This is a genomic window from Mesorhizobium sp. BR1-1-4 (assembly GCF_020165375.1).
Lineage (GTDB): Bacteria > Pseudomonadota > Alphaproteobacteria > Rhizobiales > Rhizobiaceae > Mesorhizobium > Mesorhizobium australicum.
The window spans coordinates 389,756-499,358 of sequence record NZ_JAIUIB010000004.1 but is presented as its reverse complement, the minus strand read 5'-3'; the positions used below and the strand labels follow the sequence as shown (position 1 = coordinate 499,358).

120 protein-coding genes and 1 tRNA gene (1 of these 121 only partly in view) are annotated in these 109,603 nt (G+C 62.5%); 63 read left to right on the top strand and 58 right to left on the bottom strand.

The annotated features are described in order from the left end of the window. Nucleotides 1–32 precede the first annotated feature (32 nt). On the bottom strand, nt 33–320 hold the full coding sequence (locus LB571_RS11685) for a PilZ domain-containing protein (protein ID WP_140720594.1): 288 nt from the start codon (nt 318–320) through the stop codon (nt 33–35). A 209-nt stretch (nt 321–529) separates the two neighbouring features. Here LB571_RS11685 and LB571_RS11680 point away from each other — a divergent pair, with 209 nt between their 5' ends. Next, entirely contained in the window at nt 530–1,069 is a 540-nt protein-coding gene (locus LB571_RS11680) for a J domain-containing protein (RefSeq protein WP_015318076.1), read from the top strand. A 22-nt stretch (nt 1,070–1,091) separates the two neighbouring features. Here LB571_RS11680 and LB571_RS11675 read toward each other — a convergent pair whose 3' ends face one another. After that, nucleotides 1,092–1,670, bottom strand: coding sequence for an NUDIX domain-containing protein (locus LB571_RS11675; RefSeq protein WP_140720596.1), 579 nt, complete (start codon nt 1,668–1,670; stop codon nt 1,092–1,094). A 159-nt stretch (nt 1,671–1,829) separates the two neighbouring features. Between LB571_RS11675 and LB571_RS11670 the strand changes: the two genes are divergently transcribed. The 3 genes from LB571_RS11670 (at nt 1,830) to LB571_RS11660 (ending at nt 3,590) form a co-directional block, all read left to right on the top strand. After that, nucleotides 1,830–2,933 carry an NADH:flavin oxidoreductase/NADH oxidase gene (locus LB571_RS11670; protein WP_224594590.1) on the top strand — a complete coding sequence of 368 codons (1,104 nt, stop codon included), beginning with the start codon at nt 1,830–1,832 and terminating at the stop codon, nt 2,931–2,933. A gap of 109 nt (nt 2,934–3,042) precedes the next feature. Next, nucleotides 3,043–3,321, top strand: a complete 279-nt coding sequence (locus LB571_RS11665) for a DUF982 domain-containing protein (protein ID WP_032935880.1) — start codon at nt 3,043–3,045, stop codon at nt 3,319–3,321. A 29-nt stretch (nt 3,322–3,350) separates the two neighbouring features. After that, a complete protein-coding gene (locus LB571_RS11660) occupies nt 3,351–3,590 on the top strand; it encodes a DUF2188 domain-containing protein (protein WP_015318080.1) in 240 nt (79 codons plus the stop codon). Nucleotides 3,591–3,660: 70 nt separating this feature from the next. Here LB571_RS11660 and LB571_RS11655 read toward each other — a convergent pair whose 3' ends face one another. Further along, the gene (locus LB571_RS11655) at nt 3,661–3,945 is read right to left on the bottom strand and encodes a hypothetical protein (protein ID WP_015318081.1); all 285 of its coding nucleotides are present in this window, start codon (nt 3,943–3,945) and stop codon (nt 3,661–3,663) included. Between the two features lie 363 nt (nt 3,946–4,308). On the opposite strand from LB571_RS11655, the gene LB571_RS11650 reads away from it, so the two are divergent. The 6 genes from LB571_RS11650 to LB571_RS11625 all read left to right on the top strand — a co-directional run bounded on the left by LB571_RS11650 (nt 4,309) and on the right by LB571_RS11625 (nt 12,158). Further along, nucleotides 4,309–5,052 carry a competence/damage-inducible protein A gene (locus LB571_RS11650; protein WP_224594588.1) on the top strand — a complete coding sequence of 248 codons (744 nt, stop codon included), beginning with the start codon at nt 4,309–4,311 and terminating at the stop codon, nt 5,050–5,052. Nucleotides 5,053–5,134: 82 nt separating this feature from the next. Next, entirely contained in the window at nt 5,135–5,968 is an 834-nt protein-coding gene (locus LB571_RS11645) for a universal stress protein (protein ID WP_224582939.1), read from the top strand. Nucleotides 5,969–6,083: 115 nt separating this feature from the next. Beyond that, a complete protein-coding gene (gene gpt / locus LB571_RS11640; RefSeq protein ID WP_015318084.1) occupies nt 6,084–6,584 on the top strand; it encodes a xanthine phosphoribosyltransferase in 501 nt (166 codons plus the stop codon). Between the two features lie 210 nt (nt 6,585–6,794). Beyond that, nucleotides 6,795–7,283, top strand: coding sequence for an NUDIX hydrolase (locus LB571_RS11635; protein ID WP_015318085.1), 489 nt, complete (start codon nt 6,795–6,797; stop codon nt 7,281–7,283). Between the two features lie 100 nt (nt 7,284–7,383). Next, nucleotides 7,384–7,695, top strand: coding sequence for a PilZ domain-containing protein (locus LB571_RS11630; protein WP_015318086.1), 312 nt, complete (start codon nt 7,384–7,386; stop codon nt 7,693–7,695). Between the two features lie 674 nt (nt 7,696–8,369). After that, nucleotides 8,370–12,158 (top strand): vitamin B12-dependent ribonucleotide reductase, encoded by a 3,789-nt coding sequence (locus LB571_RS11625; protein ID WP_224531111.1) that lies wholly within the window; start codon nt 8,370–8,372, stop codon nt 12,156–12,158. A 130-nt stretch (nt 12,159–12,288) separates the two neighbouring features. On the opposite strand, the gene LB571_RS11620 is transcribed toward LB571_RS11625, so the two are convergent. The 3 genes from LB571_RS11620 to LB571_RS11610 all read right to left on the bottom strand — a co-directional run bounded on the left by LB571_RS11620 (nt 12,289) and on the right by LB571_RS11610 (nt 14,037). Continuing rightward, nucleotides 12,289–12,687 carry a hypothetical protein gene (locus LB571_RS11620; RefSeq protein ID WP_224594587.1) on the bottom strand — a complete coding sequence of 133 codons (399 nt, stop codon included), beginning with the start codon at nt 12,685–12,687 and terminating at the stop codon, nt 12,289–12,291. A 218-nt stretch (nt 12,688–12,905) separates the two neighbouring features. After that, the gene (locus LB571_RS11615; RefSeq protein ID WP_224594586.1) at nt 12,906–13,511 is read right to left on the bottom strand and encodes a hypothetical protein; all 606 of its coding nucleotides are present in this window, start codon (nt 13,509–13,511) and stop codon (nt 12,906–12,908) included. Between the two features lie 4 nt (nt 13,512–13,515). Then, complete coding sequence (locus LB571_RS11610; protein ID WP_224594585.1) at nt 13,516–14,037, bottom strand: hypothetical protein; 522 nt, start codon at nt 14,035–14,037, stop codon at nt 13,516–13,518. A 184-nt stretch (nt 14,038–14,221) separates the two neighbouring features. Between LB571_RS11610 and LB571_RS11605 the strand changes: the two genes are divergently transcribed. Then, nucleotides 14,222–14,590 carry a hypothetical protein gene (locus LB571_RS11605; protein ID WP_224594584.1) on the top strand — a complete coding sequence of 123 codons (369 nt, stop codon included), beginning with the start codon at nt 14,222–14,224 and terminating at the stop codon, nt 14,588–14,590. A 3-nt stretch (nt 14,591–14,593) separates the two neighbouring features. On the opposite strand, the gene LB571_RS11600 is transcribed toward LB571_RS11605, so the two are convergent. After that, complete coding sequence (locus LB571_RS11600; RefSeq protein WP_224594582.1) at nt 14,594–15,574, bottom strand: DUF3592 domain-containing protein; 981 nt, start codon at nt 15,572–15,574, stop codon at nt 14,594–14,596. A gap of 142 nt (nt 15,575–15,716) precedes the next feature. Next, entirely contained in the window at nt 15,717–16,319 is a 603-nt protein-coding gene (locus LB571_RS11595) for a lysozyme inhibitor LprI family protein (RefSeq protein WP_224594580.1), read from the bottom strand. Here LB571_RS11595 and LB571_RS11590 point away from each other — a divergent pair. Beyond that, nucleotides 16,318–16,506: a hypothetical protein gene (locus LB571_RS11590; RefSeq protein ID WP_224594578.1), complete on the top strand. Its 189-nt coding sequence runs from the start codon at nt 16,318–16,320 to the stop codon at nt 16,504–16,506. The two genes, LB571_RS11595 and LB571_RS11590, sit on opposite strands and share 2 nt — an antisense overlap. Nucleotides 16,507–16,542: 36 nt before the next feature. Here the strand turns inward: LB571_RS11590 and LB571_RS11585 are convergent, their stop codons facing one another. After that, nucleotides 16,543–17,616, bottom strand: coding sequence for a GH25 family lysozyme (locus LB571_RS11585; protein ID WP_015318095.1), 1,074 nt, complete (start codon nt 17,614–17,616; stop codon nt 16,543–16,545). 334 nt (nt 17,617–17,950) lie between these two features. Between LB571_RS11585 and LB571_RS11580 the strand changes: the two genes are divergently transcribed. After that, nucleotides 17,951–18,595 (top strand): DedA family protein, encoded by a 645-nt coding sequence (locus LB571_RS11580; RefSeq protein ID WP_318011724.1) that lies wholly within the window; start codon nt 17,951–17,953, stop codon nt 18,593–18,595. A 12-nt stretch (nt 18,596–18,607) separates the two neighbouring features. Here LB571_RS11580 and LB571_RS11575 read toward each other — a convergent pair whose 3' ends face one another. The 5 genes from LB571_RS11575 to LB571_RS11555 form a co-directional block, all read right to left on the bottom strand. Further along, complete coding sequence (locus tag LB571_RS11575; RefSeq protein WP_140787491.1) at nt 18,608–19,402, bottom strand: phosphodiester glycosidase family protein; 795 nt, start codon at nt 19,400–19,402, stop codon at nt 18,608–18,610. A 111-nt stretch (nt 19,403–19,513) separates the two neighbouring features. Next, nucleotides 19,514–20,140 (bottom strand): transglutaminase-like cysteine peptidase, encoded by a 627-nt coding sequence (locus LB571_RS11570; protein ID WP_015318098.1) that lies wholly within the window; start codon nt 20,138–20,140, stop codon nt 19,514–19,516. Between the two features lie 146 nt (nt 20,141–20,286). Continuing rightward, nucleotides 20,287–21,159, bottom strand: coding sequence for an undecaprenyl-diphosphate phosphatase (locus LB571_RS11565; RefSeq protein ID WP_015318099.1), 873 nt, complete (start codon nt 21,157–21,159; stop codon nt 20,287–20,289). 194 nt (nt 21,160–21,353) lie between these two features. Next, a complete protein-coding gene (locus tag LB571_RS11560) occupies nt 21,354–21,551 on the bottom strand; it encodes a hypothetical protein (protein WP_140616965.1) in 198 nt (65 codons plus the stop codon). A gap of 151 nt (nt 21,552–21,702) precedes the next feature. Further along, entirely contained in the window at nt 21,703–22,098 is a 396-nt protein-coding gene (locus tag LB571_RS11555; protein ID WP_015318101.1) for a GFA family protein, read from the bottom strand. A gap of 114 nt (nt 22,099–22,212) precedes the next feature. On the opposite strand from LB571_RS11555, the gene LB571_RS11550 reads away from it, so the two are divergent. Next, entirely contained in the window at nt 22,213–23,241 is a 1,029-nt protein-coding gene (locus LB571_RS11550) for an isopenicillin N synthase family dioxygenase (protein WP_224594575.1), read from the top strand. A 49-nt stretch (nt 23,242–23,290) separates the two neighbouring features. On the opposite strand, the gene LB571_RS11545 is transcribed toward LB571_RS11550, so the two are convergent. The 3 genes from LB571_RS11545 to LB571_RS11535 form a co-directional block, all read right to left on the bottom strand. After that, nucleotides 23,291–24,247 (bottom strand): alpha/beta fold hydrolase, encoded by a 957-nt coding sequence (locus LB571_RS11545; protein ID WP_224594570.1) that lies wholly within the window; start codon nt 24,245–24,247, stop codon nt 23,291–23,293. Between the two features lie 25 nt (nt 24,248–24,272). Beyond that, nucleotides 24,273–24,758, bottom strand: coding sequence for an SRPBCC family protein (locus LB571_RS11540; protein WP_140823603.1), 486 nt, complete (start codon nt 24,756–24,758; stop codon nt 24,273–24,275). Between the two features lie 118 nt (nt 24,759–24,876). After that, complete coding sequence (locus LB571_RS11535; RefSeq protein WP_140617245.1) at nt 24,877–25,125, bottom strand: ParB N-terminal domain-containing protein; 249 nt, start codon at nt 25,123–25,125, stop codon at nt 24,877–24,879. A 156-nt stretch (nt 25,126–25,281) separates the two neighbouring features. On the opposite strand from LB571_RS11535, the gene LB571_RS11530 reads away from it, so the two are divergent. The 5 genes from LB571_RS11530 to LB571_RS11510 are packed head-to-tail and all read left to right on the top strand — an operon-like array spanning nt 25,282 to nt 30,810. After that, on the top strand, nt 25,282–26,922 hold the full coding sequence (locus tag LB571_RS11530; protein WP_224594643.1) for a N,N-dimethylformamidase beta subunit family domain-containing protein: 1,641 nt from the start codon (nt 25,282–25,284) through the stop codon (nt 26,920–26,922). Between the two features lies 1 nt (nt 26,923). Next, entirely contained in the window at nt 26,924–28,309 is a 1,386-nt protein-coding gene (locus tag LB571_RS11525; protein WP_224594566.1) for an aspartate aminotransferase family protein, read from the top strand. 5 nt (nt 28,310–28,314) lie between these two features. Then, nucleotides 28,315–29,244, top strand: a complete 930-nt coding sequence (locus LB571_RS11520; protein WP_224594564.1) for a 3-keto-5-aminohexanoate cleavage protein — start codon at nt 28,315–28,317, stop codon at nt 29,242–29,244. A gap of 4 nt (nt 29,245–29,248) precedes the next feature. Beyond that, entirely contained in the window at nt 29,249–29,785 is a 537-nt protein-coding gene (locus LB571_RS11515; protein ID WP_224594559.1) for a GNAT family N-acetyltransferase, read from the top strand. Beyond that, complete coding sequence (locus LB571_RS11510) at nt 29,782–30,810, top strand: histone deacetylase family protein (RefSeq protein ID WP_224594556.1); 1,029 nt, start codon at nt 29,782–29,784, stop codon at nt 30,808–30,810. The genes LB571_RS11515 and LB571_RS11510 overlap by 4 nt, the downstream gene beginning before the upstream one ends. A 15-nt stretch (nt 30,811–30,825) precedes the next feature. Here LB571_RS11510 and LB571_RS11505 read toward each other — a convergent pair whose 3' ends face one another. From LB571_RS11505 to LB571_RS11495, 3 genes are all read right to left on the bottom strand, one after another. Then, nucleotides 30,826–32,094 (bottom strand): cysteine desulfurase-like protein, encoded by a 1,269-nt coding sequence (locus tag LB571_RS11505; RefSeq protein WP_224594553.1) that lies wholly within the window; start codon nt 32,092–32,094, stop codon nt 30,826–30,828. Nucleotides 32,095–32,136: 42 nt separating this feature from the next. After that, the gene (locus LB571_RS11500; protein WP_140717412.1) at nt 32,137–33,204 is read right to left on the bottom strand and encodes an aldo/keto reductase; all 1,068 of its coding nucleotides are present in this window, start codon (nt 33,202–33,204) and stop codon (nt 32,137–32,139) included. 119 nt (nt 33,205–33,323) lie between these two features. Next, the gene (locus LB571_RS11495) at nt 33,324–33,833 is read right to left on the bottom strand and encodes a hypothetical protein (protein ID WP_015318113.1); all 510 of its coding nucleotides are present in this window, start codon (nt 33,831–33,833) and stop codon (nt 33,324–33,326) included. Between the two features lie 334 nt (nt 33,834–34,167). Here LB571_RS11495 and LB571_RS11490 point away from each other — a divergent pair, with 334 nt between their 5' ends. Then, entirely contained in the window at nt 34,168–34,332 is a 165-nt protein-coding gene (locus tag LB571_RS11490; RefSeq protein ID WP_015318114.1) for a hypothetical protein, read from the top strand. Nucleotides 34,333–34,384: 52 nt separating this feature from the next. Here LB571_RS11490 and LB571_RS11485 read toward each other — a convergent pair whose 3' ends face one another. Then, entirely contained in the window at nt 34,385–34,891 is a 507-nt protein-coding gene (locus LB571_RS11485; RefSeq protein ID WP_015318115.1) for a DUF1993 family protein, read from the bottom strand. Nucleotides 34,892–35,031: 140 nt separating this feature from the next. Here LB571_RS11485 and LB571_RS11480 point away from each other — a divergent pair, with 140 nt between their 5' ends. Then, nucleotides 35,032–36,081: a DUF1176 domain-containing protein gene (locus tag LB571_RS11480; protein WP_224594550.1), complete on the top strand. Its 1,050-nt coding sequence runs from the start codon at nt 35,032–35,034 to the stop codon at nt 36,079–36,081. A gap of 19 nt (nt 36,082–36,100) precedes the next feature. Here the strand turns inward: LB571_RS11480 and LB571_RS11475 are convergent, their stop codons facing one another. The 7 genes from LB571_RS11475 to LB571_RS11445 all read right to left on the bottom strand — a co-directional run bounded on the left by LB571_RS11475 (nt 36,101) and on the right by LB571_RS11445 (nt 42,439). After that, a complete protein-coding gene (locus LB571_RS11475) occupies nt 36,101–36,952 on the bottom strand; it encodes an alpha/beta hydrolase family protein (protein WP_411961418.1) in 852 nt (283 codons plus the stop codon). 73 nt (nt 36,953–37,025) lie between these two features. Next, the gene (locus LB571_RS11470; protein WP_224594544.1) at nt 37,026–38,636 is read right to left on the bottom strand and encodes an NTP transferase domain-containing protein; all 1,611 of its coding nucleotides are present in this window, start codon (nt 38,634–38,636) and stop codon (nt 37,026–37,028) included. After that, a complete protein-coding gene (locus LB571_RS11465) occupies nt 38,633–39,337 on the bottom strand; it encodes an XdhC family protein (protein ID WP_224594541.1) in 705 nt (234 codons plus the stop codon). Before LB571_RS11465 ends, LB571_RS11470 begins: the two co-directional genes overlap by 4 nt. A gap of 6 nt (nt 39,338–39,343) precedes the next feature. Next, entirely contained in the window at nt 39,344–39,682 is a 339-nt protein-coding gene (locus LB571_RS11460) for an XdhC family protein (protein WP_224594538.1), read from the bottom strand. Between the two features lie 48 nt (nt 39,683–39,730). Beyond that, nucleotides 39,731–40,981: a vWA domain-containing protein gene (locus LB571_RS11455; protein ID WP_224594535.1), complete on the bottom strand. Its 1,251-nt coding sequence runs from the start codon at nt 40,979–40,981 to the stop codon at nt 39,731–39,733. A 4-nt stretch (nt 40,982–40,985) separates the two neighbouring features. Then, on the bottom strand, nt 40,986–41,915 hold the full coding sequence (locus LB571_RS11450; protein ID WP_224594532.1) for an AAA family ATPase: 930 nt from the start codon (nt 41,913–41,915) through the stop codon (nt 40,986–40,988). Then, nucleotides 41,912–42,439 carry a flavin reductase gene (locus tag LB571_RS11445; RefSeq protein ID WP_015318123.1) on the bottom strand — a complete coding sequence of 176 codons (528 nt, stop codon included), beginning with the start codon at nt 42,437–42,439 and terminating at the stop codon, nt 41,912–41,914. The genes LB571_RS11450 and LB571_RS11445 overlap by 4 nt, the downstream gene beginning before the upstream one ends. Nucleotides 42,440–42,618: 179 nt before the next feature. Between LB571_RS11445 and LB571_RS11440 the strand changes: the two genes are divergently transcribed. Beyond that, nucleotides 42,619–43,692, top strand: coding sequence for a branched-chain amino acid ABC transporter substrate-binding protein (locus tag LB571_RS11440; protein ID WP_224531152.1), 1,074 nt, complete (start codon nt 42,619–42,621; stop codon nt 43,690–43,692). Continuing rightward, the gene (locus tag LB571_RS11435; RefSeq protein WP_224594530.1) at nt 43,692–44,714 is read left to right on the top strand and encodes a P1 family peptidase; all 1,023 of its coding nucleotides are present in this window, start codon (nt 43,692–43,694) and stop codon (nt 44,712–44,714) included. Before LB571_RS11440 ends, LB571_RS11435 begins: the two co-directional genes overlap by 1 nt. An 18-nt stretch (nt 44,715–44,732) precedes the next feature. On the opposite strand, the gene LB571_RS11430 is transcribed toward LB571_RS11435, so the two are convergent. Further along, entirely contained in the window at nt 44,733–44,987 is a 255-nt protein-coding gene (locus LB571_RS11430; RefSeq protein ID WP_015318126.1) for a DUF2171 domain-containing protein, read from the bottom strand. 147 nt (nt 44,988–45,134) lie between these two features. Here LB571_RS11430 and LB571_RS11425 point away from each other — a divergent pair, with 147 nt between their 5' ends. Genes LB571_RS11425 through purB form a run of 3 tightly spaced genes read left to right on the top strand, consistent with a single transcriptional unit; the run spans nt 45,135 to nt 47,746 of the window. Beyond that, on the top strand, nt 45,135–45,857 hold the full coding sequence (locus LB571_RS11425) for a DUF2259 domain-containing protein (RefSeq protein ID WP_224594526.1): 723 nt from the start codon (nt 45,135–45,137) through the stop codon (nt 45,855–45,857). A 56-nt stretch (nt 45,858–45,913) separates the two neighbouring features. After that, nucleotides 45,914–46,378 (top strand): hypothetical protein, encoded by a 465-nt coding sequence (locus LB571_RS11420; protein WP_224594524.1) that lies wholly within the window; start codon nt 45,914–45,916, stop codon nt 46,376–46,378. 60 nt (nt 46,379–46,438) lie between these two features. Further along, on the top strand, nt 46,439–47,746 hold the full coding sequence (purB, locus tag LB571_RS11415) for an adenylosuccinate lyase (RefSeq protein ID WP_224594521.1): 1,308 nt from the start codon (nt 46,439–46,441) through the stop codon (nt 47,744–47,746). Nucleotides 47,747–47,795: 49 nt separating this feature from the next. Here the strand turns inward: purB and LB571_RS11410 are convergent, their stop codons facing one another. Next, nucleotides 47,796–48,608, bottom strand: a complete 813-nt coding sequence (locus tag LB571_RS11410; protein WP_140717428.1) for a VOC family protein — start codon at nt 48,606–48,608, stop codon at nt 47,796–47,798. Between the two features lie 244 nt (nt 48,609–48,852). Here LB571_RS11410 and LB571_RS11405 point away from each other — a divergent pair, with 244 nt between their 5' ends. Continuing rightward, on the top strand, nt 48,853–49,401 hold the full coding sequence (locus LB571_RS11405) for an RBBP9/YdeN family alpha/beta hydrolase (protein WP_140616988.1): 549 nt from the start codon (nt 48,853–48,855) through the stop codon (nt 49,399–49,401). 173 nt (nt 49,402–49,574) lie between these two features. Then, nucleotides 49,575–50,867 carry an acyltransferase family protein gene (locus LB571_RS11400; RefSeq protein WP_224594519.1) on the top strand — a complete coding sequence of 431 codons (1,293 nt, stop codon included), beginning with the start codon at nt 49,575–49,577 and terminating at the stop codon, nt 50,865–50,867. On the opposite strand, the gene LB571_RS11395 is transcribed toward LB571_RS11400, so the two are convergent. Together LB571_RS11395 and LB571_RS11390 are read right to left on the bottom strand one after the other, a co-directional pair. Next, nucleotides 50,774–51,547: an HpcH/HpaI aldolase family protein gene (locus LB571_RS11395; RefSeq protein WP_224594516.1), complete on the bottom strand. Its 774-nt coding sequence runs from the start codon at nt 51,545–51,547 to the stop codon at nt 50,774–50,776. The two genes, LB571_RS11400 and LB571_RS11395, sit on opposite strands and share 94 nt — an antisense overlap. 110 nt (nt 51,548–51,657) lie before the next feature. Further along, nucleotides 51,658–51,978: a DUF1476 domain-containing protein gene (locus tag LB571_RS11390; RefSeq protein ID WP_015318134.1), complete on the bottom strand. Its 321-nt coding sequence runs from the start codon at nt 51,976–51,978 to the stop codon at nt 51,658–51,660. A gap of 274 nt (nt 51,979–52,252) precedes the next feature. Here LB571_RS11390 and purC point away from each other — a divergent pair, with 274 nt between their 5' ends. The 7 genes from purC (at nt 52,253) to LB571_RS11355 (ending at nt 56,055) form a co-directional block, all read left to right on the top strand. After that, complete coding sequence (gene purC, locus LB571_RS11385) at nt 52,253–53,047, top strand: phosphoribosylaminoimidazolesuccinocarboxamide synthase (RefSeq protein ID WP_013532127.1); 795 nt, start codon at nt 52,253–52,255, stop codon at nt 53,045–53,047. A gap of 42 nt (nt 53,048–53,089) precedes the next feature. Further along, nucleotides 53,090–53,332, top strand: a complete 243-nt coding sequence (gene purS, locus LB571_RS11380; RefSeq protein ID WP_224594639.1) for a phosphoribosylformylglycinamidine synthase subunit PurS — start codon at nt 53,090–53,092, stop codon at nt 53,330–53,332. A 20-nt stretch (nt 53,333–53,352) separates the two neighbouring features. Beyond that, nucleotides 53,353–53,607 (top strand): hypothetical protein, encoded by a 255-nt coding sequence (locus LB571_RS11375; RefSeq protein ID WP_224594511.1) that lies wholly within the window; start codon nt 53,353–53,355, stop codon nt 53,605–53,607. Beyond that, nucleotides 53,604–54,272 (top strand): phosphoribosylformylglycinamidine synthase subunit PurQ, encoded by a 669-nt coding sequence (gene purQ / locus LB571_RS11370; RefSeq protein ID WP_224594505.1) that lies wholly within the window; start codon nt 53,604–53,606, stop codon nt 54,270–54,272. The genes LB571_RS11375 and purQ overlap by 4 nt, the downstream gene beginning before the upstream one ends. 64 nt (nt 54,273–54,336) lie before the next feature. Continuing rightward, complete coding sequence (locus LB571_RS11365) at nt 54,337–55,002, top strand: glutathione S-transferase family protein (protein WP_140717438.1); 666 nt, start codon at nt 54,337–54,339, stop codon at nt 55,000–55,002. Further along, complete coding sequence (locus LB571_RS11360) at nt 54,999–55,406, top strand: hypothetical protein (protein WP_140787529.1); 408 nt, start codon at nt 54,999–55,001, stop codon at nt 55,404–55,406. Before LB571_RS11365 ends, LB571_RS11360 begins: the two co-directional genes overlap by 4 nt. 7 nt (nt 55,407–55,413) lie before the next feature. After that, nucleotides 55,414–56,055, top strand: a complete 642-nt coding sequence (locus LB571_RS11355) for a Pr6Pr family membrane protein (RefSeq protein ID WP_224594502.1) — start codon at nt 55,414–55,416, stop codon at nt 56,053–56,055. Nucleotides 56,056–56,063: 8 nt separating this feature from the next. Here LB571_RS11355 and LB571_RS11350 read toward each other — a convergent pair whose 3' ends face one another. After that, nucleotides 56,064–56,315, bottom strand: a complete 252-nt coding sequence (locus LB571_RS11350) for a DUF1127 domain-containing protein (RefSeq protein WP_224594500.1) — start codon at nt 56,313–56,315, stop codon at nt 56,064–56,066. A 94-nt stretch (nt 56,316–56,409) separates the two neighbouring features. Between LB571_RS11350 and LB571_RS11345 the strand changes: the two genes are divergently transcribed. Beyond that, entirely contained in the window at nt 56,410–57,819 is a 1,410-nt protein-coding gene (locus LB571_RS11345; RefSeq protein ID WP_224594498.1) for a PLP-dependent aminotransferase family protein, read from the top strand. A 75-nt stretch (nt 57,820–57,894) separates the two neighbouring features. On the opposite strand, the gene LB571_RS11340 is transcribed toward LB571_RS11345, so the two are convergent. Next, nucleotides 57,895–58,059: a hypothetical protein gene (locus LB571_RS11340; protein WP_015318143.1), complete on the bottom strand. Its 165-nt coding sequence runs from the start codon at nt 58,057–58,059 to the stop codon at nt 57,895–57,897. A gap of 236 nt (nt 58,060–58,295) precedes the next feature. On the opposite strand from LB571_RS11340, the gene purL reads away from it, so the two are divergent. From purL to LB571_RS11315, 5 genes are all read left to right on the top strand, one after another. Then, the gene (gene purL / locus LB571_RS11335; protein WP_224594496.1) at nt 58,296–60,527 is read left to right on the top strand and encodes a phosphoribosylformylglycinamidine synthase subunit PurL; all 2,232 of its coding nucleotides are present in this window, start codon (nt 58,296–58,298) and stop codon (nt 60,525–60,527) included. Nucleotides 60,528–60,534: 7 nt separating this feature from the next. Continuing rightward, complete coding sequence (locus LB571_RS11330; protein ID WP_224594494.1) at nt 60,535–61,122, top strand: hypothetical protein; 588 nt, start codon at nt 60,535–60,537, stop codon at nt 61,120–61,122. Between the two features lie 122 nt (nt 61,123–61,244). Continuing rightward, the gene (locus tag LB571_RS11325) at nt 61,245–61,478 is read left to right on the top strand and encodes a BolA/IbaG family iron-sulfur metabolism protein (RefSeq protein ID WP_015318146.1); all 234 of its coding nucleotides are present in this window, start codon (nt 61,245–61,247) and stop codon (nt 61,476–61,478) included. 150 nt (nt 61,479–61,628) lie between these two features. Further along, nucleotides 61,629–61,964, top strand: a complete 336-nt coding sequence (grxD, locus tag LB571_RS11320; protein ID WP_013895877.1) for a Grx4 family monothiol glutaredoxin — start codon at nt 61,629–61,631, stop codon at nt 61,962–61,964. Between the two features lie 204 nt (nt 61,965–62,168). Further along, nucleotides 62,169–63,398 carry a multidrug effflux MFS transporter gene (locus LB571_RS11315; protein WP_263484967.1) on the top strand — a complete coding sequence of 410 codons (1,230 nt, stop codon included), beginning with the start codon at nt 62,169–62,171 and terminating at the stop codon, nt 63,396–63,398. A gap of 19 nt (nt 63,399–63,417) precedes the next feature. Here the strand turns inward: LB571_RS11315 and LB571_RS11310 are convergent, their stop codons facing one another. From LB571_RS11310 to rpsD, 4 genes are all read right to left on the bottom strand, one after another. After that, on the bottom strand, nt 63,418–63,819 hold the full coding sequence (locus tag LB571_RS11310) for a TonB C-terminal domain-containing protein (protein WP_224594493.1): 402 nt from the start codon (nt 63,817–63,819) through the stop codon (nt 63,418–63,420). Nucleotides 63,820–63,882: 63 nt separating this feature from the next. Continuing rightward, entirely contained in the window at nt 63,883–64,710 is an 828-nt protein-coding gene (locus LB571_RS11305; protein ID WP_224594492.1) for an inositol monophosphatase family protein, read from the bottom strand. After that, complete coding sequence (gene ttcA / locus LB571_RS11300) at nt 64,700–65,587, bottom strand: tRNA 2-thiocytidine(32) synthetase TtcA (protein WP_224594491.1); 888 nt, start codon at nt 65,585–65,587, stop codon at nt 64,700–64,702. The genes LB571_RS11305 and ttcA overlap by 11 nt, the downstream gene beginning before the upstream one ends. A gap of 151 nt (nt 65,588–65,738) precedes the next feature. Continuing rightward, nucleotides 65,739–66,356 carry a 30S ribosomal protein S4 gene (gene rpsD, locus LB571_RS11295; RefSeq protein ID WP_224594483.1) on the bottom strand — a complete coding sequence of 206 codons (618 nt, stop codon included), beginning with the start codon at nt 66,354–66,356 and terminating at the stop codon, nt 65,739–65,741. Between the two features lie 373 nt (nt 66,357–66,729). On the opposite strand from rpsD, the gene LB571_RS11290 reads away from it, so the two are divergent. Further along, nucleotides 66,730–66,924, top strand: coding sequence for a hypothetical protein (locus tag LB571_RS11290; protein WP_023773183.1), 195 nt, complete (start codon nt 66,730–66,732; stop codon nt 66,922–66,924). Nucleotides 66,925–67,009: 85 nt separating this feature from the next. Here the strand turns inward: LB571_RS11290 and LB571_RS11285 are convergent, their stop codons facing one another. Continuing rightward, on the bottom strand, nt 67,010–67,192 hold the full coding sequence (locus LB571_RS11285) for a DUF3008 family protein (protein WP_015318153.1): 183 nt from the start codon (nt 67,190–67,192) through the stop codon (nt 67,010–67,012). 159 nt (nt 67,193–67,351) lie between these two features. Here LB571_RS11285 and LB571_RS11280 point away from each other — a divergent pair, with 159 nt between their 5' ends. After that, nucleotides 67,352–68,734 carry an RNB domain-containing ribonuclease gene (locus LB571_RS11280; protein ID WP_224594470.1) on the top strand — a complete coding sequence of 461 codons (1,383 nt, stop codon included), beginning with the start codon at nt 67,352–67,354 and terminating at the stop codon, nt 68,732–68,734. Here the strand turns inward: LB571_RS11280 and murI are convergent. Both murI and LB571_RS11270 read right to left on the bottom strand, forming a co-directional pair. After that, entirely contained in the window at nt 68,684–69,547 is an 864-nt protein-coding gene (gene murI / locus LB571_RS11275) for a glutamate racemase (RefSeq protein WP_224594466.1), read from the bottom strand. The two genes, LB571_RS11280 and murI, sit on opposite strands and share 51 nt — an antisense overlap. Continuing rightward, nucleotides 69,540–70,460, bottom strand: a complete 921-nt coding sequence (locus LB571_RS11270; RefSeq protein WP_224594463.1) for an RNA methyltransferase — start codon at nt 70,458–70,460, stop codon at nt 69,540–69,542. The genes murI and LB571_RS11270 overlap by 8 nt, the downstream gene beginning before the upstream one ends. Before the next feature lie 211 nt (nt 70,461–70,671). On the opposite strand from LB571_RS11270, the gene LB571_RS11265 reads away from it, so the two are divergent. Both LB571_RS11265 and LB571_RS11260 read left to right on the top strand, forming a co-directional pair. Further along, nucleotides 70,672–71,883 (top strand): NADP-dependent isocitrate dehydrogenase, encoded by a 1,212-nt coding sequence (locus tag LB571_RS11265; protein WP_224594461.1) that lies wholly within the window; start codon nt 70,672–70,674, stop codon nt 71,881–71,883. A 15-nt stretch (nt 71,884–71,898) separates the two neighbouring features. Next, the gene (locus LB571_RS11260) at nt 71,899–72,534 is read left to right on the top strand and encodes a glutathione S-transferase family protein (RefSeq protein WP_224594457.1); all 636 of its coding nucleotides are present in this window, start codon (nt 71,899–71,901) and stop codon (nt 72,532–72,534) included. Nucleotides 72,535–72,758: 224 nt separating this feature from the next. Here the strand turns inward: LB571_RS11260 and alaS are convergent, their stop codons facing one another. After that, nucleotides 72,759–75,425, bottom strand: coding sequence for an alanine--tRNA ligase (gene alaS, locus LB571_RS11255; protein WP_224594455.1), 2,667 nt, complete (start codon nt 75,423–75,425; stop codon nt 72,759–72,761). 271 nt (nt 75,426–75,696) lie between these two features. Next, nucleotides 75,697–76,797 carry a recombinase RecA gene (gene recA, locus LB571_RS11250; RefSeq protein WP_140787554.1) on the bottom strand — a complete coding sequence of 367 codons (1,101 nt, stop codon included), beginning with the start codon at nt 76,795–76,797 and terminating at the stop codon, nt 75,697–75,699. Nucleotides 76,798–77,078: 281 nt separating this feature from the next. On the opposite strand from recA, the gene LB571_RS11245 reads away from it, so the two are divergent. Both LB571_RS11245 and LB571_RS11240 read left to right on the top strand, forming a co-directional pair. After that, entirely contained in the window at nt 77,079–78,023 is a 945-nt protein-coding gene (locus LB571_RS11245) for a carbohydrate kinase family protein (protein WP_015318160.1), read from the top strand. A gap of 75 nt (nt 78,024–78,098) precedes the next feature. Continuing rightward, complete coding sequence (locus tag LB571_RS11240; protein ID WP_224594452.1) at nt 78,099–79,016, top strand: pseudouridine-5'-phosphate glycosidase; 918 nt, start codon at nt 78,099–78,101, stop codon at nt 79,014–79,016. 185 nt (nt 79,017–79,201) lie between these two features. Here the strand turns inward: LB571_RS11240 and LB571_RS11235 are convergent, their stop codons facing one another. Further along, on the bottom strand, nt 79,202–79,525 hold the full coding sequence (locus tag LB571_RS11235) for a TfoX/Sxy family protein (RefSeq protein ID WP_015318162.1): 324 nt from the start codon (nt 79,523–79,525) through the stop codon (nt 79,202–79,204). Between the two features lie 90 nt (nt 79,526–79,615). On the opposite strand from LB571_RS11235, the gene LB571_RS11230 reads away from it, so the two are divergent. Continuing rightward, nucleotides 79,616–80,113, top strand: a complete 498-nt coding sequence (locus LB571_RS11230) for a GFA family protein (RefSeq protein WP_015318163.1) — start codon at nt 79,616–79,618, stop codon at nt 80,111–80,113. A 33-nt stretch (nt 80,114–80,146) separates the two neighbouring features. On the opposite strand, the gene sufA is transcribed toward LB571_RS11230, so the two are convergent. The 4 genes from sufA to sufD form a co-directional block, all read right to left on the bottom strand. Further along, nucleotides 80,147–80,527, bottom strand: a complete 381-nt coding sequence (gene sufA / locus LB571_RS11225; RefSeq protein WP_015318164.1) for a Fe-S cluster assembly scaffold SufA — start codon at nt 80,525–80,527, stop codon at nt 80,147–80,149. A gap of 101 nt (nt 80,528–80,628) precedes the next feature. After that, nucleotides 80,629–81,021 carry an SUF system Fe-S cluster assembly protein gene (locus LB571_RS11220; RefSeq protein ID WP_023773197.1) on the bottom strand — a complete coding sequence of 131 codons (393 nt, stop codon included), beginning with the start codon at nt 81,019–81,021 and terminating at the stop codon, nt 80,629–80,631. A 22-nt stretch (nt 81,022–81,043) separates the two neighbouring features. Continuing rightward, nucleotides 81,044–82,288: a cysteine desulfurase gene (locus LB571_RS11215; protein ID WP_140617006.1), complete on the bottom strand. Its 1,245-nt coding sequence runs from the start codon at nt 82,286–82,288 to the stop codon at nt 81,044–81,046. A 5-nt stretch (nt 82,289–82,293) separates the two neighbouring features. Further along, nucleotides 82,294–83,286: a Fe-S cluster assembly protein SufD gene (gene sufD / locus LB571_RS11210; protein WP_224594449.1), complete on the bottom strand. Its 993-nt coding sequence runs from the start codon at nt 83,284–83,286 to the stop codon at nt 82,294–82,296. On the opposite strand from sufD, the gene LB571_RS28965 reads away from it, so the two are divergent. Continuing rightward, nucleotides 83,201–83,392 (top strand): PEP-CTERM sorting domain-containing protein, encoded by a 192-nt coding sequence (locus tag LB571_RS28965; RefSeq protein ID WP_224594446.1) that lies wholly within the window; start codon nt 83,201–83,203, stop codon nt 83,390–83,392. The genes sufD and LB571_RS28965 overlap by 86 nt on opposite strands. A 210-nt stretch (nt 83,393–83,602) precedes the next feature. Here the strand turns inward: LB571_RS28965 and sufC are convergent, their stop codons facing one another. The 4 genes from sufC to LB571_RS11185 are packed head-to-tail and all read right to left on the bottom strand — an operon-like array spanning nt 83,603 to nt 87,285. Continuing rightward, nucleotides 83,603–84,358 (bottom strand): Fe-S cluster assembly ATPase SufC, encoded by a 756-nt coding sequence (sufC, locus tag LB571_RS11200; RefSeq protein ID WP_015318168.1) that lies wholly within the window; start codon nt 84,356–84,358, stop codon nt 83,603–83,605. A 31-nt stretch (nt 84,359–84,389) separates the two neighbouring features. Then, nucleotides 84,390–85,907, bottom strand: a complete 1,518-nt coding sequence (sufB, locus tag LB571_RS11195; RefSeq protein ID WP_140617008.1) for a Fe-S cluster assembly protein SufB — start codon at nt 85,905–85,907, stop codon at nt 84,390–84,392. Between the two features lie 46 nt (nt 85,908–85,953). Further along, the gene (locus tag LB571_RS11190) at nt 85,954–86,097 is read right to left on the bottom strand and encodes a hypothetical protein (protein ID WP_015318170.1); all 144 of its coding nucleotides are present in this window, start codon (nt 86,095–86,097) and stop codon (nt 85,954–85,956) included. 27 nt (nt 86,098–86,124) lie between these two features. Next, nucleotides 86,125–87,285 (bottom strand): cysteine desulfurase family protein, encoded by a 1,161-nt coding sequence (locus LB571_RS11185; protein ID WP_224594442.1) that lies wholly within the window; start codon nt 87,283–87,285, stop codon nt 86,125–86,127. 254 nt (nt 87,286–87,539) lie between these two features. Here LB571_RS11185 and LB571_RS11180 point away from each other — a divergent pair, with 254 nt between their 5' ends. Next, nucleotides 87,540–88,214: an alpha/beta hydrolase gene (locus tag LB571_RS11180; protein ID WP_015318172.1), complete on the top strand. Its 675-nt coding sequence runs from the start codon at nt 87,540–87,542 to the stop codon at nt 88,212–88,214. Nucleotides 88,215–88,297: 83 nt separating this feature from the next. Here LB571_RS11180 and LB571_RS11175 read toward each other — a convergent pair whose 3' ends face one another. Together LB571_RS11175 and LB571_RS11170 are read right to left on the bottom strand one after the other, a co-directional pair. Further along, nucleotides 88,298–89,119: a phosphatase PAP2 family protein gene (locus LB571_RS11175; protein ID WP_224594437.1), complete on the bottom strand. Its 822-nt coding sequence runs from the start codon at nt 89,117–89,119 to the stop codon at nt 88,298–88,300. Between the two features lie 31 nt (nt 89,120–89,150). Continuing rightward, nucleotides 89,151–90,794, bottom strand: coding sequence for an ArnT family glycosyltransferase (locus tag LB571_RS11170; protein WP_224594435.1), 1,644 nt, complete (start codon nt 90,792–90,794; stop codon nt 89,151–89,153). A gap of 342 nt (nt 90,795–91,136) precedes the next feature. Here LB571_RS11170 and tyrS point away from each other — a divergent pair, with 342 nt between their 5' ends. Continuing rightward, entirely contained in the window at nt 91,137–92,390 is a 1,254-nt protein-coding gene (tyrS, locus tag LB571_RS11165) for a tyrosine--tRNA ligase (protein ID WP_224594433.1), read from the top strand. Nucleotides 92,391–92,466: 76 nt separating this feature from the next. On the opposite strand, the gene LB571_RS11160 is transcribed toward tyrS, so the two are convergent. Then, nucleotides 92,467–95,847 (bottom strand): DUF3971 domain-containing protein, encoded by a 3,381-nt coding sequence (locus LB571_RS11160; RefSeq protein ID WP_224594430.1) that lies wholly within the window; start codon nt 95,845–95,847, stop codon nt 92,467–92,469. 95 nt (nt 95,848–95,942) lie between these two features. Between LB571_RS11160 and LB571_RS11155 the strand changes: the two genes are divergently transcribed. Next, nucleotides 95,943–96,410 (top strand): peroxiredoxin, encoded by a 468-nt coding sequence (locus LB571_RS11155; RefSeq protein WP_015318177.1) that lies wholly within the window; start codon nt 95,943–95,945, stop codon nt 96,408–96,410. 39 nt (nt 96,411–96,449) lie between these two features. On the opposite strand, the gene LB571_RS11150 is transcribed toward LB571_RS11155, so the two are convergent. Together LB571_RS11150 and LB571_RS11145 are read right to left on the bottom strand one after the other, a co-directional pair. Next, nucleotides 96,450–97,589 (bottom strand): GNAT family N-acetyltransferase, encoded by a 1,140-nt coding sequence (locus LB571_RS11150; protein ID WP_224594427.1) that lies wholly within the window; start codon nt 97,587–97,589, stop codon nt 96,450–96,452. Further along, on the bottom strand, nt 97,586–98,587 hold the full coding sequence (locus LB571_RS11145) for a sterol desaturase family protein (RefSeq protein WP_015318179.1): 1,002 nt from the start codon (nt 98,585–98,587) through the stop codon (nt 97,586–97,588). The genes LB571_RS11150 and LB571_RS11145 overlap by 4 nt, the downstream gene beginning before the upstream one ends. Before the next feature lie 300 nt (nt 98,588–98,887). On the opposite strand from LB571_RS11145, the gene LB571_RS11140 reads away from it, so the two are divergent. The 6 genes from LB571_RS11140 (at nt 98,888) to LB571_RS11115 (ending at nt 105,305) form a co-directional block, all read left to right on the top strand. Beyond that, nucleotides 98,888–100,192: a M23 family metallopeptidase gene (locus LB571_RS11140; protein ID WP_224594425.1), complete on the top strand. Its 1,305-nt coding sequence runs from the start codon at nt 98,888–98,890 to the stop codon at nt 100,190–100,192. A 192-nt stretch (nt 100,193–100,384) separates the two neighbouring features. Next, nucleotides 100,385–101,551 carry an ROK family transcriptional regulator gene (locus tag LB571_RS11135; protein WP_015318181.1) on the top strand — a complete coding sequence of 389 codons (1,167 nt, stop codon included), beginning with the start codon at nt 100,385–100,387 and terminating at the stop codon, nt 101,549–101,551. Beyond that, on the top strand, nt 101,548–102,312 hold the full coding sequence (locus tag LB571_RS11130; RefSeq protein ID WP_224594421.1) for an ATP-binding cassette domain-containing protein: 765 nt from the start codon (nt 101,548–101,550) through the stop codon (nt 102,310–102,312). The genes LB571_RS11135 and LB571_RS11130 overlap by 4 nt, the downstream gene beginning before the upstream one ends. A 39-nt stretch (nt 102,313–102,351) precedes the next feature. Continuing rightward, on the top strand, nt 102,352–103,392 hold the full coding sequence (locus tag LB571_RS11125; RefSeq protein WP_015318183.1) for a sugar ABC transporter substrate-binding protein: 1,041 nt from the start codon (nt 102,352–102,354) through the stop codon (nt 103,390–103,392). 116 nt (nt 103,393–103,508) lie between these two features. Further along, entirely contained in the window at nt 103,509–104,504 is a 996-nt protein-coding gene (locus LB571_RS11120; protein ID WP_015318184.1) for an ABC transporter permease, read from the top strand. Nucleotides 104,505–104,534: 30 nt separating this feature from the next. After that, nucleotides 104,535–105,305: an SDR family NAD(P)-dependent oxidoreductase gene (locus tag LB571_RS11115; protein WP_015318185.1), complete on the top strand. Its 771-nt coding sequence runs from the start codon at nt 104,535–104,537 to the stop codon at nt 105,303–105,305. Nucleotides 105,306–105,357: 52 nt separating this feature from the next. On the opposite strand, the gene LB571_RS11110 is transcribed toward LB571_RS11115, so the two are convergent. Next, nucleotides 105,358–105,431, bottom strand: a tRNA-Val gene (locus LB571_RS11110). Nucleotides 105,432–105,537: 106 nt separating this feature from the next. Here LB571_RS11110 and LB571_RS11105 point away from each other — a divergent pair. From LB571_RS11105 to LB571_RS11085, 5 genes are all read left to right on the top strand, one after another. Continuing rightward, nucleotides 105,538–106,779, top strand: a complete 1,242-nt coding sequence (locus LB571_RS11105; protein WP_224594419.1) for a tyrosine-type recombinase/integrase — start codon at nt 105,538–105,540, stop codon at nt 106,777–106,779. Nucleotides 106,780–107,108: 329 nt separating this feature from the next. Beyond that, nucleotides 107,109–107,450, top strand: coding sequence for a helix-turn-helix domain-containing protein (locus tag LB571_RS11100; protein ID WP_224594418.1), 342 nt, complete (start codon nt 107,109–107,111; stop codon nt 107,448–107,450). Beyond that, on the top strand, nt 107,447–108,469 hold the full coding sequence (locus LB571_RS11095) for a hypothetical protein (protein WP_224594416.1): 1,023 nt from the start codon (nt 107,447–107,449) through the stop codon (nt 108,467–108,469). The genes LB571_RS11100 and LB571_RS11095 overlap by 4 nt, the downstream gene beginning before the upstream one ends. 352 nt (nt 108,470–108,821) lie before the next feature. Further along, entirely contained in the window at nt 108,822–109,424 is a 603-nt protein-coding gene (locus LB571_RS11090; protein ID WP_224594413.1) for a hypothetical protein, read from the top strand. Between the two features lie 104 nt (nt 109,425–109,528). Continuing rightward, nucleotides 109,529–109,603 carry the beginning of a hypothetical protein gene (locus LB571_RS11085; protein WP_224594411.1) on the top strand. 96 nt of this gene lie beyond the right edge of the window, so the window shows 75 of its 171 coding nt (coding positions 1–75); the start codon lies at nt 109,529–109,531; its stop codon lies off the right edge, out of view.

Genomic DNA, 109,603 nt, shown 5'->3' with positions numbered 1-109,603 from the left:
TGGGTGCCCTCGTATCAACCGGCTTACCGCCTTTAGGTGACCTTCAGCGAGAAATTGCCGTGGATCTGGATGCCCAGTCGCTCGCCCTTTCTCCAGCGCACTTCCGCTCGATAAGTCGCACCGTCCAACGGCACGCGCAGCCGGAAGGTATTTGGCACTTCAACCCCCACAGCGACACGCAACTCGGCGCCATGCTCATGCTGGTTTCTGACGGCGCAGCCTATTTCGCCATCCTGCGTGATTATGAACGCCTCCTTCAAAACCACCTCGCGTAAGTGCGTTCGACGCTCTACTGGAGGTTCAGAAGGTTTATCGGTCATGGCAAGCCGCCTCCGACGAGCGAAATGCTACCAGACCAAGGTCTGCAGCTCAGGACGCAAAGGTCTGACGTTTTCGCTTAATTCGTGTATCTGACCCTTTATACGCTCGGCACATTAGTAAATCGTGAAATATATACTCTATGGTCGTCGCCAAAATTGTCACCTGACGCTGAGACACAGACGGCGAAAATGGCATGGGGAAGCCAGGTATGTTCATCGACTTCTACGAAATGCTGGAAATCAGTCCGAATGCCAATTCGGAAACGATAGAACGCATTTTTCGGCATTTTGCCATGCGCTACCACCCCGACAACCAAGTCACTGGGAACGAGTCACGCTTCAGCGATATTCTTGAGGCTCACAACACGCTCAAGGATCCGGTCAAGCGTGCGCAATACGACATTCAGTACAAGGCGCATTTGAACCACCGGGCCGAGCTGACCGATGAGGCGAGCAACACAAAGGGCTTCGATCGAGATTCCGTCATTCAAGCCAAAGTGCTGTCACTGCTGTATGTAAAACGCCGGCAGGACGTCAATCATCCCGGGATAGGCGATGAAGAACTCGAACGAATGTCAGGCTGTCCGCAAGAGCACCTCGAGTTTCACCTCTGGTATCTGAAAGCAAAGGGCTGGATAGCCAGGACGGAAAACGGCACGTTCGCCATAACCGTCGAAGGCGTCGATCGCGTTAATTCCGAACATCATCGTGACGCGGCCACCACCCGACTGTTGGGTCACGCGGGCTGAATTGAGATCGCTCGGTCTCTGATCAGGCCGTCACCGGATTCAGCTTCAGGTGCTGGATCAGGATGATGGTCTTGGCATCGACAATGCGGCCATCGGCGATGCCGGCCAGCGCTTCGTCGAGCGGCATTTCCAGGACCTCGATGTCCTCGCCCTCCTCCGGAGAGCCGCCGCCGGCCGAGATGCGGTCGGCGGGCGAGTAGCGCGCGACGAAGAACCAGAGCCGCTCGGTGACGCTGCCCGGGCTCATATAAGGCGAAAACAGCCGCTCGATGTCCTTCAACCGGTAACCCAGTTCTTCCTCGGCTTCCTTGCGGATGGCGGTTTCCGGATCGTTTTCGTCCAGCAAGCCGGCGCAGGCCTCGATCAGCGGCTCGCGGTGGCCGGTGACATAGGCGGGATAACGGAACTGGCGCACCAGAAGCACGGTCGAACGCTGGGGGTCATAGGGCAGGATCACCGCGCCGTCGCCGCGATCATAGGTCTGGCGGACCTGCGTCTCCCATTGGCCGTCACGCCGGCGATAGTCGAGCACGGTCTTTTTCAGGACCGCCCAGTCGTCGGAGAGAACCTCTTCCGAGCGGATACGAACGCGGTCTTCCATATGACACCTCGATGCTGGCTGGCGGATGCAGGCGTAGCCGCGAAGCGGAACAGGCGCAATCGGGCCAGCGATTGGTCCAGCGCGCGCTTCACCGTCTCGTGTGTGGTATGGACGGGTGCCGTCGCCTAGATAGCGCATTCCCCTTCCCGGAGTTTTTCCATGACGACATCGCTTTTTCAGCCGATCACTCTCGATGGGCTCACCTTCCCCAACCGCATCGCCGTGGCGCCGATGTGCCAGTATTCCGCCGAGGACGGCTCGGCCAGCGACTGGCATCTTTACCACTGGATGAACCTTGCCATGTCCGGTGCCGGCATGGTCACGGTGGAGATGACCGACGTCGAGCGGCGCGGGCGCATCAGCCATGGCTGTCTCGGCCTCTATTCCGAAGACAATGAAGCCGCCGCGCGGCGCGCGCTGGATGCGGCCAAGCGCGTGGCCGCACCCAGCACTAAGTTCGGCACGCAGCTGGCGCATGCCGGCCGCAAGGCCTCGAACCGCAAGCCTTGGGAAGGCGGCGGCCCGTTGCAGCCAAACGAGGATCCCTGGCAGACCGTCTCGGCCTCGGCCATCGCCTACGACGCCGGCTGGAACGTGCCGCGCGCCCTGGACGACGAGGAAATCCTGCAGCTCGTCGAGCGGTTCGCGGACGCCGCAAGGCGGGCCGACCGTGCCGGCTTCGACTTCATCGAACTGCATGCGGCGCATGGCTACCTCATCTTCCAGTTCCTGTCGCCACTGTCCAACCAGCGCACGGATCGCTGGGGTGGCTCGCTGGAAAACCGGATGCGTCTCGTCGTCGAGATCGCCAGGGCGGTGAAGAAAGCCGCGCCGAAACTGATGCTCGGCGCACGGCTGTCGGTGAAGGACTGGGTCGATGGCGGCTTTGACGTCGCGGACGGGGTCGAGGTGGCGAAAGCGCTGAAGGCCGAAGGCGTCGCCTATCTCTGCTGCTCGAGCGGCGGCAATTCGCCATTGCAGAAATTACCCACCGGCCCCGGCTATCAGGTGCATCTGGCCGAAGCCGTGCGCAAGGGCGCGGGCATCCCGACCCGGGCGGTCGGCCTGATCGACGACCCGAAACAGGCCGAGGCTGTTATCGCCGAGGGTCGCGCCGACATGGTGGCGCTGGCGCGAGCCTTCCTCGCCGATCCGCGCTGGGGATGGCGTGCGGCCGCCACGTTCAGCGAAAAGATTCATCCGGCGCCGCAGCTCGCCCGCTCGGTGACGACGATGGAACATTGGATGAAGGCCGCCGGCTGATCGCCCTTTCTCCCGACGCCGGCGCGCTTGCGCAACGGCGTCGCGACCTTTGGGCGCAGGCCGAAGGCCACTTTTGCAACCAAATTGGCTGCTTTGCGTTGCGGCCATGATGATGGACAACAAACCCTTTGAAACGCCGGTCGTGGTCGAGCTTGGCCATGTCGGCAAATATCGCCATATCCGCTCGACCCAGGAGGCGGCCGAGTGCCTGATGACGGTGTGGCCGCTCAATCGCGGGCCTCGTCATCGTGATGCCCTCGACACTTGCCTCAAAGTGCTGGAAGGTTATCGTTCGACAGCGGAAGCGCGCCGGGCACTGATCGAGGCGGCCAGGGAATCGGAAGTGCTGGTGCCCGACGACAAGCTGCCCGACGACCGGCTGCATTGAGCAGGCGGACCTTTTAACTGGAGGTTTTGATGGCGAAGCTGACTTACAAGATCGTCGAGCATGACGGTGGCTGGGCCTACAAGGTCGGTGCGACCTTCTCGGAGACATTTCCCACCCATCAGGATGCATTGCGTGCCGCCGAGATCGCTTCGGCCGAACAGCAGGTGGCGGGTTCCACCGATGGTATCCAGTATGAGGACGCCGAGGGCAAATGGCACGAGGAACTGGCCGACGGCCGCGATCGGCCCCAGACTGAAATCTCGGATTGATCCAGCCCTGCGCCAGCCGCGGACGCCAGGAGAGACGGCGTCCCGCGGCAGGAAATACGCGGCTGCCTATTTACTTGCCGCAATACTGATCGTTGACGTTGCCCTGAGCGTTCGCATCGGGGCCTGGCGTGCTTGAGGCACAAGGCCCGGCCGGGCCGGGGTTGCCAAGGGTGCTCAATCCAGAGCCGTCGGCGTTGATGCTGCCAGTGGTGCTCTGGTCGATGGCCGAGGAATCCTCATTGCCGAACAGCCACCAATTGTGATGGTTGGAATAGGTAGCGTCCGACGATTGGGCCATCGCCGATGTGGCGAGACCGATCGTCAGGACGGATGCTGCGAAAAGTTTCCTGTACATTGATTTTACTCCGTATCTTGATCTTGGCCGCCTTGGGATGCGACACGGGGTAAACCTGACCGTCAGCCGAATGGTTCCCTGAAATTCTCGTGAAGTGGCGGTGATGTCGGGTGACAAAAGCGCGTGCCGCCATGCGCTCGAAGGCTGTGGCCTGTCGGGCGCGACGGATTGCGGCACCACCTCGGCCCTGGTCGCCCTCCGCGACCGAGGACAATCCGGAAGGGCTTGTTCCCATCCTGGTCAAGCCGCGCTTGGTACTGCAATGCAGGTGTGGTGGACGTGTCAGATCGTTCGCCTTTGGACGGCATTGCCGCCGCCCATCCGCCGCGCTATTTCAGGCGACCCGTCCTGCCGGAGCGTTCCATGCCTGAAATCGTCACTGCCGCCATGCTCGTCATCGGCGATGAGATTCTGTCCGGCCGCACCAAGGACAAGAACATCGGCCATCTCGCCGATATCATGACGGCGATCGGCATCGACCTGAAGGAGGTGCGCATTGTTCCCGACGAGGAAGACGAGATCGTCGCTGCGGTGAATGCCGTGCGCGCACGTTATACCTATGTCTTCACCACCGGCGGCATCGGCCCGACGCATGACGACATCACAGCCGATTCGATCGCCAAGGCGTTCGGCGTGCCTTGCGAATACGATGCCAAGGCCTATGCCCTGCTGGAGGCGAGCTATGCCGCGCGCGGCATCGAATACACCGAGGCACGCAAGCGCATGGCGCGGATGCCGCGCGGCGCCGACCATATCGACAACCCCGTCTCCGTGGCGCCCGGATTCCGCATTGGCAACGTCCATGTCATGGCCGGCGTGCCCTCGATCTTCCAGGCCATGCTCGACAATGTCGTGCCGACCTTGAGAGCCGGCACCAAAATGCTGTCGGCCACGGTGCACTGTCCGTTCGGCGAGGGCCTTGTCGGCGGGCCATTGGGCGAGATCCAGAAAGCCCATCCGGATACGATCATCGGCTCCTACCCCAAGTATGGCGACGGCAAGTTCTGGACCGAACTGGTCGTTCGTGCCCGCAGCGCGGAGGCGCTTGAAGCGGCGCGCGCCGACGTCGAGGCCATGGTGGCAGGCTTCGCGGCTGACGCGAGCTGATCCGCTGCAAACCGGAACCAAGAACGACGCTACGACGTTTCCATGGCGCGGGGCTCGTCGCTCGCACGACTGAGGGGTCATCATGCGTTTCAAGACCATCGTTGCCATTCTGCAGAACGAGCAGGACGCCGAGCGGGTGCTCGACTGCGCCATTCCGCTTGCCAGCCGCTTCGAGAGCCATCTGATCGGCATCCATGCCGAGGCGCTCCCGGTGCCCTACACGTCGGCGACGGGCTTTCCCGATACGGAGTTCCTGCAGGTTTCCGCCGACATGAACCGGGAGCGGGCCGACAAACTCCAGGCTGTCTTCCTGAAGCGGATCGAGGATTCCGGCCTTTCCTTCGAATGGCGCAGCCTGGAGAGCTTCTCCGGCGACAGCGCACTGACCGGCATTTCAAGCGTGCGCGCCGCCGATCTCATCATCGCCGCCCAACGCGAGACCGGCGGCGATCCGAGCGCCGACGTCGATACGCTTGTCTACGACGCCGGCCGGCCGGTGCTGGTGGTGCCGAGTGCGGGTCCGCTGGTCACCACCTTCAAACGCGTGCTGCTTGCCTGGAACGGCAGCAAGGAGGCCGCGCGCGCCGCTTTCGATGCCTTGCCTTTCATCATCGAGGCTGAGAAAACCGACATACTGGTCATCGATCCGCCCGATACGCTCGAAGAGCGCCCGGAGGCAGCGGGCGCCGAAATCGCGTCGGCCCTGTCGCGCCACGGCGCCACCGTTAGCGTCTCGGTGCAGAAATCGGGCGGCACCTCGGTCGACGACATAATCCAGAACAGGATCACCGAGACCGGCGCCGATCTGCTGGTGCTTGGCGCCTACAGCCACTCCTGGCTGCGCCAGCTGCTCTTCGGCGGGGTAACACGCACGGTGCTGCGCTCGGCACAGGTCGCGGCCTTCCTGTCGCGATAAGTCCACAGCGATTGCTGCCGGCCACCCTTGCCAAGTCCGGGGGTTTCCAGTTAATTCCGCGCGCATTCCCCTGTTTCTTGCACGCGGCCGCCGCGTGCCGTGGAGTGCGCGAGACATGTCCCTTCCCGAAAAAGCCTTCCCGGTCTCCTGGGACCAGTTCCATCGCGACGCGCGCGCACTTGCCTGGCGGCTTGCCGGCACCAGCAAAGGTCAGTGGAAGGCTATCGTGTGCATCACGCGTGGTGGCCTGGTCCCGGCGGCGATCATTTCGCGCGAACTCGGCATCCGCGTGATCGAGACGGTCTGTGTCGCCTCCTATCACGACTACACCAGCCAAGGGCAGTTGCAGGTGCTGAAGGAGATCACGCCGGCCTTGCTGGCCGACGATGGCGCCGGCGTGCTGATCGTCGACGACCTCACCGACACCGGCAAGACCGCCGGCATCGTGCGGGCAATGATGCCGAAGGCCCATTTCGCGACAGTCTACGCCAAGCCGAAAGGCCGGCCGCTGGTCGATACGTTCGTCACCGAGGTCAGCCAGGATACCTGGATCTATTTCCCTTGGGACATGGGTTTCACCTATCAGAAGCCGATCGCCGACGATCACGCCGGCTGATTCGCGGCAAGCTGCTTTTTTCCAATCAAGCCAGCGCCGACAGCAATATTTGCTTGCGCGAAGGCATCCGCCGCCAAGATATCCTGTGAAATCGACCCTTGTTGGCGGCAATCAGCCAGCGTGACCGAAGTTTTTACTTTTATTGGTCACAATTAGCCGTAAGATTCATGAGACGGCAAACGATTCTGGAGGCTGGGGCTAGCTTCTCCGATGTTGACACGGCCAACGACGCACAACCACCTTGCTGAAAGGGTCAGGCGACTCTTCGGCACGGCGCCGTGCCGTCTGCAGGTTGCCGCCCTGCCTTGGCGCGATGTCGGGAACGGCGTCGAGGTCATGTTGATCACCAGCCGTGATACTGGCCGCTGGGTGCTTCCAAAGGGCTGGCCGGAAGCCAGGGAGCCGCTCTGCGAAGCGGCCGCCCGCGAGGCCGCCGAGGAAGCCGGTTTGCGCGGAAACATCTCTCATCTCGAAGCCGGCCGCTATTTCTATGCCAAGGTGCTGGCTTCGGGCGAAGAAGTGCCTTGCGAGGTTCTGGTGTTCCCACTGCACGTCGACAAGATCGCGGACCGCTGGAAGGAAAAGCACTCCCGCACCCGCAAATGGGTCAGTTCCAGCGAAGCCGTGCGCATGGTCAATGAACCCGACCTTTGCCAGATCATCGCCTATTTCTGTGCCGACCCACGCAGGTTCTCCTGATCGGCGCCTTTCGCGTGTATCGCGGCGGACGCACAACCTTGTGCCGCAAGGGTTTGCTAATTTTTCTTGGTTAGGATCGATCAGTCCTGGCGTTTGATCGATGGCGAATCCCGCAGACCCACTTCAGCACGACCCCGGCGAGCCGCAGCGCGAGCATCGTCCGCGCGTGCTCAAAGGTGGAACAGTCATCACGGGGATCCAGAATTCCGAAGTCGCCTGTACGGTGCGCAACCAGCATGCGGGCGGCGCCGAACTGAAGTTACCGGCCGAAGCCAGGGTTCCCGATCATTTCCTTCTCTACATACCGCTCGACGGCGTCGCCTATCGCTGCGAGGTCCGCTGGCGCCGCAGCGACCGGATCGGCGTACAGTTCAACGGGACCGAACCCAAGCCGAAGCTACACTACGGCTGAGGCCCGGCTCACCGGCTTGGCTGGCTTTTTTGCGGCATCCCAGCAAATGTTTCGCAGCGCCCGTGCCACTGGCCAACGATCGCACCGGCTTACCGCCGGGCAGATGGCCGACGGCGGGTCGATTCTATCCCCGTTATCCACATGTGTGACACACAAGATGTTGGGGTCACAAAAGCTACGCAAACGAATCCTTGACGGCTCGAAACGAGTCGCCTTTTATAGGCCATGCGCTCCTGTTGAGAGCGCGACCGGAAAGTTCTGAGCCCGGTCTTTTTCCCGGATTATGTGCGTTTTGCCCGCATTTCCGCCTGTTTACGAGGCCGGCGGAAGCGTTGGGATCGTGGGTTGGGTGGGCGACGAAAGGGAGAATTGTCGGACTGGAATAAATTGTCTGTTAATACTATATTTAGTGTTTGCAGCTAAGTTCGACGCTAGATAGTGTGAATTTCCCTCGAGTGAGGGAATCGAAAAATTCAGTTTTGAGGGGCCCGCGGGCCGGTTGGCAGCCTCGGCAGATGCCTGGCAAGGCGTGTTGTCGTGTGCGTGGCTGAGCCTGCGAAGAGGAGATGCCGGCATTGTTCGCAATGCCGGCAAACGGCGGACTGCGCGTTTCGTCTTTTGGGGCAGAAATCCCCTGATGAAAGCGCTATATGTAGACAAAAGGGACCGGACCAATGCGCATCGAGCGTCGTTTCACCAAGCCAGGACATGCAGGCCAAGAAGGGGCCGCTTATGCGGAGATCGAATTCCGCAAGGCGCTTTCCGAGATCAAGAATCCGGATGGCTCGGTGGTGTTCCGCCTGGACAACATCGATGTGCCTGCGCAGTTTTCCCAGGTCGCCGCCGACATCCTGGCTCAGAAATATTTCCGCAAGGCCGGCGTTCCCGCGCGCCTGAAGAAGGTCGAGGAGAACGACGTCCCCTCTTTCCTGTGGCGTTCCGTCGCCGACGAAGCCGAACTCGCCAAGCTTCCCGAGGCCGAGCGCTACGGCTCCGAGATCGATGCCCGCCAGGTCTTCGACCGGCTGGCCGGCACCTGGACCTATTGGGGCTGGAAGGGCGGCTACTTCAAGGCGTCGGAGGAAGACGCGCGCGCCTTCCGTGACGAGCTTGCCTATATGCTGGCGACCCAGCGCGTCGCGCCGAACTCGCCGCAATGGTTCAACACCGGCCTGCACTGGGCCTATGGCATAGACGGTCCGAGCCAGGGTCACTTCTATGTCGATCCGTTCACCGGCAAGCTGACCAAGTCGAAATCCTCCTACGAGCATCCGCAGCCGCATGCCTGCTTCATCCAGGGCGTGCAGGACGACCTCGTCAACGAGGGCGGCATCATGGATCTGTGGGTGCGCGAGGCGCGCCTGTTCAAATATGGCTCCGGCACCGGCTCGAACTTCTCGCTGCTGCGCGGCGAAGGCGAAAAGCTGTCCGGCGGCGGCCGCTCGTCCGGCCTGATGAGCTTCCTCAAGATCGGCGACCGCGCCGCTGGCGCCATCAAGTCGGGCGGCACGACGCGCCGAGCGGCGAAAATGGTCATCGTCGACGCCGACCACCCCGATATCGAGGAATTCATCGACTGGAAGGTCAATGAAGAGCAGAAGGTCGCCTCGCTGGTGACCGGCTCCAAGATCGTCAAGAAGCATCTCGAAGCGATCATGAAGGCCTGCGTGAACTGCGAAGGCCATGACAACGACTGCTTCGATCCGGCCATCAACACGGCGCTGAAGCGCGAAATCAAGTTGGCCAAGAAATCGGCTGTGCCGGAAAACTACATCTACCGCGTCATCCAGTTCGCCAAGCAGGGCTACACCTCGATGTCGTTCAAGACCTACGACACCGACTGGGATTCTGACGCCTACCTCACCGTTTCGGGCCAGAACTCCAACAATTCGGTGTCGCTGAAGGACAATTTCCTGCGCGCCGTTGAAGAGGACGCAGACTGGCACCTGACCGCCCGCAAGGACGGCAAGGTCTTGAAGACACTGAAGGCGCGGGACCTCTGGGAAAAGATCGGCTACGCCGCCTGGGCGTCGGCTGATCCCGGCCTGCACTTCAACACCACGATGAACGACTGGCACACCTGCGCTTCGGCCGGTGCGATCCGGGCCTCCAACCCGTGCTCGGAATACATGTTCCTCGACGACACGGCCTGCAATCTCGCCTCGATCAACCTGCTGCCCTACCGCAACACCGACGGCACCATCGATATCGCAGCCTACGAGCACACCGTGCGGCTGTGGACCATGGTGCTGGAAATTTCGGTCATGATGGCGCAGTTCCCGTCGAAGGAGATCGCCAAGCTCTCCTACGACTACCGCACGCTGGGCCTCGGCTATGCCAATATTGGCGGCCTGCTGATGACGTCGGGCATTCCCTACGATTCCGACGAGGGCCGCGCCATCTGTGCCGCGCTGACCGCCATCATGACCGGCGTCGCCTACTCCACCTCGGCCGAGATGGCCTCCGAACTCGGCGCCTTTCCCGACTATGACCGCAACGCCCAGAACATGCTGCGCGTCATGCGCAATCATCGCCGCGCCGCCTATGGCGACAAGGACGGCTACGAGAAGCTGGCCGTCAATCCTGTGCCTCTCGTCGCATCGGACCTGAAGCAGCAGGATCTGGCCATCCATGCCAAGGCCGCCTGGGACCGCGCCATCGAACTCGGCGAGGAGCATGGCTACCGCAACGCACAGGCAACCGTGATCGCGCCGACCGGCACGATCGGCCTGGTCATGGATTGCGACACCACCGGTATCGAGCCCGATTTCGCCCTGGTGAAGTTCAAGAAGCTCGCCGGCGGCGGCTATTTCAAGATCATCAACCGCGCCGTGCCGGAAGCGCTTCGCACGCTGGGCTATTCCGAGAGCCAGATCGCCGAGATCGAGGCCTATGCCGTCGGCCACGGCAATCTCAACCAGGCGCCGGCCGTCAACCCCGGCTCGCTCAAGGCCAAGGGCTTCACCGACGACAAGATCGCGGCGCTCAACGCGGCGCTGAAGTCGGCCTTCGACATCAAGTTCGTCTTCAACCAGTGGACGCTCGGCGCCGACTGGGTGAAGGAGACCTTCGGTTTCACCGACGAGCAGCTCAACGACTTCTCGTTCGAAATGCTGCCGGCGCTGGGGTTCTCCAGGAAGGACATCGAGGCCGCCAACATCCATGTCTGCGGTGCGATGACGCTGGAGGGCGCGCCCTTCCTTAAGGCCGAACACCTCCCCGTGTTCGACTGCGCCAGCCCCTGCGGCAAGATCGGCAAGCGCTCGCTGTCGATCAACAGCCACATCCAGATGATGGCGGCGGCACAGCCCTTCATTTCCGGCGCCATCTCCAAGACCATCAACATGCCGAACGACGCGACGGTGGAGGATGCCAAGAGCGCCTACATGCTGTCGTGGAAGCTGGCGCTGAAAGCCAACGCGCTCTACCGCGACGGCTCGAAGCTGTCGCAGCCGCTCAATGCGTCGCTGCTCGCCGATGGCGAGGAGGACGAGGACGAGGCGATCGAGCAGCTGATCCAGGCACCGGCGGCGGCGCGCGCCGCGCAGATCACCGAGCGCATCGTCGAACGCATCATCGAACGCGTGTCGCGCGAGCAGGAAAAGCTGCCCGGCCGCCGCAAGGGTTATACGCAGAAGGCCAAGATCGGCGGCAACACCATCTTCCTGCGCACCGGCGAATATGACGATGGGCGTCTCGGCGAGATCTTCATCGACATGAACAAGGAGGGCGCCACCCTGCGTGGCCTTCTCAACAACTTCGCCATCGCGATCTCGCTTGGCCTGCAGTATGGCGTGCCGCTCGACGAATATGTGCACGCCTTCACCTTCACCAAGTTCGAGCCGGCCGGCATGGTCATCGGCAACGATGCCATCAAGAGCGCGACGTCGATCCTCGACTATGTGTTCCGTGAGCTGGCCATTTCGTATCTCGGCCGCAACGATCTCGCCCATGTCGACCAGTCGGATTTCTCCAACACCGCACTCGGCCGTGGCATCAGCGAAGGCAAGACCGACGCAGTCTCCAAGGGCCTGACCCGCGGTTCCCCGGTGAAGCTGGTGTCAAGGGCAGGCGAGCCGAAGGGCTTTGCCGGCTCCGGCACCCCTGCCCGCTCGGCGCCGACAGCCTTCTCCGGCTCCAACGTGCTGGCCTTGAAGCCTGCAACCGACGAGGCGGTCGCCTACAAGCGCGACTATGAGGAGCGGGCTAGGGAATTGGCGGAAGACATCGCCTTCGAGGAAGCGGCCTCCGATGCCTCGACCGATACCACCGCGGCGCTGTTCACCGACACGGCGGCCCATGAAGCGGCCGAAGCGAAGAAACTCGCCGCCGACCGCCGCGCCAAGTCGCTGCTGCAGGGCTACACCGGCAATTCCTGCTCCGAATGCCAGAACTTTACGATGGTGCGGAACGGGACCTGCGAGAAGTGCGATACTTGCGGCGCCACGAGCGGGTGCAGCTGAGGGGTTTGTTCGAGCCCAAAGGTCGTAAATGCAACGACGCCGACAACTCTGGATTTCGGCGTCGTTGAAAGCGGCATACGGGACAACTTGAAAGCCCCAATCGGGAAATCGATCCCGTTTGCGACGTTTGCTATTGGCCCGCCTTTTCGATCTGCCTTGTTTTTCGGCGTATACGGCCCAGAGTGTCCAGAACTCTCAACCGCTTCAACGGGACGCCGCCATACTCTGTGAGTGAACGGCGGCCCTTGCTGTCTACAACGGTCAGCATCGCACGGCGCCATTCTCCTCTGGCATCAAACGCGGCTAGGAAGCTCTGAAAATCAGTCGCTTCGGCGCCGTTTTTCTTGCAGAAGTCGGGGAAGGCTTGCCCGAATGTGATCGCGGCGCTTTCCAACCGTTGCGAAGCGCGACCTCTAACAACACGTCCACGCAGGAAGTCGATCTCGATTACTCCACCTGGGCTGATCGCAGCCTCTTCGAACACCTCGGTTTGGCAGAAGCCGACAACAAAACCCAGCCCACTTGCCATTGAGTCAGCGAAGTTGTGAGCGATTGCGCAAAGGCGGTCATGCTTCATGTTTGGAGAATAGCAAGCTCATCGTCTGCTTTCAATTTCATCTTGGGCCGTTCGGCGTTTATGAACTCACTGCCTAGAGGCAGATCATCACTAATCTTCCGCGAATATAGCCTGCCAGTTGCAGCCACGATCTGTGTGGCTAGGATCTGGCTTGACCGCGGCTCCTCACCCTAGGGCAACACCCGCAGCGTCTGCTCATCAAACAACGGCTCATCCTGGCCCACGCGGACGAACAGCAGCTTGTGCGCCGCACTCGCCGGCACCTCGAAATACTGGATGCCATCCGGCATTTCGCCCCAATCGCCACAGGGCGGTTCGGGTACTTCATCATTGGCCTTCGCCTTCAGTTCCTTCTCATAGGCGGCGTCGGGACTGAATGTGTAGCGTTTGACGCCGGCGGGCACGGTGCCCTCCGTGTAAGGCGTGAGCACGCAGCGGGCGTTGACGGCCTTGTCGGTCTTTTCCAGGAACAGGCGCCGCATGGCAGCCTCCGCGGTTTCGCCAGGCTGGATGTCGAGCACCTCGACAAGCGGATCTGGCGCACCGCCATCGCTGTATTTGATGGCGAGCGCATTGCCGACAAACTCGAAATGGATCTGGCGAAAGCCGAAATCGCAGCGCTGCGCCCATGCGACCAGGCCGATCGTCTTGTCCGTCAGTTTTTCCCAGACGCATTTGTCGATCGGCGGCCGCGATGGTACCGGCTCCTCCGCACGCGCCCCGGCAGATACCGTCACGGACGCGAACAGGGCGCAGGTCCAGACGATCGATCTCATGGCGCTATTCATCGCTGCATCCCGTCAAGGTGAAGGCATCCCATGCCCAGCCATCCGGATTGGCATTGGCGAAATCGGCCCATTCGGTGAAAGCCGCGCCGAAATCCGGCAACAGCAACCCTTTCGGCGCCGGTGTCGCTTCGTGCGAATTCAGCTGCTCGGCGCCGCCTCCGGTCAGGGCATAGACCTGCCCGTCCCATATCCGGCAAAGCCCGCTGTCGTCTTGCAGACCCGCTTCGCGGTCGTCGTCGGTGCAGGGGTGGCGGATGGTACCGAGCGGAAACGAGTTCTTGCCATTGGTCCAGGTGATATCGGCCGGCAGGCTTATGCCGGTATGAGGCACGGCCAGCGAGAACACCTGCGTCGTCAGTGCCGCCGGTTCGTTGCCCAGCGGCCGAAATTGCATGACCGCGCCCGAGCGTGGCTCCTGATAGGTGGCGTGGCTCAGGAGGCATTCCTTGGCGCTCGCCGCTTGCATGAGCCCGAGCGAACCCAGGACAACGAAGGCCAGTTTGCGAATGATCATCGATATCTCGGGCAATGTGTTTGTGAAGCAAGGCCGGCTGCGTGCCGGGCCGCACAGTCGCATCATCGGTACAAAACCATAAACGAAATCCGGAACCGCTGCGTTTATCGTCCCTCGATCGAAAACTTGCCCCACACAAACCCGCAATCTGTATGATCGAACGCAGCGGCCCAGGAGACAAAAGATGCAGCGTTTGGCACTGATCATAGCGACCTCCGCAACTGCGATTGTGCCGGCCGTAGCGGCAGCGCCCTATGTCGGGACGTGGTCCAGGGACAGGTTGAACTGCCATGCGACCGCCGACGTCCAGCGCCAGACTGTCTTCACTGTGGATCAGTCGGCCCTGTCGTTTCCCAACCTCGGCTGCGAGCACGCGATCTTTCGCAAAACCGCCATCGGCTGGGTGGTTCGTGCCAGCCAGTGCTACGGCGCGGACCCATCGCTCGACGAGCCATTTTCTCGCACCATCCATATCAAAATCGACGGCGCGACGGTGCGGTTGAGCTGGCGCGGATTCGACAGCGGACCTCTCGTGCGCTGCTCAAGGCGGTGACACTCAGACCAACCCGACCAGCAAGGCCGCGCCGCCGAGAAAGCCTGCCGAGCATATCCACAGCAGCCATAGCCCACGCACCCGGCATTCGAGCACCGCCGAGGCGGGGTTGGCGGGGTCATAGTGAACGTCGACCTTGCTGCCCTCGACATAGCGCCGCGCCTGACCGCCGACGAGGCCGGGCAGCGAGGCCGTCACCCTGGCGCCGAAAGCGACGCGATCGGCGCTGTAGCGCTGTCCGGCGACACCATAGCTGTAGACGATGCGGGACTTGAACACCGTGCGCCAGGGCCGGTACCCACCGCCCTCAAACCGGTCGCGGGTCTTGATCGCCTGCAGGCCGGACGCATCGATACGGCCGGCGGCGGTCGGCCATGTTGCCGCCTGCCCGGCCATCGATCTTTGGGCAAAGCCCATGCGCAGCACGAAAAGCCCCATGAACAGCAGGAATGCCGCCGCACCGAGGTTCCGCGGCTTGGGCAGATGCGGCCCGATAGCCTCCAGCACGCCACCGACCGAAAACACCAACACCAGCGCACCGACCACGAGCCCCGCCGAAAGCTGGACCATGAACTTGAAGGCGCCGTCCGGCATGGTGCGCTCGATCACGGCCTTGCCCGGGCTGGACGGGTCATAGAACACGGTTACCGCCGCGCCACGCGGAAACCGCGCAAGGGTTTCCGCGACTTCGAAATTTCCGAGGTTCTCCTGCACGCTGTAGTGCGAGCTTTGAAATGTCTTGCCGCCCACCTTGTACTCATAGGTGATGGCCGGAAAATTGCGGATTTCGGTCGAGGTGCTGCTCTCCGAGCCGGTACCCGAGCTTGTCACTTCGCGCGCCTCGACGCGCGACGAGACGATCTTTCCAGGCGTCGGCAACCAGCGGCTGGCCGCCTTGACCTCGAGCCATTTCAGGAAGGTGACGATCGACAGCATGCCGGCGACCGCGCAGGCAAAGCCGACCAACAGAAACTTGAGCTCCAACTCGTCCCCCCGACGACTAGAGTACAGCAGCACGCATATAGACAGCATGGCGAGGGCAATGTCTCGTCTATTCGCAAGATCAGGAAATGACCGCCGGCAAGGTTCAATGCTGTCGCGTGGCCATGGGAGCGGCGACCAGCCGCTATTCGGCATCCTCTATTGCCATGACACGAACATAGCCCTCCAGCTGAAGGGCGCGATCCCGGATGATGTTGGTGGCGTCGGCAGCCTGCATGGGCACGTACATCGTGCCTTGCCTTGTTTCATAGAGAGCGCCTCGTGTCTTCGCCTCGCTGTCGCGGAAGGCCAGCCAGGCGCGTTGTGACAGACGAAGATTTTGCGCTGCCTGGCGCGGTAATTTGCGCAGGAGTGTCGCATAAGCGGCATTCATGCGGCGATCATAGTCGCTTGATGCCGTCGCCTCGCAGTCGGTTTGGCCTGCTGTAGAGCCATTGGCTGGATCATCCAGGCAGCGGTCGAGCGTATCGGCGGTGGGGTCTTTCAGACCCGCGGCCATCGGGCTCGCGGGCAACAGCAATGTCAGCAGGCAGACCAGTGCCCCACCGAGCCGAAGCCTCACACCGATGTTCTCCATCTTGCCTCCGAGGACGTATCCGAAACACGGTGGGAACCGCGCCAGGAACTGGTGGCCAACGCGGCGGGCCATCCGCACGATGACGTGATAAAAGGACGATCGATCCGATCGGACGAAGATCCAGGAGACGACAGCCGGGACGATGCGCATGAGCGAACAAACCGAAGATGACCCCGATATACTGAACCAGCTCGCCTATGTCAGGGCCGATCCGACCCAGCACGACACGTTGACCCTTCTCGCCATGATCGATGCCGCGATCGCCGAGATCATGGGCTTGAGGGCGCGGCTGCGGTTGAGCGAGGAAAAGAACGGCGGGAGCAACCAGTTCCAATAGGTGGACAGGACGAGCGCCGACGCGAAAGCATGGGTTCTAATCCGCGTCGGCCATCATGGCCCGACCTCCGCCGCCGGCCCAGGCGCGCCATTGCCGCTCATCGCCATGGAAGACGTTGAGATCGATGCGGCCGGTCACGCCATGCGACAGGCCGGAGCCGGAATATTGCCAGAACAGCCATTTGCGATCGGGATAGACCTTTGACGGATGCCGGGCCACGGCGCGCAGCCAGAACGGGTAATCCGGGAATGCGCCCTGGAGGTTGTCGCGATAGAAATCGGGCGCCGTGTAGATGATCGGCCGCTGGCCGTAATGGCGCTCCAGCTTGTCCATGAACACCTGCATCTTCTCCAGGACCTTTTCGCGCGACGGGCGCCGCTGGCAGCTGGAGTCGCCGTTCCATTCGACGTCGATCACCGGCGGCAGCGCGCCGTCGACCTTCGGCACGTTGCGGATGAACCAGTCGGCCTGCTCGCCGGCGGTGCGGCACCAGTAGAAGAAATGATAGGCACCGCGCTTCAGGCCCGCCGCGTCGGCATCACGCCAGTTCTTCATAAACAGGGGGTCGAGGTGGTCGCCGCCGTCGGTCGCCTTGATGTAGGCGAAGTTGGCGCCCTGGGCGCGCAGCTTCTCCCAGTTGACGTTGCCTTGCCAGCGCGACACGTCCACCCCGTGCACGGCAAGGTGACGGGGCGACGAGCGGCCGAAATTGATCGGCTTGGCATCGCGGAAGCCATAACGCGTGACCGGGCCGGCCAGCATGGACGGTGCCGCCCGCGACAACAGCTTCGGCGGCGACACCAGGGCGGCCTCCTCGATCGGCGGCTCGACGCTGTCGGGCAGTTCGGGTGCGGGAAACGCCACCGTCTCTTCCTCTGCAAGGCCATAAGGCCGAGCGGTGGTATCCTCTGCCGCAACCTCAATCCGCTTGCGCGCCGCGTTTGCCCTGGCCACCGGAACGGACGCGATCGGCGCGCTTGGACGCACCACCGAACTGGTGACTTCATTGGACGGCTTCTGCATGTCGAGCGCATCCATACCCGATGTCGACGAACAGCCGGCAAGGCACAGCGATGCGATCACGAAACTCACGACGCCTGGTAACCGCATCTGGACCTGTACTCGAACACAACAGACCGAAGGCGACGGCCGACGGACAACCAGACGAGTTATGAACGAGAAATTACCAATAAAGTTTGAATCAAGTTTTTTACCATGGCTGTGGCCGCGTTCCGACAGTCGTCGGCAGCGGCCACAGCCGAGCCTTGACAGAGCCATGATGTGGCTGTTGAGAACGGGTGTGCGGCGCCGCGGCCCTGCCCGCGCCAAGGGCCGCAAGCTGCCGGTCGAGAATTATTACGGCTGGCTCGTCGACGGCAAGCTCGACGAACTCAGGAGCTTGCTCGACAGGGCAGCTGAGGAACACTTTCAACACGGAGCTTGCGTGCAGTCGTTCATCGACCAGAGCGTATGTTTCATCGAGAACCATCAGGCCTGGGCGGGTCTCGTGGTCGGATTGCTGGCCTTCGGCGAATCGCTGGTGCTGGTCGGCATCCTGTTGCCTGGCACCACGGTGCTGATCATCGTCGGCGGGCTGGTGGGCGCCGGTATCGTCCAGCCCCTGCCCGTTCTCCTCGCCGCGATGCTTGGCGCGGCGCTTGGCGACACCATTTCCTATTTTCTCGGCAAATGGCTGGGGCGTGGCGTCGTCCACAAATGGCCGCTCAACCGCTATCGCCGCGAGATCGCCAGGGCGCGCCTGTTCTTCCATCGCTACGGTGTCGCCGCCGTTTTCGTCGGCCGCTTCTTCGGTCCGGTGCGTGCCACCGTGCCGCTGGTCGCCGGCATGATGGGCATGAACAGGCGGCGCTTCCAGGCCGCCAACATCCTGTCGGCGATCATCTGGGCGCCGGTCGTGCTGTCGCCTGGATGGCTGGTGGCGAAAGGAGCCGACAATCTGCCCGAACTCGACGCGACCAGCCTGTTCGGCCTGGCGGTGATCGCGGCCATGGTGGTGGCGATCATCGTCGCCGTGCTTGTCGTCAGACTGCGTGGCAGGCGCAATGCAGGGAGTGCGTCTCGCGATTGAAGGCGCCTTGCATCAGCCGCCGCGCTTCCTGAAGACGCCGATCATCGGCCCTAGATTCCAGTAGTCGTCGTTGCGACCGATGGCCGGAGCGAGCAGGCTCGATATCGTGCCGTCGAGAAAGAGCGCGTTGTCGCAGCCGAGCGCGTCGCGAAACAGGCGGGCGAAGGCATGGAACGTCACCGTGCCGTTCGAGATGGCAAAGACGGCAACACCGTCCTTTCGCACTCCGACGCCGTCGCGGCTCTTGCGCGAGGTGCCGTCGGCCTGGAATTTCGGGTGAAGCTGGCCGTCGATTACCAGCATTGGCCCTGATTGTGTCGCATAGTCGGTGGCTGGCCGCTGCCTGACGAAGTCCTTGGTCGCCCGCACCACGGCCTTGCCGCGGCTGATATAGAAAATGCCATTCGGCTGCAGCGAAAAATTGCCGCTTCCCGATCCCGTTTTCACACCGGCCATTTCCTGGCCGCGTTCGACGTAAAGGCCGACCGGCCTGAGATCGGGGTGGTACATGCCGGCATTGATGGCAAACAGCATGGTCCGGCCCGCCATGCGCTGGGCGTTGTCGAGATTGTGCAGCGACTGAAAAGGCTTGCCTGCCGGGTCTTTCCAGAACAGTTCGATCGAATAGAGCTTCGGATCGACCTCGCAGACGAGGAAGCTCGTAGCCTCGAAGGAGACGTCGCGGCACGGCGGCACCGAAGCGAACCACTGGCCGAATGCCGCTGTCGTGGCGACCGCGTACGGCAACGCGGCCTTGAACAAGCTCAGCAGCAAGGGCGCCGAATAAAGGACGGTCAAAAAATCCATGCGCGTTCCGGATTGCCATTCCAACGAACTGTCGTGGATAGCACCGCTTGCCGGCACGATGAAGGATTTGCTGAAAGAAGTATGGATTATAACCCGGACTTCGGGCAGCGATTATTTGACCGCGCTGACCAGCTTCTCCTCGCCGGCAAGAATGGAGACCCAGCGCCCGGTATTGTCGCTCGCCTGTCTTTTGAGATAGCGATACGGGGTCTGGTTCCAGAGGCGAACCTTGTCGACGAGATTGTCGAGGATGAAGTCGCCCTTGTCGGTGCGCACCGTCAGCACGGCATGACCTTCGCCGTCCGGCTTGCGAACCACCGTCATCAGGAGATTGGCTATGGCGATGCCCAGGCTGTTGAGCTCACGCCGCTTTTCCAGCGCGTAATCCTCGCAATCGCCGAAGCCATTGTCCGGATAGGCCCACCATTCCTCCTTGCCGTAATTGTCCATGTCGCTCATCGGCTTGACGCGCGCGTTGACCGAGAGGTTTACGGCGCTGATCTCCCGCAACAGCTTGCCAGTCATCTGTTCCGGCTCGCTGTCGGATGAACGGATCGAGCACTCGGCGGCATGAATCTTGCAAAAATCATAGTGGCCAATCGGCTGGGACGTCGAGCCGCCGATAGCCATGGAAACGGGAGCCGTGTAAGCGGAATTCGCCGCCGAACAGAAAGCAATCAGGGCAATCGCCAGCCCCAGCCCCTTCGCCTTCCGGCGCCAACCCATCGAGGATGCCATCCGGCCCCGCCCATCTGTTTTGTTAACAGAACGTTAAGGGCGGTTGTATCCCGAAGTCAACCAAACCGGCCGATCACATCTTGGAGGGACGCCGCATGCCCCTTCGAGGGTTGCAGCAGCGCAACACCGAGGTTCGGGCTAGGGAGCTAGACGAGCCATCCCATCGCCACACCCAGCAGCAGGACGACGCCAAGCAGGCCACGGTAGATGACAAAGGGCCAGGCGGAGAAGCGTTCCAGCACACGCATCAGGCCCCAAATGGCGAAGAAGGCCGAAATCGAGGCGACGAGCAGCCCCAGGCCAAGAACCGACCATCCATGGGCATCGAGATGCACCTTGTGCAGTTCCCACAATTCCTTGAGGCCGGCGAGCGCGATGGCCGGCAGCCCGAGCAGGAACGAGAAGCGTGCCGCCTCGGCCCGCTTGAAGCCGAGCCCCAGTGCCGCCGTCAGCGTCGAACCGGAGCGAGAGACGCCCGGGATCAGCGCGCCGACCTGGGCGACACCGACAAGAAGCGCGTCGGCGAGCGACGCTTCGCCGATGGTGCGCTTGTGGCGGGCGAAAATCTCGGCCAGGGCCAGCAGGATAGCCATGCCTATGCAGGCCCAGCCAATCACGCTCAAGCTGCGCAACGGCGAATTGCAGGTGTTGAGAACACCCGAAAGTACCACGCCGGCGATCACAATCGGGATTGTCGCCAGCACGATCCAGGAAGCCAGTTGGAAATGCCGATCGGCGAAATCGCGCCGTGTGAGAGCGTCGATCGAACCGAACAGGAGATCCCTGACATCGCCCCAGAAATAGCTGACCACGGCGGCAAGGGCGGCAAGCTGCATGGCGGCGGAGAAGGCGGAACCCGGATCCTGCCAGCCAAGCACCGCCGGCACGATGCGCATATGGGCGGTCGAGGAAATCGGCAGCAGTTCGGTTATGCCTTGCACCAGGCCGAGGAATGCGACCTTGGCAAATCCAAGGCCGACAAAGCCCGTGTCGACGCCTTGCGTGCAGATATCGGCCATGTCGGGTTCCATCCGGGAGAGATCGGAGTTGCAAAGGCACCATCGGAGGAGATCGGTGCCCGGCAAGGCATACCGTCATGCGGCGGATAATCAATTTACGGATTTGTAAGCTGGCACCGCCGCGTCGGACGCGCACGGTTCAAACCGGCCCGAAGGGCCGGCGATGCTCCCATGGCTGGAGGTTGGCAAGACGATTATGGGCAGAGCCAAAGTTTCTGGCAGGTCCTGGCAATAACATGGGCGGGCGGCACGACAGGCTCCTCCGTGGAGGGCCGGCGAGCCCGCTCGAGCAGCATGCGCACCTGTTCCGGGCGCACACGGTCACGTTCCATCACGAGCAGGACCATAGGATCGCTCAAAAGCTCGTCCAGGGTGCTGATGCTGTCGTTCATCCGTCGTCTCCTCGAATGCCGGGCCCGCGACGCTTAGATAGGGAGACAAAGGTGGCCCGCCAATGACGCTTTGCCGGCTATCACGTGTCTCTTTGGATTAATTTTTGGTCATCCTGGGGCACGTCCTTTCCCTTCACGGGGAAGAAGGAAGCTAGGCCGGCGGAGCGCCTTCAAATTGCGGCAGGCCGTCATCCAGCATCACCCAGGGCTGTTTCGAGACGGTCCAGATGTGCATCTGGGGCCTGAACAGCGACGGGTCGTCAAGCGAACCGGTCGTCACGCCGATGATGCCGGCGGAATCGCGCCGCGAAAACAGGGTCGTGCCGCAGGCCGGACAAAACCCGCGCTTGAGGTCCGGCGAGGTGTTGACCGTGGCCAACGGGCCCTCGACCGTCACATCGTCGATGCGGAAAAGAACACGCGCATTGAACGCCGCGCCGATCGCCTTCTGGCAAAGCCGGCAATGGCAGATGCGCTCGTTGATGGAGGCGGCATCGGTGCGATAGCGCACGGCCCTGCACAGGCATCCGCCCTCGTATTTTGCCATCGCCTGGATCCATTGGTGGAGTGAACAGGCGGCAAAAGTAACGGCGAGGTCGATTGGGTCAATTGAAAAGCTTTGATACAAGGTCATCGATTATCGTGATGCAGCAGGATTGTCATGACACCCGACATCGAAACGATCGGCATCGCGGCCCTGTTCGGGTCGCCCTCGCCCGCGCGCGACCGCGCCGACGCCGGGATCATGGCCGCGGCGGCCGGCATCGGCTTCCTGGCGGTCCGGGATTTTCCCGGCGATGACTGGCTGACGCCCGACAAGCGCGCGCAATTGCTGCGCATCTTCGCGCTTCCTGACGCCGAGAAACAGGAATTGCTGCGCTGGAATTTCGATCACACTAAGAAAAATTTCTACCGCGGCTGGTTTCCGCTGCAGCCGCAAGCCGTTTCCTACAAGGAAGGCATCGACATGGGGCCGGATCTTGCCGATGGGGCGCGAGTCACGGCTTCCGACGATCCCTTGTGCGAGCCGACACCCTTGCCGGTCGAGCATGCCCTGCCTGGTTGGCGCGCTGCCGCAGCCGACTACTATCGCGTGATGGAAACGGTCGGCACCATGCTGATGCGGTCGATCGCCCGCGGGCTTGGCCTGCCTGAGATGACCTTCGATGCCTATTTCGACGGTGGCATCTCGACGCTGCGCCTGATCCGCTATCCCCTGCGCGACGCCAATGCCGGCGTCGACACCAGCGGACCGGAGTATTCGGTGACCCACAAAGGCGAGACGCGCACCATCATCGGCCGCGAACATGCAGATTCAGGCTTCGTCACCTTGCTGGCGCAGGACGGCGTTGAGGGCTTGCAGGCGAAAAACCTCGCCGGCGAATGGATCGACGTGCCTCCAGCCGACGGCACGCTGGCGGTCAATTTCGGCCAGTTGCTGGAACGCTGGACCGGCGGCCGCGTGCGGGCGACACGGCACCGGGTCATTGCGCCAAAAACGGTGCGGTTCTCGATCCCGTTCTTCTACGAGCCACGCGTCGACGCGGAAATCTCGCCTTTGCCGCTGGACGGCGCCGAACCCTTCGCGCCGTTTCTTTACGGCGACTATCTCTGGGAGTCGGCGACGAACTTCGTCGAAATGAGCGGCATCAAGCATCTGAGGCAGCCGCGCCGGGCCAAGGCTTCCTGAACAGCACGCCGGCTGACTCGCAGGAGACGGCCGGCGGAGAAGGCAGGGGTCATTCGGCTTCGCCGACCACCTCGTCCCAGCTCTTCACCCTGGTCTCGCCGTCGAGGAACGGCAATGCGGCGGCCGTCAGTTCCGGAGCGAAGAAGACATCGTAGTGGGTGCGGTTGGGCAGGATGGCCAGCCGGTTCCGCGACAGGTTCTCGCGCATCCAGCCGGCATCCTTCAGGCCGCCGCCGAGCATCTGGTAGAACTTGATCTCGTGCTCGGGCTTGTACATGTCGCTGTCGCCATAGGCGAGCATCACGGGCATCTTCAGCTTGGGAACGTCGGCCGAGAAGTCGTAGTTCTGGCGCATGAAATTGCCGAGCGCGTCGAGCAGTTTCGGGAAGTCCTCCGGATGCGGGGCGACGGCGACGTAGGATTTGTACATCGGCGTGTCTTTCATGTACGTCGCGGCGGCGGCACTCACCTGTGCCTGCTGCGGACGCATCTCTTCGTAGAAGCCGTCGGCGGCATAACCGGTCGAAACAAGGACCAGCCGGCGCACGGCCTCGGGATGCTGGACCGCCATGCGGAAGGCAACGCCGCCGCCCAGCGAATAGCCCATAACGTCGACCTTGTCGTAGCCGAGTGTATTGACGATACCAGCCATGTCGTCGCCGATCGCCTGCAGGCTGAATGGCCGGTCGCCAAGGGCGGTGCGGCCATGCCCCTGCAGGTCGACGCCGATGACGGTGCGGTTTTCGGCAAGCTTGGGCAGGATCGGCGCGAACATGTCGGTGGAGCCGAGGCCGCCATGCAGCAGAAGCAGCGGCTCACCCTTGCCATAGACGGCGTAATAGTAATTCACGCCATTGATCGGCAGCAGGCCGGACTTTTGTGGCTTCGGCAGTGTTTTCGTTTCGGTCGTCATGGCAGGCTTTGTCTCCTCTGCATTGATGGTGCCCGGGCAAGCGAGAAGCGCAGCGGCCGAGGCAAAAATGGCAAAAAACAGAACTTTGGACATATCGAACTCCTCCGGTGTGGCTCTGTCAGAGCGTCCTGGCGAGATCTTCGAGCTGATCGGTGCACTGGCCCCAACCGGCGTGAAAGCCCATGGCCTCGTGCTGCTCGCGGTCGGCGACGCTCCAGTGCCGGACGCGCGCGATGTAGCGGGTCTTGCCCTCGCCCTCGTCCTCGAAGGTCAGTACGACTGTCATGAACGGTTTTTCCGATGGCACCCATGACTGGGTATAAGCATCGGTCAAGACGATCTTCTCGCCGGGAACGACCTCGAGGAAGACGCCGGGGTTGGGGAACTCGTTGCCGTCGGGCCCTGCCATGACGACCAGGCTGTTGCCACCGGTGCGCACATCCATCTCGGCACGCGGCGTCGTCCACGGCTTTGGCGCGAACCATTGCGTGATCAATTTCGGTTCGGTCCAGCAGCGATAGACGTCCCCGCGCGGTGCATCGATGATGCGGGCGAGAACCAGTTCGCGGTCGTCGGCGGGGGCGATGTCGAGCTTGGTGGCCACGGTGGTCTCCTCGGTTTGATCTGGCTTCCGTCCCAAGGACGAGCCGACGCAAAGCAAACCGACATCGCCCGCGAAAAATTCTGGAAACGCAGGTTGAAAACCGTGAGCGGAGCGCGTGTCAGTGCCGCTTGGCTTGCACCAGGTAGGCGTCGATTACGGTCTCGCCCAGCCATTTGGCGGCTTCGAGCCGGTGCAGGCCTTCGACAAGTATGTGCCGCTTGCCATCGTGGCGGACCTGGATCGGCGTCTTCATGCCGTTCTCGAGTATGTCCTCGGCCAGATGCCGGACGGTCTCGGGGTGCAGCGTCTTCTTCCGCGCCGTGGGCACGTAGATGTCGTCGACCTTGACCTGTTGAACCCTGAGCATGCCCTGTCCCCATGGCGGAACTGCCGCCGTCTTCCTGAGATAGTCGGTTTGGCGAAGGCGGCCAAGGGTGCGGCTAACGAATGCTGGCATGATCGTTTCCATTTGACGCCTGGCGGGCGGATCGCCGAAATGGCGCCTCAGATGGGCCAGGGCTTCATGATCAATCCGCCGACCGAATTCCCCGATTTCGGGCTGACAGCCGAGCAGCGCCGCCACGCGGTGCGCGGCCACTATTACGAGTGGCCGGGCATGGATGGCGAGCGCGGCGAAATCTGGTGCTACAGCGACCGGTTTTCCTATCGCGCCGGCGAGACAGTTACGCTGCATGTCAGCTCGACCGCTCCGTCCTTCGGCATGAGGATCATCCGCGATGGCGGCACCGAAACGAGAGTATTCGAGAAATCGGACATTGCGGCGCGCTGGCAGGAGAGTCCGGAGCAATGCTCGGTCGAAGGCTGCGGCTGGGAAGCCTCCTTCGAATTTCGCGTGGAGAGCGACTGGCCCTCCGGCGCCTACCTGATAACGCTGACCGCCGACGGACGTGACGGCAAGCCGATCCAAAGTCACCACATTTTCATCGTCTCTCCCCAGCCCGGCAAGAAACCTGGCCGTGTGCTGCAGGTGGCGGCGACGGGCACCTGGCTTGCCTACAACACCTGGGGCGGCTCCAACCATTATCAGGGCATCACCGGGCCCGACCGCGACCAGTACTCGCCCATCGTGTCAACGCAGCGCCCCTGGTGCCGCGGCTTCGTCGTGTTGCCCGGGGATGCACCGCGCGTGCCGTTGGAGGTGGCGGTGCCGCCGAAGACCGTGCCGCGTTATCCGCACATGGAATGGGCGCTCGCCACCGGCCATTCGAAGAAATATGCCTCGTCCGGCTGGGCCAGCTACGACAGTCATTTTTTTCGCTTCGCCGAACGATCAGGCTACGGCGTCGACCTCGCCAGTCAGCATGACCTTCACTTCTCGCCGGAAATTCTCGACGGATACGACTGCGCGGTCTTCGTCGGTCATGACGAATACTGGACTTGGGAGATGCGAGACGCGGTCGACTTCTATGTCGAACGTGGCGGCCATGCGGCGCGCTTTGCCGGCAATTTCATGTGGCAGACGCGGCTCGAAGATGAGGGCCGCCGGCAGGTCTGCTACAAATACCGCGCCCGCACCGAGGACCCGGCCTATCGCGGCGGCGACGTGACCCGCGCCACCAATTCCTGGGAAGCACCGGAAATCGGCCGGCCGGGTACGGCAACCTTCGGGCTCAACGCGACACGGGGCGTCTATGCCGGCTGGGGTGGCTGCGCGCCACGTGGCGTACGCGGCTTTCCGGTCTATCGGCCGGAGCACTGGGCCTTTGCCGGCACCGGCATCTACTATGGCGACCTGCTGGGCGCCGACAGCCATGTCTATGGCTATGAGGTCGACGGGCTCGATTTCGAGATCCGCGGCGGGCTGCCCTACCCCACGCCGGACAGCGGCGCGCCTGACGGCCTGCAAGTGCTGGCCGTCGGCATGGCCAGCCAGGTCGAGGAAAGCGCCGATATTCCAATCGAGGACCAGTTCCTCACCGACGAGGATGGCCGCTTCACCGCCGAGACCTTGTTTGGCGAGGCAAGCGACGCCAATCTCGAAAAGGTCAAACGCGGCAATGGCATGATCGTCAACTTCCCGCGAGGCAAGGGCGAGGTGTTCCATGCCGGAAGCTGCGAATGGGTCGCCGGCCTGCTAAGACAAGACCCGATGGTCGAACGGGTCACCCAGAATGTCCTCGACCGCTATATCGGAAAGTCCTGACATGTCGAAAGCCCAGACCGCCGTTCAAGACACTGATGCCCGGCGCCAATCGCATTTGTTCTACCTCTCCAGCCTGCGCCGGCCGCTGATCGACCGCGCCGAAGGCATTTACATGTGGACGCAGGACGGCCGCCGTTTCATCGACGGATCGAGCGGCCCAATGGTCGCCAATATCGGCCATTCCAACCGCAATGTGCTCGATGCGATGAAGCGGCAGATGGACCGCGCCACCTTCGCTTATCGGCTGCATTTCGAGAACGAGCCGGCGGAAGAACTGGCGCGCGAACTGGCTGGAAAGTTGCCGGAAGGCATGGACCGCATCTTTTTCGTGTCCGGCGGCTCGGAAGCGACGGAATCCTGCATCAAGCTGGCGCGGCAATGGGCTGTGGCCACCGGCCAGGCCAGCCGCTGGAAGGTGATCACGCGGTTTCCTTCCTACCACGGCGGCACGCTCGGTTCGCTTTCGATCACCGGCGACGACGCGTTGGCCGAAACTTTTACGCCGATGATGCGGGTGATGCCGACCGTGCCGGCACCGACCGCCTGGCGCGACCGCGACAATCTCTCGATGGAGCAGCGTGGCGTCCGCTACGCCGACATGCTGGAGGAGAAGATCCTCGCCGAAGGTCCCGAGAGCGTCGTCGCCTTCATCATGGAGCCGATCGGGGGTGCTGCGACCGCGGCCCTGGTGGCACCCGACAGCTATTATGCGCGCATCCGCGAAATCTGCGATCGCCACGGCATCCTGCTCATCCACGACGAGGTGATGAGCGGTGCCGGCCGCACCGGCAAATTCCTCGGCGGCGACCACTGGAACTGCAAGCCTGATATCGTCGCGCTGTCGAAGGGGCTCGGCTCGGGCTATGCGCCGCTCGGCGCGCTGGCCGCACCGATGCGACTGGTCGAGCCGCTGCTCGCTTCCGGCGGCTTCCAGCATGGCCACACCTATGCCGGCAATCCGCTCGCCTGCGCCGCCGGGCTTGCAGTGCTGGGCGAAATGGACCGGCTCGACCTGATTGCCAATGCGGCTGCCATGGGCGACGTGCTGATGGACGGTTTGAAGGCGCTTGCGAAGCGGTTCCCGTTCATTGCCGATGTGCGTGGTAAGGGGCTGCTTACGGGCGCCGAAATGGTCGCCGATCCCGATACGCTGAAACCGATCGAGCAGAGCAAAAAAACCACGCAGCGCCTGCTCGATCTCGCCTATGAGCGCGGGCTGATCATTTATGGCCGCAGGGTCAAGGGTGGCGTCGACGGCGACAATTTCATGGTCGCGCCGCCGATGATCGTCACCAGCGAGCAGGTCGGCGAGATCATCTCCATTATCGGCGACTCGCTTGAGGTTCTGGCCGCCGAATTCGACCTGCCGGTCGAAGGCCGAGGGTAGCGAAGATGGCGCCGCGAAAAGTCATCATCACCTGCGCCGTTACAGGCTCGGTACACACGCCGTCGATGTCGCCCTATCTGCCGGTGACGCCGGACCAGATCGCCGCGGACGCTATCGCCGCGGCCGAGGCCGGCGCCTCGATCCTGCATCTGCACGCCCGCGATCCCAAAGATGGCCGTCCGACCGCCGACCCCGAAGTGTTCATGCAATTCCTGCCGCGCATCAAGCAGGCGACCGATGCGGTGATCAACATCACGACAGGCGGCTCCTCGCTGATGACGCTGGACCAGCGGCTGGCGGCGCCGCTTCGGGCTCAGCCCGAAATGTGCTCACTCAATATGGGCTCGATGAATTTCGCGCTGTTCCCTATGCTCGACAAGCCAAGGGAATGGCTGCACGAGTGGGAACCGAAGCTGCTCGAAGCCACCCGCGACACTATCTTCAAGAACACCTTCGCCGACATGGAAGGCGTGCTCGAGCGGCTGGGCAAGGGCTGCGGCACCCGCTTCGAGTTCGAGTGCTACGATGTCGGCCACCTTTATTCGCTGGCGCAATTCCGCGACCGGGGGCTGGTTTCGGGGCCGCTGTTCATCCAATTCGTGCTGGGCATCCTGGGCGGCATCGGCGCCGACCCGGACAACCTCATCCATATGAAGCGCATCGCCGACAAATTGTTCGGCGACAGCTACCAGTTTTCGGTGCTGGCCGCCGGCCGCAACCAGATGCCGCTGATCTCGATCGCCGCAGCCATGGGCGGCAATGTCCGGGTCGGACTGGAGGACAGCCTCTATGACGGCCGCCAGCTGGCGAAGTCCAACGCCGACCAGGTGCGGCGCATCCGTGGCATTCTCGATGGACTGTCGCTGGAGGTCGCCACGCCGGCCGAAGCGCGTGACATGCTGGCGCTCAAGGGCGGCGACAGGGTGGCTTTTTGACGAGATGAAAGCGCCCGGTCCTGCCACTGTACCTGTCACGCGTGCGGTTATCCTTCGCCCCGGCACCATCGATGACGTCGAAACCATTCACGCGGCGATCCTGAAGCTTGGCACTCATATCGGGGCGCCCGAGGAAATCATCTCGACAGCGGACGATCTCAGAAGCTGGGGCTTTGGCGAAAAACCCGCCTTCTCGACCCTGATCGCAGAAGTCGACGGTGAATTCGCCGGGCTGTGCCTGCATTTCCCGATCTTCTCGACCTGGATGGGACGGCCTGGCGTCTATGTGCAGGACCTCTATGTCGAGGACCGGTTTCGCGGCCGCAAGATCGGCGAACGCCTGCTGCGACGCGTGGCTGCCGAGTGCCGCAAAGAGGGCGGCGTGTATCTGAGGCTGTCGGTCGACACCGACAATGAGGGTGCCAAGGCCTTTTACGAACGGCTGGGCATTGCCTGGTCGAGCTACGAGCAGACGCAGAAAATCATCGGTGAGGCCTTTTTCGCCTTCGCCGATGCGCCGGAAAATGGGGAGCAGCAATGAAGGCCTTCTATGCGCAGGAGCAGAAGCGCCACGATCCCAAGGCCTTTCTTTCCAGTGGCGCGGCACAGCCCAACCCTGAAAAACCGGAACGCGTCGAAAGATTGTTAGCCGGCGCAAAATCCGCTGGTTGCACGGTCGAGCGACCGCGCGATCACGGCCTCGGTCCGATCTCGGCGGTGCACACACCCGAGTATCTCGACTTCCTCGAACATATTTTCGAACGCTGGCAACGGATCGAAGGGGCGTCGGCCGAGGTCATTCCCAACATCCACCCGATCGCCCGCAACGGCTCCTATCCGGCCTCAGCAGTGGGCCAAGCCGGCTACCACATGGCCGACACCGCCTGCCCGATCTCGGGCGAGACATGGCAGAGCGCGCTGTGGAGCGCCTGGAGCGCGGTCGAGGCCGCCGAAACCGTCATGGCCGGAGCGTCGGCCGCCTATGCGCTGTGCCGCCCGCCCGGCCACCACGCCTTCGCCGATGCCGCCGGCGGCTTCTGCTTCATCAACAACTCAGCCGTGGCGGCGCAAGTGCTGCGCAGGCAGGCGGCCCGCGTGGCGATCCTCGATGTCGACCTGCATCACGGCAACGGGACGCAAGGCATTTTCTATGCGCGACCTGACGTGCTGACGGTGTCGCTGCACGCCGATCCGGTGCGGTTCTACCCGTTCTTCTGGGGCCATGTCGACGAGCGCGGCGAAGGTCCCGGGCTTGGCTATAATTTCAACCTGCCGCTGCCGCGCAAATCCGCGGATGCGGCGTTTCTGGAAGCGCTCGGCGTGGCGTTCCAGCGTATCCGCGCCTTCTCCCCCGATGTGCTGGTCGTGGCGCTCGGCCTCGACGCGTTCGAGGGCGATCCGTTCGGCGGGCTTTCGGTGACGACGCCGGGCTTCTCGCGCATCGGCGAGGCCATCGCCGGGCTCGGCCTACCGGCGGTCATCGTCCAGGAAGGCGGCTATCTCTGCGACGAACTCGGCGACAATCTCACCGCATTCCTCACCGGCTTTGGCGGCAAGGCGCGGTGAGAGTTCAAACCCAAGTCAGGAGCGTTGCTGCCTGAGCATGGCAATCACCCGGTGCACGCTCTCCAGCGTCTCGTCGATTTCGGACGCGGTGTTGTAGTGGGCGATGCCGATGCGCACGACGCCTTGCTCGGCCGGAATGCCGAGCTGATGGACGATCTCCCAGGCATAGTTGTGGCCCGACCACACGAAGATGTTCTCGGCGTTCATCTGCCGCACGATCGTTTCGGGGACAATGCCATCGACGGTGAAGGAGACAGTCGGCACACGATCGCCGAGCCGTTTCGGGTCGGTGATGCCTCGGACCGTCAGCCCGGAAATGTCGGACAAGCCATCGATCAGCCTTTGCGCCAGCGGGTTTTCATGGGCAATGGAGACCTGGAACGCCTTGGCGATCTTCTGCCTTCTTGAACCACCCTCACCTGCCGCCGCGCCGAGCTCGGCGAAATAGTCGACCGCGGCGGTCAAGCCGGCCATCAGTTCGATCTGCGGCGTGCCGAGTTCGAACCGCTCGGGCAAGCCGTTCGAGGAGCAACGGCACTTATAGGCTTGCAGACCGTCGATGACGTCGCGCCGGCCCCACAAGATACCCATATGCGGACCGAAGAATTTATAGGCCGAGCAGATCAGGAAATCGCAGCCGAGTTCCTGCACATCGATCAGCCCATGCGGTGCGAATTGCACCGCATCGACATAAACCAGCGCGCCGGCCCGTTTTGCAAGTTGGGTCAAGGACCTGACCCGGTTGATCGAGCCGGTGAGATTGCTGGCGTAGTTCAATGCCACCAGCCTTGTCTTCCCGGACAGCAGACCGGCGAGTGTCGCCTCCTCGATCTGCCAGGTCCTTTCGTCGAACGGCAACCAGCGCACGACGAGACCGAGGTCCTCGGCCAGTTGCAGCCAGGGCGACACATTGCCCTCATGATCCATGCGGGTGAGGATGATCTCGTCGCCTGATTTCATCGTGCGGCCGAGCGTACGTGACATATGATAGGTCAACGTCGTCATGTTGGCGCCGATGACAATCTCGTGCCGGCTCGCCGCGCCGAGGAAGTCGGCCATCGCCAGGTGCGCCTCGTCAACGACCTGCTGCGCCGCGATCGTCGTTTCAAAATAACCGCCGAGATTGGCGTTGGTCGTAAGCAGGCAGCGCGACACCGCGTCGGCCACGGCCTGCGGCACCTGCGTGCCGGCAGGATTGTCGAGATAGATGCGCCGGCGTCCGTTGTCTGTCAGTGAGAGAGCGGGGAATTTTCCACGCACGGCCTCGATCGAAAAATCCACCATCGTCTCCATCCCTTTGCTGCTACACGACAATTCCGGGCTCGGTCACGGGCAGGGATTGCCGACCCTCTGGTGAACGGCATCCACCGCCTTCTGCATTTCTTCAGTCCAGACGACATCCACCGAAGACAGCGCCATCTCCAGTTGGGAAATGGTTGTCGCGCCGATGATGCTGGAGGTCACGAAGGGCCGGCTCGAGACATAGGCATTGGCAAACAGCGCCGGCTCCAGGCCGAAAGAGCGTGCCAGCTCATTGTATTCGAGCTGCGCTTCGGCGGCATTGGGCGTCTCGTAACGCTGGCCGCGGTTGAACAGCTGCGAGCGCGAGCCCTGCGGGCGGGCGCCATGATCGTATTTGCCGGTCAGATAACCCTGGGCCAGCGGCGAATAGGCAAGCAGCGACACCCCTTCGCGCTCGCAGACCTCGGCGAGGTTCACCTCAAAAGTACGGTTGACGAGATTGTAGGCGTTCTGGATCGAGGCGACGCGCGGACCGATCCCTTTGTCGGCCTCTGCAAGGAAGCGCATCACGCCCCAGGAACTCTCGTTGGAGAGACCGAAATGGCGGATTTTTCCTGCCTTCACCAGGTCATCGAACACCGCGAGCGTCTCGGCGATCGGCGTTTCACCGACCGGCGCGCCGACAGAATCGGCACGCCGCGCCACGGCGCCGACGCGCGTCGGGTTGGCGCCCCAGGGGATGTCCCGCTCCGGCCAGTGGATCTGATAAAGGTCGAGATAATCCGTGCCAAGCTTGGCCAGCGACTTGTCTATGGCATCGAAGATATCGGCCCGCACCAATTGCGAGGGCCGGTCTCCGCGAAACCAGCTGTTGGCCGTGCGGCCGACGACCTTGGAGGCCAGGATCACCTTGTCGCGGTTGCCCTTGGCCTTCATCCAACTGCCGATGATCTTCTCCGTCCGTCCTTGCGTCTCCGCCTTGGGCGGGATCGGATAGAGTTCGGCGGTGTCGATGAAATTGACGCCGCGCGAGAAGGCCAGGTCCATCTGGGCATGGCCTTCGGCCTCGGTGTTCTGCTGGCCCCAGGTCATCGAACCAAGGCAGATCTGGGTAACAAGAAGATCGGTCCGACCGAGACGGCGTTTGTGCATGGGATTCTGCTCCGGAGGGATATGTGCGCGGCTGCGCGGGGAGGAGTTCGCATCTTATAGGAAAAGCAGAGCCGCTCTCCAAGCCTTGCCAGGCCGACTTTTGCGTGAGCAGAGCGGGGTTAGCGTCGTGCGGCGGCCACGGCGCGGCGCTTGGCTTCGTCGATCAGCATGTTGGCCACCTGCATGCGGATCATGGCGCGCTGGCGCAAATGCGGGGCGACGCGATCGGGATGGTTGGCGAAAGCAAAGCTGCGGCGCATGCGGCCGAAGTCGGCGGCGCTCTTGGACTGCTCCAGTCCCAGTTCGACCGCAATCGATTCAGGATCGATTGGCGGCAATGTTTCTTCCGGCTTCGGCTCTTCGCCAGCCAGCGCCAGCCTTGCCTGTTCAAGCACGGCGGCAAATTCGCTGGCCAGATCAGCGCCGGCCTCGCGATATTCCGCAGCGGATACCTTGATGCGGCCGGAATGGAGTTCATCGGCGACCGAGAGATAGTCGAACGGGATGGATGGGCGCGCGCCGGTCTCTACGCCCTCACCGCCGTTGCCCTTGTCGGTGGCAACGAAGAGGTCGTCGAGCAGTGACGCAAAATCCCGCTTGGCGCCGGTAGCGATATCAGCCTCCCCCATGCCCGACAGTTCGAGTTTCAGACCATAGAACCAGCTCGTTAAAAATAAATACCGCCGGTCTTAACTAATTTCCATTCAGGGGATCGTTACTGCAGGCGCAGGCAAAAGCCGGACTGCATGTTCATGCAGTCCGGAAATTCGCCAGGAGTGGCGAGGAAAACTGGCCATGTACCAGCTTCGAAGCCTACGTTGGGCGCGGCGCAAGAGTTTCACCTTGCTGCAAAAAAATTTCAAAAAAACATCCGGACATGGCAGGCATGCATATGCTGCACTGCACAATCTTCACGATTCATCTATATTGCCTGACGTGGAGGACCAACCAGGAGCCTGAATCATGGGTTTCTTCACGGAAATGTTCGCCCGGCCGCGCCCGCAGGAACATCTGAGATATCGCGCGGCGCTGGCGCTCCTTTATTCGATGAGCAATGCCGAGCGCGCCGACATCGGCATCAAGCCCGCCGATTTCCCGCGCATCGCCCGCGAAATGTCCATCCGCTAAGCAGGTTGCGAGATGTCCCGGATCGACCCGGGACATCTCAAAGTCCGATTTCTCAACGCGATCCGAGGAATGTCGCCTTGCCCAGCGGCACGCCATTGTGGCGCAGGATGTCGTAAGCGGTGGTCAGGTGGAAATAGAAATTGGGCATGGCCACATGCAGCAGATATTGCATGCCGCTCAGCGTCGTTTCCCGGCCCCCCAGCTTCAGTTCGATCATCCTGTCATCCGACCCGTCGATATCGGCTGCGGAAAAAGTCGCCAGGTAGGCGACCGTCTTGGCGAGCCTCGCTTCGAGATCGGCGAAGCTTGCTTCATTGTCCTCATATTTAGGCACTTCGCGGCCGGCCAGCCGTGAAGGCGCGCCCTTGGCATGGTCGGTTGCGATCTGCACCTGCCTGGCAAGTGCGAACATGTCGGGCGCCAGCCGCGCCGTCAAAAACACCTGCGGGTCGATCTTGCGGTCAAGCGCATTCTGTTCGGCTGCAGCCAGCACACTGGAAAGTGCTTTCAGCCTGGCTGAAAACACGGGCACGGATGCCTCATACATCGATATCGTCACGTCGGATCTCCTGTCCGGCAGGAACGCCGGCGGGAGGACGTAGCGCTCTCAGGCGCGATTCTTCAAGCGGCGGGCGCATGGCGTCACCACGTCGCCGCAATCGCCGTGGTAGAATCTTCGTTATCGAGCGGAGATCCCCGATGACACGCGCCCTTTTCGCAGCGACTGCCCTTCTCTCCCTTGCCACGACAGGCCACGCGCCATTGGCCGCAGCCGATACGCCCGAAGCGCCTTACGTCGATGATCGGTCGAGCGCGGATGCGGTCGTGCATTCACTCTACAGCGCCATCAACCGGCATGAATTCGCCCGCGCCTGGGGCTACTTCGGTGATACAAAGCCGGCAAAGGATTTCGACACATTCGTCAAAGGCTATGACGGTACCGACAAGGTGGAGGTCAAGACCGGTCCGATTTCGGACGAGGGCGCGGCGGGCAGCATCTATTACAACGTCCCGGTCGCCGTCCAGGCAACCGACAAGAAGGGCGAGGCGAAGGTTTTCGCCGGCTGCTATACGCTGCGCCAGGTCAACGCCCAGATCCAGGCGCCGCCGTTCCAGCCTATCTTCATCGACAAGGGAGCGCTGAAGCCCTCCACCGCCGACTTCGACGAGGCGTTGCCGCCAAGCTGCGGCGACGGCCCGCCGCCGCCGAAAAAGGACACCGCACTGGAAAAGGCCAAGAAGGCCTTCCTGGCGACCTATGGCGACCAATGCGACAAGGACCGCCAGGCCAATGAGCCAGAGGTCTTTTCGATCAAATACAAGGACAGGAATGCTCAGCCGAACGATCCTGACAAGGAGACCCGGCTGTTCCACTTCTCCTGCTCGGCCGCCGCCTACAATGAAAGCTCGGTCTATTACATGACCGACGAGGTGGACGGTGTCAGGCAATTGCAGTTCGCCGAGCCGGAGACCGATATACGCTACGAGAACAACGACAGCGACGGCAAGCTGTTGAGTGTAACGGTGATCGGCTTCCGGACCACAGGGTGGGCGGTCAATTCCGACTATGACCAGAATGCTCACACCATCACCACCTTCAACAAATGGCGCGGCGTCGGCGATGCTTCGGATGCCGGGACATATCTGTTCCGCAACGGCGATTTCTCGCTGGTCCAGTATGACGTCGACGCGTCCTATGACGGCGAGGAGAACCCGCAGACGATCGTCGACTACAACACCGCGCCTTAGATCCTCTAGCGCATCAGGCTTATGGTGCCTTCGACAGCATCCAGTCGAGCGTGCCGCGCCAGTCTACCATGCGGATCGGCGTGCCGTGCGTGCCGGTCTCGAAGCGCACGAAGCGGGTCGGATAGTTTTTTGATTTGGCAAGGATGGAGCGGAAGAACGCTTCCTGGTTCGCCACGGGAAAGACCACGTCGTGGCTGCCCTGGCCGAAGAACACTGGCACGCGACGCTTGAAGGCGGGACTGCCGAGAAAGCCCTCGTCCCACAGCGATCCGAGCAGCAGCAGTCCATTCACGCGACCACCAGTATCCTTGCGTGCGGCAAGTTTCCAGCACAGCGCGCCGCCCATCGAGCCGCAGGCGACGAAGATTTTCGCGCCCGGAGACTGTTCGGCATAATGGTCGATCAGGGCGGCGACCAGTGCCGCGCCCTTGTCGCCGAAATCAGGAAAATCCGGAGAAATATAGAGCCCGCCATTGCCGGCCATCAGGTTCTTGAGCCGGTTGAAATTGCCGCCGAAGGTGAAGTCGTCGACGCCTTGCTTGCGGCTGCCGCCCTGCCCGTGCAGGTAAAGCACGATGATGGCGGCTCCTTTCGTCTTGCCGACGGCGACATGCCTGACATCGCCCGCGTCGGTCTTCAGCATCAGATCCTGCTGCACCTTGCGCACGCCGGTGTCGGTGTACTGGGCATGCACGCGCTTTTCCGGCACCTCGTCGCGCTGGTTGATGTCGCGCATCTCGCGGTAGTCGAGGACCGTGTATGCGCCGTTGCTGTCGGACGAGAGCGTCGCCGGATAGGCGAAGAGATCGTCCTTGAAAGGTTTCAGGGACAATGTGTCGGCACTGGCGGCCGAGGAAAACAAGAAAAGCATTGCCGTGACGAAAGCGCGGCACGCGACGGTACGAATAGCCATACCGCAGGCATGCTAATGCCGCCTCCGTTTGTCAATCCTGCAGCACGCCGCCCGCGCCTTCCAGTGCCTCTCGGGTGTCGACATCGACGGACGCGCCCTCCCCGATCTCGACATCGATGACATCGAGTCCTTCGGCCTCGACCAGATGGCGAGCGCCGGTGTCGCCTTCGAGATGGGCGATTGCCGCGAATAACGAGCGCGGCAAAAGCACCGGGTTGCCGCGTTTGCCTTGGTGCGTGGCACGGACCACCGAGTTGCCGCCGGCCCTGCGGAAGGCATCGATAAGCCTGTCCAGATCGTCGGATGCGACACCCGGCATGTCCCCCAGAACGATCATCGCACCAGCGGCGTCTTCGGGCAGATAGGCAGTGCCGGCCTTAAGCGAGGTCGACAGGCCATCGGCAAAATCGGGATTGTCGGCGAAGGTGACGTCGAGGCCCGACAATGCCGCGCGCACCCGCTCGCGCTGATGACCGGTGACGACGATCGTGCCCGAAGCCTTCGAGGCGAGAGCGCGTTCGGCGGTGCGGCGCACCAGCGGCTGGCCGTCGAACAGCGCCATCAGCTTGTTCGGCCCGCCCATGCGGCTCGACCGGCCCGCCGCCAGAAGCACGATCCCGACCTTGAGCCGACTTTTGGCCGGCAGCGGCTCGCGCGGCTGCGGCCGCGTCGGTATCTCCATCAGCAGGCCGCCGACGCCCATGCCGGCGATGTCGCGCGTGGTGACGTCCAGGCCGGCAGTCAATCGGTCGAGCACCCAGTCGAAGCCGTTCTCCTTGGGGCTGCGGGCGCAGCCAGGCGCGCCGATGATGCGCTTGCCGCCGAGTGTGCCGAGCACCAGCAGATTGCCGGGATCGACCGGCATGCCCGCGCGGATGATGGTACCGCCCGCCCTCTCGATCGCCGCCGGAACGACGTCGGCGAAATCGCTCATCGCGGAAGCCCCGAAGATCACCACCATGTCGTTGTCGCGCGCAAGCGCGATGGCAGCCTCGGCGACAGGGGCGATCTCATGCGGCGTACGGCGCTCCGCCGTCAGCCTGCCGCCGGAGCGCGCCAGCCGGGCTTCGGTGACGCGCAGCGTCTTGTCGAGCACGGTTTGTTTGGTGCCCGGCAGCACCGTCTGGATGACGCCGACACGCGTCGGCCGATAGGCGTTGACGGCAAAAATTTCGCCGCTGGCCAAGATTTCCGTCACGGCGGCCACCAACGAGGAAGAGACCGCGAAGGGGATGATCTTCACCGTCGCGACCATCTGGCCCTTTTCGACCGGCGCGTGTTGGCCAAGCGTGGCGATGGTGATGGCGGGATCGACCGCATTGATCGCATCGATTACAGCGGCATTGACGGTGAAGATGCCAGCCGCCTTGGCGTGGAGATTGACCCGGCCGGTAGCGGCGGGCTTCGCCTCGATGCCGCCTAAGGTCATGCCTTCGGCAATTTTTTGCGCCGCGGCGTCCTCGCCGAGATCGTCCGGCGCCAGCACGGCCGCAACGACCTGCGAAACACCTGCCCCCTTGAGCGTGGAGACATCTTCGGCGCTCAGCCTGTGCGCCTTGCGAAATCGCTTTTCGCCGGCCGCGGTCGCATGCGCCAGCACCGCCCCTTCGGCCGCGTCGATCGGGATCGGACCGAATTTCACGCCGCCGCGCCCTTCGCATCGAGGCCGCGCGAGCGGAAGGCAAGAATGGTCTGCGCGAGAATGGCGACGGCGATCTCGGCGGGGCTTGCCGCCCCGATGTCCAGCCCGATCGGCGCGTGGATACGCGCGATCTGGTCTGCACTCGCGCCCAGCGCCAGCAGGCGCTCGACGCGCTTGGCATGCGTCTTTCGGCTGCCGAGCGCTCCGACATAGAAACAGTTGGCGTCGAGTGCCGCCTTCAGCGCGAAATCGTCGATCTTCGGGTCATGGGTGACGGCGGCGAGCGCGGTGTAAGCGTCGAGCGGCTGGCGTTCCAACACATCCTGCGGCCAGTCGGCATGCAAGGCGACATCGGGAAAGCGGTCCGATGTGGCAAAGGCGGTGCGCGGATCGATGATCTCCAAGGGATAGCCTGCGATCCGTGCCATCGGCGCGAGCGCCTGACTGATATGCACGGCGCCGATCACCACCAGACGCGGCCGCGGCAGATGCGCATTGAGGAAGAAGGTCCGCCCTTCCGCCTCGACGGACCCCGAATTGCCGGATCGAAACGCCTTGGCGATCGCCGCACCGAGATCGCCGGCGACCTGATCGCCCTCCCGCACGATACGGTCGCGACCATCACCGAGATCAGTGACGAGGATCGCCGCGCGGCGGGCGCGCCGCTCGGCATTGAGCGTCTTCAGCGCATAAGGATCCATCGGAGGTCAGCCCAATCGCTCAACATAAACCTTGATGCAGCCGCCGCAGGACAGGCCGACTTGCCAGGCGGTCTCATCGGCAACACCGAACTCCAGCATCCTGGCTTTGCCGGAGCCGATGACGTCGACCGCCTCGGTCACGACAGCGCCCTCGACGCAACCGCCCGAAACTGAGCCGTGGAAATTGCCATCGGCATCGATGACAAGGTGGCTGCCGACCGGGCGCGGCGCTGAACCCCAGGTCTCGACCACGGTCGCCACTGCGACATCCTTGCCGTCCTTCATCCAGGCTTCCGCGATGATCAGCGGGTCGCGGGCCTCATCGAGATAAAGACTGTCACTCATCGTTGCTTCTCTCAGGGTCTGTTTTTCCAAAAGCCGGAAAATATATGGCTATGCGGCGCGCCTTGCGCCAGCATCCATCCACCGCCGTGGATCGACGGAAAGGACCGATTTCTTGTCCAGCGAGGCGCAGAGATCGGCGAGCGCGTCGAGATTGTGCACCGAGCGGAATTCGTCGACATGCGGCAGCATCGCCTTGACGCCGCGGGCGCGCGCCTGAAAACCATCGAAGCGCAACAACGGATTGAGCCAGATCAGCCGCCGGCAGGATTTGTGCAGCCGTTCCATTTCTTCCGCCAAGCCCCCTATATCGTCGCGCTCCAGCCCGTCGGTGATCAGAAGCACCACCGCGCCCTGTCCCAGCACACGTCGCGACCATACAAGGTTGAACTCGGCCAGCGTATCGCCGATGCGCGTGCCACCCGACCAGTCCTTGACCGCCGCCGAGCAATCGGCAAGGGCGGCATCGGGATCGCGGTGGCGCATCTGCCGGGTCAGGTTGGTCAGCCGCGTGCCGAAGACGAAAGTGTGCACGCGCCGGCGCTTTTCCGTCAGCGCATGCAGGAAATGCAGGAAGATGCGCGTGTATTGGCTCATCGAACCGGAAATATCGGCCAGCACCACCAGGGGCGGATGAACTTCGCGGACCGAGCGGAATTTCGGCAGGATCAATTCACCGCCGGTGCGCGCCGCCGAGCGCATCATGGCACGTGGATCGATGCGGCGGCCATGCGCATCGGCCTTGAAGCGTCTGGTCCGCACCATGTCGACAGGCAGCCGCAACGCCGCGATCGCCTTCCTGGCGTCAGCCATCTCGACTGCGTTCATCTGCGCGAAATCCTTGCCCCGCAACAGCTCGTTGCCGGAAAAGGTGAAGCGGGCATCGACCTCGATCTCAGGGATTTCCTGAGGCGTCTGGTTTTTCTGATGACCCTCGAACATCGCCTGGCTGACGCGATTTTCAGCCGCGCGCGGTTTCTGCTTCTGCCTGACGTCAGGCGCCACCGGCGAAAACATCGCCAGCAGCTTCTCGATCAATTCGCGCGATTTCCAGAACAGTCGGAAAGCTTCGTCGAAGGTGGCATGATCCTCATGACGCGAGACCAGAACGGCGTGCAGGGTCCAGTAAAAGTCATCACGCGAGCCGATGCCGGCGACGAGCACCGCCTCGATCGCGTCCTTGACCGAAGCGGGCCCGACCCGCATGCCGGCCTTGCGCAAGGTGCGGGCGAAATAGACTATGTTGTCTGCGATCCGGCCGTCCGCCGTCGCCTCTCCAGGGTCGGGTCGGGACGCCTTCACCACCCTACTCCGCCGCCGCGAGCTCGGCCTTGACCTCGTCGAGGATGCGCCGGCCCTCGCCCGCGCCGATGCGGGCAATGTCGTCCTGGTATTTCAGCAGCACCCCGATCGTGTCGGACACGGTCTCCGGATCGAGCGCCACCTTGTCGAGTTCGGTCAGCGCGCCGGCCCAGTCGATGGTTTCGGCGACGCCCGGCACCTTGAACAGCTCGATCTGGCGCAGCTTCTGGATGAAGGACACCACTTCGGCCGAAAGCCGCTGGTTGGCCCGAGGCACCTTGCGGCGTACGATCTCCAGTTCGCGCTCGGCACTGGGATAGTCGACCCAGTGATAAAGGCAGCGCCGCTTCAGCGCATCGTGGATTTCGCGGGTGCGGTTGGTGGTGATGATGACGATCGGCGGCTCTTCAGCCGCGATCGTGCCGAGTTCAGGCACAGTCACCTGGAAGTCGGAGAGGATTTCGAGCAGGAAGGCTTCGAAGGCTTCGTCGGTGCGGTCGAGCTCGTCGATCAGGAAAACCGGGGCTGCGCCCGCCTTGCCCGTCAGCGCATCGAGCACCGGCCGGCGGATCAGGTACTTTTCGGAGAAAACGTTACGCTCCATGGCGGAGCGGTCGACCTTGCCGGCTGCCTCCTCCATGCGGATTTCGATCATCTGCGCGGCGTAATTCCACTCATAAACGGCCGAGGAGACGTCGAGCCCCTCATAACACTGCAGGCGGATCAGCCGGCGGCCAAGCGCCTCGGCCAACACCTTGGCGATCTCGGTCTTGCCGACGCCGGCCTCGCCTTCGAGGAAAAGCGGCCGCCTCATGCGCAGAGACAGGAAAAGCACCGTTGCCAGCGACCGGTCCGCGACATAGTCCGCGCCGGTCAGGAGATCGAGCGTTTCGTCGATCGTCCGCGGCACGGGGCGCGGTTTCAAGTCGCTCATTCCTTCTCCGCGGGTGCGGCGGCCCCACTTTCCAGGACGTGGTAGCCGCGGGCGTGATAGATCAGCGGCCGCAAATTATCGCCCATACGCAGGCCTGTCACCTTGCCAAAAAGCACACGATGGGTGGCTAGGTCCTTGGTGTCGATCAGTTCGCAGTCGAACACGGCGAGCGCGCCCTTGAGCGTCGGCGCGCCGGTGGAAATCACATCCCATTCGCCGAGCGCGAAGCGCTCTTCGACCGGCAGGCCAGTCATGCCGGAAAATCCAATCGACAGCGGCTCCTGGTGCGAAGCCAGCGTGTTCAGGGCAAATTTGCCGTTCTTCACGAACAGCTCATTCTTGGCATTTTCACGATTGAGGCAGACCAGGATGGTCGGCGGCGTATCCGACACAGAACATGCCGCGATCACCGTCGTCCCCCGCTTTCCGGCGGGTCCGTCGGTGGTCACCACATGGACATGACCGGCAAAATGACTCATCGCGTCGCGATAGGCCTGCGGTCCAATATCGTTCTTCTTCAGCACTGGAAGATTCCATGGCCATTGTTCACCTGACATATATGGCCAGACATCACATGCCACAAGCGAAGTGCTTGGCCCATATCCCGAATTCGCGTGTTGCACCAAGGCCGGGCAGCCTTTAGGTCTTGGCGGGAATTTGACGCCTGCGCGACGTCGCGGGCTTGGAGGAATTCTTCGGCAGCATGCGATCCGGGGCAACCATAACCGCAGCGCTGGCCTGGCTGTTCATGGCCGGCGCCGCCAGCGCACAGACGCTCACGATTGGTGTCGCAGCACCCCTGTCGGGACCATCGGCCATCCTCGGCAGGCAGATCGAGGCTGGCGCCGGGCTCGCGGCAGAGGTGGACGGCATCCAACTCAAGACTGTTGATGACGCCTGCACCGGCGATGGCGGCGCCGCGGCGGCCAGGGAATTCGTGGCAGCCAAGGTCAATGTCGTGATCGGCTTCCTCTGCACGGAGGCGATCGAGGCGGCGATGCCTGTCCTTAAGGACGCCAATATTCCTGTCATCACCGTTGGTGTGCGAACCGAAAGCCTGACCGACCGCCGCGCCAAGACCGGCTGGCCGGTTTATCGCCTCGGCCCGCGAGGCGACGACGAGCGCAATGCCGTCGCCTCCACCCTTACCCGCCTATGGCAGAACGAGCTGTTCGCGATCATCGACGACGGCACCATCTATGGCCGTGAGATGGCGGAGACATTTCGTGCTGCTGCCGAGCAGGCGGCACTGAAACCAGTCTTCGTCGACACGTTCCGGCCGCAGCTCGACAACCAGATCGGCCTGGTGGGACGGCTGAAAAAGGCCGGCGCCACGCATGTCTTTGCCGGCGGCGACGGCGACGACATCGCCATTATGGGGCGCGATGCCGCCCAGCTCCAGACGGGCATCGTCCTTGCCGGCGGCGAAAACCTGCGCACGCCGCCCGGCGACGTGCCTTACGCGACCGGCACGCTGATGATCGCGCCACCCGAATGGGCCGATGTCGCGGATCCCAAAGTGCTGGAAAGCTTCTCCGCGCACAAGATCGTGCCGGACGGCTACGCCCTGCCGGCTTATGCTGCGGTCGAGATCGCCAAGGCCGCATCGTCGGACGCAGCAGGCTCCGGCGGGCCGCTGGCCGAGGCACTCACCGGGCATGATTTCACCACGGCGATCGGACCGGTCCGCTTCGACGACAAGGGCGACCTCAGCCAGAGCCTCTACCGTGTCTTCCGCTTCGACGGCACCCGCTTCGTGCCCTTGGAAAACAACTGATGTTCCGCACCGGTCCACGCAATCTCATCACCGATGTCATGGGCCTGCGCGTTGGCAATGCTTCCGACGCCAGGCTGAAGTCCGGCGTGACGACCGTCCTTTGCGACGAGCCGGCGGTCGCGGGAGTCCAGATTCTTGGCGGCGCGCCTGGCACCCGCGAGACGGATCTGCTGGAACCGCACAATTTGGTGGAGACGATCCATGCCGTGGTGCTGTCGGGCGGTTCTGCTTTCGGGCTCGATGCTGCCTCCGGCGTGCAGGCCGCACTGCGCGAACGCGGCATCGGCTTCGAGGTTGGCGGCTTCCGCGTACCGATCGTGCCGGCGGCGATCCTCTTCGACCTGCGCAATGGCGGCGACAAGGACTGGGGCCGCTATCCCCCCTATCGCGACCTCGGCTACGAGTCGGTGCAGACTGCCGCTGTCGATTTCCAATTTGGCACGGCGGGCGCCGGAACCGGTGCACTGACGTCGGGGCTGAAGGGTGGCCTGGGTTCCGCCTCGACACTGCTGGACAATGGGATCACCATCGGCGCGCTGGCCGCCGTCAACCCGACCGGCTCGGTGACCGTCGGCCGCACCCGCCATTTCTGGGCGGCACCCTTCGAAATCGGCGATGAATTCGGCGGGCTTGGTTATCCCTCGCCCATGCCCGAGGACGCGAAGCGGATTTTGCTGAAATACGGGGACAAGGATCACGGACGGCAGATGGACAGCGGCGGCAACACGACCATCGCGGTCATTGCCACGGACGCGGTTCTCACCAAGGCCGCCGCCAAACGCCTGGCAATTTCGGCGCATGACGGCTTCGTACGCGCCATCTGGCCGACCCATACGCCGGCCGACGGCGACCTGGTGTTCGCGCTGGCCACCGGCAAGAGCGGGGTCGAACTGACCGCCGACGCGGCAATCGACCTCTACGCCGCCGCCGGCGCCACTATGGCGCGCGCCATCAGCCGTGGCGTGTTTGCCGCGACGCCAGCCGACAACGACCTGTTTCCCGTCTGGTCGTCACGTCGCTAGGCTGGCTAAAGCCGTCGATCAAACCGGATCGGATTTTTCTTCCTCGAACGTCACCGCGACATCGGAATTCGCGGACAGCCACACCTTCTTGCCATCGACCTCGGCAACCAGGGCCAGTGAAATATAGTGGTGATGGCCCTTGTGAGCCCCCTCGCCACTGTCGGCCTTGGTCAGCTTGATGCGCTGGCCATCGACCTTGTCGACGGTGCCGATATGCACGCCGTCGGCGCCGACGACGTCCATGTGCTCACGAATTTTGCTGGTGTCGGTCATGTTAGCTTCTCCATTGGGGTGGGTTTCCCTTGGGACTGCCGACAATAACAAATGACGAGCGGTTTGGATGCATCGGCCTTGGTCCGCACGACGTTTTGATCTCGTCGTGCTAGGGATTGAAGCGATCAGGCCGAAGGAGCGATGACAATGCGGACGCTTTTCCTGTTTGCCGTTTGCCTGGCCACGCAGTTCGCGGCGTCGATTGCCCAGGCCGGCGATGTCGCGGAGCTCGAAATCCTGGGCTTCACCCGGGATGGCGGCGTGTTCGCCTTCGAGGAGTACGGCATCCAGGACGGGTCGGGCTTTCCCTATGCCAACCGGTATTACATCGACACCAGCAACGACAGCTTTCTCAAGGGCACGCCGGTCAGGGTCCGGCTCGACGACGAGAAGGCAACGCTCGACGCTGCCCGCCTTCAGGCCCGGCAAAAGGGCGAGGCCATTGTCAGCCAGGCCGAGCTGAGTGCCAACCGCGGCATCACCGCCGGCTCCAACCCGGTGACCGAGCTTTCGGCCGATCCACATCGCATAGTGGTCAATCCGCGACCGATCTTTTCCCCTGTCGACCAGCCGCTCGAGTTCCGGCTCGACGAGATCGGCATGAATGACACCGAAGGTTGCGCCAGCCAGGGCGAGATCAATGGCTTCCGGCTGCTGCGTATCGAGGCGCGGGATGGCGGCACCACGAAATTGCTGCACGAGGACAAAGCGACCCCCAAGAGCCGGGGCTGCCCGAACGGCTACCGCATCGGCGCGGTGCAGACGTTCTCGATGGACAGCCTCAGCGCTTATGCGGTGCTGATCGCGGTGCGCCAGTATGGCTTCGAAGGGCCGGACTTTCGCTGGATCGCCGTGACCGGCCGCCTGTGACAGAGCTTGCCCAACCCGTCAGGCGCAATCGCGCCCTGCACCACCTTCGCGGCGCCATGCCGACACTGCGTGCAGCGCTTCTCGGTGCGCTGCTGTGGGCCGCCATGATGGGCGCCAGCGCACTCGTCAACCTGTTGCTGGACAATTGGGTGACGCCAGGCAAGATCCGCACCGTGTCCCTGCTGTTTGCCGTCGGCGGCGGCCTAGCCTTTCCCGTTGGCCTCTTTGCCGCACGGCTGGTTTCGCTCGGAAAGGGCCGGGAGGTCGCCTTCGCGGCGATATTCGTAGGGCTTGCTGCCGCAACGATCGGCCTCACCGCCCTGCTGTATGCCCTGCAATACCGCTCCTACTATGCCGAATGGCATGCGCCCGTATTCACCCTCACCTGGGGCTTTCAGCTCGCCTTCACGATGGCGGTGGCGTCCTACCAGTTCGTGGTGCTGGGCATCCGGCTCTATTTCCCGCTTGGTTTCGTCGCCTTGTTCGCCGTCAGCCTCTGGTTTGCACGGCAGCAGCGTTGAGCATTTGGCCCGCCTCTGTTAGGACGCGGACAAATCCCTCCGACACATCAGGAATGACCGATGATCCCTCGCTATTCCCGGCCGGAAATGGTCGCCATCTGGTCGCCCGAAACCCGGTTTCGCATCTGGTTCGAAATCGAGGCCCATGCCTGCGACGCGCTGGCCGAACTGGGGGTCATCCCCAAGGAAGCGGCCAAAACGATCTGGGAAAAGGGAAGCGTGGCCGAATTCGACGTCGAGAAGATCGACGCGATCGAGCGCGTCACCAAGCATGACGTCATCGCCTTCCTCACCCATCTTGCCGAATTCGTCGGACCCGATGCGCGCTTCATCCATCAGGGCATGACGTCTTCGGACGTGCTCGACACCTGCTTTGCGGTGCAACTCACCCGCGCCAGCGACATTCTGCTGGCCGACATCGATACGTTGCTTGCAGCGCTCAAGCGCCGCGCCTTCGAGCACAAGGACACCGTCACCATCGGCCGCAGCCACGGTATCCATGCCGAGCCGACGACCTTCGGCATAAAGCTGGCGCAGGCTTATGCCGAATTCTCGCGCTGCCGCGAGCGGCTGGTGCACGCGCGCGAAGACATTGCCACCTGTGCGATTTCGGGCGCGGTCGGCACCTTCGCCAACATCGAGCCCTATGTCGAGGAACATGTGGCGGCAAAGCTCGGACTGAAGCCGGAACCGGTGTCGACGCAGGTGATTCCGCGCGACCGCCACGCCATGTTCTTCGCGACCCTCGGCGTCATCGCCTCCTCGATCGAGCGGCTGGCGATCGAGGTCCGGCATCTGCAGCGCACCGAAGTGCTGGAAGCGGAAGAGTATTTTTCGCCGGGCCAGAAAGGCTCGTCGGCGATGCCGCACAAGCGCAACCCGGTGCTGACCGAAAACCTCACCGGCCTTGCCCGCATGGTGCGCTCCATGGCGCTGCCTGCGATGGAGAACGTGGCGCTCTGGCACGAGCGCGACATCTCGCACTCCTCGGTCGAGCGCATGATCGGCCCGGACTCCACCGTGACGCTCGATTTCGCGCTGTCACGCCTGACCAGCGTCGTCGACAAGCTGGTCGTCTATCCCGACAACATGCTGAACAACATGAACAAGTTTCGCGGCCTAGTGCATTCGCAACGCGTCATGCTGGCGCTGACGCAGGCCGGCCTGTCACGCGAAGATTCCTACCGGTTGGTGCAGCGCAACGCCATGAAGGTGTGGGAACAAGGCGCTGATTTTCTTGAGGAACTTCTGGCCGACAAGGAAGTGACAGCCGCACTGCCGGAGGCGCAAATCCGCGAGAAATTCGACCTAGGCTACCACACCAAGCACGTCGACACGATCTTCAAGCGGGTTTTCGGAGGGGCATGAGCTTTCCTTCCCCCGTTTACGGGGAGAAAAAAGCCGTGGTGACGTCCAGTCAAGCCTTACCTGGCACGGTCCTGATCACCGTGCCCCAAGGATCCTCACGGGTCGTTTCGCTGCTCACATTGTCCGAACGCATCTCGACCCAGGCAAGGCCCGAGCGGGAGGGGTCGCGGCGGCCGGCGCCGGCGCTTTGCCAGGCATTGGCGCCGATGTGGTGGTGATAATGCCCCGACGACAGGAACACCGCCTGGCCGCCATATTTGGCGACCGTGTCGAAGCCGAATTCCTGGTTCCACCAGGCTTCGGCCTCTTCCGGTCTGCCGACGCGCAGGTGGACATGGCCGACAATGCTGTTTTCCGGCGCGCCTTGCCATCCCGCATCGCCGGCCGGCACTTCGGCAACGACAGACGGAATGTTCATCCGCTCGGTCGCCATGGCGATCTTGTCGCCGTTCCATTTCCAATCCTGCGGGCGGCGGTCGGCATAGATTTCGATGCCGTTGCCCTCGGGATCGGTCAGGTAGAGCGCTTCGCTGACCAGATGGTCCGAAGCGCCCTCGATAGCGATCTTGTCTGAGATGGCGTGGTTGATCCAGCGTCCGAGATCGGCACGGCTGGGCAGCAGGAAAGCCGTATGGAACAGGCCGGCGCTGCGCGGATCGTCCGGTTTGGCAGAGCTGTCCGGCTCAAGCACCAGCAGCGGACGGCTGCCGGCACCGAGCGTGATCGCGCCGTCGGCGCGGCTCAATTCCTGCAGTCCGACGACTTTGCGATAATAGGCGGCAAGACTTTCGGCATCACGCGCCTTCAGGCCGACGCGGGCGACGCTCACCGGCGTGGTGGCGGCAAATGGCAATTCGCTCATCATTGTCTCCGTTGCGGCGACGTCTCGCGAAGCTCCCAAAGCCAGGAGGCCAGCGGCGCCGATCATTCTACGTCGTGTCAGCGCCAAAATCCCGGTCCTCCACGGCTGTTTCTCTCCCGACAGAGATCGTCGATCTTCATCGTTCACACAAGACAGCGAAAAGCGAACATGGTGTTCACCGTTGCGACCGGAAGCCTGCCCATCAACGGTTGCATGAGGCAATCGCGCTCGCTATCTGAGCGCCATGAAAGTCAAGGACGCAGATATTCTGATCATTCCCGGATACACCAATTCGGGGCCTGAGCATTGGCAGACCCGCTGGCAATCGAAACTGTCCACGGCGCGCCGCGTCGAGCAAGCGGAATGGTCGAAGCCGGTGCGCGAGGACTGGACGGCGAGTGTGGCCAAGGCGGTCAACGAGGCCGAGAGACCTGTCGTTCTCGTCGCTCACTCACTTGGAGTGGCCGCGGCCGTACAAGCCATTCCGCAGTTCCGGAAGCCGGTCGCCGGCGCCTTCTTCGTGGCACCGCCGGACGTCGCGAATCCCAAGATCAAGCCAAGACATCTGATGACCTTCGGCCCTTATCCTCGCGAACCGCTGCCGTTTCCCTCCATCGTGATCGCCAGCCGCAACGACCCCTTCTGCCCTTTCGATGTCGCCGAGGACATCGCCGGCGCCTGGGGCTCGCTGTTCATCGATGCCGGAGAAACCGGCCATCTCAGCGAGGATTCAGGCTTTGGCCCCTGGCCCGAGGGATCGATGACCTTCGCCAAGTTTCTGACGGACCTCTGAGGCGCGCCAAAATCAACGCACGATGGCATTCGATCAAACTGCAGGACTCGAATAAATAATAATTTAAGAGGGCCAGCGTTAACTATTCAGAAGCAGTGGAAATTGCTTTCTGGATGATCATCCGTGCTTGAACCGGGCTGCCAATTCTTCGCCCTTGAAACAGAGGTCAATGCTTGCGCAAGGACGCATCACTTGAATTCTTGAGAGGCGCCGCAGCGCTTATCGTTCTCAATTGGCATATCTTGTGTGCTTTTGCGCCGTCCGCGGCGGGCGAAGAGGAGGCTGCGCAATCGCTCAAGACAAGTCTGGCTTTCATCGCCTTCAATGGCGGCTCTGCCGTCTACTTGTTTTTCGTCCTCTCTTCCTATGTGCTTGTGAAGCGTTATTTCCAGTCCCGCGACGCACAAGACCTTCGGCTGGGTGCGATCAAACGTTTGCCTCGTCTGGCTGGACCCGTGCTTGTTGTGGTTCTATCGTCCTGTGTCATCTTCAAGCTCGATCTGTATTTCTTCGAGGATGCAGCGGCGGTCGCTCAATCTGAGTGGCTCGGCAGATTCGGCAATGCTTCAAAGGTACTGTCGCGGGAGACAGCGAGTTTCTCCGACGCATTCCTGCAAGGAGCGTGGCGGACATTCATTTACGGCGACAAATATTACGACAGCAGCCTGTGGACCATGACGATCGAGTTCTGGGGCAGCATGCTGACCTTCGCCCTCGCCCCGATCGTCTTTTTCTTCCAAGGCCGCTGGGCGCTATTGTCCTGGCTTTGCATAGCAACAGGCGTATTCTTGGCGGTGCAAGTCAGCTTCTTTTTTTGTGCCTTTCCGGCCAGCCTCCTACTCTATCCGCTTCTCGCCATGGGATTTCACCCGAATCGATGGGTGAGAGGGGCCATGGCGATTATTTCGCTGGTGCTGCTGGGTTATGCAGGAGATGCTGTCGGAATATACCGGCCCTTCGCCGTGCTCGATATTGCAGCTTCCGATATCGGTTTGCGGCAAGCTTGCGTGGCCATCCCGGCAAGCATCATGCTGGTTTACGCCGTGCTGAGCATGGATGACCCACCGTCATGGCTCTCCGGCAAGGCCGCACGTTTCCTGGGCGACCTGTCTTTCCCGCTCTACCTCGTGCATGTACCCGTTATCTGCTCGTTGGGATCATGGGCGCTGTTGGCAAGCGACTCCGCCGCACTCGGCGCTGCCGCCGCGATATCTGGGTCGATCCTCGCGGCATTGCCGCTGATGGCTTTCAACAACTGGTGGGTCCAGGCGCTCGGCGCTTTGTTCGACAGGATCAGACGCGGCGGATCGGCCGCCACGGCGCTCGCGGTGCAAAGGTCTGAGCAACACGCTGGCGACAGCAGCCCCCTGGTTCAGGATCCGATCGAGTCCCGCATGTCCTTGAGCAAGGTCCTTGCTCCCAATGAAATCAGCGCGTGCTCGGAACCCGTGGCGAGCAGGCGATAGCCCATCGACACGACGCGGCCGGCGATAGCCGGTTCGACGACATAGATCGCCGCATGCTTGCCGGCCTTGCGGGTGCGCTCGGCAACCGAAGCCACCGTCTCCATCATGCTTTCCAGCGTCGAATTGACCGTGGTGCCGTTGGTCCAGGCGATCGAGAAGTCGGACGGCCCGAGGAAAATGCCGTCGATGCCCGGCGTGTCGAGGATACCGTCAAGCGCATCGAGCGCGGCGCGCGTCTCGACCATGGCAAAAGCCATGGTGCGCTGATTGGTGTCGCGCAGCCATTCGGCATAGTCGCCCTTGCCATGGCGGGGAAAGGCATAGGTCGGACCCCACGAGCGCTCGCCGAGCGGGGGATACTTCATGGCCGCGGCGAGCAGCTTTGCATCGGCCACCGAGTTGACCATCGGTGCAATGACTGCTTCGGCGCCAAAATCGAGAGCACGGCTCGCCATGTCGAAACGGCCAACGGGAATGCGCACCAGCGCCGGCTTGCCCAGGGCCAGCACGGGTGCCAGGCCGCGCAGGACGCTGTCCTCGTGATGGCCGCCATGCTGCATGTCGAGTGTCACGGCATCGAAGTCCTGCCTGGCGAGGATCTCCACGGTCAAGGCGTCCGGCACGCCCGACCAGGCGGTTACCAGCGTTTCATCTGCGGCAAGACGGGACTTCAGGGACATCTAATCTCTTTCCTCGTTAACGTCGGCAGTTTCAGCCGGAAACCGCCGCAAAGGCAAAGAAAAACCGCCCGGATCGGCCGGGCGGTCGATTGGGCCAGAAAGCGGCCGGATCAGGTGTTCTTGATCTGCTCGATCGCCTGCGCCATCATTTCGTCCATGGTGCGGCGGATCTGGTGATCGGACTGCTCGACGCCGGCGGCATCGAAATCCTTGCGGATCTTGCGGAACACGTCGTGGTCGCCGGCTTCCTCGATGTCGGAAACAACGACTTCCTTGGCGTAGGCGTCGGCATCGGCGCCGGACTTTCCGAGCTTTTCGGCTGCCCACAGACCAAGCGCCTTGTTGCGCCGCGCCGAAGCCTTGAACCGAAGCTCCTCGTCGAAAGCGAATTTGCGCTCGAAGCCCTCTTCGCGGTCTTTCATGCTGCTCATGGCGTCCCTCCGGTCAAATCCGATTCGTTGGCAATGGATATGTGTGTTGCCGAAGCACAAACCAAAAGGTCGCGGGCCGGTCAATATGCTTCGTCATATGCTGCGCTGCGGCATTTCAGTCCCGAAAGCGGTTGATTGAAAGGATTTGCCGATTGAGCAAACGGTGTGATTGGGATAGACCCGGCATTGAACGTCACCGTCGCCGCATTATTTCAGGCGGACGGACAGGAAGTGGTCGCTTGCCGCCTGTCCGCAAATCCAGAGAAAAATTCAAATGAAAAATCGCCGCCGCATTTATGAAGGCAAGGCCAAGATCCTCTATGAGGGACCCGAGCCGGGCACGCTGATCCAGTTCTTCAAGGACGACGCAACCGCGTTCAACAAGAAGAAGCACGAGGTCATCGACGGCAAGGGTGTGCTCAACAACCGCATTTCCGAATACATCTTCAATCATTTGAACCGCATGGGCATCCCGACCCACTTCATCCGCCGACTCAACATGCGCGAGCAGCTGATCAAGGAAGTCGAGATCATCCCGCTCGAGGTGGTGGTGCGCAATGTCGCCGCCGGTTCGCTGTCCAAGCGCCTCGGCATCGAGGAAGGCACCGTCCTGCCGCGCTCGATCATCGAATTCTATTACAAGGCCGACGCACTCGACGATCCGATGGTTTCGGAAGAGCACATCACGGCGTTCGGCTGGGCAAGCCCGCAGGAAATCGACGACGTCATGGCGCTGGCCATCCGCGTCAACGATTTCCTCTCCGGCCTGTTCATGGGGGTCGGCATCCAGCTCGTCGACTTCAAGATCGAGTGCGGTCGCCTGTTCGAGGGCGACATGATGCGCATCGTCGTGGCCGACGAGATTTCGCCGGACTCCTGCCGCCTGTGGGACGTGGCGACGCAGGACAAGCTCGATAAGGACCGTTTCCGTCGCGACATGGGCGGCCTCGTCGAGGCCTATCAGGAAGTCGCCCGCCGCCTCGGCATCATGAACGAGAACGAGCCGCCGCGTCCTACCGGTCCGGTGCTTGTCGCCTCGACCGACGGCCTCAAAGGCAAGCCGCACTGATAGCGGCTTGCGCCCAACGTTCAGAACAGGAGCATGTCCAGCGTGATCAAGGCCCGCATTACCGTCACCCTCAAGAATGGTGTGCTCGACCCGCAAGGCAAGGCGATCGAACACGCGCTGTCGGGGCTGGGCTTCGATGGCGTCGGCCAAGTGCGGCAGGGCAAGGTGTTCGACGTCGAGCTGGCGGAAAGCGACAAGGGCAAGGCCGAGGCCGATCTCAAGGCCATGTGCGACAAGCTGCTGGCGAACACTGTAATTGAGAATTATAGTGTGACGCTTACCTGAAGTTGTGCCGGAGGGGACTGGTGGCCGAGAGCGATGGGAGCTTGAATTTTGAGGTCCTCAAGTCCATTCAATCGCGGTTGGACAGGATGGATTTGATGCTCGGAGAGGTAAAATCCGAGCTTGGCTCCATCCGCGGTCATCTGATAGCCACGGAGAGTGACGTGAAGAACATCTATGGCGTGCTCGCTCGCCAGGATGATCGGCTAGAACATATCGAACGCCGTCTCGACCCGCGCGAACTTGCCGAAGCACAAAGGCCTTACGAACCAAAATGAAATCAGCCGTCGTCCTTCTCCCTGGCCTCAACCGCGACCGCGACATGATCGCCGCGCTGACCAAGATTTCCGGACGCGCGCCGGCAACCGTCTGGCAGACCGACACCGAAATTCCCGATGTCGACCTGATCGCCATCCCAGGCGGCTTTTCCTTCGGCGACTATCTGCGCTGCGGCGCGATCGCGGCACGCATGCCGGTCATGCGGGCGGTCGCCGAAAAGGCTGCCAAGGGCGTCATGGTCATCGGCGTTTGCAACGGTTTCCAGATCCTCGTCGAGGCCGGTCTGCTGCCAGGTGCGCTGATGCGCAACACCTCGCTGAAATTCGTCTGCCGGCAGGTCAAGCTCGAGATCGCCAACGCCAACACCATGTTCACGCGTCGCTACCAGCCGGGCCAGATCATCCGCTCGCCGGTGGCGCATCACGACGGGAATTACTTTGCCGACGCCGACACACTTGCCCGTCTCGAGGGCGAAGGCCAGGTGGTGTTCCGTTATGCCGAAGGCACCAACCCGAACGGCTCGATCAACGACATTGCCGGCATCGTCAACGAACAAGGCAATGTGCTCGGCTTGATGCCGCATCCCGAGAATCTGATAGAAGCAGCGCATGGCGGCAATGACGGCAGAGCGCTGTTCGAAGGCGCCTTGGGCATTGCCGCTTGAAGTTTGCAACCGCAACCTTAAGAATTGCGGCCATTCAAGATCATAGCGTGAGGGAGAGACGGTCATGAAACTCTATTCGCGGCCGTTGTCGCCCTACTCTTCGATCGTGCGGGCGCTGGCCTATATCAAGGACGTGCCGATCAAGATCATCGCGCCGCCGCCCGGCTTTCCGATCCCCGAGGCGTTTCGCGCCATTTCGCCGATGAACCGGATTCCGGTTCTGATCACCGGCTCGGGCGAAACGATCGTCGAATCGGTGGTCATCGCCGAATATCTCGAGGAACGGTTTCCCGAACCGGCGCTGTTGCCGCCCGATTCGAAGGACCGCGCGCTGGTGCGCATGTTCGCCCGCATCGTCGATCTCGACGTGCTCACACCGACGATGAAGCTTTTCGAATTGCATTTCGTGCCGAAGCGCGACACTGCCGAGATCGACGCCCAATTCGCTCGTCTGCACCATGGGCTGGCCGCCATCGAGGCACGCATGGCGCAAGGCCCTTTCGCGCTCGGCAGCGACATCAGTTTCGCCGATGCCTGGCTGACGCCGACGCGGTTCATCTTCAACAATTTCCGCGCCATGACCGGCCGCCACGACCTGCTCGACGCCTATCCCAGATTCGATGCTTATGAGCAGATCGCCTCGCAGCATCCGGCATTGTCCAGGGTGTGGGGCGAGATGACCGACGGCCTGAAGATCTTTCTGTCCGAACTCGAAATGGGTGCCGCTTGATCAAGAACAGGACGATCGCCCTGATCGCCGCGTCAGGCTTTGCCTTGGCATCTTGCCAATCGAGCCCCAAGAGCACGCCCGTGCCGTCCGGCAAGAGCGCCGCGCTGCTCTCCATGGAACAGGTGGCGATATCGGCCCACAAATGCTGGATCGCCAGCAAGGATCCGGCCTTCAAGCAGTATCAGATGGCCAATGAGCTGAACTCGTTCAGCGGCACGCCGCGCTTCCTTCTGGTTCCGGCCAAGCACTATGGCGGCAAACCGTTGCTTGTCGTGCAGGCACAGGGCAATTCAAGCCGTGTCGACGTCTTCGGACCGTTGATGAACGACCCGCTCGGCGCACGCATCAGCTCTGATGTCGCGCGCTGGCAGGCGGGCAATCCGGCCTGCGCGGCCACCGCCTGAGCCTGCCATGGGCCGGTTCCTGCAGATCGCGGGATTGGTTGTTGGCCTGATAGCGCTCGCTTTGCAGTTCTCGATCACCATTCCGGCTTCGATGGTAGCGGGCCGCGGCCTGCTCGGCTCGATCGTGTTCTATTTCAGCTTCTTCACCATCCTGACCAACATTGGCGCCGTGCTGGTCCACGCTTCGCTGTTGTCATCCAGCTTCTATGCATGGCTGCCGGCCTTTGCCGGACCACGGATGCGCGCGGGCGTCGCGGCTTCGATCACCCTGGTGTTCATCGTCTATGCCACGGTTCTGGCGCGGCTCTGGCAGCCGCAAGGCCTGTTCCTGCTCTGCGACATCCTGCTGCACTATGTGACGCCGGTGCTGTTCGTGCTGTGGTGGCTGATATCGGGCGCCGATGGCAGGACGCGATGGAGCGACATCTCCTGCTGGGTGCTCTATCCCATCGCCTATCTGGCCTATGCGCTGGCGCGCGCGCCGCTGGCGGGCGAAGTGCCCTACCCCTTCCTCGATGTCGCCAGGAACGGCGTTGAGAGCGTCGCCATGGCCGCGCTCGCCATAACCACGCTTTTCCTGGTGATATGCATCGTCGCCGTTTTCGTCGACCACGCTATCGGGCGCCTCGGGAGCAAAGGCATCCGATAGACGGGTCGCTATTCCCAGAGCGGCTTGATGCCTTCGCGGTGAGCGTCGCAGCGCGAAATGCCGATGTCCTTGAGTTGATCGTCGGTCATCTCCAGCAGCGCCAGCCGGCCGCGCCGGCGCTCCAGCAGGCGGTCGATCCATTTCGCCAGCGAACTGAGCACTTGCACAATTCGGCCGGCGAAGCCGCGCTGCCCGGACGGGCGAGCAGGCTGACCGAGCAATTGGATTGCCGAATGGCGGAATGTTCCGATTGTATTCATTTTCTTTCTGCCAAATGTCAATTGCACCCTCTGTTGGGTGCATTGCCGGTATGTATTTGACTCTCAAAACGGTGCAATATAGAAAATTGTCACCATGACAAATTGGATTCCAGATCTCACCGGTTCAGGCCCGCTGTATCAACGTCTCGCGGATTCCATCGAGGCGGATATCGATCGAGGAGTGATCGGCGCGGGGGCAAAACTGCCGCCACAGCGCGACCTCGCCTACGACATCGGCGCCACGGTCGGCACCGTCGGGCGGGCCTATCAATTGCTGCGCGAGCGCGGTCTGGTCAGCGGCGAAGTCGGACGCGGGACCTATGTGCTTAGCCAGAACGTCGGAGTTACGAAGCCGGAGGCGCCCGACACCAGCGTGGAAGGCACGCGCTATGTCGATGCCCCCAAGGGCAAGTTGCGGTTCGACAGCACGGCAGCCCCTGATATCGGCCAAGGCGCCGTTGTAGCCGACGTCCTGTCGCGCACCGCTCAGGACCATCCGCATGAGATTTCAAGTTACACGCGCGACTTCCCGGATCGCTGGTACGAAGCCGGCGCCCGTTGGCTGTCCCGGAATGCCTTCCGGCCAACGATCGATACAATCGTGCCGACCCTCGGCACCCATGCCGCGGTGATGGCCGCGATCGCGGCCCTGACCACGCCCGGCGACTATGTCGCCTTCGAGCACCTCACCTACTCCCAGATTTCCCGCAGCGCCGGCCTGATCGGCCGGCGCACCGCGCTGGTTGCCTCGGACGATGAAGGTCTCGATCCGGCGGATTTCGAACGCGTCTGCGCGCAAAAGCACCCCAAGATGATCTTCCTGATACCGACGGCGCAGAATCCGACCTTGGTGACCTTGTCGTCGGCTCGACGCGAGGCGATCGCGCGTATCGCCCGTGATTACAACGTCATCCTGATCGAGGATGACCTCTACGGCCATTTGACCGACGACCCGACACCGCTGCTTGCCGAATTCGCGCCCGAACGCACCATCATCGCCGGCGGCCTGTCGAAATCGGTCGCCGCCGGCCTGCGTGGCGGCTGGCTCTCCTGCCCGCCCGTCTATCGCCATCGCATCCGGGTCGCGCACAAGATGATGACCGGCGGCATGCCATTCTTGCTGGCAGAGGTGAATGCCCGGCTGGTGCTTTCCGGCCAGGCCGGCGAAATCCGCAAGCGCAGCATCGCGGAGATCAGCGCCCGCATGTCCATAGTGCGCGAAAGTTTGGCGGGCTTCTCATTCAGATCGCACGACAAGGTGCCGTTCGTCTGGCTCACCCTGCCCGATCCCTGGCTTTCCGGCACGTTCAAGAATGCCTGCCTGGAGCATGGCGTGCTGATCGACGATGAGGATGAATTCAAGGCGGGGCGCTCGGAGCGGGTTTTCCATGGGGTGCGCTTCGGTGTTTCGCAGCCGAGCGGGCGCGAGGATGTTGCCGGCGGCGTCGCGGTGATCAGGCGGCTGCTGGACGAGGGCCGCGCGGGCTACGACAGTTTTTCCTGAACCGTTCGCGGCCACCCGCCCTGCTGCCTCGAGACGTCGACTTGCGACACTGGACTTGTCAGAACCAGACCCGGATCAACCTTCGGCCTTGAAGTTCTTGGCTTCCTTCTCGGCTTTTTCCTTGCCGTGCTTCTCAGCCAATTCCTTGGCCTGCCGCGGCGAAACGTCGGTGGTCTCCGCGATATGGAGAGCTTCCTTGTCCGAGAGGCGATTGTCGTTCTTGCCTTGCTTGGTAGCCATGATTCTGTCTCCTCGGTGATAGGGACCTAACGACCGGGGCATCGGAGCGTTCCCCATTTTGGTTTGCGGGGACTTGAAAGCTGGGTGGACGCCTTTCGCTGCTCACCAAAAGGCCTGCCGCGATCTATCGCCCTGTTGCTTTCTGCCTTTTTCCTCAGCCGACGGGTGTATCGACCGCAAGGCTTGCGATAAGAGGAGACTCAAAATCCCTGCTCCATGGACATAAATCGCCGCCCATGACCACTTCCAATTCCGTCCCGATCACATCAGACCTCATCGCCTCGCATGGGCTGAAGCCCGATGAGTATCAGCGCATATTGGACCTGGTCGGTCGCGAGCCGAGCTTCACCGAACTCGGCATCTTCTCGGCGATGTGGAACGAGCACTGCTCCTACAAATCCTCGAAGAAATGGCTGCGCACCTTGCCGACCACCGGCCCGCAAGTCGTCCAGGGCCCGGGCGAGAATGCCGGCGTGGTCGACATCGGTGACGGCGACTGCGTCGTCTTCAAGATGGAAAGCCACAACCATCCCTCCTTCATCGAGCCCTACCAGGGTGCGGCGACGGGCGTCGGCGGCATCTTGCGCGACGTCTTCACCATGGGCGCGCGGCCGATCGCGGCGATGAACGCGCTGCGCTTCGGCGCGCCCGACCATCCCAAGACCAGGCATCTGGTCGCGGGCGTGGTTTCCGGCGTCGGCGGCTACGGCAATGCCTTCGGCGTGCCGACGGTCGGCGGCGAGGTCAATTTCGACGCCCGCTACAACGGCAACATCCTGGTCAATGCCTTTGCCGCGGGCCTTGCCAAGACCGATGCCATCTTCCTGTCCGAGGCTAAGGGCGTCGGCCTGCCGGTCGTCTATCTGGGCGCCAAGACCGGCCGCGACGGCGTCGGCGGCGCCACCATGGCCTCGGCCGAATTCGACGACAAGATCGACGAGAAGCGCCCGACCGTGCAGGTCGGCGATCCCTTCACCGAAAAATGCCTGCTGGAGGCCTCTCTCGAACTGATGGCTTCGGGCGCCGTGATCGCCATCCAGGACATGGGTGCTGCCGGCCTCACCTGTTCGGCGGTCGAAATGGGCGCCAAGGGCGACCTCGGCATCGAACTCGACCTCGACAAGGTGCCGGTGCGCGAGGAGCGCATGAGCGCCTACGAGATGATGCTGTCGGAAAGCCAGGAGCGCATGCTGATGGTGCTGCGCCCTGAAAAAGAGAAGGAGGCCGAGGCGATCTTTCACAAATGGGGCCTCGACTTCGCCATCGTCGGCAAGACCACCGACGATCTGCGCTTCCGCGTGCGGCACCAGGGGAACGAGGTCGCCAACCTGCCGATCAAGGATCTCGGTGACAAGGCTCCCGAATACGATCGCCCTTGGGTCGAGCCGAAGAAGCCGGCGCCGCTTGCCGCCAACGATATCCCGCAGGCCGACCTCGCCGATGCGCTGCTGAAGCTGCTTGGCGGACCGGACCTGTCTTCGCGCCGCTGGGTGTGGGAACAGTACGACACGCTGATCCAGGGCAATTCGCTGCAGCTTCCGGGCGGTGACGCCGGCGTGGTGCGGGTCGAGGGCCATCCGACCAAGGCGCTGGCCTTCTCCTCCGACGTGACGCCGCGCTATTGCGAAGCCGACCCCTACGAGGGCGGCAAGCAGGCGGTGGCCGAATGCTGGCGCAACCTGACCGCCACCGGCGCGCTGCCGCTCGCCGCCACCGACAATCTCAATTTCGGCAATCCCGAACGGCCTGAGATCATGGGCCAGTTGGTTGGCGCGGTGAAAGGCATCGGCGACGCCTGCCGGGCGCTTGGTTTCCCGATCGTGTCGGGCAATGTCTCGCTCTACAACGAGACCAACGGCCAGGGCATCCTGCCGACACCGACCATCGGCGGCGTCGGCCTGATATCAGACTGGTCGAAGATGGCGCGGATCGGTTTCGCCGCGGAGGGCCAGATGATCCTGCTGGTCGGCGCACCGGCTTCCTGGGGAACGCATCTTGGCCAGTCCGTCTATTTCAGGGATATCCACGGCCGCAGCGACGGCCCGCCGCCGCCGGTCGACCTCGAACACGAGAAGCGCGTCGGCGACCACGTACGCTCGTTGATCGCTGCCGGCATCGTCACGGCCGCGCATGACGTCTCAGATGGCGGCATTGCGGTGGCGCTGGCCGAAATGGCGATGGCGTCGGGCATCGGCGCGACCGTTCCCGGGCTTGTCGGTACCGATCCGATCCCGGTCTGGTTCGGCGAAGACCAGGGCCGCTATCTCCTGACGCTGTCGATCGATCCGCATGGCGATGAATGGGACGCCATCCGCAAGCAGCAGGGCGAACTCGGCATTTTCGCGCCGTGGATCGGCTCGACCGGGGGCACCGCGTTGAAGCTCGGCGATACCAGGGCAATCCCGGTCAGTGACTTGACCGCAGCCCATGAAGGCTGGTTCCCGCGCTTCATGGATCAGGCCAGTTGACCAGGGCATGATCCCGAAAGGTGGAAACCGGTTTTCTCGGACAAAGGGAAAACCGTTTTGTCCAGAGATCCTGCTCAATCATAAGAAACTGGCCGTCCGGGCGCTGCTTGCAGTCGTCTTCTGGCCGTCGCTGTTCTTCTTCTGGTGCCTCGGGCCGTTCGCCTTCTTCCTGCTCTCGACGACATCGAGCGAGGTTTGTCCCAGGCTGGAAACGCGCGGAGAATTCCTCGCCGCGGCCAACGGCACGCTTCCCATGCTTGTCCTGCAGAACCTCATCTATGCGGTTCCGATCGTCTGCGTGGTGCTCTGGAACCGGCTTCTGCCGGACCAGGCGCGGACGAGACACGTCGTCACCTGCATGAAGCTCTTCGCCGTCTCGGCCGTTTTGGGGGCCTTGTGGGAGTACGGCTCTTCGCTTGTCTGCGATGGTTACGGCCAGCCGTTCTTCTCGCCCGCCTGGCGAATGACCAGCTATCTGCCGATCGCCAACATGGCGGTCAACCTCCCGCTCTACGTGCTGGTCTTCAGCCTTGGCCGCGCCTTCTCGATGCGCGAGGATGAGCCGGCGCAGGGGCCGGGTGAACCCATCGCCTGAACACCAACAGAACGGACACTGGACAGAACCGCTTCAATCCGGATTGGAAAGGCTTTAGGCTTGCCCGACTCTCATCACATGGGCCGCCGCGCCGCCGCCCTTCCGAAACAGGAATTTCCGCAATGGCAATGGACGCCCACGACATCGAAAAACTGATCAAGGACGGCATACCGGATGCCCGTGTGACGATTCGCGACCTCGCCGGTGACGGCGACCACTACGCCGCTGAGGTCGTGGCCGAGAGCTTTCGCGGAAAAAGCCGGGTCCAGCAGCATCAGATGGTCTATGACGCGCTGAAGGGCAATATGGGCGGCGTGCTGCACGCGCTGGCGCTGCAGACCAGCGTTCCCGACTGAGGCATTCCACCCGACACGCTTGGCCCAAAGCCGCCCATTCTTTGCGCCATTCGGGTGATGGCATGGCTAAAGTCTTGTTTCGGGCAACCTATGGGTTTATTTGAGGGACATGTTTCGAGCCTGACTCCCACAGGCGTGAAAGGATATTCCATGAGCGGCATCAACGACTACATCGACAATGAAGTGAAGGGCAACGACGTCGTCCTTTTCATGAAGGGCACGCCCGGCTTCCCGCAATGCGGATTTTCCGGCCAGGTCGTCCAGATCCTCGACTATATCGGCGCCGACTACAAAGGCGTGAACGTTCTGGACTCCGCCGAACTGCGCCAGGGCATCAAGGACTATTCCAACTGGCCGACGATCCCGCAGCTCTACGTCAAGGGCGAATTCGTCGGCGGCTGCGATATCATCCGCGAAATGTTCCAGGCCGGCGAATTGCAGACCTTTCTGGTCGAGAAGGGCGTGAGCGTCAAAGGCGCCGCTTGACTTCAGTTTTGGGCGTGTCGGTATCGACATGCCCAAGCCACCGGGGCGGCCCCACCTCGGCACTTTTACAAGCCCGGATCCCGGGACCAAGACGAGCCAAATGCGCCGGCCCGCCGGCGCGTTTTCGTTTGAGAGATCGGACTTGCCGTGGACCAGCAGAAATCAGCGCCGCAAGGGGCAAGCACCTCGCCTCGGGCAAGCCAATTGCCGATTCCGCGCTGGGAGTTCATCGCGCTCTGCGCGGCGCTGATGGCGCTCAATTCGCTGGCCATCGACATCATGCTGCCGGCGCTGCAGCAGATCGGTGCCTCGCTCGGGGTCGAGAACGAAAATCATCGGCAATATGTGGTCACCGCCTACATACTGGGTTTCGGCGGCGGCCAACTGTTCTTCGGGCCGATCTCGGACCGGTTCGGGCGCCGATCGCCGCTCGTCGCCGGCCTGATCATCTATGTGGCGGCGGCCGCCGCGGCCGCTATCGCGCCGAGCTTTGAAACGCTCTTGATATGCCGCGCCGTGCAAGGCCTTGGCGCGGCTGCCACGCGCGTCATAGCGGTCTCGATCGTGCGCGATACATTCGACGGCCGGCGTATGGCCGAAGTCATGTCACTGATCTTCATGGTGTTCATGGCGATCCCGGTCGTGGCTCCAGGCATCGGCCAGTTCATCATGCTGTTCGCGACCTGGCATTGGATATTCGTCACGATGGCCGTCGGAGCCATGATCGTCTCGGCGTGGTCGCTGCTGCGCCTGCCCGAGACGCTGCATCCCGAATATCGCCGGCCACTGACGGTTTCATCCATCCTCGGCGGCTTCCGCATCGTGCTCACCAATCGCATCGCGCTCTGCTATGCCTTCGCCAGCACCTTCATCTTCGGCGCCATGTTCGGCTTCATCGCCTCGGCGCAGCAGATCTACGTCAACATCTTCGACGTCGGCGAGATGTTTCCCGTCATTTTCGCCGGTGTCGCGGGCGTACTCGCCTTCTCCAACTATCTGAACTCGCGCCTCGTCGGCCGCGTCGGCATGCGCCGCCTGTCTCAAAGCGCGCTGTTGCTGTTTCTGGTGATCAGCCTGGCCTGGCTGGTGGTTTCACTGGAAACGAAGATGCCGCTCTGGCTGTTCATCACCTTCTTTGCCAGTGCCATGCTGCCGTTTGGCTGTCTTGGAGCCAATTTCAATGCGTTGGCCATGGAGCCGCTTGGCCAGCTGGCCGGCACGGCGTCGTCCATCCTGGGTTTCATGCAGACTTTTCTCGGCGGCATTCTCGGCACGCTGATCGGTCAGGCTTTCAACGGCACGGTGACGCCGCTAGCCGCCGGTTTCTGCAGCGTCTCGGTGGCCGCGCTGCTGATGATCCTGTTTGCGGAACGCGGCAAGATGTTCCAGCCGCAGAACGCCCCCGTTTCAGGCCACGTCACCGACCTGCATTGATTGTCGTCTGCTGGTGGCGTCAGGATGCGCGTTCAAGCGCCGCCGTGAAGCGAGGAGAGAGCATCCGCCCCGCGATCGCTCCGCCCATGCCATTTGGAAAGGGCAATGGAAGAGCGTCGTCGAGCGCCTTGAGGATGGACGCCACGAAGGCTCGGCTGAGCCGCGGATCGACCCCCAGATCGGAATAGGTGGCGCGAGGCGTCCCGATCAGCGTCCCGTTGCGACGAAGCGAGAACTGGATGGTCAAGGACATGCCCGCGGTTCCGGGTGGCGGCTTCCAGCAGGCATAGATAGCGTCCGACATCTCCTTGATGGTGTCGATAGGATCGGGACTGTGACAGGGGCGTTCTTGCGCGATTGCCGCGTTCGCAAACGGCACCACGGCAAGAACCGCCGCAAAAATTGCGAACCGAGGTTTCATCCGAGAGCCTCCGCCAAAACGCCCGACTCGATCATACAACGGTTCAAGCCACAGGAATTGGTCCTATTCCGCCCACGGCTCGCGGCGCACTTCCTGCCAGCTGTCCTGGTCCGGCGCGACAAGCAGGCCGCCATCGACATGCGAAGGCAGATAGGCGCTGCCGTCGATCCGAGCGGCATGGCCGCCGGCCTCCTGATGGATCAGCACGCCGGGCAGATGATCCCAGGGCATCAGCTTGTTGTAGACGACAAAATGCGCATGCCCGCTCGCCAGCAGGCGATATTCGTGAGCAGCGCAGCGATAGGCGAACTGCGACAGTGCCTTGGTCTGATTGCGCGCCAGGCGTGAGCGCTCCGGTTCATCGAGATATTGCCAGGACACCGCGCCGGTCATCTGCGAGATCGGCACGGGCGCCGCCACATGCACTTTCTCCAGGCTGCCATGGGCATGCCTGATATGACTGCCGGCACCCCTGGCGGCGATGAGCCAGTCCTTGCCCACCGGATCATGGATGATGCCCGCGACCGTCTCCCCCCTGACCACGACCGCCAGCATGACGCCGAACAGCGGCACGCCGGACGCGAAATTGAAGGTGCCGTCCACCGGGTCGACGGTGAACGCCAGTTCGGCATCGCCCAAGCCGTCGAGCAACGCCGGATTTTCGGAGCAGGCTTCCTCGCCCACCACCATGGCCGAGGGATAGCGATCGCGCAGCCTGGCGGTGATCAGCCGCTCGGCGTTGACATCGGCCTCCGTCACCAGGTCGGCGGCGGAAGTCTTCTGCCTGATGTCGCCGTCGCCCAGTCGGCGAAAGCGCGGCATGATTTCGGCTTGGGCTGCCTCGGCCAGAATGCCGGCCAGCCAGTCGATCGCGGTGTCGTCAAATGTCATCGGAAATGTCTTGCCTGATCGCGAGGGTTTCATTGAGGGCGGCGAAATCGAACAGCTTTCGGTCGAGCAAATGCGACGGCCTGGTGTTGGACAGAGCGCGAATCATGGTGTCCTTGCGGCCGGGCATGCGCTTTTCGATGTCCTCGAGCATCGCTTTCATGGCGTTGCGCTGCAGCCCTTCCTGGCTGCCGCAGAGATCGCAAGGGATGATCGGGAACCGCATCGCGGCAGCGAATTTCTCCAGATCGATTTCGGCACAGTAGCTCAGCGGCCGCAACACCATTACATCGCCTTCGTCGTTGAGCAGTTTCGGCGGCATGGCGGCAAGCCGCCCGCCGTGGAACAGGTTCATGAAGAAGGTTTCGAGGATGTCCTCGCGATGATGGCCGAGGACCAGGGCCGAGCAGCCTTCCTCGCGCGCGATCCTGTAGAGATGGCCGCGCCGCAGCCGCGAGCAGAGCGAGCAATAGGTGCTGCCTTCAGGGAGCTTGTCGGTCACGACCGAATAGGTGTCCCGGTATTCGATACGGTGCGCTATGCCGTTGGTGTAGAGATAGTCGGGCAGGATATGCTTGGGGAAATTCGGCTGGCCCTGGTCGAGATTGCAGGCCAGCAACTCGACTGGCAGCATCCCGCGCCATTTGAGATCAAGCAACATGGCCAGCAGACCGTAGGAATCCTTGCCGCCCGACAGCGCGACCAGCCAGCGCTCGCCCGGCTTCACCATCGAAAAATCCTCGATCGCCTGGCGGGTCAGCCGCAGCAGTCGCTTGCGCAGCTTGTTGAACTCGACCGACGACGGCACATCGGCGAACAGCGGGTGAGAGCCGCCTTCGGCGGCCGGTTCGAGTGTTTCGATGTCTGGCTGCATGTTCATGGCGCGACGGCCCCGGATGTGACTTCCGCCCGGCTTAGCGCATTGTCTGGAAAATCGAAATTGATTTTAGCGACACGCCGCAAAGCGGGTGCCCGAAACAAAAAGGCCGCCTCGAGGGCGGCCTTTCCGGTATCGCAAAAAAAGCGTTCGCTTAGCGCGAGTAGAATTCGACGACCAGGTTCGGTTCCATCTGCACGGCGAACGGAACGTCCGCCAGGCCCGGGATGCGCGAGAAGGTCGCGGTCATCTTGTTGTGATCGGCTTCGATGTAGTCGGGCACGTCGCGCTCGGCGAGGCCAACCGATTCCAGGACGATCACCAGCTGCTTCGACTTTTCGCGCACTTCGACGACATCGCCCGGCTTGCAGCGATACGAGCCGATGTTGACGCGCTTGCCGTTGACGTTGACGTGGCCGTGGTTGACGAACTGACGGGCGGCGAAAATGGTCGGCACGAACTTGGAGCGGTAGACAACCGCGTCGAGACGCGATTCGAGCAGGCCGATCAGGTTCTCCGAGGTGTCGCCCTTGCGGCGATCGGCCTCTTCATAGACCTTGCGGAACTGCTTTTCCGACACGTCGCCGTAGTGGCCCTTCAGCTTCTGCTTGGCACGGAGCTGCAGGCCGAAGTCGGAAAGCTTGCCCTTGCGGCGCTGGCCATGCTGGCCGGGGCCGTATTCACGCTTGTTAACCGGGGACTTGGGGCGGCCCCAGATATTTTCGCCGAGACGGCGGTCGATCTTGTATTTCGCGGCTTCGCGCTTGCTCATCGCATTCCCTTTCAAAAACAACACACCCGGCACCTCTTGGTCCGGGTGAAGGAAACGCGCCCTCCTCTGGCCTCCGTTTTCGAGACCTGACAGGGTTTTCCCACGCAACGCGGCGGAAAACCCACGGGACACGTCAGTTCAAACAAGATCGGAAACGATTGTCGTGACAGATCTTGCGTATGCAAAACAAACACCGGACATCGCTGCCCGGCGTTGGCGGCTGGTTAAACCGAGATTTAACCGGTGTCAAGCTTGTGAGTGGCGCGGCGCAACGCAACCGTATAGCGTCCAAGGCGTTGATGCGATGCCGATGTGGCGGGAGGTTTGCGCCAGCGGCACCAGGAAGGGACTGGAGCTAGAGGAGCTTAATTGCATGAAGAAGTTTTTCCTTACCCTGGCAGGGGCCGCGGTGCTTGCCGGGTCGATGGCGGTGGCCCCTGAGCCGGCCATGGCGCGTCATTGGCACGGCCACAAGCAGGTCTGCCGCGTCATCGTGAAGAAGCGAGTGGTGTGGCGGCATGGCCATCGCAGGGTGATCGTCGAGAGAGTACGGCGCTGCCGCTGGTAAGGCTGTTCAACGCCACAATTCCCGGGCCAGCGAACGTCGCTGGCCCTTTTTCATTCCAAGGTAGTCTGGCTCGAGCGCTCAATCCTTAGGATTTTTTCTCCGGCAATCCCTTGCGCTTCGTCTCGGCGAATTCCTCGAGCTGCTTTTCATTCATCGATTCATACATGCCCTTGGACGCGCCCTTGAGTTCGCTTTTCTTGGTCTCGCCGCGTTTGGCGGAGAGTGCGGCGCCGGCGGCTTTCTGCTGGGCTTTAGAAGTGGCTGGCATGGCGGGTCTCCTTTGCTGTCAGGAGAAACGCCACGCTTCGGCGCCGGTTCCAGCGCCAGTGGCGCGGCTCCCGGTCCGCCTGGTGCCAACCCTTGGCCGCGCTCGGCGATTTTCGTCGGCAGCCTTCCCGTGTCCGGAACCCCAGTGTAGGACGGCTGAATGAAATCCCTGACCGATCCCTCACAGGCTCTCTCCGCGGGACTGGCGAAAATCCGCGCCGAATTCCACGTGCCGGACGGATTTCCGGCCAATGTGCTTGCCGCGGCGGAGGCGGCGGCCAAACGTGTGCCCAACCAGCATGCCGATCGAACTGAAATGCCGTTCGTCACGCTCGATCCGGCTGCTTCCACCGATCTCGATCAGGCGTTCTCGATCGAGGCGAGCGGTGGCGATCTTCTGCTGCATTACGCCATCGCCGACGTGGCCTGGTTCGTCGAGGACGGCGACGCGATCGATCGCGAAGCCTGGACGCGGGGCGAGACGCTTTACTTGCCGGACGGCAAGGCCGGGCTCTATCCGCCGGTAATTGCCGAGGGTGGGGCGAGCCTGTTGCCGGATGGACCCCGTCCAGCTGCTATCTTCACGGTTCGGGTTGCGCAGGACGGCGCGACGAAGTTGGACGGCGCGGAGCGGGCAATCATTCAAAGCCGCGCGAAGCTCGCCTATGACAGCGTGAAGGCCTCCGATGTCCCGGCCGGCTTCGCCGAAATGGCGCGGCGCATGGCGGCGAATGAGCGGCGCCGTGGGGCTTCCCGCGTCGACCCACCCGAGCAGGAGGTGGAAAGGCTTGCCGACGGCACATTCCGGCTTTCGTTCAGGCCGCTTCTGCAATCCGAGCAGGACAACGCCGCGCTTTCGCTGGCCGCCAACATGGCGATCGCCGATGCCATGCTTGCGCATCATACCGGCCTTTTTCGGGTGATGTCGGGGCCGGATGCCTTCAAGGTTCAAAGGCTGCGCAACGCGGCACAGGCTCTCGGACTGTCCTGGCCGGCCTCGACCAGCTTGCGGGACTATCAGCGAACCCTCGATCCGACCGATCCGCATCAGGCGGCGCTGATGCTGGAAATCCGCCATGCAAGCCCCGGCGCATCCTATCAACCGTATCAGGACGGCGTTGTCCCATGGCATGAGGCGATGGCCGCGACCTATGCCCATGCAACGGCGCCACTGAGGCGCCTTGCTGATCGCTATGTCGTGCGCTGTGCGCTGGCTATCGCCAACGGCCAGCCCGTGCCCCAGGCTGTTACCGACGCGTTTGCCAGGTTGCCGAAGGCGATGGGACGCGCGGATAGCCGCGCTTCGCAGATCAACCACGCGGCCATCGACCTTGCCGAGGCGGTAATGCTGGAGGGGCGCGAGGGCGAGACGTTCAAAGCCGTCGTCACCGACTTCGTCGACCATGGCGTGCGCATTCAGCTTGCCGACATGGCTGTCGTTGCCACCGTGAAGGCCTCGGGGCTCAGACAGGGTGATGGTCTGACGCTTAGGCTAGTCCTGGCCGATCCGGATCAACGCAGCATCGTCTTCGAACCTGTTTGAGTGGCGGGCGGCTTTGCCGCTGTCCAAGTGAACGGTCAGCCCGAACCCCTGCATCAGGCAGCTGACGGCGAAGTCCGCCTTGCCCGAGGTGAAGACCGCGATATCAGGCTCGGCTTGCGGCAGCGCCCCATTGATCGGCGGCAGCAGCGAAAGGGCGCGCCGTGCGATCGCCTCGGCCGGATCGATCCAGTCGACCGGCCAGGGAGCGGTCTTGCGCATGCGATTGACCAGAAAGGGATAGTGCGTGCAGGCCAGCACGACGATGTCGGTGCGCATGCCGTCGCGCTCGATGAAGCATGGCTCGATCTCGGCGCGCACGGCCTCTTCGTCGACGAAGCCCTGGCGCATATAGGCTTCGGACAGGCCAGCCAGCCTGTCGCTGCCGACCAGGCGGACATGGCATTTCTGCGCCCATTTGCTGATCAGGTCGCGCGTGTACTGGCGCTTCACCGTGCCCGGCGTCGCCAGCACCGAGACCAGCCCGGAGCGCGTGCGCTCGGCCGCCGGCTTGACCGCCGGCACCGTGCCGACGAAGGGATGGCCGGGAAATCTTTCGCGCAGCGCGTCGATCACCAGTGTCGAGGCGGTGTTGCAGGCGATAACCGAGATGGCCGGCGCGAAGCGGTCGAGCAGTTTGGCGAACAGTCCGAGTATATGCTCCCTTAGGGCCGGCTCCTCCCAGGCGCCAAAAGGAAAAGCCGCATCGTCGGCGACATAGATGAAGCGTCGGTCCGACATCAGGACGCGTGCCTCGCGCAACACGGTCAGACCGCCGACGCCGGAATCGAACATCAGGATCGGCTGGTCAGTCATTGTCGGTTCCCCTGCCGCCGAGCAGTGGCGTGTCCGTGTCGTCGCCGCTACCGTCCGGCGCCCGACCAGTCGCCTCCGCCTTGCGGGCGCGCGCCGCCGCCGCGGGCAAACGCCTCGGGTCATCGCCAGGTGACCCATCGCCGCGCGGCATCGCCGGCGAGAACCGGTCAAGCGAAGAGATGATGCCGCGCAGCACCTTGAGCTCCGGTTCGGCAAAGCCTGCCCGCGTCAGCACGGCGCGGAGGTTGTCGACCATTTTCGGCTTCTTCGGCGCCGGCCTGAAATAGCCGCGCGCCTCGAGCGCGCCTTCGAGATAGGTGAACAGGCTGTGCAATTCTTCCTTGCTTGCAGGCTTCATCTCCGGCCCCGAAAAATTGGTCTTGGTCTCATCCTCCAGGCCCGACTTCATCCACTCGTAGGACATCAGCAAGGCCGCCTGGGCGATGTTGAGCGAGGAGAAATCAGGATCGACCGGGAAAGTGACGATCTCGTCGGCGAGGCCAACCTCGTCATTGTAGAGGCCGAAGCGCTCGCGACCGAACAGGATGCCGGTGCGTTGCCCCATTGCGTGACGGGCGCGCAGCATCCTGCCCGCCTCCACCGGTCCGCGCACGGATTTGAAGCCGTCGCGCTGCCTTGCGGTGGTGGCGAAGACGAAGTTCAGGTCGGCAAGTGCCGAGGCCAGATCGTCGAAAACCTTGACGGCATCGATGACGTGGTCGGCACGGCTGGCGGCGGCACGCGCCTTCTCGCTCGGCCAGCCATCGCGCGGATTGACCAGACGCAGCTCCGACAGCCCGAAATTGGCCATCGCGCGGGCGACCATGCCGATATTCTCGCCGAGTTGCGGCTCGACAAGGATGATCGCCGGGCCGGCGGCTGCGGTGCTATCGGGGTCTTTGGTAATGGGCATGATTGTCAATGAACTGCTGTTTGCGGCATTTCAGCGTCCCCTGCCATATTCGGCCGCGAAAATGAAGCATTCGCAAATGACGGCGCCGTGGGCTCACATTCGTGACCGATCGCCGTTTGCGTGGCCAAAAGCGCTTTGATATACGGGCGGCATCCCCGGCCGACGCCACGCGGGCAAGGCCGTCCATTCCCAGCAACGAGGCATTCTTTCCATGGCGAAGATCAAGGTGGCGAACCCGGTCGTCGAACTCGACGGCGACGAGATGACCCGCATCATCTGGCAGTTCATCAAGGACAAGCTGATCCACCCTTATCTCGACCTCAAGCTCGAATATTACGACCTGGGCATCGAGCATCGCGACGCCACCAACGACCAGGTGACCGTCGATTCGGCCAACGCCATCAAGAAATACGGTGTCGGCGTGAAATGCGCGACCATCACCCCCGACGAGCAGCGCGTCGAGGAATTCAAGCTAAAGAAGATGTGGAAATCGCCGAACGGCACCATCCGCAACATTTTGGGCGGCACCATCTTTCGCGAGCCGATCATCATGAAGAACGTGCCGCGCCTGGTGCCCGGCTGGACCAAGCCAATCATCGTCGGTCGCCACGCCTTCGGCGACCAGTATCGCGCCACCGATTTCCGCTTTCCCGGCAAGGGCAAGCTGACGATCAAGTTCGTCGGCGAGGACGGCCAGGTCATCGAGCACGACGTGTTCGACGCGCCCGGCGCCGGTGTCGCCATGGCCATGTACAATCTCGACGAGTCCATCCGCGAATTCGCCCGGGCGTCGCTGAACTATGGCCTGCTGCGCAACTATCCGGTCTACCTGTCGACCAAGAACACCATTCTCAAGGCCTATGACGGCCGCTTCAAGGATATTTTCCAGGAAGTCTACGAGGCTGAATTCGAGACCGAGTTCAAGTCGAAGAAGCTCTGGTACGAGCACCGCCTGATCGACGACATGGTGGCCTCGAGCCTGAAATGGTCGGGCGGCTATGTCTGGGCCTGCAAGAACTATGACGGCGACGTCCAGTCCGACACGGTGGCGCAAGGGTTCGGTTCGCTCGGCCTGATGACCTCGGTGCTGATGACGCCGGATGGCAAGACCGTCGAAGCGGAAGCCGCGCACGGCACCGTCACCCGCCACTATCGCCAGCATCAGAAGGGCGAGGAAACCTCGACCAATTCGATCGCGTCGATCTTCGCCTGGACGCGAGGCCTCGCGCACCGCGCCAAGCTCGACGACAACGCCGAACTGAAGCGTTTTTCCGAGACGCTGGAAAAGGTCTGCATCCAGACTGTCGAGAGCGGCTTCATGACCAAGGACCTGTCGCTCTTGATCGGCCCCGACCAGCCCTGGCTCTCGACCACCGGCTTCCTCGACAAGATCGACGAGAATTTGCAGAAGGCGATGGCGTAACCGCCTCGCGGACGAATGGGCAAGCCGGTCGTCTACGGCGCGGATTACAGCGTCTATGTACGCATCGTCCGGCTTGCGCTCGAGGAGAAAGGCATCGCCTACGATCTCGTGCCGGTCGACATCTTTGCAGAAGGTGGCGCGCCGGCATGGTACGGCAAACACCATCCTTTCGGCCGCATCCCGGCCTTCGAGCATGACAATTTCCGCCTGTTCGAGGCGAGCACGATCGCTCGCTACGTCGACGAGGCCTTCGACGGGCCGGCGCTGCAGCCCGCCGACATACGCGCCCGCGCAAGGATGAACCAGATCATCGGCATGCTCGACGCCTACGCCTACCGTGCGATGGTCTGGGATGTCGCGATCGAGCGTCTGGAGAAGGAAGTGCCCGACGAGAGCTTGATCGCGGATGGCCTGCGGCAGGCAGAGACGGTGCTGAAGGCGCTGACTTCGCTGAAGCAAGACGGGCCCTGGCTGCTCGGAGACCAGCTGACCCTGGCCGATCTGCACGCGGCACCGATCATCGCCTACTTCGTCAAGGTTCCAGAAGGGCGGGGATTGCTGGCGCAGTTTGCAGGCATCTGGGATTTGTATTTGCGAATGGCTGGCCGCCCGAGCTTCGTGCGTACCGAAAAAGCGTATAACTCGAGGTGAGCTTCCTCGACGTCGCGCCGCCCCTGCCCTGGCGGGCATTTCTCCCCGTGAACGGGGAGAAAGAGGCTGTCGCGTTGCCGGCGCTCTTCTGCAACGAGGGCGATTGGCGAAGGGCGCGACGAAAGCGCCCTTCTCCCCGTTCTACGGGGAGAAAATGGCGGCAGCCAGATGAGGGGCAGCGCTGCCCCAAGAGAAAGGATCCCGCCTGGCCCCACGCATGGTAGCTACGCTGCTTCGAGTGCCGCCCTCACCGCCGCGATCGCATCATCGGCCTTCGACGCATCCGGGCCGCCGGCCTGCGCCATGTCGGGGCGGCCGCCGCCGCCCTGCCCGCCCAATGCGGCGGAGGCCACGCGAACAAGGTCGACAGCGCTGAAACGGCCGACGAGATCATCGGTGACAGCGACCACGACGCTCGCCTTGTTGTCCTCTCCGGCGCCAACGAACACGACGACGCCAGAACCCAACGAAGTCTTGCCCGCGTCGGCCAGCGGCTTGAGATCCTTCGGCGAGACACCTGACACCGCCTTGCCGAGAAAGCCGACGCCAGCGACGATCTCGTTGGCGGCAGGAGCATCGGCAGGCGACCCGCCGCCCAGCGCCAGTTTCTTGCGCGCTTCGGTCAGGTCCTTCTCGAGCTTCTTGCGCTCCTCGAGCAGCGCTTCGACGCGCGCTGGCACATCTGCGGGCGAAATCTTAAGCGTCGCCGCCGTGATCTTCAGGCGTCGGTCCTGCTCATCGAGATGCCTGCGCGCGGCCTCGCCGGTCAATGCCTCGATGCGGCGCACGCCGGCGGCGACAGCACCATCCGAGACGATGCGCACCAGGCCGATATCGCCGGTCGCCTTGACATGCGTGCCGCCGCAGAGCTCGACCGAATAAGGCCGGTTGGCCTTGGCGCCATGCAGGCCCGTGCCCATCGACACGACGCGCACCTCATCGCCATATTTCTCGCCGAACAGCGCCATCGCGCCCTCGGCAATGGCGTCATCGACCGACATCAGGCGCGTGGTCACCGGGCCGTTCTGCACGACGATCTCGTTGGCCATGCGCTCGACCTCTTCGAGCTCCTGCGCGGAGATCGGCTTGTTGTGCGAGATGTCGAAGCGCAGACGCTCGGGTGCGACCAGCGAACCCTTCTGCGCGACATGGGTGCCCAGCACCTCGCGCAACGCCTCGTGGATCAGGTGCGTCGCCGAGTGGTTGGCGCGCAGCCGGGAGCGCCTGGCATGATCGACCTTAAGTTCGACCGCGGCACCCGGCCTGACCGTGCCGGCGACCACCTTGCCGAGATGCACGAAGAGGCCATCGGCCTTCTTTTGCGTGTCGGAAATCTCGATCGAGAAGCCCTCGCCCGAGATTATGCCGGTGTCACCCATCTGGCCGCCGGACTCGCCGTAGAACGGCGTCTGGTTGACGACCACGGCGACCGCATCGCCCTTGCCGGCGCTGTCGACGGTCTTGCCGTCCTTGACCAGCGCCTCGATGAGGCCTTCCGCCTGCTCGGTTTCGTAGCCGAGGAATTCGGTGGCGCCGGTCTTTTCACGCACCGAGAACCAAACCGTCTCGGTGGCGGCCTCGCCGGACCCGGCCCAGTGCTTGCGCGCCTCCGCCTTCTGCTGCTCCATCGCATTGGTGAAGCCGGCAAGGTCGACCGAGATGCTGCGCTGCCGCAGCGCGTCCTGCGTCAGGTCGAGCGGGAAGCCATAGGTGTCGTAGAGCTTGAATGCCGTTTCGCCATCGAGCATGTCGCCGGCGCCGAGCTTCTCCGTCGCCTCGGACAGCAGCCCGAGGCCACGCACCAGCGTCTTGCGGAAACGGGTCTCCTCGAGTTTCAGGGTCTCGGCGATCATCGTTTCGCCGCGTGCCAGTTCGGGATAGGCCTGGCCCATCTCGCGCACCAGCGCCGGCACCAGCTTCCACATCAGCGGCTCGTTCGCCCCCAGCAACTGCGCATGGCGCATGGCGCGGCGCATGATGCGACGCAGCACATAGCCGCGGCCTTCGTTCGACGGCAGCACGCCGTCGGCGACCAGGAAGGAGGACGAGCGCAGATGATCGGCAATGACACGGTAGGACGCAACCGTTTCGGCGTCGGGCGCGCGCCCAAGTGCCGAGGATGCCGCATCGATCAGATGACGGAACAGGTCGGTCTCGAAGACGCTCTCCACCCCTTGCAGGATGGACGCCATGCGCTCCAGGCCCATGCCGGTGTCGATCGACGGGCGCGGCAGGTCGACGCGCTCCTCTTTCGTCACCTGCTCATACTGCATGAACACCAGGTTCCAGAATTCGAGGAAGCGATCGCCGTCTTCCTCGGGACTGCCGGGAGGTCCACCCCAGATGTGCTCGCCACGATCGATGAAGATTTCCGAGCATGGTCCGCAAGGACCGGTGTCGCCCATCGCCCAGAAATTGTCCGAGGTCGGGATGCGGATGATGCGATCGTCGGAGAAACCGGCGATCTTCTTCCAGAAGCCAGCCGCCTCGTCGTCTGTGTGATAGACAGTGACCAGCAGCTTGTCCTTCTTCAGCCCGAACTCCCTGATGATGAGGTTCCAGGCAAGCTCGATGGCGCGCTCCTTGAAATAGTCACCGAAGGAGAAATTGCCGAGCATCTCGAAAAAGGTCAGGTGGCGCGCGGTATAGCCGACATTGTCGAGATCGTTGTGCTTGCCGCCGGCGCGGACGCTTTTCTGGGCTGTGGTGGCGCGCGAATAGGGCCGCTTCTCCAAACCGGTGAAGACATTCTTGAACTGCACCATGCCGGCATTGGTGAACATCAATGTCGGATCGTTGCGCGGCACGAGCGGGCTCGAGGCCACGACCTCGTGGCCTTCCTTGCGGAAATAGTCGAGAAAGGTCGACCGGATCTCGTTGACGCCACTCATGGATACTGCCTTTTCAAGAGAGCCGCCGGCCGGACCGGCGGGAGATGGCTCTATATTTTCTAGAAGATGGAGCTGGCCTTTTAGCCGTAGCTCTTGACCCTGTCCAGAAACACGGAATTGGGCCAATTCGCGCTTTGCACCGGCACTTGCGGGGCCGCCCAAACGAAAACCGCCGGCGCGAAGGCCGGCGGTTTGGAACGCGGTACTACAGAACTCTGTTACTTAAGCATTGACTAATAGTCTGGATTTATGGCCAAATTCTGACCGTTGCCTACATCGCGCCGGCTTCGTCCTCAAAACCGTCTTCGCCATTGCCCTCGGAGCCACCATTTTCGAGGAACTTTTCGGCGATCAATCCGGCATTCTGCCTGAGCGCTAGCTCGATCTCGCGCGCGGTATCGGGATTGTCGCGCAGGAACAGTTTCGCATTCTCGCGGCCCTGGCCGAGACGCTGCGAATTATAGGAGAACCAGGCGCCCGATTTCTCGACCACGCCGGCCTTGACGCCGAGGTCGACCAGTTCGCCGGTCTTGGAGACGCCCTCGCCATACATGATGTCGAACTCGACCACCTTGAAGGGCGGCGCCAACTTGTTCTTGACCACCTTGACGCGGGTTTGGTTGCCGACGACCTCGTCACGATCCTTGACCGAGCCGATACGGCGGATGTCGAGGCGAACCGAAGCGTAGAATTTCAGCGCGTTGCCGCCGGTCGTGGTTTCGGGCGAACCGAACATGACGCCGATCTTCATGCGGATCTGGTTGATGAAGATGACCATGGTGTTGGAGCGCGAGATCGACGCGGTCAGCTTGCGCAGCGCCTGGCTCATCAGGCGGGCCTGCAGACCCGGCAGCGAATCGCCCATCTCGCCCTCGATCTCGGCACGCGGCGTCAGCGCCGCCACCGAATCGACCACCAGCACGTCGATGGCGCCGGAACGCACCAGCGTGTCGCAAATCTCCAGCGCCTGCTCGCCGGTGTCGGGCTGCGAGATCAGCAGGTTCTCAAGATCGACGCCGAGCTTGCGGGCGTAGACCGGATCGAGCGCGTGCTCGGCATCGACGAAGGCGCAGATGCCGCCCTTCTTCTGGGCTTCAGCCACGGTGTGCAGGGCCAGGGTCGTCTTGCCGGAGCTTTCCGGCCCGTAAATCTCGATGATACGGCCGCGCGGCAAGCCACCGACGCCGAGCGCGATGTCGAGGCCGAGCGAGCCGGTCGGCACCGTTTCGATCTCGACGACCTGCTCGTTGGCGCCGAGCCGCATGATCGAGCCCTTGCCGAAAGCCCGCTCGATTTGCGACAGCGCCGCATCCAGAGCCTTTGATTTGTCCACTGCCTTATCCTCTACCAGCCGCAAAGAATTCTGAGCCATGATACATCACCCCTTGGTCGTCAATGAAGGCCGGACAATCCGTGATCCCTGCCATTTTGTACCTTTTTTGTTCTCATTTGGCAAGGGGTGACAACCAACTGAAAAACAAAGGATATCGCGGTTTGTTCTTTTTTTGTCTCGCAAACCCTGGCACGAACGGGCTCCGCATTGGGCCAGACGGCTCGATCGTATCGCCCGACCGAATCGCCGACCAGCATGCGAAGCTCTGTCGCGCACTCTAGCGCTTGTGCGGCCGCAACAACAAAGGTCATATCGCCACCATGGTGGAATCCCCGAAGATCCTGGCCGTGGGCGGCGCCCATATCGACCGGCGTGGCCAGGTGTACGGTCCCTATGTGCCGGCAGCCTCCAATCCCGGCACGATGCGCGAGGATGTCGGCGGGGGCGTCTTCAATGCGTTGCGCAGCATGGTGCGGCGCGGCGTGTCGGCCTCCCTGGTGTCGATGCGGGGCGGCGATGCGTCGGCCGATACGGTTTCACGGGCCATCGCCGAGGCAGGCATCGCCGATCTTTCGGCGGTGTTCCTCGACCGTACCACGCCGAGCTACACGGCATTGATCGATCGCGAGGGCGAATTGATCGTCGGCTTTGCCGACATGGCACTGTACGACCTGGCTTTTCCCAAGCAGATCAGGCGTTCCAAGATACGCCAGGAGGTGGCCGCCGCCGATGCCATACTGTGCGACGCCAATCTGCCGTCGGCCGCCCTGGAGCGGCTGCTGTCACTCGCCGCCGGTAAACCGGTTTTCGCCATCGCGATTTCGCCGGCGAAGGTAACGCGGCTGATACCGGTTCTCGGCGGGCTGGCCCAGCTCTTCATGAACCGGCGAGAGGCCGTCGTGCTGGCCGGTGTCAATGCAGCGGCCGCCGAGCGGGAAATGGTCGACGGGTTGCGGTGCAGCGGCCTTGCCAGCGGCGTGGTCACGGCCGGCAGCGGCCCTGTGCTGGGTTTCGATGAGACAGGCGCCTTTTCGATCCTGCCGCCTGCCCCCAGAAAAGTCGCCGATGTCACCGGCGCCGGCGACGCGCTGGCAGGTGCGACGGTCGCAGCACTGCTGCGGGGCCAGCCGCTGCGCCACGCCGTGCGCGAGGGCGTCGCCGCGGCAACGCTGGCCATCGAAAGCGCCGACGCGGTGCCCGAATTCACCGCGGCGAGCTTCGCGGAAGCGCTGGCCCTTGTGCCGGATGCCAGGGAAGTGGCATGAGACCCGGCAAGTTCATAACGCGGTGAAGCTACGCTTTCCTGATGGATGCGCCGCACTCCGGATTGGAGATCAGAGATGACGCCAGAGACCGCCCGCCCCTTCATCGATATCCACGCACCGGTGGCGCAGGCCCTGGCCGCCGGGCGCCCGGTGGTGGCGCTCGAAAGCACCATCATCACCCATGGCATGCCCTATCCCGACAATGGCGCCATGGCGGCCAACGTCGAAAAGATCATCGCTGACGGCGGCGCCGTGCCGGCAACCATCGCGGTGGTCAACGGCCGCATCAAGATCGGGCTTTCGGACGGCGAACGCGAATCGCTGGCGATGACCGGTGACGCCATGAAGCTGTCGCGCGCCGATCTCGCCTTCGCCGTCGCGCAGGGCCGCACCGGTGGCACCACGGTCGCCGCCACCATGATCGCGGCTGACATGGTCGGGATAAAGGTGTTCGCCACCGGCGGCATTGGCGGCGTGCACAAGGGGGCGGAAAAGAGCTTCGACATCTCGGCCGACCTCGATGAATTGGCGCGTACACCGGTGATCGTCGTCTCGGCCGGCGCCAAGGCGATCCTCGACATCGAAAAGACGCTGGAAGTGCTGGAGACGCGCGGCGTGCCCGTGGTCGGCCATGGCTGCGAGACGATGCCGGCCTTCTGGTCGCGGCAGTCACCGTTCCGGGCGCCATTGACCTTGCACGGACCGGAAGATATCGCGCATTTCTACCGGACACGCCTGGCTCTGGGCTTGGGCGGCGGCATGCTGATTGCCAATCCCGTGCCGGAATCCCACGAAATCCCCGCTGAAGAAATGGCGGGCTACATCGAAGCCGCGCAAAAGGCGGCCGAAGCCCTCAACGTCACCGGCAAGGCCGTGACGCCGTTCCTGCTGGGAAAAATCCTCGAACTCACCGGCGGCCGCAGCCTGAAGACCAACATCGCGCTGGTCGAGAACAATGCAAGGCTGGCGGCTGAGATCGCCAAGGCGCTGTAGGGACTGCCAAGAAAGTCCCCCTCACCCGGATTGCCAAGACCGAATTGCAAAGAGCAATTCGGGGCAATCCGACCTCTCCCCGAGGGGAGAGGAACTTGCGGCCTCAACGCAAACCTCTTCTCCCCGCCGGGGAGAAGGCGGCCGCGAAGCGGCCGGATGAGGGGTGGCCTCGCGCTGGCGGGAGCCTACTTCCCCGCCCGCCGCCCAGCTTCGTAGGCGCGTCGCGCCCACACCGTCATTTCGTCGGGATCGTCGAAAGCGCTGTCGGGAATGCTCCAATAGGGCATGGCGACAAGCTTGCCGTGGCGAGAGCCGGTGTAGGTCCACTGCCGGCAGCCCGCGGCTTCGAACTCCGATGCGCTCTGCGCGTCGGCTTTCAGCAGCAATTCGCCGCGCAGCACGATGGCGACGATGACGCCATCGAAATAGATGCCTTTGCCGCCGAATAATTTTCGGATGCTGACCGGACCGAGGCCCTCGAACAGTTCCGCGATGCGCTCATTGTCCATGCCGCGATCATGTCACCGGCATTTGGCCTTGTCATCGCCGCAACCAAAATCATGCTGACAGGTTGTGGCTATCCTGTCGGAGTTTTAGCCATGCCTGTGCTGCTCAAGGGGTCCTGTCGCTGCAACGCCGTGCGTTTCGAGGTGGAAAGCCACACGCCCGTGCCGTTCATGCTGTGCTACTGCTCGATCTGCCGTAAGCAGCAGGGCGGCGGCGGTTTCGCCATCAATCTCGGCGCCGCCTACGAGACGCTGAACATCAGGGGCAAGAGCAATCTCGGCGTCTATCGCGCCGAGATCGAGGATGACGAGCATCCCCACTGCGAGATCTCGACCGGGGAGCGCAATTTTTGCCGCAAATGCGGGTCGGCGCTCTGGCTCTACGACCCAACCTGGCCGGAGCTAGTGCATCCCTTCGCCTCAGCGATCGACAGCGACCTGCCGAAACCACCCGAAAAAGTGCATCTGATGCTGAAATACAAGGCGAACTGGGTCGAGCCTGAGATCGGCAAAGGCGACAAGACGTTCGACGTCTATCCCGAGGAATCGATCGCGGACTGGCACAAGCGGACGGGTATGTGGGTGGAGTAGCTTTCTTCGCCCCGTTTACGGGGCGAAGGAAGATCAGGCCGTGGCGCGCGCCTCGGCCAGCGCCTTGAGATCGGCCGGCTTCAGTTCGACCGATTCGCCGCAGCCGCAGGCCGAACTCTGGTTCGGGTTGTGGAAGGTGAAACCGGTGCGCAGCGTCGTCTGCTCGAAATCCATCTCGGTGCCGAACAGAAACAGGGCGGCTTCCGGAGCGACATAGACATGCGCGCCATCGCGCTCGATATGGTCGTCCTTGGTGTTGGGCTCGGTCACCAGATCGACCGTGTATTCCATGCCGGCGCAGCCGCCCTTCTTGATGCCCAGGCGGATGCCATGCGCGTTTTCGCGCGTGGCGACGATCTCGCGCACCCGGTCGGCGGCCTTTTCGGTCATCGTGATGACGGCAAAGCGTCCCATGTTTTTCCTTCTCCATTCCATGCAGGTTCAAGGCCTGCCGAATGATTCCTCACCTAAAATGGTGAAGTTTTACCACCGGCGCAAGTGTGCCAGGTGCGGCGCTAGTACCAGCCCACCGCCACCTGCGCCTCTTCGGACATGCGGTCGGGCGTCCAGGGCGGATCGAAAGTCATGTTGACCTCGACGCCGGAGACGCCCTCGACCGCGCCGACGGCATTTTCAACCCAGCCGGGCATTTCGCCGGCCACCGGGCAGCCAGGCGCGGTCAGCGTCATGTCGATCTTGACCGAGCGGTCGTCCTCGACGTCGATCTTGTAGACGAGGCCAAGCTCGTAGATGTCGGCCGGGATTTCCGGGTCGTAGACCGTCTTCAGCGCCGAGACGATGTCGTCGGTCAACCGCGCCAGCTCATCAGCGGGAATTGCCGAGGCGGAAACGACGCTGTTGCCGGCGGCTTCCGGCGTAGCTTCGGTGGTGGTGCTCACATCATCCATGGTCGTCACCCGAAAAAAATCGTCATCCGAAGAATTTGCGCGCTTTTTCAAGCGCCTCGGCCAAAGCGTCGACTTCGGCCCTGGTATTATACATGCCGAACGATGCCCTGCATGTGGAGGTTACGCCGAAACGTTTCAACAGCGGCTGGGCGCAATGGGTGCCGGCACGGACCGCCACGCCTTGCCTGTCTATCACCATCGACACGTCATGGGCATGAATGCCTTGCAGCTCGAAGGAGATGATGGCGCCCTTGCCGGGCGCATCGCCGAAGATGCGCAGCGAGTTGATGGCGCGCAGGCGCTCGTGGGCGTAGGTCTTCAAGTCTTCCTCATGCGCGGCGATGCGCTCGCGGCCGACAGAGTCCATGTAGTCGAGCGCGGCGCCCAGTCCGATCGCCTGGACGATCGGCGGCGTGCCGGCCTCGAAGCGATGCGGCGGCTCGTTGTAGGTGACGATGTCTTCCGTCACCTCCTCGATCATCTCGCCGCCGCCCATGAAGGGCCGCATGCCGGCGAGACTATCCTTCTTGCCGTAGAGCACACCGATGCCCGAGGGACCGTAGACCTTGTGGCCGGTGAAGACGAAGAAATCGCAATCGAGATCCTGCACGTCGATCGGCATGTGCACCGCGCTCTGGCTGCCGTCGACAAGCACCGGAATTCCACGCGAATGCGCGATGCGCACGATCTCCTTGATCGGTGTCACCGTGCCCAGCGCGTTCGACATCTGCGTGATGGCCACGAGTTTAGTGCGATCGGTCAGCCGCTTTTCGAATTCCTCGATGTGGAAGACGCCGAGATCGTCGACCGGCACCCAGACCAGCTTGGCGCCCTGCCGCTCGCGGATGAAGTGCCAGGGCACGATGTTGGAGTGGTGCTCCATGATCGACAGCACGATCTCGTCGCCCTCGCCGATATTGGGCATGCCATAGCCATAGGCGACGGTGTTGATGGCCGACGTCGTGTTGGAGGTGAAGACGATGTTGTCGGTGCTTGGCGCGTTGAGGAAACGGCGCACCGTTTCCCGCGCCTTTTCGTAAGCGTCGGTGGCGGCATTGGACAGAAAATGCAGGCCACGATGGACGTTCGCGTATTCCTGGGAATAGGCGTGCTGGATCGTGTCCAGCACCACCCGCGGCTTCTGCGCCGAGGCACCATTGTCGAGATAGACCAGCGGCTTGCCGTAGACTTCGCGCGACAGGATCGGGAAATCGCGGCGGATCGCCTCGACGTCGTAGAAATCTCCAATCTTGCCCGGTGCGTTCATCAGCTTCACCCGTGCGTCACAAACCACTCGTCGAGCTTCGCTTCCAGCGCCTCGACAATCGTCTCGTCGTCCAGTTCCTCGATCACCTCGGCGACGAAAGCCTTGACCAGCAGACCGCGCGCGCTCTTTTCGTCGACGCCGCGCGCCATCAGGTAGAATAGATGGTCGTGGTCGATCTCGGTCACCGTCGCGCCGTGGCCGCAGACGACGTCATCGGCGAAGATTTCGAGCTCCGGCTTGGTCGAGAACTCGCCATCGTCGGACAGCAACAGCGTGTTGCAGGCCATCTTGGCGTTGGTCTTCTGCGCATATTGATGGACGTTGATGCGGCCCTGGAAGACGCCACGCGCCTTGCCCGTCACCACGTTGCGGACGATCTCCGTCGAGGTCGTGTGCGGCACGGCGTGGTCGAGCACCATGGTCACGTCAGTGTGGGTGTCGCCGGCGAGCAGGTTGATGCCGCGCAATCGGAAGTCGGCGCCCTCACCTGTCGTCTTGACCATGATCTCCTGGCGCACAAGCTTGCCGCCGGCGTTCATGACGAACAGCGTCAGTTTCGCGTTCTTGCCGATATGGGCCTTGAACTGTGCCAGATGCGTCGCCGTCTCCGGCTGCTCCTGCACGATCAGCCACGTTACCTCAGCACCTTCGCCGAGCACGAGTTGGCTGACCGAACTGGTCAGCGCCGCGCCCTCGCCCGCCTGACGCTCGACGATAACGGCCTTGGCGCCGGCGCCGACGCGAGCGGCCAAGCGCACATGGGTCTGGCCGCCGGCCTGCAAATTCTGCAGCTCGACCGGCTTTTCCAGTTCGGCGCCATCGGCGATGTCGACAAAGTAGCCGTCGGCAACGAAAGCCGTGTTCAGCGCACCGATGGCATCGTCATTGCCATAGGGATCGAGGCCCGGCGCGATGCTGCCGTCAATCAGCTTTTCCGACAGGCGCTGGACGCTGACGCCCTCGACAACTGGCGCCTTGGCACTCGATACGCCGTTCAACAAGCCTAGAACCGTCGAACCGTCGACGATTGGCGCAATGGCTTTCGCCGTGGCGGCCGGGTCGAACTCCGGCACCGCGTTCAAAAGGCGGCGCAGGTCGGTATAATGCCAGGATTCGATGCGTCGCGTCGGCAAGCCGTGCTTGATCGCTTCGATGGCATCGTCGCGCTTCAGCATCACCGCGCCGTCCCCCGGCAACAGCGACAGCCGGTCGCCGAACGCGTCGATCAACGCTGTCTCGGCCGGTGTGCGCTGCGGTTGTGTGTGCATATTCATCAGCTTTGCCCCGTCTTTTGGCACAAAATGACCTGGCATCTCACGCGGCTTCGCCGATCACGCCGGCATAGCCGTTGGCTTCAAGGTCGAGCGCCAGCGACTTGTCGCCCGACTTGATGACCTGGCCCTTGTAGAGCACGTGCACGCTGTCGGGCACGATGTGCTCGAGCAGGCGCTGGTAGTGGGTGATGACCAGGAACGCCCGGTCCGGCGCGCGCAGCGCGTTGACGCCATCGGAGACGATCTTCAGCGCATCGATGTCGAGGCCGGAATCGGTCTCGTCGAGCACGCAGAGTTTCGGCTCCAGCAGCTTCATCTGCAGGATCTCGGCACGCTTCTTCTCGCCGCCGGAGAAGCCGACATTGAGCGGCCGCTTCAGCATCGCCATGTCCATGCTGAGCGAGGCGGCGGCTTCCTTCACGCGCTTGAGGAATTCCGGGATTTTCAGCGGCTCTTCACCACGCGCCTTGCGCTGCTCGTTCATGGCCACCTTGAGAAATTCCATGGTCGCGACGCCCGGTATCTCCATCGGATACTGGAAAGCGAGGAAAATTCCTGACGTAGCGCGCTCGGCCGGATCCATTTCGAGGATCGACTGGCCGTTGTAGAGGATGTCGCCCTCGGTCACCTCATAGTCCTCGCGGCCGGCAAGGATGTAGGACAGGGTCGACTTGCCCGAGCCGTTCGGGCCCATGATCGCGGCGACCTCGCCGGCTTTCACCGTCAGGTTCAGGCCGCGGATGATCTCGGTGCCGTCATCGACGATGCGAGCATGCAGGTTCTTGATCTCAAGCATTCTTTGTTTCCTGAATATTTATCTGGGCTGGTCAGCCCACCGAGCCTTCCAACGAGATGCCGATCAGCTTCTGCGCCTCGACGGCGAACTCCATCGGCAGTTGCTGGATGACGTCCTTGACGAAGCCGTTGACGATCAGCGCGATGGCTTCCTCCTCGGGGATGCCGCGCTGCATGACGTAGAATTTCTGGTCCTCGGAAATCTTCGACGTCGTCGCCTCATGCTCGAACTGCGCCGTCGAGTTCTTGGCTTCCATGTAGGGCACGGTGTGGGCGCCGCACTGGTCGCCGATCAGCAGGCTGTCGCAGTTGGTGAAATTGCGGGCATTGGTCGCCTTGCGGTGCGCTGAGACCTGACCGCGATAGGTGTTCTGCGAGAAGCCGGCGGCGATGCCCTTGGAGATGATGCGGCTCGACGTGTTCTTGCCGAGATGGATCATCTTGGTGCCGCTGTCGACCTGCTGATAGCCGTTCGACACCGCGATCGAATAGAATTCGCCCGAGGAATCGTCGCCGCGAAGGATGCAGCTTGGATACTTCCAGGTGATTGCCGAGCCGGTCTCGACCTGGGTCCACGAAATCTTCGAACGGTCGCCACGGCAGTCGCCGCGCTTGGTCACGAAATTGTAGATGCCGCCCTTGCCCTCGGCGTCGCCGGGGTACCAGTTCTGTACCGTCGAATATTTGATCTCGGCATCGTCGAGCGCGACCAGTTCGACCACCGCCGCATGAAGCTGGTTCTCGTCGCGTTGCGGCGCCGTACAGCCCTCGAGATAGGAGACGTAGGCCCCCTCCTCGGCGATGATCAGCGTTCGCTCGAACTGTCCGGTGTTCTTCTCGTTCATGCGGAAATAGGTCGACAGCTCCATCGGGCAGCGCACCCCCTTCGGCACGAAGACGAAGGACCCGTCCGTGAACACGGCCGAATTCAGTGTGGCGTAGTAATTGTCGGAGGTCGGCACGACCGAACCGAGATATTTCTGCACCAGTTCGGGATGCTCGCGGATGGCTTCGGAGATCGAGCAGAAGATGACTCCGGCCTGCGCCAGTTCCTTTTTGAAGGTGGTGACGACGGACACGGAATCGAACACGGCGTCGACGGCGACGCGGCCCGACTTGTAGACGTTGTCGCTGGCTTCCTCGAACTCCGAGGCGTCGGTCTTCTGGACGCCTGCGAGGATCTCCTGCTCCTTCAACGGAATGCCGAGTTTCTCGTAGACTTTCAAGATCTCAGGATCGACGTCGCTGAGCGAAGTCGGTCCGGGCGTGCTCTTGGGCGCCGCGTAATAGTAGATGTCCTGGAAGTCGATCTTGGGGTAGTTGACGCGCGCCCAGGTCGGCTCTTCCAGCGTCAGCCAGCGCCGATAGGCTTCGAGGCGCCATTCCAGCATCCAGGACGGTTCGTCCTTCTTGGCCGAGATGAAACGGATAATGTCTTCGCTCAGGCCCTTGGGAGCCTTGTCGACGGCGATCTCGGTCTGGAATCCGTATTTGTATTGGTCGACGTCGATCTTTCGGACCCGATCAATCGTGTCCTGCACAGCAGGCATAAGCGTTCTCCATCCACGCCGGGGTCAAGGCCCGACAGTTTTCAAACTATGGCACCGCCAAATGGACACCGAGCAGCATCCGCGGCAGCGTAAGTTCAATATAGTGCGCCTCGACCGGAAATTCACCCGGCCAGCATGAAACGCACGGCTCTACCAGGCCGAAAGGCCCAAATCCGTTTTTCTCAAGCATCGGATTCTCCGTCCGATGCTCCAACCGCTAGGCGGCCTTCTCTCTACCCGCCCGACGCGCGGCAATGCTTGCCAGCGCGGTGCGGAACAGTTCGATGTCCTCGGCGGCGGTCGCGGCACCGACCGAGACGCGCAGGGCGCCAAGGCTGTCGCCGTGCCCCATGGCTTTCAGCACATGGCTCGGCCCGACCTTGCCCGACGAGCAGGCGGATCCGGCGGAAAGCGCCACGCCTGCCAGATCGAAGGCGATCTGGGCGGTTTCGGCTTTCACGCCGGGAATAGCGAAGAATGTCGTGTTGGCAAGCCTTGGCGCGCCCGTTCCGAAGATTTCCACGTCCGGCACCAGCGTCTTCAGGATGGCTTCGGCCTCATCGCGACGCTGCCGCACGGCACCGACGGCCTTCAGTCCGGCCAGGGCTTCTCGTGCAGCGGCGCCAAACCCGGCAATGCCAGGCAGGTTCTCGGTGCCGCCACGGTGGCCTTTTTCCTGGCCGCCGCCATTGATCAGCGGCGTCGGCATCATCAGGTCGGCCGCGGCGACGATGGCACCGGCGCCCTTGGGGCCCCCGATCTTGTGTGAGGACACAATCGCATAGTCGGCGTATCCAGCCGCCATGTCGATCGAGACGCGGCCAGCGGCCTGCACGGCATCGACGACAAGAATGCCGCCCGCCGCCTTGACGATTTCGGCAATGCGATCGATCGGCTGGATGACGCCGGTTTCGTTGTTGGCGGCATGGATCGCCACCAGCGGCAGACCGTCGGCCTTGTCGTGGCCGGCGAGCGCCGCGGTCAAGGCGTCGAGGTTGACGATGCCATCGGCGTCGACACCGATCCGCGTTACCTGGCTTGCCGGGAAACGTCCGCCATTCAGCAGGCACGGATGGTCGGCCTCGCACACGTAGAGCCGGCTCATGCGAATGGCGCCGCGCCCCATCCGCCAGTCCGGCGTCAGAAGCGCCGAGGCGGCCTCGGTCGCACCCGAAGTGAAGACGACATGTTCGGCCTTGCCGTTGACCAGTGCCGCCACGCCGCCCCTGGCATTGTCGACGAGCCTGCGCGCGGCGCGCCCCTCGGCATGGACTGAAGAAGGGTTGGCCGCATTAAACGCCGCGACCATGGCCTCGCGCGCCGCTGAAAGCAGCGGCGCACTGGCATTATAGTCGAGATAGGCGCGTCTCGCGGCCATTTTTGTCCAGTTCTTCCCGTCAGAAGCCATTCCGCCGACGTATGGCGTTATTTCCTTGAAATTCCAAGGCAAGCCGTCCTATTTACGCGGCTTGCGGCGAGGGCGACCGGGCGATTGCGTTTCGGCCACCCAGTTTTGAACAATTCTAAACTAGCTTCTATGAAGACGCTCGCCCTGCGTCAAGGTCTGTGGAAGCGGGGCCAGTGGAACAGTTTTCCGGGCACCGCGCACTTGTATGTCACGTGGAGTATTTCATGCCTGAGGTCATTTTCACCGGTCCGGCCGGCCGCCTGGAGGGACGCTACCAGCCCTCGCGGGAAAAGAGCGCGCCAATTGCCATCGTGTTGCATCCGCACCCGCAGTTCGGCGGCACGATGAACAACAAGATCGTCTACGACCTCTTCTACATGTTCCAGAAGCGTGATTTCACCACGCTGCGCTTCAATTTTCGCGGCATCGGCCGCAGCCAGGGCGAGTTCGACCATGGAACCGGCGAGTTGTCGGACGCGGCGGCGGCACTCGACTGGGTGCAGTCGCTGCATCCGGATTCCAAGAGCTGCTGGGTCGCCGGCTATTCCTTCGGTTCGTGGATCGGCATGCAGCTGCTGATGCGCCGGCCCGAGATCGAGGGCTTCATCTCGATCGCACCGCAGCCCAACACCTATGATTTTTCCTTCCTGGCGCCCTGCCCGTCTTCGGGCCTGATCATTCATGGCGACGCCGACAAGGTGGCGCCGCCGAAGGATGTGCAGGGCCTGGTCGACAAGCTGCATACGCAGAAGGGCATCACCATCACGCAGAAGACCCTGCCCGGCGCCAACCACTTTTTCGCCAACGACGCCGATCTCTTGATCGAGGAATGCTCCGATTACCTCGATCGGCGGCTGGCGGGAGAATTGTCCGATCCGAGGCCGAAGCGGCTGCGTTGAGACATCTGGCCAGGCGTGTTCGCGGGGCTATGGGCGGGCGGGCAATGTCTGCCTCGCCATATGCTGCGGTACGGTCCGGCAGCTTATTTTTCCGGGGCAATAAGCCGGAACGATGATTTGCGGACCGGCAATCCTGAAGCTGCCGGCCGGAAGATGAAACCGAGCCTGGCAAAGACCAGTCCGCACGCCAGCGCGAAGGCACAGCCGAGGCCGAAGCCGGCGACGGTGTCGCTTGGATAGTGCGCGCCGACGAAGATCCTGGTCGAGGCGATGCAGCCGGTGACCACCAGGGCGATATACCAACGCCGCGGAAACAAAAGCAGCAGGATACCGAACACGGCGCCCATCGTCGTGGCGTGGCCGGACGGAAAGCCGGCAAAGCGCGCATCGAAGGCAAAGGGGTGGAGTGCAAGGACGCCAAAATCCTGGAAATAGAGCGGGCGCGCCCTGCCAATGGCATATTTCAAGACATTGACGGTCAGGCCCGACAGGCCAACGGCGCTCAGCACCAGAAAAGCCAGGCAAGTCCAACTGTAGACCAGCATCAGCGCGCGCCGCGAAAGGCTTCGCCAATCCGTCAGATTGGCCGGGACAAGCAGCAGCGCGGACGGGATGAGATACCAGCCGCCCAGTCCGAACTGCGTGAAGAATTCGGCAAGCCTGGCGGCACCCGCCGACCATTGGCCATGAGCTACCCCCGCCGGCGTATCGAGACGAACAAAGGCCGCTGCCGTCAGAAAGACCCAGACCAGTGCCCACGCCCACCATGAGATGTTGGGATAGCGAGCGGGCCGAACGGCGAGGCGCCCCCTTGCGATCCGCAGGGTGTCGCGAAAATTGTCGAGGGACCGGCGTCCTATCCCGAGGGGGGAGCTGGTAACTGGTGGGCGTGATTTCACGAGCATTTGAAACTGGACTCTGTCATCGACCCAGCCGTCATTGGGCCACACGATAAAGGCCGAGCGACAGTTTGTCTCCCGACGAATAGTTGAGGCCATCGATTTCAGCGACGCGGCTCACCGATTTGCCTCGGGCCGACAGCATGCCATTCAGCTTCTGCTCATCCCCGATCGGGGCCAGCCCCAAGGCACAGGCAGGATCGGCGAGCAGGTGCTCCGCCACGCCTCCGACATCGGTCAGCACCGTTTTCGTGCCGACCAGAAACACCAGGCTCGGCTCCTGATACCGCGCCGAGGCCAGCACCGTTGTGTCGCATGCCTGGTTGGCAAGCACGGCTTGCCTGATCGCCGGGCTCAGCCACATCGGCTTCAGCGACGGCGCGATGACCCCGAACAGCAAGGCATAGGTGATGCCCGCGCAGGCGGCGGTGGCTCCAATGCGAGGCAGCGGCACCTGCAACTGCCTGGAGAATGCGAGATAACCGGCGCCCAGCGCTGACGCTGCCGCAGGAATGCTCCACCAGGAGAAACTGTGTGTAAGGTAGATCGGCGCCCCGATACAGACCGCCGCCAGCCCGAGGCTGACCACCACCAGACCGAACGCGGTCGACCACCACAACCACTGCTGCCAGCGCTTGAGCGGCGCATTGGCGTCCTGCGGCGACAACGTCAGCAGCCAGCCGATCAGCAGCGCCATGCCGGGATAGGCCGGCAGGACGTAATGCGGCAGTTTGGTCGGGATGAGTTCGAACACCAGCCAGAACGGAATGTACCATGCCAGGCAAAAGCGCAGCCTGAAATCGTCGCGCACACGATTGAGGGCCTGCAGGCCGGCGCCGACCGCGATCAGGCCGAACGGCCACATGAACAGCGAATAGGTCAGCATGTAGAAGCCGGGCGGCAGGCCGTGCGATTCCTCTCCGGATGCGACCTTGTTCAGCATATCCTTGCCGACCGCTTCCTGAAAAAAGGCGCCGCCGCTCTTCCAGCCGATAAAAGCGACCCAGGGCAGCACGATGAGCAAAACGAGCGCGACGCCGCGCACGAGCTTCAGCTTCGAAAGCCAGCGCCAGTCGCGTTCGAAAGCAAACAGCGCGGCCGCCGTCAGCAGTGACAGAAGCGGGGCCACGGGTCCCTTGATGAGGATCCCGACGCCTTGCGCGAACCAGAATATCCATGGCAGATGGCCGGCCACCGGCTCGTTGCGGCGCGACGCCAGGTAGACTTGTGCCAGCGCGCCCTGCGCGGCCACGCAGCAGGCCAGAAGCATGGCGTCGGTTTTGGCGTCGCGTCCCTCGAACGCGGTTGCGAAGATCGCCGCCATCATCAGGCCGGCGGCAAGGCCGGCATTGGCGCCGAACAATTTTGTGCCCGTCCAGCCGATGCCCAGGACAGCGAGCGCGATTCCGAGCATCGAGACAAGGCGGTACACCCAGATCGGTGCGGCCGCGCCCTCGCCGCTCAATGCGACGGCAGCCGATTGCAGCCAGTAGATGCCGATCGGCTTCTTGTAGCGCGAGACATCCTGGAAGCGGATGTCGATATAGTCGCCGGTTTCGACCATCTGCTTGGTCGCCTGGACAAAGCGGGACTCGTCGCGGTCGATCGGCGGAAGGCTAGCCAAGCCGCTGAAACTCATGACCAAGCTGAACAGAAAGAGGAAGAGGTAGTTTCTGTTCATCGCGGGAGCTTTCCGGATCTGATCTGCGGGACGACCCCGTCGCGGCGTGCGGGCGCTGCCCTTGCGCGGCGCCTCATTACGCCAGCGGCATGGATGAGGCAAGGATTCGCAAATGCCATCCGCGCCGGCCGCAAAACCGGAATCCACTTTTGCTGATCGTAGACTCCTCTTTGGCGCGCGATCGGGCGCAAAACCGGATTCCACTTTTGCTGATCGCGGACTCCTTGTTGGCGCGCGATCAGGCGCAAAACCGGATTCCACTTTTGCTGATCGCCCTTGGGTGCTAAACGCGCGCGTTCACATTGCTCGCGCTGGACGGGCACACGCTTTCGGGAAAAAACCATGCCTGCCTTCAAATCCGATTTCCTGCGCACGATGAGCGAGCGCGGTTTCATCCACCAGACCTCGGATGATGCCGGTCTCGATCAACTCTTCGCCAAGGAGACCGTGACGGCCTATATCGGCTTCGACGCCACCGCCAGGAGCCTGCATGCCGGCTCGCTGATCCAGATCATGATGCTGCACTGGCTGCAGCAGACCGGCCATCGGCCGATCGCGCTGATGGGCGGCGGCACCTCGATGATCGGCGACCCCTCCTTCAAGGACGAGGCGCGCAAGCTGCTCACGCCGCAAGACATCGACGGCAATCTTGCCGGCATCCGCCGCAACTTCACGCCCTACCTCAAATTCGGCAGTGGTCCGAACGACGCGGTCATGGTCAACAATGCCGACTGGCTGATGGAGATCAACTACGTCAATTTCCTGCGTGATGTCGGCCGGCACTTTTCCGTCAACCGCATGCTTGCGTTCGATTCCGTCAAGTTGCGGCTCGATCGCGAGCAATCGCTTTCGTTCCTCGAATTCAACTACATGATCCTGCAGGCCTATGATTTCGTCGAACTCTACAGGCGCCTCGGCTGCCGCCTGCAGATGGGCGGCTCCGACCAATGGGGCAACATCATCAACGGCATCGATCTCGGCCGCCGTATGGAAGATGCGCAACTCTATGCGCTGACCACGCCGCTGCTCACCACCTCGTCCGGCGCCAAGATGGGCAAGTCGGCGTCGGGTGCGGTCTGGCTCGATCCGCAGATGCTGAGCCCTTACGAGTTCTGGCAGTACTGGCGCAACACCGAGGATGCCGACGTTGCCCGGTTCCTGAAACTCTACACCACATTGCCGCTGGACGAGGTCGCACGGCTCGAGCGGCTGGGCGGCTCCGAGATCAACGAGGCAAAGAAGATCCTCGCGACCGAGATTACCGCCCATCTGCATGGCCGCGCGGCCGCCGAACAGGCCAGCGAGACGGCGCGAAAGACTTTCGAGGAAGGCGCTCTCGCCGACACTTTGCCGGCCGTCGAGGCGGACAAGGCCGCGCTCGAAGCCGGTGTCGGCATCCTGTCGCTGTTGGTCAGCGCCGGGCTGGCATCATCCAATGGCGAGGCACGGCGGCACATCCAGGGCGGCGCCGTGCGCCTGAACGACCAGCCGGTCGGCGACGACCGCCGGCTGGTGACGCTTCAGGATCTGAGTCCGGAAAACGTTATAAAGCTTTCATTGGGCAGGAAAAAACACATCCTGGTCAGGCCGGCCTAAGGCCCTTGGAGCCGTTTCCCGGAAACGGCTCCAACTATTTGTCTTGAGGCAATTCCGGGCGGAAAACCGTTTCGCTCTAGCGATACTCGAAGATCGACCTGAATATCCCCGGAGCGATCACCGACAGCGGATTGACGTCGAGCACGGGCTTGTTGGCATTGCCCCTGAGGCGGTAGGTGACGCCGATCAGGCCGCGGTCGCGGCCATTGCCCAGAAGCGCGCCGACGATGGGCAATTCGCCAAAGATGCGGTTGAGACCGTAGGCAGGCATGAAGGTGCCGGTCATATCCATATTGTTGTTCTGGTCGTAGAGGATGCCCTGGAAGGTCGTGCCGATGCGCGGGCCGCGCAGCACGCCATTGGTCAGCCGCAGATAGCCGCTGCCCTTGTCGATTTCGGCATAGCCGCGCTCGAACTTCACCCGCGACGTGTCGAGCTTGCCCTTCACCGCCTGGTTGAGGCTGCGGCTGTCGCCGGCCGGCGTGGTCGAGACGATGGAGGCGAGCTTGGGTTCGTTGACGATGAAGAAGTTGCTGGTGTCGACCTTGCCCTTCATCGGCCCGTCGTTGGCCCCGGTCAGCGCCAGCGTGATCGATCCGCCTTCCATGTGCTCATAGATGTTGAGGAACCGCAGGATGGCGCCGGCGTCCGCCGACTGCACATTGAGCGAACGCCTGCCGTCGCCGGTGGTGTTGCTGATGGCGATGGCGGCACCCGAACTTGCCGTCGCGCTGACCTTCAGTCCGTTCACTCGCGAACCGGCCGCACTGTAGTCGAGCTTCAGGTTGGAGAGCTGCTCGTCGTGGAAACCGGTGAGCTGATTGACGTCCGCACTGACTGAAATATTGTCTGTTCCTGTCGTTTTGGTCGCGGTGTCCACATCGGACGTGAACTGCTTGATCAACGAACGAGCATCAAGCGCATTGCCATTGATGCCGACCGCATAGCCCTTGCCCGATCGCTTCACCGACACGGAAACATCATCGCCCCGGTTCAGGGTGACCCTGCTGAACTTGGCCGACGACAGCGCGCCGTTGACCAGCACGATGCCGCCATCGATGGAGAATGTCTTGCCACCGAGGTCGAAGTCGGACAGCGTCGTGGTGTCGCCGGCCTTGGTCATGACGAAGGTGGCGCTGGCGGGAACCCCCGCCCCCTTGCTCCAGCCGGCCCAGGGAATGTCCAGCCTGGCATTGGTCAGGTCGACCGAAACGTTCTGGTTGCCGCTGCCGCTCTTGTCGATCGCGACCTTCACCGTTCCACCAAGCAGCGGCGTCAGGCCGGGCATGGCGGCGGCGCGGATCTTGTCGTCGAGCACAAGGGCGACTTTGCGGCTGCGCGCCGGCCCGTCATCCACCAACGGCTCGACGAGATCGAGTTCGGCCGGAATGCCGTTCAGCGATGCCTTGGCCGAAATGACAGCCTTTTGCGGGTCGACCGTGATCGAGCCGTCCGCGTCCGTCACGGCCTGCCCCTCGAACGGCTTGGCCAGGGACAGGCCGGTGTAGTCGAGCGACACCAGCCAATCGAGCTTCGCCGTATCGACGCCCGACTGCAGCGGAATATCCGCCTTGACGTGGCCGGTGACGCTGCCGGAAAGATCCTCAGGCAGGATGCCGACATGGCGCATGGCGTTGATCGGTTCGTAGGAGGCAAGCTCGGCGACGGCCGGCGCCTCCCCCTCGACATCGATGTCGAGTGCGCCGATGACCGGCGGACGGTTGGCGGCCTTGACCGTCAGCGTGCCATTGCTGGCCGCCACCGTGCGGCCACTCGGCATGAAGACGGTGCCCGACGACAAGGATACGTCGACGTCGTTGCCGTGGAATCCGACCACGCCCACCGCGTCGCGGATCGGTGGGATGCGGCCGGCAGTGTCGAAACGCGCGCCTTCGATCTGGAAACGGCCGAAGACCTCGTCGGCGGAAAGCGGCACGCCATTGCCGAGGCGATCCGGCACCACCTGGAACTGGAGGCTGGCGTCGACCACGCGGCCGCCGAACAGATTGTTCAGCACCCAGAGCCGCGCATTGCGCGCCGAAAACCACGGCCACAGCTGTTTGACGTGCGAGACCGGCATGTCATGGATGTTGAGCGCCAGATTGACCCCGGGAGCCTTGCCCTCGACGAATTCCACAGCCGCGGTCCCAAGCACCTCGCTGCTCCCGGCGGACCGAACCGCGATCTGCTCGGCCACCAGTTTATGGCTTTGCGGCTGGTAGACGCCGGCGATGCGCGCCAGGAACATCAGCGCGGGCTCAGGCGATTCCGATGGCGCCAGGGTCGAACCGTCGCTGGTCAGATCGTAACGGTAGGAGGGTTCCTCACCAGCCACCCCGGTTGCTGGTTTTGGCCCGATCGAGCCGCCGAAATCGAATGAAGACCTGCCGGTTTTCAAGAGCAGCCTGTCGACCTGGATCTTGTTGGAGCCATAGACAAGCGTCGCATTGACATCGGCATCCGCCGGCAGCAGCCCGCGTGTGCCAAGATCCAGCACGGACCCGGTGGACGAAAGGGCGGCGGTCAAGCGTGATGCGGTGGCACCTGACCCTTCCGATCCTGTCAACTTCAGCGCGACGGCACCAAGCTTGCCGGAGCCGGCAGCGGTGGCGCCGGCATCCGCCAGATTGATGCTGGCATCCAACGCCGTCACCCGATGCGCCGCGATGTTACGGGTGGCGGAAGCTACAACGGTGACTGTCCTGCCGTCGACGTCCGCGTCGGAGGTGAACTCCATGCCGCCCGGCCCCGACTGAACCACGGTGGCGTCGGCGATCTTGACCAGCTTGATCGATCCAGCGTCGGGCAACACGAACTCGACATTGCTGAGATCGATCCGGCGCATCGAATCTTCCCGCACGGCGTCGAGCGCACGATGGATGTAGCCGAACACCGCGTCCGACAGCTTCTCCGGATCGACGAGGCCGTTCTCGTTGCGCAGTGCCGCCGTCCAGTCGCCGCCGGACGGCATCGCCGCCATGACGATGCGGGCATCGGAGATCCTGGCGCTGGTCAGCCGCACCTCGCCCCACAAAAGCGGCACCAGGCGGATGCCGAAGCGCACACGCCCGGCATCGGCCATGGGTTTGCCGTCCGATGTCTTCAGGCTGACATCGCTCACCTGCAGCGCCACGAAGCTTGAACTGTCGAGCGTGATGCGGGCGGGCCCGACAGCGACATTGACGTCGACGCCCGCCAGCCTCTCGATGGCGCTCTCCGCCTCGACGCGCAGCCGGTCAGAACCAATGCCGGAAAGGCCGATGAGATAGACCGCCGTCGCGGCCAGCAGCATGAACGCGACCAAGCCGGCAAACACGCGCGAAAGGATGCGAAAGCCGCGGCCGATCGCCGCCTGGCCAAGAGGCGGGACGCGGCACGCGGACGGCAGGGCGCCCAGGTCGGTGATTTCGTCCCGCCTGAACCGGATCTTCTCGTGCTGCGGTTGCTCCTGATCCACGCAATCTTCCGTTGTACAAACTCGCTCGTGGACGAATCCCCGGTCGACACTATATCGGTGTGGCTTCGCGCGTAACCTCAAACAAGGGCATCGATATGGCTGACCTCGAAGTAGGCGATCCCGCGCCGCAATTCGATCTGCCGCGGGACGGCGGCGGATCGCTCAGCCTGGCCGCATCCGCCGGCAAGCCAGTCGTGCTCTATTTCTATCCTCAGGATGACACGACAAGCTGCACGCAAGAGGCGATCAGCTTCTCGCGGCTGAAGCCGGAATTCGAGAAGGCCGGCGCTGTCGTCATCGGCCTGTCGCCCGACAGCGCCAAGAAACACGACAAGTTCAAATCGAAATACGATCTAACCATCGATCTTGCCGCCGACGAGGAGCGCAAGGTGATCGAGGCCTACCGCCTGTGGGTCGAGAAATCGATGTATGGCCGCAAATACATGGGCGTCGAGCGCGCGACATTCTTGATCGGCCGTGACGGACGGATCGCCAAGATCTGGCGCAAGGTCCGGGTCAAGGGCCATGCCGAGGCCGTTCTGGAAGCCGTTCGCGCGCTTTGAGCGTCGCCAAAGCACACGACGCAAACGACGATCGTGGCGCTATTCGTCAGGCACCGCGTCGGCTTTCGGCTGCCGCCGGGTCTTCCAGGACTTCGAAACATGGTCCACATGATCGGCCAGTGCGGCGAGATGACCGCGCAAGCCGCGCGCACCCATTATCGACGACAGCGCGACTGATTGCGTGGCGAAGCGGCGCTTGAAATCCTCGCCGCCGCAGAGAAAATCAATCGTGGCAAGGCCACGGTCGAGCGACCACTGGATATAGTCCATCATCAGCACCATACCCGGCGAGGCGCGCTCGTGTTCGGGATCGTAGGTGGTGACGAAAGCCATCATCGTGCCGTGCTGCTCGAAGTTGATCGAGACCGCGATGATCGTGTCGTCAAGCTCCAGCACGAAAATGCGCAACAGCCCGAGGTCGGCCAGCACGGAAATAAGCGCGGCGAGAACCGGCGAGCCCTCATCGAACAGATCCGAAGCGCGGCCATGCCGAACGAGCCAGAGCCGCTTCAGCGTCGCGACCCGCTCGAGCACCGGCTCGCGCGGGTCATCCGCATCCAGGAGGCGGAAACGCAATGCGCCGCTCTCTTCCATGAACTTGCGGCCACGACGATAGTTCTGCCGACCCTTTTTCGACAACGTCTCGAACCATTCCGCCCCACTCTGCCAGGGACCAGTGACACGATAGCTGATTTCACCGCGGTGGTTGGGCCGAAGCGCTTTGCCGTGGGTCGGGCACAGCAGGGCATGAACACCGGCATCCGGCAGCAGACGATTGAGGTAGATCAGGTCGAAGCCGCCCTGATCGAAAACATGCTGCCAAAGGCGGGAGATCGCCTGCGGGTCGCTGTCGGGTGCAACCAGCGCGTCGCCATAGTCACTGTGATCCTTCGCCGCCCATTCGAGCATGCGGATGCCGGAGCGCCTGAAGGTCGCGAGCGCTATCACGCCCTCGAGCCGGTCGCCGTTCCAGGCAAGCCCAATCCTGAGGGCGCGCCGCTCCTGATGCGGGGTGGTGCGCCACCAGGCCGCGATCCAGTCGGGATGCTGGAAGACAAGCCCGCCAGCCCGCTGCCAGAGCGCGCTCCAGGCCGGTGCGATCTCGGCCAGGCGCACCGCCGATGTCACGATTTCGAAGGTGCGTGTCCGCGGGATGGAGAGCGTGACGGGAGCGTTCATGGCCGTGTCCCTTCCGATGGTCGCGCAGTCCGTGGCTGTCGCTTTCCAGGCCGGATGCGCCTGGCAACATGACCCCACATCCGCTTCAGCGGCATGACATAAAGGCCGGCGAGCGACTGGTAGTCGCGCACATCGCGGTCGACCAGTCCGAACTTGAAGTCCTCGTCGGGCCTCGGCACGCACAATGTTCCGAAGAGCCGGTCCCAGAACGAGAAGAGCAGCCCGAAATTCTTGTCGTAGTGGCGCGGATCGACGCTGTGATGCAGCTGGTGCCAATGAGGACACAGGATCAAGTTGTTGAGCGGGCCGAACGAGATCTTGAAATGCGTGTGCCTGACGAAATCCATCATCAGGATGTTCCGCATGACATAGACGTTAACGCCAAAGACGGTCAGTTCGACAAGGTTCAGCGAAATCAGCGACCAGATGCCGAAGCACAGCCCCACGATGAGCCCGTCCCAGGCTCGGTTCATCAACTCGTCGAGCGGATGGACCCGGTCCTTGGTGATCCCGACCAGCACCTCGGCCGAGTGATGCACCTTGTGCAGTTCCCAAAGCAGGGGGTAGCGGTGCTGGGCGACGTGATAGAGATAATAGGAAATGTCGTAGGCGAGCAGCATGCTGATGGTGAAGATCAGCACCGTCACCGGTCCTGCCGGCCCCTCGATCAGAGGCGGCAGAAACTGGAACAGTGTCGAAAACAGCCAGTTGGTCCCGTAGCCCACCGCCGTGACGAAGACAATTCCGGCGGGCAGCATCAGGAAAGGCATCAGGGCCTTCCTGGTGATCCAGAACAGCAGGTCGGCCTTCGCGGAGGGATGGGTGATGACCTCATGGGGGACGACGAACTCGAAAAATTCCTTCCAGCTCTTCTCCTCGACCGTGCGCCAATAAGCCACGAGCGCGCTGACAAGGGCCGTCAGCAGCAAAAGCCCCGTCGCCAGCAGACTGGTGCCCGAAATCTTGTCGAGGATCTTGCCAACCAGGTCGTCCAGCATTCCTACCGCCACGGTGAATCCGAAATACCAGCAGGTCTTTACTCGAAAAGAGTCAATTAAATGCAATCGAATACAGTTAAGAAACCTGGAGCTTGCTCAGCGCGTGACTGACCGCTGCTGGCGGAACATTGGTGCACCTCGCCAACGATTCGCGACGTAGCGGCCGTAGCTGGCGATTTCCATGCAACCTCTCGCCTGCATTGCGTGCATTCGGCGTCGCGCAGCCGATACGGCAAGCCTTTGTTAACCCTAATAATGTGTAATCGGGCGGTCGTAGTGTCGTAACGAAAGCTTGGTCCCGTGAACGCAACCGGTCAGTCCGCAGTCTTCGGCAGGCGCAAGGAACCGCACACGATCATCATCGCCCGGGGCAACGAGATCAGGCACTTCACGATCCGCCCCTGGCTGGCGGCATTCATCGGTTCAGCACTCGCCGCCATTGCCATCGGCTACCTCCTGGCCACATCCTATCTCGTGCTGCGCGACGACCTGATCGGCGCCACCACGGCGCGCCAGGCTCGCATGCAGCAGGCTTACGAGGATCGCATTTCGGCGCTTCGCGCCCAGGTCGACCGCATCACCAGCAGGCAGTTGCTCGACCAGCAATTGATGGAGACCAAAGTCAGCGAACTGCTCGAGCGCCAGACGCAGCTCAGCCAGCGGCATGGCCGTCTCGGCCCACTGCTCGAACGCGCCGAAAGTGACGTTGGAACGGTGCCCGCCGAAGATCCGGCCGCGCCCGCCAAGCCGGACAAGCGCGCCGAGGTGACCGGCAGCATCAGCCAGCCAGCGCGGAACTACGCGGTTGCCAGCCTGGGCGCGGACCTCGGCACCGCCGACACAAGGCCCTTCTCCTTGTGGTCGACCCGCACCGATCCGCTGCCCAGCGACTCAGCCGCCGATCGCGCCGACAGGCTGTTCGTCTCGATCAACCAGTCGCTGAAATCCATCGAGAATGAACAGCTCAGCCGCATCAACACGCTCGCGGACAATGCCTACAAAAGCGCCGATGCCATCCAGCAGGCGCTGCAGACGGCCGGACTGCCGGTCGACAGTGATTTCGGCAAGAACGAAAGCGACGTCGGCGGACCGCTGATTCCGCTCGACTCGTCGATGATCTTCGACAGCAAGGTCAAGGAACTGGACGAGGCGCTGGATACGCTCGATCATCTCAAGAAGGAAGCGCGCCGGTTACCGCTTGCAAACCCTGCCCCTGGCCACTCCGTCACCAGTCCGTTCGGCGTGCGCACCGATCCCATTCTCGGCACGGCCGCGTTGCATTCGGGCATGGATTTCAGGGCGCCGATCGGCATGGCGGCCAAGGTCACCGCGCCCGGCATCGTCACCAAGGCCGGCTGGAATGGCGGCTATGGCCGCATGGTCGAGATCGACCATGGCAATGGCTTTGCCACGCGCTACGGACATCTCAGCGAGATCGACGTGACGGTAGGCGAGAAAGTGGACGCCGGCGCCGTCATCGGCAAGACCGGCAGCAGTGGGCGCTCGACCGGCCCGCATCTGCACTATGAAGTGCGTCACAATGGCGAGGCGATCGATCCGCTGCGCTTCTTGACCGTCGGCAAGAAAGTCGCCCAGTATCTCTAGCAAGATCAGCCGCTCGCTTGCTGAATCCGGAGCCGTCGGTCCCGGTCGAGCACACCTCTCCTCGCCATGCGGTATCCCGCACCCCGTAAACCGCCATAGGATCGCGGCTCCTCAGCTTCCGGATTATTTTTGAATTCCATTTGACTGAATAAATGTTTGATGCGACCCTTACGTCAAGTGGGGGCGCAAGGCATGGCATTGCGGGGGACCAATCAGGAGTTCGGGCGGCCATACAACCGGCGCATCGTGCTTGAGTCCATCCGCCGTCATGGCCCGATTGCACGCGGCGACATCGCCAGGCACGTCGGGCTCACCGTGCAGACCGTGTCGACCATCGTTCGCGAACTGGAGGAACAGGGCTACATCCTGTCCGTGCGCGAAGAGCCGAAGGGACGTGGCCTGCCACCGGCAACGCTGCGCATCAACCCGGAAGGCGGCTATGCCGTCGGCATCCACCTGACGCCGCTTGGAATAGACGCCGCGCTGATCAATCTCAGCGGCGACGTTATCGAGAGTTCACGCCGCGAAGCGTCCAACGCGACGCCCGATCACGCGTTCGACCAGATCGGCGCCATGGTCCGCGACCTCACGGGCAAGCGGCCCGGCGGCCGCGTCATCGGCGTCGGCATGGCGCTTCCCGGCCCGTTCGACGTGGACTCCATGAGCTTTGTCGGCCCGACCACGATGACCGGCTGGAAGCATGTGGCGCTGCGTGAGCGGCTGACGGCCGCGACGGGATTGCCAGCATTCTTCGAGAGCGACATGGCCGCCGCCGCGATGGGCGAGCGGCTCTATGGCATCGGAGCCCGCCATTCCGACTATTACTATCTCTATTTCGGCGTCGGGCTTGGCGGCGCGATGATGCATGACGGCAGCGTTCTGCGCGGCGCCTGGGGCAATGCGGGCGAGATCGGCCACATTCCCGTGGTCCCCGATGGCGAGCTTTGCCCCTGCGGCAACCGAGGCTGCCTCGAGCGCTACCTCTCGCTCGAGGCGCGAGGCCGCCGGGCCGGCAGCGACGCCGATTGGGTGGCGCAAGTCGGCCCGATCTTCCGCAACACCATCGCCATCATCGAAAACCTCTTCGATCCAGAGACGGTCGTGCTCGGCGGCCTGGCGGCATCGGAACTGCTCGAGCGCCTGGCGGACGCGGCCGAACCGCTGCACAATTCGGTTTCGGCCCGCGCGGACCGCAAGACGCCGCGCGTCATCGTCGCCAGCGGCGGCCAGCATGCCGTGCTGCGCGGCGCGGCGGCGCTCGCCGTTTCAGGGGTGTTGTCGCCACGCTTCGGCCAGATGTTCGCCGCCGAACGCGAGCGCGGCCGCGACATACTTTCGGCCAGGGAGATTGCCGCATGAGCGAACCCCTGCTGGTGCTCGACAACGTGACCAAGAACTACGGCGCGATCGAAGCGCTGAAGGGGATCAGCTTTTCCATCGGCAAGGGCGAAGTGGTGGCGCTGCTCGGCGACAACGGCGCCGGCAAGTCGACGCTGGTCAAGATCATAGCTGGCGGTCTCGAACCGACCTCCGGCCGCATGCTGTTCGAGGGCAAGGAATTCCTGGCCCGGTCGCCGGCGGAAGCCAAGGCGGCAGGCATCGAGACCGTCTACCAGGACCTGTCGCTGTGCACCAATGTCGATGTGGTGGCCAATTTCTTCATGGGCCGCGAGATCACCAGAAAGGTGCTCGGCATTCCGGTGCTCGACGAGCGCGCCATGGAAGCCATCGTCGGCAAGGCGCTGGCCAGCGCCGGGACCCGCATTCCTTCACTGCGCACCAATGTCGAGCATCTCTCGGGCGGCCAGCGGCAGGCCATCGAGCTGAACCGCTTCGTGCATTGGGGCGGCAAGCTGGTGCTTCTCGACGAGCCGTTCGCCGCACTTGGCGTCGAGCAAACCCGGCGCGGTCTCGACATGATCCGCCAGGTGGCGAGCCAGGGCATCGGCGTCGTCATCATCACCCATATCATGCAGCAGGCTTTTCAGGTCGCCGACCGGATCGTGGTCATCCGGCAAGGCGTCGTGGCGGGCGATGTCGCCCGCAACAAGACAAGTCCCGATGCGGTGATCAACATGATCACCGGAGAGACGCTTGCCGGTGCCGGACCGGCGGGCTGAGGGACAAAGAGGGGTCCGGCTTAACAGGGAGCCAACGACATGAAGCGAATACTTCTTGCTGTCTTCGGTATCCTGGCACTGGCCTTTGCCACGCTCACGCCGGCATTCGCCCAGTCCAAGGGTATCGTCTACTACATGGTGCCGACATTGCTCGACGAATTCCAGACCGGCTCGGTGAGCGCGCTGGAGCTGTTCCTGAAACAGACCGGCTACGAGATGAAGACGCTGAACGCCGACAACAAGACCGACGCGCAGCAATCGCAGATGAACGACGTCATCGCGCTGAAGCCGGCGGCGATCATCCTGGCCGCCGTCGATTTCAATGCGCTGAAACCATCGATCGAGGCAGCGCGCGCGGCCGGCATTCCGGTGGTCGAGTTCGACCGCCAGATCACGTCGACACCGTCCGACTTCACGTCGGTCGCGGGCACCGTCGAGATCGGCTACGTCGCCGCCGAGCAGGCCGAAAAGCTTCTGAAAGCCAAGAACGGCTCGGTGAAGGGCAAGGTCCTGCAGGTGCTTGGCGATCCCGGCGATCCCTACACGCTGGACATCCAGAAGGGTTTCGAGGAGAAGATGAAGGCGTTCCCAGACGTCAAGATCATCTCGCTGCCGGCCATGCAGTGGGAGGCCAGCAACGCCGGCACCATCGTTGCCGACCAGATGCTGGCCAACCCCGACATCGACCTGATCTTCAGCCATGCCGCACACCTGTCGGTCGCCGCCGTCGCCTCGCTCGAGGCCGCCGGCAAGAAGCCGGGCGACGTCATGCTGATGAGCTCGAACGGCGCACCGGTCGGCCTCGACCTGATCCGCAAGGGCTGGCTCAACGTCGAAGTCGAGCAGCCGCTTTACGCACAGGCCGCCGCCGTCGCCATGTTCATGGACAAGGTCGTCAAGAAGGAAGAGATCAAGCCCGGCGAATACGATGTGCTTGGCCTGAAATCGACCCTCACCAAGGAAGCCTGGGGCCCCAACATCAAGATCCCGGGTGCCGCCATCACCAAGGAAAACGTCGACAACCCGGCTTTCTGGGGCAACCAGAAGCCGCCGACGGATACCGTCAAGCCGGTCGAATAGACAGACGGCCCGACCGCTCCGGGCCATACCAGGCCCGGAGCCCTGCCCTGCCCGCATGAAACGAGACGCAGGCAACCTGCCGCGGCCTTGATCCCGCACGCCAACCGGATCGACACATGAACCCTCGCACACGCCACGCCCTGGAGTTCGTCCTCGACAACCTCGTCTGGTTCATGCTGCTTTTTGTCCTGGTCGTCTTCTCGCTGTTCATCCCGAACTATTTCCAGCTCGGCATCTTCGCCAACATCATCGAAGCGTCGAGCGTGCTCGGCGTGATGTCGATCGGCCTGGCGCTGGTCATCATTGCCGGGCACATGGACCTGTCGGTCGAATCCGTCGCCGCGCTCAGCGCCATGGCGGTGGGCATCCTGTTTTGTTCCTCGGGCATTGGCCTCGGCGTGCAGTTGCACCCGGAATGGCTGATGGTTCCGGTCTCGCTGCTGCTGGCGCTGGCCGTCGGCGGCCTCATCGGCGCCTTCAACGGCTATCTCGTGGTCAAGGTCAAGATGAGCGCCTTTATCATCACGCTCGCCTCCTACATCTGGGTGCGCGGCCTGGTGCTGGTCATTTCGGGCGGCCGCTCGGCGCAGGATCTGGCACCCGCCATCCGCTGGTTCGGCATCCAGCGCCTGGTCGGCCTGCCGCTTACCGCCTGGATCGCGGTGGCCTGTTTCGTCGTGTTCTCGCTGATCATGGCCAAGACCCCGTTCGGCAGGCACCTGGTGATGATCGGCGGCAATGAAACCGCGACCTTCCGTGCCGGCATCCGCGTGAACCGCAACCTGATCATCGCCTTCGTACTCGCCGGCGCCATCGCAGGGCTGGCCGGCTGGCTGCTGGCGATCCGCACCTCGGGCGCCACCGCCAATCTGGGCGTCGGCCTTCTGTTCAACGCCTTCGCGGCCGTGGTTATCGGCGGCGTCAGCCTGAAGGGCGGCGTCGGCACCTTGCCCGGCGTTTACGCCGGCGTGCTCCTGCTTTCGGCCATCAACACGGCGATTAACCTGATGGGCCTGCCCGCCAACTTCACCCAGGTCATCCATGGCCTGCTGGTGCTGGCGGCCGTGCTGCTCGATGCATTCAAGCAAACCATTCGCCAACGATTGGCGTGAGACGGGGATTGGCGTGACAGGACGGCTCGCATGACAGGACGACTGGAAGGCAAGGTGGCGCTGATCGTCGGCGGCGCGCGCGGCATCGGCAAGGGCATCGCGCTGCGCTTCGCCGAGGAAGGTGCAAGGCTGGTGCTCGCCGACTCCGAGACCGAGGCCGGGCTGGCAAGTGCGGATGAGCTTGGCGTTCCCTTCATCCGCACCGACATCTCGCAAATGAGCGACGCCGAGGCCGCCGTGGCGCTTTCGCTGAAACACCATGGCCGCCTCGACATCATCGTCCAGAATGCCGGCATCTATCCCTGGCAGTTGATCGAGAACACCAGCGCCGACGACTGGGACCGCGTCATGGCGGTCAATTTGCGCGGCACCTTCAACGCCAGCCGCGCGGCCCTGGTGCCGATGAAGGCGCAGCGCTTTGGCCGCATGCTCTACACCTCCTCGATCACCGGCCCGCACGTCACCAGCCCTGGCCACGGCCACTATTCGGCGACGAAAGCAGGCATCAACGGCTTCATTCGCGCCGCGGCGCTTGAATTCTCCGGCTACGGCATCACCGTCAACGGCGTCGAACCCGGCAATATCCTCACCGAAGCCATCCAGGAACATCGCGGCGCCGCCTATATCAAGAACATGGAAGATTCGATCCCGCTCGGCCGGCTCGGCAGCCCACGCGACGTGGCCAACGCCTTCCTGTTCCTCGCCTCGGACGACGCCAGCTATATCACCGGCACGACCATCGTCGTCGACGGCGGGCAATTGCTGCCCGAGGGGAAGGATTTCCGTATGGTGCCGCCGTGATACCCGACGCGCCGGCGGCCGGGTCTCAGCTGATTTGAAATGTGGGTTTGAATGGTGGGCGATGACGGGCTCGAACCGCCGACATCTTCGGTGTAAACGAACTACGCCTCGTTCCCTGCGTTGCCCGTGGTTTCAATGTACGATTGATTTTGCTAAGCTTTTCAGCTAACAGGTACCCTACGTTTCCCTAGAATTCCCGCGACAACTGTTGCTAATCTGTAGCTAATTCGCCATGCCCTTAACCAAGACCGAGGTCGAGCAAATGGAGCCTAACTCGACGATGTGGGACTCCGGTCGCGGTTCTATACCCGGTTTCGGTGTGCGCCGCCAATCCAAGCACCCCAGCTTTTGCATCAAGTACTCCGCCAAGGGAAGGCAACGCTGGTTCACTATCGGCCGCCTAGGATCACCGTGGACGGTCGAGACGGCTCGCATTGAGGCCAAGCGACTGCTGGGACTGGTCGCATCAGGGCAAGACCCTGCCGTTGTACGAGACCAATCACCAACAATGACTGTTTCGGATCTTTGCGACCGCTACATGGTGGCGGCAGAGGCTGGAGCAATCCTAACCCGCTTCAATCGCCCCAAGAAGGCATCAACACTGGCTATCGACAAGGGACGGATCAGCCGCCACATCAAGCCGCTGATCGGCAAGAAAGCGGTGGACGAGATAGACAGCCGAGCTGTCAAACGCCTGATCAGCGATGTCACCACAGGCAAAACGGCCACGGTAGTGAAGACTAAGCTACGCGGGCGAGCCAATGTTAGAGGCGGTCCAGCGACCGCTGCCCGCGTTGCCGATCTTTTGTCCGGCATCATGACATGGGCGGTTGATGAAGGCGTCATCGAGCATAATCCTGTCCACAAAGTGCGCCGCTACCGGAGTGAGGCTCGCCAACGCTTCCTGAGCAACGAGGAGTTAGGCCGACTAGGGGCGACCTTAGCTGCAGGCAAGGACAAAGACGGGAAAGTCTTCAATCCTCACGCTGTCAAAATCGTAACGTTACTATGTCTGACTGGCTGCCGCGTTGGCGAAATCACTGGTCTGCGCTGGGGCGAAATTGACCTCGCCCTAAAGTGCCTTCGCTTAGAGGATACCAAGACCGGCAAAAGCATCCGACCCGTTGGAGATGCGGCAGTTAGCATCTTGAATGCTCAACGTCGGTTGGCGGGTAGTCCGTTCGTTTTCACCGGAAGCAGGCGTAAAGTGCCCTATCAGGGTATTGGCAAGGAGGCAGGACGGATCTTGAAAGCAGCGGATATCGAAGACGCCACGCCCCACACACTGCGGCATACTTTTGCGTCGGCAGCGTCGGGCCTAGGCTATTCTGATGGTACGATAGCGGGGTTGCTTGGTCACAAAGGCAGAGGCGTGACGTCTCGATATATCCATCGCCCCGATCAAGCGTTGGCCTCAGCTGCACAGGCTGTGAGCACTGAAATCTCAAAATTGCTCTTCCCGCAAACGACCTAAGGGGTCAGAACGAAGCGCCAGCCCTCAACGATTCGTTCTAGCCAGCCTTGAAACACGAAACAGGCGTTACTACGTTGCTGCCATCGGGTCCTTCTTGGGTCCGTCTTGCCCTTTAGGCAAGCGTTGGGCCTGCGGCTCAACTTGGAGACAGCGAGCCTTGTCGCTACAGCCCGGTCAGCTGCGACAAGGTCATGGTGCCTAACTAGCATCACCGGATGACCGGACGGCCGTCTCGCTAAGTCCGAACTCAAATGTTGAGTCGGGCTGGCGGACGGCTTTTTTATACGATGCTGTCTCCAGCCCGGCTCCTTCTCAAGGGAGCTACATCCATGAAATCCCCGAAGAAAGACCCCACCGCCGCATTCCGCGCGGGCCTGATGCGACTAGCATTTGTGGCGGCCACCCAAGCGGGAACTGACGCGAGCGCATTCCTCCCACACTATGGCACTGCGACGCCTTCACGGCGGCACCGCCTCGACGACCTGCTGCGCACCAAGGAGGCGGCAGTCGTTCTGAATGTTAGCCTAAAGACCCTGCAGAATTGGCGTGTCACAGGAGTTGGCCCAAAGTTCGTGAAAGTGGGCGCTTCAGTCAGCTATCGCTACGCCGATCTGTTGGCCTTCGTTCGGCAGAATACGTCCGCTTCCACCAGCGAGAGGAGCGCACGATGAAGGCTCCGACCCGCATCAACTCAGTTCGGGTACCCAACCCAGCTGAACGCAGACGTAGGTTTAATGAGCTTATCCGCGAGAGCATCGTCTCGCCAACGCCCTTTGCCGCAGGTGCGTTTGCCACAACCCTTGTTGATGGCGACTCAGTCCATAACGTTTTGATCGCCCCGCCTTCATCCACCTCAGAACTTTGCGTAACGCAAACTTTGCAGGCTATCTCCAAAGATCACGCAGGCGGGAAAGATCGAATCAAAGCTATCGATGTGCCTTCCGTGGAAGAGGCACGCACTTCGCCTATCTCAGTTCTGCTGACGTGCCGCGCACAGACCCCACCCCGAGAGAAGAAATACAGAGCAAAGTTACACGCGACCGCTGCAGCGGCGTATGCAGCCTATTACGAAATTGAGCGCAGCTACGCACTTTGGAAGGACTTTGTTGAGGTAGCAAATGCGTCTCAAGCTACTAAGCACTCTATCCGAACAGGGAAAGACCGCCCTAAGGCCCTGCTTTTGGTCATGAGGTTTGTCTTTGGCTGGTCCCACGACTATGACCGCGCCTACAAGCTCGCGCGCGGTTTGGAACTGTGTCAACTCAGAAAGGTCCGGCCCGAAAACATCCTTCAGGAACTCGAGCGCAAAGGCATCGACAAGCTCTATCGGACAGCATGCAAAGAACTGCCATACCTTGGCAAGACAGCCAAAGAGAAGGCTCTTTTGCGCATGGATTACGAGCCAGCGGCCGCCGACGATCCTTTCGCCGACCTTGATGACGGCTCAAACAGCGAAAACGGAGCAGAGCCTATTTCTGCCTCAACGAAGCCTGAGTTGAAGCGTGACGGGGCCAATGTGCTTTATATTGAAGTCACCGACGAGCAGCTCTCAACGATTCTTGAGTCACCTGAGCACCAGCTACTGTCTCTTTGGTTCGAATCTGCCGGTACCCTTCACGATGGATTTCGCAGGTTTGTCGCGGTGAAGGTCGCCGAGGTCAAGACAAGCAGCCGCACTCTCAGCGACTAACCAACATGCAGCCGAGATGGTGACCTTACTTCGATTCTGGTCGCCATCTCGCCCGTAAAGGGCTGAGGTCGCTTCGGCGCAATCCCAATTCAAAGCATCGAACAGCAACGCCTGCCGTGGAGTCGCCACGCAGCGCCGACCTGTTCTTCGAGGCTGCCAGTGTCGTTGCTCAGAAGGCAACGCATATGGGCGGGTTCGGGCGTGGGAGTGGCCGGGCAGCCTTCGAGGGTGTGACCGTAGAGACCACTTCACGACCCCCTGACAGGGAAGACATCCCCAAAGGGAACACACCCCCACCGCCACACCCCAAAGCACTCGAAGCAAACCCACAACGAAACGGGAGACCACAGCGATGGAGAACATGGTGCCGCCCTCGATGATCAGAGGCCTTATTACCGGCTATACCCGCATGGCTACCGACCGCATTGCATGCGGTTGGGAGCCGACATTGCTGACCTTCATGTTCAACCAACTCAGTGGGTCCCCACAGAATGTCGAACAACAGATGCAGGACACGATAGAGGCGGTGTACGCGAAGGTTTTGCGATGGTGCTTTCGAAAACCGAGGAATGTGCCGGTTACGGCAATGCCGCTATGGATTTGCAGCCCTGATTACCCAGTTCACAAGTATCACAGGCAAAACTTCCGCGACATTGTGCTTAACGATGGGCGACATGTCCACGCTATCGCCCTCACGCCTCCCGGCACGGGAATGAGAACCACGCTCGACAACCATTTCGACCACGAACAAATTCGATACACAGGACGTGATCGCCCACTTTGGTACATCGATGCATGGCCCATCCAAGACAATCTTCCCTTCGTCGTGGACTACGGTGTGAAAGGCATAAAGACGCCTCGCGCCGGGGTGGATGCGATGTTCATCCTTCCAAGAACACATTCGGAAATGGAAGGACGCCGAGCCGAGAAGGCGTACCTCAGCGACATCGTATAGGCACCCGGAGGGCAGTCGCTCCGGGTCACGGCCTCCATCATTCAAGGGAGCGGCGGGTAAAGGGTGATGTGGCCAGCGGTCACACACCCTCGATGGAGAAGACAATGACTGAAAAGACGCCTCAGATCTCCCGCGACAAGATCAAAACCGTTACCGATCAACGCGCCCTTGTCCTATGG

What these genes read in the sequence shown, in the direction of transcription:
- LB571_RS11660 (WP_015318080.1), top strand. Translation starts at nt 3,351, where the DNA reads ATGGCGAAGCTGACTTACAAGATCGTCGAGCATGACGGTGGCTGGGCC.
- LB571_RS11490 (WP_015318114.1), top strand. Translation starts at nt 34,168, where the DNA reads ATGGGTTTCTTCACGGAAATGTTCGCCCGGCCGCGCCCGCAGGAACAT.
- LB571_RS11635 (WP_015318085.1), top strand. Translation starts at nt 6,795, where the DNA reads ATGTTGACACGGCCAACGACGCACAACCACCTTGCTGAAAGGGTCAGG.
- LB571_RS11625 (WP_224531111.1), top strand. Translation starts at nt 8,370, where the DNA reads ATGCGCATCGAGCGTCGTTTCACCAAGCCAGGACATGCAGGCCAAGAA.
- LB571_RS11170 (WP_224594435.1), bottom strand. Translation starts at nt 90,794, where the DNA reads ATGAACAGAAACTACCTCTTCCTCTTTCTGTTCAGCTTGGTCATGAGT.
- LB571_RS11630 (WP_015318086.1), top strand. Translation starts at nt 7,384, where the DNA reads ATGGCGAATCCCGCAGACCCACTTCAGCACGACCCCGGCGAGCCGCAG.
- LB571_RS11505 (WP_224594553.1), bottom strand. Translation starts at nt 32,094, where the DNA reads ATGGTGGATTTTTCGATCGAGGCCGTGCGTGGAAAATTCCCCGCTCTC.
- LB571_RS11500 (WP_140717412.1), bottom strand. Translation starts at nt 33,204, where the DNA reads ATGCACAAACGCCGTCTCGGTCGGACCGATCTTCTTGTTACCCAGATC.
- LB571_RS11150 (WP_224594427.1), bottom strand. Translation starts at nt 97,589, where the DNA reads ATGAACGCTCCCGTCACGCTCTCCATCCCGCGGACACGCACCTTCGAA.
- LB571_RS11480 (WP_224594550.1), top strand. Translation starts at nt 35,032, where the DNA reads ATGACACGCGCCCTTTTCGCAGCGACTGCCCTTCTCTCCCTTGCCACG.
- LB571_RS11265 (WP_224594461.1), top strand. Translation starts at nt 70,672, where the DNA reads ATGGCGAAGATCAAGGTGGCGAACCCGGTCGTCGAACTCGACGGCGAC.
- LB571_RS11525 (WP_224594566.1), top strand. Translation starts at nt 26,924, where the DNA reads ATGTCGAAAGCCCAGACCGCCGTTCAAGACACTGATGCCCGGCGCCAA.
- LB571_RS11365 (WP_140717438.1), top strand. Translation starts at nt 54,337, where the DNA reads ATGAAACTCTATTCGCGGCCGTTGTCGCCCTACTCTTCGATCGTGCGG.
- LB571_RS11595 (WP_224594580.1), bottom strand. Translation starts at nt 16,319, where the DNA reads ATGCGCATCGTCCCGGCTGTCGTCTCCTGGATCTTCGTCCGATCGGAT.
- LB571_RS11620 (WP_224594587.1), bottom strand. Translation starts at nt 12,687, where the DNA reads ATGGCAAGTGGGCTGGGTTTTGTTGTCGGCTTCTGCCAAACCGAGGTG.
- LB571_RS11535 (WP_140617245.1), bottom strand. Translation starts at nt 25,125, where the DNA reads ATGCTCAGGGTTCAACAGGTCAAGGTCGACGACATCTACGTGCCCACG.
- grxD (WP_013895877.1), top strand. Translation starts at nt 61,629, where the DNA reads ATGAGCGGCATCAACGACTACATCGACAATGAAGTGAAGGGCAACGAC.
- LB571_RS11175 (WP_224594437.1), bottom strand. Translation starts at nt 89,119, where the DNA reads ATGCTCGTGAAATCACGCCCACCAGTTACCAGCTCCCCCCTCGGGATA.
- purB (WP_224594521.1), top strand. Translation starts at nt 46,439, where the DNA reads ATGATCCCTCGCTATTCCCGGCCGGAAATGGTCGCCATCTGGTCGCCC.
- LB571_RS11475 (WP_411961418.1), bottom strand. Translation starts at nt 36,952, where the DNA reads ATGCTTTTCTTGTTTTCCTCGGCCGCCAGTGCCGACACATTGTCCCTG.
- LB571_RS11230 (WP_015318163.1), top strand. Translation starts at nt 79,616, where the DNA reads ATGCCTGTGCTGCTCAAGGGGTCCTGTCGCTGCAACGCCGTGCGTTTC.
- LB571_RS11325 (WP_015318146.1), top strand. Translation starts at nt 61,245, where the DNA reads ATGGCAATGGACGCCCACGACATCGAAAAACTGATCAAGGACGGCATA.
- LB571_RS11355 (WP_224594502.1), top strand. Translation starts at nt 55,414, where the DNA reads ATGGGCCGGTTCCTGCAGATCGCGGGATTGGTTGTTGGCCTGATAGCG.
- LB571_RS11395 (WP_224594516.1), bottom strand. Translation starts at nt 51,547, where the DNA reads ATGTCCCTGAAGTCCCGTCTTGCCGCAGATGAAACGCTGGTAACCGCC.
- LB571_RS11310 (WP_224594493.1), bottom strand. Translation starts at nt 63,819, where the DNA reads ATGAAACCTCGGTTCGCAATTTTTGCGGCGGTTCTTGCCGTGGTGCCG.
- LB571_RS11240 (WP_224594452.1), top strand. Translation starts at nt 78,099, where the DNA reads ATGACGCCAGAGACCGCCCGCCCCTTCATCGATATCCACGCACCGGTG.
- LB571_RS11670 (WP_224594590.1), top strand. Translation starts at nt 1,830, where the DNA reads ATGACGACATCGCTTTTTCAGCCGATCACTCTCGATGGGCTCACCTTC.
- tyrS (WP_224594433.1), top strand. Translation starts at nt 91,137, where the DNA reads ATGCCTGCCTTCAAATCCGATTTCCTGCGCACGATGAGCGAGCGCGGT.
- sufB (WP_140617008.1), bottom strand. Translation starts at nt 85,907, where the DNA reads ATGCCTGCTGTGCAGGACACGATTGATCGGGTCCGAAAGATCGACGTC.
- LB571_RS11390 (WP_015318134.1), bottom strand. Translation starts at nt 51,978, where the DNA reads ATGAGCAGCATGAAAGACCGCGAAGAGGGCTTCGAGCGCAAATTCGCT.
- LB571_RS11215 (WP_140617006.1), bottom strand. Translation starts at nt 82,288, where the DNA reads ATGAACGCACCGGGCAAGATTGGAGATTTCTACGACGTCGAGGCGATC.
- LB571_RS11435 (WP_224594530.1), top strand. Translation starts at nt 43,692, where the DNA reads ATGTTCCGCACCGGTCCACGCAATCTCATCACCGATGTCATGGGCCTG.
- murI (WP_224594466.1), bottom strand. Translation starts at nt 69,547, where the DNA reads ATGACTGACCAGCCGATCCTGATGTTCGATTCCGGCGTCGGCGGTCTG.
- LB571_RS11290 (WP_023773183.1), top strand. Translation starts at nt 66,730, where the DNA reads ATGAAGAAGTTTTTCCTTACCCTGGCAGGGGCCGCGGTGCTTGCCGGG.
- LB571_RS11350 (WP_224594500.1), bottom strand. Translation starts at nt 56,315, where the DNA reads ATGAATACAATCGGAACATTCCGCCATTCGGCAATCCAATTGCTCGGT.
- LB571_RS11105 (WP_224594419.1), top strand. Translation starts at nt 105,538, where the DNA reads ATGCCCTTAACCAAGACCGAGGTCGAGCAAATGGAGCCTAACTCGACG.
- LB571_RS11280 (WP_224594470.1), top strand. Translation starts at nt 67,352, where the DNA reads ATGAAATCCCTGACCGATCCCTCACAGGCTCTCTCCGCGGGACTGGCG.
- LB571_RS11460 (WP_224594538.1), bottom strand. Translation starts at nt 39,682, where the DNA reads ATGAGTGACAGTCTTTATCTCGATGAGGCCCGCGACCCGCTGATCATC.
- purL (WP_224594496.1), top strand. Translation starts at nt 58,296, where the DNA reads ATGACCACTTCCAATTCCGTCCCGATCACATCAGACCTCATCGCCTCG.
- purC (WP_013532127.1), top strand. Translation starts at nt 52,253, where the DNA reads ATGAAAAATCGCCGCCGCATTTATGAAGGCAAGGCCAAGATCCTCTAT.
- LB571_RS11135 (WP_015318181.1), top strand. Translation starts at nt 100,385, where the DNA reads ATGGCATTGCGGGGGACCAATCAGGAGTTCGGGCGGCCATACAACCGG.
- LB571_RS11450 (WP_224594532.1), bottom strand. Translation starts at nt 41,915, where the DNA reads ATGAGCGACTTGAAACCGCGCCCCGTGCCGCGGACGATCGACGAAACG.
- LB571_RS11665 (WP_032935880.1), top strand. Translation starts at nt 3,043, where the DNA reads ATGATGGACAACAAACCCTTTGAAACGCCGGTCGTGGTCGAGCTTGGC.
- sufC (WP_015318168.1), bottom strand. Translation starts at nt 84,358, where the DNA reads ATGCTTGAGATCAAGAACCTGCATGCTCGCATCGTCGATGACGGCACC.
- LB571_RS11610 (WP_224594585.1), bottom strand. Translation starts at nt 14,037, where the DNA reads ATGATCATTCGCAAACTGGCCTTCGTTGTCCTGGGTTCGCTCGGGCTC.
- LB571_RS11530 (WP_224594643.1), top strand. Translation starts at nt 25,282, where the DNA reads ATGATCAATCCGCCGACCGAATTCCCCGATTTCGGGCTGACAGCCGAG.
- LB571_RS11615 (WP_224594586.1), bottom strand. Translation starts at nt 13,511, where the DNA reads ATGAGATCGATCGTCTGGACCTGCGCCCTGTTCGCGTCCGTGACGGTA.
- rpsD (WP_224594483.1), bottom strand. Translation starts at nt 66,356, where the DNA reads ATGAGCAAGCGCGAAGCCGCGAAATACAAGATCGACCGCCGTCTCGGC.
- LB571_RS11520 (WP_224594564.1), top strand. Translation starts at nt 28,315, where the DNA reads ATGGCGCCGCGAAAAGTCATCATCACCTGCGCCGTTACAGGCTCGGTA.
- LB571_RS11120 (WP_015318184.1), top strand. Translation starts at nt 103,509, where the DNA reads ATGAACCCTCGCACACGCCACGCCCTGGAGTTCGTCCTCGACAACCTC.
- LB571_RS11425 (WP_224594526.1), top strand. Translation starts at nt 45,135, where the DNA reads ATGCGGACGCTTTTCCTGTTTGCCGTTTGCCTGGCCACGCAGTTCGCG.
- LB571_RS11130 (WP_224594421.1), top strand. Translation starts at nt 101,548, where the DNA reads ATGAGCGAACCCCTGCTGGTGCTCGACAACGTGACCAAGAACTACGGC.
- LB571_RS11510 (WP_224594556.1), top strand. Translation starts at nt 29,782, where the DNA reads ATGAAGGCCTTCTATGCGCAGGAGCAGAAGCGCCACGATCCCAAGGCC.
- LB571_RS11545 (WP_224594570.1), bottom strand. Translation starts at nt 24,247, where the DNA reads ATGTCCAAAGTTCTGTTTTTTGCCATTTTTGCCTCGGCCGCTGCGCTT.
- LB571_RS11570 (WP_015318098.1), bottom strand. Translation starts at nt 20,140, where the DNA reads ATGGCATCCTCGATGGGTTGGCGCCGGAAGGCGAAGGGGCTGGGGCTG.
- LB571_RS11465 (WP_224594541.1), bottom strand. Translation starts at nt 39,337, where the DNA reads ATGGATCCTTATGCGCTGAAGACGCTCAATGCCGAGCGGCGCGCCCGC.
- LB571_RS11440 (WP_224531152.1), top strand. Translation starts at nt 42,619, where the DNA reads ATGCGATCCGGGGCAACCATAACCGCAGCGCTGGCCTGGCTGTTCATG.
- LB571_RS11680 (WP_015318076.1), top strand. Translation starts at nt 530, where the DNA reads ATGTTCATCGACTTCTACGAAATGCTGGAAATCAGTCCGAATGCCAAT.
- LB571_RS11340 (WP_015318143.1), bottom strand. Translation starts at nt 58,059, where the DNA reads ATGGCTACCAAGCAAGGCAAGAACGACAATCGCCTCTCGGACAAGGAA.
- LB571_RS11145 (WP_015318179.1), bottom strand. Translation starts at nt 98,587, where the DNA reads ATGCTGGACGACCTGGTTGGCAAGATCCTCGACAAGATTTCGGGCACC.
- LB571_RS11180 (WP_015318172.1), top strand. Translation starts at nt 87,540, where the DNA reads ATGCCTGAGGTCATTTTCACCGGTCCGGCCGGCCGCCTGGAGGGACGC.
- LB571_RS11245 (WP_015318160.1), top strand. Translation starts at nt 77,079, where the DNA reads ATGGTGGAATCCCCGAAGATCCTGGCCGTGGGCGGCGCCCATATCGAC.
- alaS (WP_224594455.1), bottom strand. Translation starts at nt 75,425, where the DNA reads ATGAGTGGCGTCAACGAGATCCGGTCGACCTTTCTCGACTATTTCCGC.
- LB571_RS11560 (WP_140616965.1), bottom strand. Translation starts at nt 21,551, where the DNA reads ATGAACGACAGCATCAGCACCCTGGACGAGCTTTTGAGCGATCCTATG.
- LB571_RS11305 (WP_224594492.1), bottom strand. Translation starts at nt 64,710, where the DNA reads ATGACATTTGACGACACCGCGATCGACTGGCTGGCCGGCATTCTGGCC.
- LB571_RS11685 (WP_140720594.1), bottom strand. Translation starts at nt 320, where the DNA reads ATGACCGATAAACCTTCTGAACCTCCAGTAGAGCGTCGAACGCACTTA.
- LB571_RS11100 (WP_224594418.1), top strand. Translation starts at nt 107,109, where the DNA reads ATGAAATCCCCGAAGAAAGACCCCACCGCCGCATTCCGCGCGGGCCTG.
- LB571_RS11515 (WP_224594559.1), top strand. Translation starts at nt 29,249, where the DNA reads ATGAAAGCGCCCGGTCCTGCCACTGTACCTGTCACGCGTGCGGTTATC.
- ttcA (WP_224594491.1), bottom strand. Translation starts at nt 65,587, where the DNA reads ATGAACATGCAGCCAGACATCGAAACACTCGAACCGGCCGCCGAAGGC.
- LB571_RS11090 (WP_224594413.1), top strand. Translation starts at nt 108,822, where the DNA reads ATGGAGAACATGGTGCCGCCCTCGATGATCAGAGGCCTTATTACCGGC.
- LB571_RS11185 (WP_224594442.1), bottom strand. Translation starts at nt 87,285, where the DNA reads ATGGCCGCGAGACGCGCCTATCTCGACTATAATGCCAGTGCGCCGCTG.
- LB571_RS11285 (WP_015318153.1), bottom strand. Translation starts at nt 67,192, where the DNA reads ATGCCAGCCACTTCTAAAGCCCAGCAGAAAGCCGCCGGCGCCGCACTC.
- LB571_RS11550 (WP_224594575.1), top strand. Translation starts at nt 22,213, where the DNA reads ATGACACCCGACATCGAAACGATCGGCATCGCGGCCCTGTTCGGGTCG.
- LB571_RS11410 (WP_140717428.1), bottom strand. Translation starts at nt 48,608, where the DNA reads ATGAGCGAATTGCCATTTGCCGCCACCACGCCGGTGAGCGTCGCCCGC.
- LB571_RS28965 (WP_224594446.1), top strand. Translation starts at nt 83,201, where the DNA reads ATGCTGCCGTCAATCAGCTTTTCCGACAGGCGCTGGACGCTGACGCCC.
- LB571_RS11655 (WP_015318081.1), bottom strand. Translation starts at nt 3,945, where the DNA reads ATGTACAGGAAACTTTTCGCAGCATCCGTCCTGACGATCGGTCTCGCC.
- LB571_RS11155 (WP_015318177.1), top strand. Translation starts at nt 95,943, where the DNA reads ATGGCTGACCTCGAAGTAGGCGATCCCGCGCCGCAATTCGATCTGCCG.
- LB571_RS11420 (WP_224594524.1), top strand. Translation starts at nt 45,914, where the DNA reads ATGCCGACACTGCGTGCAGCGCTTCTCGGTGCGCTGCTGTGGGCCGCC.
- LB571_RS11270 (WP_224594463.1), bottom strand. Translation starts at nt 70,460, where the DNA reads ATGCCCATTACCAAAGACCCCGATAGCACCGCAGCCGCCGGCCCGGCG.
- recA (WP_140787554.1), bottom strand. Translation starts at nt 76,797, where the DNA reads ATGGCTCAGAATTCTTTGCGGCTGGTAGAGGATAAGGCAGTGGACAAA.
- LB571_RS11585 (WP_015318095.1), bottom strand. Translation starts at nt 17,616, where the DNA reads ATGCGGTTACCAGGCGTCGTGAGTTTCGTGATCGCATCGCTGTGCCTT.
- LB571_RS11405 (WP_140616988.1), top strand. Translation starts at nt 48,853, where the DNA reads ATGAAAGTCAAGGACGCAGATATTCTGATCATTCCCGGATACACCAAT.
- LB571_RS11190 (WP_015318170.1), bottom strand. Translation starts at nt 86,097, where the DNA reads ATGCTTGAGAAAAACGGATTTGGGCCTTTCGGCCTGGTAGAGCCGTGC.
- LB571_RS11605 (WP_224594584.1), top strand. Translation starts at nt 14,222, where the DNA reads ATGCAGCGTTTGGCACTGATCATAGCGACCTCCGCAACTGCGATTGTG.
- LB571_RS11650 (WP_224594588.1), top strand. Translation starts at nt 4,309, where the DNA reads ATGCCTGAAATCGTCACTGCCGCCATGCTCGTCATCGGCGATGAGATT.
- LB571_RS11095 (WP_224594416.1), top strand. Translation starts at nt 107,447, where the DNA reads ATGAAGGCTCCGACCCGCATCAACTCAGTTCGGGTACCCAACCCAGCT.
- LB571_RS11575 (WP_140787491.1), bottom strand. Translation starts at nt 19,402, where the DNA reads ATGGATTTTTTGACCGTCCTTTATTCGGCGCCCTTGCTGCTGAGCTTG.
- LB571_RS11565 (WP_015318099.1), bottom strand. Translation starts at nt 21,159, where the DNA reads ATGGCCGATATCTGCACGCAAGGCGTCGACACGGGCTTTGTCGGCCTT.
- LB571_RS11675 (WP_140720596.1), bottom strand. Translation starts at nt 1,670, where the DNA reads ATGGAAGACCGCGTTCGTATCCGCTCGGAAGAGGTTCTCTCCGACGAC.
- LB571_RS11645 (WP_224582939.1), top strand. Translation starts at nt 5,135, where the DNA reads ATGCGTTTCAAGACCATCGTTGCCATTCTGCAGAACGAGCAGGACGCC.
- LB571_RS11115 (WP_015318185.1), top strand. Translation starts at nt 104,535, where the DNA reads ATGACAGGACGACTGGAAGGCAAGGTGGCGCTGATCGTCGGCGGCGCG.
- LB571_RS11345 (WP_224594498.1), top strand. Translation starts at nt 56,410, where the DNA reads ATGACAAATTGGATTCCAGATCTCACCGGTTCAGGCCCGCTGTATCAA.
- LB571_RS11555 (WP_015318101.1), bottom strand. Translation starts at nt 22,098, where the DNA reads ATGGCAAAATACGAGGGCGGATGCCTGTGCAGGGCCGTGCGCTATCGC.
- LB571_RS11330 (WP_224594494.1), top strand. Translation starts at nt 60,535, where the DNA reads ATGATCCCGAAAGGTGGAAACCGGTTTTCTCGGACAAAGGGAAAACCG.
- LB571_RS11125 (WP_015318183.1), top strand. Translation starts at nt 102,352, where the DNA reads ATGAAGCGAATACTTCTTGCTGTCTTCGGTATCCTGGCACTGGCCTTT.
- LB571_RS11495 (WP_015318113.1), bottom strand. Translation starts at nt 33,833, where the DNA reads ATGGGGGAGGCTGATATCGCTACCGGCGCCAAGCGGGATTTTGCGTCA.
- sufA (WP_015318164.1), bottom strand. Translation starts at nt 80,527, where the DNA reads ATGGGACGCTTTGCCGTCATCACGATGACCGAAAAGGCCGCCGACCGG.
- LB571_RS11590 (WP_224594578.1), top strand. Translation starts at nt 16,318, where the DNA reads ATGAGCGAACAAACCGAAGATGACCCCGATATACTGAACCAGCTCGCC.
- purQ (WP_224594505.1), top strand. Translation starts at nt 53,604, where the DNA reads ATGAAATCAGCCGTCGTCCTTCTCCCTGGCCTCAACCGCGACCGCGAC.
- LB571_RS11260 (WP_224594457.1), top strand. Translation starts at nt 71,899, where the DNA reads ATGGGCAAGCCGGTCGTCTACGGCGCGGATTACAGCGTCTATGTACGC.
- LB571_RS11220 (WP_023773197.1), bottom strand. Translation starts at nt 81,021, where the DNA reads ATGGATGATGTGAGCACCACCACCGAAGCTACGCCGGAAGCCGCCGGC.
- LB571_RS11430 (WP_015318126.1), bottom strand. Translation starts at nt 44,987, where the DNA reads ATGACCGACACCAGCAAAATTCGTGAGCACATGGACGTCGTCGGCGCC.
- LB571_RS11235 (WP_015318162.1), bottom strand. Translation starts at nt 79,525, where the DNA reads ATGGACAATGAGCGCATCGCGGAACTGTTCGAGGGCCTCGGTCCGGTC.
- gpt (WP_015318084.1), top strand. Translation starts at nt 6,084, where the DNA reads ATGTCCCTTCCCGAAAAAGCCTTCCCGGTCTCCTGGGACCAGTTCCAT.